Origin of the sequence: Candidatus Methanoprimaticola sp. MG2, from assembly GCF_047501175.1 — an archaeon.
Lineage (GTDB): Archaea > Thermoplasmatota > Thermoplasmata > Methanomassiliicoccales > Methanomethylophilaceae > Methanoprimaticola.
Genome location: NZ_JBEQWH010000005.1, coordinates 1 through 115343, shown reverse-complemented (window position 1 = coordinate 115343; position 115343 = coordinate 1). Strand labels below are relative to the sequence as shown.

General features: G+C 59.5%; 103 protein-coding genes, 4 tRNA genes and 5 pseudogenes (1 of these 112 running past the window's edge). 68 read left to right on the top strand and 44 right to left on the bottom strand.

Annotated elements, in window-relative coordinates; all coding sequences use genetic code 11:
* Together V5D86_RS05335 and V5D86_RS05330 are read left to right on the top strand one after the other, a co-directional pair.
* A protein-coding gene (locus tag V5D86_RS05335; RefSeq protein ID WP_414595661.1) for an ATP-binding protein crosses the window boundary here: on the top strand, nt 1-77 show its final stretch. The gene continues 1225 nt to the left of window position 1, outside the view; 77 of the gene's 1302 nt are visible here — the last part of the coding sequence; the start codon falls outside the window, past its left edge; the stop codon is at nt 75-77.
* Between the two features lie 107 nt (nt 78-184).
* Nucleotides 185-1474, top strand: coding sequence for an ATP-binding protein (locus V5D86_RS05330; protein ID WP_414595660.1), 1290 nt, complete (start codon nt 185-187; stop codon nt 1472-1474).
* A gap of 33 nt (nt 1475-1507) precedes the next feature.
* Here the strand turns inward: V5D86_RS05330 and V5D86_RS05325 are convergent, their stop codons facing one another.
* Nucleotides 1508-2956, bottom strand: a complete 1449-nt coding sequence (locus tag V5D86_RS05325; protein ID WP_414595659.1) for an FAD-binding oxidoreductase — start codon at nt 2954-2956, stop codon at nt 1508-1510.
* Nucleotides 2957-3143: 187 nt separating this feature from the next.
* On the opposite strand from V5D86_RS05325, the gene V5D86_RS05320 reads away from it, so the two are divergent.
* Nucleotides 3144-3770, top strand: a complete 627-nt coding sequence (locus tag V5D86_RS05320; RefSeq protein ID WP_414595658.1) for an adenylate kinase — start codon at nt 3144-3146, stop codon at nt 3768-3770.
* Nucleotides 3771-3983: 213 nt separating this feature from the next.
* On the opposite strand, the pseudogene V5D86_RS05315 reads toward V5D86_RS05320, so the two are convergent.
* Nucleotides 3984-4157, bottom strand: a pseudogene (locus V5D86_RS05315) (PD-(D/E)XK nuclease domain-containing protein); the annotation flags it as partial.
* Between the two features lie 262 nt (nt 4158-4419).
* Here V5D86_RS05315 and V5D86_RS05310 point away from each other — a divergent pair.
* A complete protein-coding gene (locus tag V5D86_RS05310; protein ID WP_414595657.1) occupies nt 4420-4650 on the top strand; it encodes a hypothetical protein in 231 nt (76 codons plus the stop codon).
* Nucleotides 4651-4691: 41 nt separating this feature from the next.
* On the opposite strand, the pseudogene V5D86_RS05305 reads toward V5D86_RS05310, so the two are convergent.
* Nucleotides 4692-5468: pseudogene (locus V5D86_RS05305) on the bottom strand (AAA family ATPase); the annotation flags it as partial.
* Between the two features lie 490 nt (nt 5469-5958).
* On the opposite strand from V5D86_RS05305, the gene V5D86_RS05300 reads away from it, so the two are divergent.
* The gene (locus tag V5D86_RS05300; protein WP_414595699.1) at nt 5959-7317 is read left to right on the top strand and encodes an ATP-binding protein; all 1359 of its coding nucleotides are present in this window, start codon (nt 5959-5961) and stop codon (nt 7315-7317) included.
* On the opposite strand, the gene V5D86_RS05295 is transcribed toward V5D86_RS05300, so the two are convergent.
* Nucleotides 7239-7514: a hypothetical protein gene (locus V5D86_RS05295; RefSeq protein ID WP_414595656.1), complete on the bottom strand. Its 276-nt coding sequence runs from the start codon at nt 7512-7514 to the stop codon at nt 7239-7241. The two genes, V5D86_RS05300 and V5D86_RS05295, sit on opposite strands and share 79 nt — an antisense overlap.
* Before the next feature lie 717 nt (nt 7515-8231).
* The gene (locus V5D86_RS05290) at nt 8232-13925 is read right to left on the bottom strand and encodes a beta strand repeat-containing protein (RefSeq protein ID WP_414595655.1); all 5694 of its coding nucleotides are present in this window, start codon (nt 13923-13925) and stop codon (nt 8232-8234) included.
* A gap of 174 nt (nt 13926-14099) precedes the next feature.
* Between V5D86_RS05290 and V5D86_RS05285 the strand changes: the two genes are divergently transcribed.
* From V5D86_RS05285 to V5D86_RS05275, 3 genes are all read left to right on the top strand, one after another.
* The gene (locus tag V5D86_RS05285) at nt 14100-14630 is read left to right on the top strand and encodes a hypothetical protein (protein ID WP_414595654.1); all 531 of its coding nucleotides are present in this window, start codon (nt 14100-14102) and stop codon (nt 14628-14630) included.
* A gap of 254 nt (nt 14631-14884) precedes the next feature.
* Nucleotides 14885-14996, top strand: a tRNA-Tyr gene (locus V5D86_RS05280).
* Between the two features lie 79 nt (nt 14997-15075).
* Entirely contained in the window at nt 15076-15699 is a 624-nt protein-coding gene (locus V5D86_RS05275; protein ID WP_414595653.1) for a hypothetical protein, read from the top strand.
* 140 nt (nt 15700-15839) lie between these two features.
* Here the strand turns inward: V5D86_RS05275 and V5D86_RS05270 are convergent, their stop codons facing one another.
* Both V5D86_RS05270 and V5D86_RS05265 read right to left on the bottom strand, forming a co-directional pair.
* Nucleotides 15840-16463, bottom strand: coding sequence for a DUF3800 domain-containing protein (locus tag V5D86_RS05270; protein WP_414595652.1), 624 nt, complete (start codon nt 16461-16463; stop codon nt 15840-15842).
* Nucleotides 16464-16801: 338 nt separating this feature from the next.
* A complete protein-coding gene (locus V5D86_RS05265; protein ID WP_414595651.1) occupies nt 16802-18199 on the bottom strand; it encodes a Fic family protein in 1398 nt (465 codons plus the stop codon).
* 419 nt (nt 18200-18618) lie between these two features.
* On the opposite strand from V5D86_RS05265, the gene V5D86_RS05260 reads away from it, so the two are divergent.
* Both V5D86_RS05260 and V5D86_RS05255 read left to right on the top strand, forming a co-directional pair.
* Entirely contained in the window at nt 18619-20556 is a 1938-nt protein-coding gene (locus V5D86_RS05260; protein WP_414595650.1) for a leucine-rich repeat domain-containing protein, read from the top strand.
* A 315-nt stretch (nt 20557-20871) separates the two neighbouring features.
* The gene (locus V5D86_RS05255) at nt 20872-21264 is read left to right on the top strand and encodes a DUF3784 domain-containing protein (protein WP_414595649.1); all 393 of its coding nucleotides are present in this window, start codon (nt 20872-20874) and stop codon (nt 21262-21264) included.
* 15 nt (nt 21265-21279) lie between these two features.
* Here V5D86_RS05255 and V5D86_RS05250 read toward each other — a convergent pair whose 3' ends face one another.
* Nucleotides 21280-22299 carry a DUF3089 domain-containing protein gene (locus tag V5D86_RS05250; RefSeq protein WP_414595648.1) on the bottom strand — a complete coding sequence of 340 codons (1020 nt, stop codon included), beginning with the start codon at nt 22297-22299 and terminating at the stop codon, nt 21280-21282.
* 46 nt (nt 22300-22345) lie between these two features.
* Nucleotides 22346-22678: a winged helix-turn-helix transcriptional regulator gene (locus V5D86_RS05245; RefSeq protein WP_414595647.1), complete on the bottom strand. Its 333-nt coding sequence runs from the start codon at nt 22676-22678 to the stop codon at nt 22346-22348.
* A 143-nt stretch (nt 22679-22821) separates the two neighbouring features.
* On the opposite strand from V5D86_RS05245, the gene V5D86_RS05240 reads away from it, so the two are divergent.
* Genes V5D86_RS05240 through V5D86_RS05215 form a run of 6 tightly spaced genes read left to right on the top strand, consistent with a single transcriptional unit; the run spans nt 22822 to nt 27076 of the window.
* Complete coding sequence (locus tag V5D86_RS05240; protein ID WP_414595646.1) at nt 22822-23136, top strand: ACGX-repeat peptide; 315 nt, start codon at nt 22822-22824, stop codon at nt 23134-23136.
* A 51-nt stretch (nt 23137-23187) separates the two neighbouring features.
* Entirely contained in the window at nt 23188-24225 is a 1038-nt protein-coding gene (acgM, locus tag V5D86_RS05235; protein ID WP_414595645.1) for a radical SAM/SPASM domain protein, ACGX system, read from the top strand.
* A gap of 1 nt (nt 24226) precedes the next feature.
* Nucleotides 24227-24832, top strand: coding sequence for a 4Fe-4S binding protein (locus V5D86_RS05230; RefSeq protein ID WP_414595644.1), 606 nt, complete (start codon nt 24227-24229; stop codon nt 24830-24832).
* A gap of 13 nt (nt 24833-24845) precedes the next feature.
* A complete protein-coding gene (locus V5D86_RS05225) occupies nt 24846-25445 on the top strand; it encodes a nitroreductase family protein (RefSeq protein WP_414595643.1) in 600 nt (199 codons plus the stop codon).
* On the top strand, nt 25423-26208 hold the full coding sequence (locus V5D86_RS05220; RefSeq protein ID WP_414595642.1) for a protein-ADP-ribose hydrolase: 786 nt from the start codon (nt 25423-25425) through the stop codon (nt 26206-26208). The genes V5D86_RS05225 and V5D86_RS05220 overlap by 23 nt, the downstream gene beginning before the upstream one ends.
* Nucleotides 26189-27076 (top strand): SIR2 family NAD-dependent protein deacylase, encoded by an 888-nt coding sequence (locus V5D86_RS05215; RefSeq protein WP_414595641.1) that lies wholly within the window; start codon nt 26189-26191, stop codon nt 27074-27076. The genes V5D86_RS05220 and V5D86_RS05215 overlap by 20 nt, the downstream gene beginning before the upstream one ends.
* Here the strand turns inward: V5D86_RS05215 and V5D86_RS05210 are convergent.
* On the bottom strand, nt 27024-27968 hold the full coding sequence (locus V5D86_RS05210) for an MBL fold metallo-hydrolase (protein WP_414595640.1): 945 nt from the start codon (nt 27966-27968) through the stop codon (nt 27024-27026). The genes V5D86_RS05215 and V5D86_RS05210 overlap by 53 nt on opposite strands.
* A 103-nt stretch (nt 27969-28071) precedes the next feature.
* Between V5D86_RS05210 and V5D86_RS05205 the strand changes: the two genes are divergently transcribed.
* Nucleotides 28072-29421, top strand: coding sequence for an alpha/beta hydrolase (locus V5D86_RS05205; RefSeq protein ID WP_414595639.1), 1350 nt, complete (start codon nt 28072-28074; stop codon nt 29419-29421).
* Nucleotides 29422-29641: 220 nt separating this feature from the next.
* The gene (locus tag V5D86_RS05200) at nt 29642-30259 is read left to right on the top strand and encodes a DUF1638 domain-containing protein (RefSeq protein ID WP_414595638.1); all 618 of its coding nucleotides are present in this window, start codon (nt 29642-29644) and stop codon (nt 30257-30259) included.
* Between the two features lie 34 nt (nt 30260-30293).
* On the opposite strand, the gene V5D86_RS05195 is transcribed toward V5D86_RS05200, so the two are convergent.
* Nucleotides 30294-31826: a bifunctional metallophosphatase/5'-nucleotidase gene (locus V5D86_RS05195; protein ID WP_414595637.1), complete on the bottom strand. Its 1533-nt coding sequence runs from the start codon at nt 31824-31826 to the stop codon at nt 30294-30296.
* Nucleotides 31827-31912: 86 nt separating this feature from the next.
* Here V5D86_RS05195 and eis point away from each other — a divergent pair, with 86 nt between their 5' ends.
* The 3 genes from eis to V5D86_RS05180 all read left to right on the top strand — a co-directional run bounded on the left by eis (nt 31913) and on the right by V5D86_RS05180 (nt 36212).
* Nucleotides 31913-33133 (top strand): enhanced intracellular survival protein Eis, encoded by a 1221-nt coding sequence (gene eis, locus V5D86_RS05190; RefSeq protein ID WP_414595636.1) that lies wholly within the window; start codon nt 31913-31915, stop codon nt 33131-33133.
* Between the two features lie 47 nt (nt 33134-33180).
* Entirely contained in the window at nt 33181-34302 is a 1122-nt protein-coding gene (locus tag V5D86_RS05185; protein WP_414595635.1) for an aldo/keto reductase, read from the top strand.
* Between the two features lie 98 nt (nt 34303-34400).
* Entirely contained in the window at nt 34401-36212 is a 1812-nt protein-coding gene (locus tag V5D86_RS05180) for a cation:proton antiporter (protein ID WP_414595634.1), read from the top strand.
* A gap of 30 nt (nt 36213-36242) precedes the next feature.
* Here the strand turns inward: V5D86_RS05180 and V5D86_RS05175 are convergent, their stop codons facing one another.
* The gene (locus tag V5D86_RS05175) at nt 36243-37532 is read right to left on the bottom strand and encodes an amidohydrolase family protein (RefSeq protein ID WP_414595633.1); all 1290 of its coding nucleotides are present in this window, start codon (nt 37530-37532) and stop codon (nt 36243-36245) included.
* Between the two features lie 109 nt (nt 37533-37641).
* Between V5D86_RS05175 and V5D86_RS05170 the strand changes: the two genes are divergently transcribed.
* The gene (locus V5D86_RS05170) at nt 37642-38694 is read left to right on the top strand and encodes a uroporphyrinogen decarboxylase family protein (RefSeq protein ID WP_414595632.1); all 1053 of its coding nucleotides are present in this window, start codon (nt 37642-37644) and stop codon (nt 38692-38694) included.
* A gap of 2 nt (nt 38695-38696) precedes the next feature.
* A complete protein-coding gene (locus V5D86_RS05165; RefSeq protein WP_414595631.1) occupies nt 38697-39530 on the top strand; it encodes an MBL fold metallo-hydrolase in 834 nt (277 codons plus the stop codon).
* On the opposite strand, the gene V5D86_RS05160 is transcribed toward V5D86_RS05165, so the two are convergent.
* Genes V5D86_RS05160 through V5D86_RS05150 form a run of 3 tightly spaced genes read right to left on the bottom strand, consistent with a single transcriptional unit; the run spans nt 39494 to nt 42316 of the window.
* Nucleotides 39494-40615, bottom strand: coding sequence for a hypothetical protein (locus V5D86_RS05160; RefSeq protein WP_414595630.1), 1122 nt, complete (start codon nt 40613-40615; stop codon nt 39494-39496). The genes V5D86_RS05165 and V5D86_RS05160 overlap by 37 nt on opposite strands.
* Nucleotides 40612-41703 (bottom strand): hypothetical protein, encoded by a 1092-nt coding sequence (locus V5D86_RS05155; RefSeq protein WP_414595629.1) that lies wholly within the window; start codon nt 41701-41703, stop codon nt 40612-40614. Before V5D86_RS05155 ends, V5D86_RS05160 begins: the two co-directional genes overlap by 4 nt.
* Nucleotides 41696-42316, bottom strand: coding sequence for an SIMPL domain-containing protein (locus V5D86_RS05150; RefSeq protein ID WP_414595628.1), 621 nt, complete (start codon nt 42314-42316; stop codon nt 41696-41698). The genes V5D86_RS05155 and V5D86_RS05150 overlap by 8 nt, the downstream gene beginning before the upstream one ends.
* A gap of 265 nt (nt 42317-42581) precedes the next feature.
* Here V5D86_RS05150 and V5D86_RS05145 point away from each other — a divergent pair, with 265 nt between their 5' ends.
* The 3 genes and pseudogenes from V5D86_RS05145 (at nt 42582) to amrS (ending at nt 46262) form a co-directional block, all read left to right on the top strand.
* Nucleotides 42582-44276: an AAA family ATPase gene (locus V5D86_RS05145; RefSeq protein WP_414595627.1), complete on the top strand. Its 1695-nt coding sequence runs from the start codon at nt 42582-42584 to the stop codon at nt 44274-44276.
* Between the two features lie 56 nt (nt 44277-44332).
* Nucleotides 44333-45184 (top strand): annotated as a pseudogene (gene thiL, locus V5D86_RS05140) (thiamine-phosphate kinase); the annotation flags it as partial.
* 67 nt (nt 45185-45251) lie between these two features.
* The gene (gene amrS, locus V5D86_RS05135) at nt 45252-46262 is read left to right on the top strand and encodes an AmmeMemoRadiSam system radical SAM enzyme (RefSeq protein WP_414595626.1); all 1011 of its coding nucleotides are present in this window, start codon (nt 45252-45254) and stop codon (nt 46260-46262) included.
* Here amrS and V5D86_RS05130 read toward each other — a convergent pair.
* Nucleotides 46227-47078: a hypothetical protein gene (locus V5D86_RS05130; protein WP_414595625.1), complete on the bottom strand. Its 852-nt coding sequence runs from the start codon at nt 47076-47078 to the stop codon at nt 46227-46229. The genes amrS and V5D86_RS05130 overlap by 36 nt on opposite strands.
* A 127-nt stretch (nt 47079-47205) precedes the next feature.
* Here V5D86_RS05130 and V5D86_RS05125 point away from each other — a divergent pair, with 127 nt between their 5' ends.
* From V5D86_RS05125 to V5D86_RS05055, 15 genes and pseudogenes are all read left to right on the top strand, one after another.
* Complete coding sequence (locus V5D86_RS05125) at nt 47206-48801, top strand: mechanosensitive ion channel family protein (protein WP_414595624.1); 1596 nt, start codon at nt 47206-47208, stop codon at nt 48799-48801.
* A 149-nt stretch (nt 48802-48950) separates the two neighbouring features.
* Nucleotides 48951-49373 (top strand): Lrp/AsnC family transcriptional regulator, encoded by a 423-nt coding sequence (locus tag V5D86_RS05120; protein ID WP_414595623.1) that lies wholly within the window; start codon nt 48951-48953, stop codon nt 49371-49373.
* A 5-nt stretch (nt 49374-49378) separates the two neighbouring features.
* Nucleotides 49379-50251 carry a 4-hydroxy-tetrahydrodipicolinate synthase gene (dapA, locus tag V5D86_RS05115; protein ID WP_414595622.1) on the top strand — a complete coding sequence of 291 codons (873 nt, stop codon included), beginning with the start codon at nt 49379-49381 and terminating at the stop codon, nt 50249-50251.
* Nucleotides 50248-51027: a 4-hydroxy-tetrahydrodipicolinate reductase gene (gene dapB / locus V5D86_RS05110; protein WP_414595621.1), complete on the top strand. Its 780-nt coding sequence runs from the start codon at nt 50248-50250 to the stop codon at nt 51025-51027. The genes dapA and dapB overlap by 4 nt, the downstream gene beginning before the upstream one ends.
* Nucleotides 51024-52379 carry an aspartate kinase gene (locus V5D86_RS05105; RefSeq protein WP_414595620.1) on the top strand — a complete coding sequence of 452 codons (1356 nt, stop codon included), beginning with the start codon at nt 51024-51026 and terminating at the stop codon, nt 52377-52379. The genes dapB and V5D86_RS05105 overlap by 4 nt, the downstream gene beginning before the upstream one ends.
* Nucleotides 52379-53635: a diaminopimelate decarboxylase gene (lysA, locus tag V5D86_RS05100; RefSeq protein WP_414595698.1), complete on the top strand. Its 1257-nt coding sequence runs from the start codon at nt 52379-52381 to the stop codon at nt 53633-53635. Before V5D86_RS05105 ends, lysA begins: the two co-directional genes overlap by 1 nt.
* Entirely contained in the window at nt 53632-54465 is an 834-nt protein-coding gene (gene dapF / locus V5D86_RS05095) for a diaminopimelate epimerase (RefSeq protein WP_414595619.1), read from the top strand. Before lysA ends, dapF begins: the two co-directional genes overlap by 4 nt.
* Nucleotides 54466-54467: 2 nt before the next feature.
* On the top strand, nt 54468-55628 hold the full coding sequence (locus V5D86_RS05090; RefSeq protein ID WP_414595618.1) for an aminotransferase class I/II-fold pyridoxal phosphate-dependent enzyme: 1161 nt from the start codon (nt 54468-54470) through the stop codon (nt 55626-55628).
* A 534-nt stretch (nt 55629-56162) separates the two neighbouring features.
* Entirely contained in the window at nt 56163-56432 is a 270-nt protein-coding gene (locus V5D86_RS05085; protein WP_414595617.1) for a hypothetical protein, read from the top strand.
* A 407-nt stretch (nt 56433-56839) separates the two neighbouring features.
* Nucleotides 56840-62644: a beta strand repeat-containing protein gene (locus tag V5D86_RS05080; RefSeq protein ID WP_414595616.1), complete on the top strand. Its 5805-nt coding sequence runs from the start codon at nt 56840-56842 to the stop codon at nt 62642-62644.
* Nucleotides 62645-63135: 491 nt separating this feature from the next.
* Nucleotides 63136-64080, top strand: a complete 945-nt coding sequence (gene radA / locus V5D86_RS05075; protein ID WP_414595615.1) for a DNA repair and recombination protein RadA — start codon at nt 63136-63138, stop codon at nt 64078-64080.
* Between the two features lie 38 nt (nt 64081-64118).
* A complete protein-coding gene (locus V5D86_RS05070; protein ID WP_414595614.1) occupies nt 64119-65129 on the top strand; it encodes a methyltransferase domain-containing protein in 1011 nt (336 codons plus the stop codon).
* 22 nt (nt 65130-65151) lie between these two features.
* Nucleotides 65152-66750: pseudogene (locus V5D86_RS05065) on the top strand (AAA family ATPase); the annotation flags it as partial.
* Nucleotides 66751-66916: 166 nt separating this feature from the next.
* Nucleotides 66917-67741, top strand: a complete 825-nt coding sequence (gene purN / locus V5D86_RS05060; protein ID WP_414595613.1) for a phosphoribosylglycinamide formyltransferase — start codon at nt 66917-66919, stop codon at nt 67739-67741.
* Nucleotides 67742-67744: 3 nt separating this feature from the next.
* Nucleotides 67745-68851, top strand: coding sequence for a hypothetical protein (locus tag V5D86_RS05055; RefSeq protein WP_414595612.1), 1107 nt, complete (start codon nt 67745-67747; stop codon nt 68849-68851).
* 7 nt (nt 68852-68858) lie between these two features.
* Here V5D86_RS05055 and V5D86_RS05050 read toward each other — a convergent pair.
* A tRNA-Glu gene (locus V5D86_RS05050) sits at nt 68859-68934 on the bottom strand.
* A 90-nt stretch (nt 68935-69024) separates the two neighbouring features.
* Between V5D86_RS05050 and V5D86_RS05045 the strand changes: the two genes are divergently transcribed.
* Nucleotides 69025-70806 carry a hypothetical protein gene (locus tag V5D86_RS05045; protein ID WP_414595611.1) on the top strand — a complete coding sequence of 594 codons (1782 nt, stop codon included), beginning with the start codon at nt 69025-69027 and terminating at the stop codon, nt 70804-70806.
* On the opposite strand, the gene V5D86_RS05040 is transcribed toward V5D86_RS05045, so the two are convergent.
* From V5D86_RS05040 to V5D86_RS05030, 3 genes are read right to left on the bottom strand one after another with little or no spacing between them, the layout of a single operon-like run.
* Nucleotides 70797-71969, bottom strand: coding sequence for a hypothetical protein (locus V5D86_RS05040; RefSeq protein WP_414595610.1), 1173 nt, complete (start codon nt 71967-71969; stop codon nt 70797-70799). The two genes, V5D86_RS05045 and V5D86_RS05040, sit on opposite strands and share 10 nt — an antisense overlap.
* A 17-nt stretch (nt 71970-71986) precedes the next feature.
* The gene (locus tag V5D86_RS05035) at nt 71987-72598 is read right to left on the bottom strand and encodes a hypothetical protein (protein ID WP_414595609.1); all 612 of its coding nucleotides are present in this window, start codon (nt 72596-72598) and stop codon (nt 71987-71989) included.
* Nucleotides 72588-73049, bottom strand: a complete 462-nt coding sequence (locus tag V5D86_RS05030; protein ID WP_414595608.1) for a hypothetical protein — start codon at nt 73047-73049, stop codon at nt 72588-72590. Before V5D86_RS05030 ends, V5D86_RS05035 begins: the two co-directional genes overlap by 11 nt.
* A gap of 394 nt (nt 73050-73443) precedes the next feature.
* Here V5D86_RS05030 and eif1A point away from each other — a divergent pair, with 394 nt between their 5' ends.
* The 12 genes from eif1A (at nt 73444) to V5D86_RS04970 (ending at nt 83204) form a co-directional block, all read left to right on the top strand.
* On the top strand, nt 73444-73770 hold the full coding sequence (gene eif1A / locus V5D86_RS05025) for a translation initiation factor eIF-1A (RefSeq protein WP_414595607.1): 327 nt from the start codon (nt 73444-73446) through the stop codon (nt 73768-73770).
* 6 nt (nt 73771-73776) lie between these two features.
* On the top strand, nt 73777-74574 hold the full coding sequence (locus V5D86_RS05020; RefSeq protein WP_414595606.1) for a serine protein kinase RIO: 798 nt from the start codon (nt 73777-73779) through the stop codon (nt 74572-74574).
* The gene (locus tag V5D86_RS05015; RefSeq protein ID WP_414595605.1) at nt 74571-75119 is read left to right on the top strand and encodes a KH domain-containing protein; all 549 of its coding nucleotides are present in this window, start codon (nt 74571-74573) and stop codon (nt 75117-75119) included. The genes V5D86_RS05020 and V5D86_RS05015 overlap by 4 nt, the downstream gene beginning before the upstream one ends.
* Before the next feature lie 11 nt (nt 75120-75130).
* Nucleotides 75131-76357: a tRNA pseudouridine(54/55) synthase Pus10 gene (locus V5D86_RS05010; RefSeq protein WP_414595604.1), complete on the top strand. Its 1227-nt coding sequence runs from the start codon at nt 75131-75133 to the stop codon at nt 76355-76357.
* A gap of 9 nt (nt 76358-76366) precedes the next feature.
* On the top strand, nt 76367-76660 hold the full coding sequence (locus V5D86_RS05005; protein ID WP_414595603.1) for a 50S ribosomal protein L21e: 294 nt from the start codon (nt 76367-76369) through the stop codon (nt 76658-76660).
* A 7-nt stretch (nt 76661-76667) separates the two neighbouring features.
* On the top strand, nt 76668-76997 hold the full coding sequence (locus V5D86_RS05000; protein WP_414595602.1) for an RNA polymerase Rpb4 family protein: 330 nt from the start codon (nt 76668-76670) through the stop codon (nt 76995-76997).
* A 10-nt stretch (nt 76998-77007) separates the two neighbouring features.
* Nucleotides 77008-77559 carry a DUF655 domain-containing protein gene (locus V5D86_RS04995; protein ID WP_414595601.1) on the top strand — a complete coding sequence of 184 codons (552 nt, stop codon included), beginning with the start codon at nt 77008-77010 and terminating at the stop codon, nt 77557-77559.
* Nucleotides 77556-78341 (top strand): 16S rRNA (adenine(1518)-N(6)/adenine(1519)-N(6))-dimethyltransferase RsmA, encoded by a 786-nt coding sequence (rsmA, locus tag V5D86_RS04990; protein ID WP_414595600.1) that lies wholly within the window; start codon nt 77556-77558, stop codon nt 78339-78341. Before V5D86_RS04995 ends, rsmA begins: the two co-directional genes overlap by 4 nt.
* Nucleotides 78342-78403: 62 nt before the next feature.
* On the top strand, nt 78404-79114 hold the full coding sequence (locus V5D86_RS04985) for a YczE/YyaS/YitT family protein (protein ID WP_414595599.1): 711 nt from the start codon (nt 78404-78406) through the stop codon (nt 79112-79114).
* Nucleotides 79098-79562, top strand: coding sequence for a MarR family winged helix-turn-helix transcriptional regulator (locus V5D86_RS04980; RefSeq protein ID WP_414595598.1), 465 nt, complete (start codon nt 79098-79100; stop codon nt 79560-79562). Before V5D86_RS04985 ends, V5D86_RS04980 begins: the two co-directional genes overlap by 17 nt.
* Nucleotides 79563-79592: 30 nt before the next feature.
* Nucleotides 79593-80780, top strand: a complete 1188-nt coding sequence (locus tag V5D86_RS04975; protein WP_414595597.1) for a redox-regulated ATPase YchF — start codon at nt 79593-79595, stop codon at nt 80778-80780.
* A gap of 6 nt (nt 80781-80786) precedes the next feature.
* Nucleotides 80787-83204, top strand: coding sequence for a DNA-directed DNA polymerase (locus V5D86_RS04970; RefSeq protein ID WP_414595596.1), 2418 nt, complete (start codon nt 80787-80789; stop codon nt 83202-83204).
* Between the two features lie 80 nt (nt 83205-83284).
* Here V5D86_RS04970 and V5D86_RS04965 read toward each other — a convergent pair whose 3' ends face one another.
* From V5D86_RS04965 to V5D86_RS04950, 4 genes are all read right to left on the bottom strand, one after another.
* On the bottom strand, nt 83285-84568 hold the full coding sequence (locus V5D86_RS04965) for an ATP-binding protein (protein WP_414595595.1): 1284 nt from the start codon (nt 84566-84568) through the stop codon (nt 83285-83287).
* A 213-nt stretch (nt 84569-84781) separates the two neighbouring features.
* Nucleotides 84782-86107: a TldD/PmbA family protein gene (locus tag V5D86_RS04960; RefSeq protein WP_414595594.1), complete on the bottom strand. Its 1326-nt coding sequence runs from the start codon at nt 86105-86107 to the stop codon at nt 84782-84784.
* Entirely contained in the window at nt 86104-87510 is a 1407-nt protein-coding gene (locus V5D86_RS04955; RefSeq protein WP_414595593.1) for a TldD/PmbA family protein, read from the bottom strand. Before V5D86_RS04955 ends, V5D86_RS04960 begins: the two co-directional genes overlap by 4 nt.
* A gap of 1 nt (nt 87511) precedes the next feature.
* On the bottom strand, nt 87512-88600 hold the full coding sequence (locus tag V5D86_RS04950) for a M24 family metallopeptidase (RefSeq protein ID WP_414595592.1): 1089 nt from the start codon (nt 88598-88600) through the stop codon (nt 87512-87514).
* Between the two features lie 173 nt (nt 88601-88773).
* On the opposite strand from V5D86_RS04950, the gene V5D86_RS04945 reads away from it, so the two are divergent.
* Both V5D86_RS04945 and V5D86_RS04940 read left to right on the top strand, forming a co-directional pair.
* Entirely contained in the window at nt 88774-90195 is a 1422-nt protein-coding gene (locus tag V5D86_RS04945) for an ATP-binding protein (protein WP_414595591.1), read from the top strand.
* Between the two features lie 42 nt (nt 90196-90237).
* Nucleotides 90238-90600 carry a hypothetical protein gene (locus V5D86_RS04940; RefSeq protein WP_414595590.1) on the top strand — a complete coding sequence of 121 codons (363 nt, stop codon included), beginning with the start codon at nt 90238-90240 and terminating at the stop codon, nt 90598-90600.
* Nucleotides 90601-90709: 109 nt separating this feature from the next.
* Here V5D86_RS04940 and V5D86_RS04935 read toward each other — a convergent pair whose 3' ends face one another.
* Entirely contained in the window at nt 90710-91516 is an 807-nt protein-coding gene (locus tag V5D86_RS04935) for an aspartate dehydrogenase (protein WP_414595589.1), read from the bottom strand.
* 142 nt (nt 91517-91658) lie between these two features.
* Nucleotides 91659-93182, bottom strand: coding sequence for a hydroxylamine reductase (hcp, locus tag V5D86_RS04930; protein ID WP_414595588.1), 1524 nt, complete (start codon nt 93180-93182; stop codon nt 91659-91661).
* Between the two features lie 68 nt (nt 93183-93250).
* Here hcp and V5D86_RS04925 point away from each other — a divergent pair, with 68 nt between their 5' ends.
* Nucleotides 93251-93964, top strand: a complete 714-nt coding sequence (locus tag V5D86_RS04925; RefSeq protein ID WP_414595587.1) for a Crp/Fnr family transcriptional regulator — start codon at nt 93251-93253, stop codon at nt 93962-93964.
* Here V5D86_RS04925 and V5D86_RS04920 read toward each other — a convergent pair.
* The 6 genes and pseudogenes from V5D86_RS04920 to thiS all read right to left on the bottom strand — a co-directional run.
* On the bottom strand, nt 93910-94548 hold the full coding sequence (locus V5D86_RS04920) for an HD domain-containing protein (RefSeq protein WP_414595586.1): 639 nt from the start codon (nt 94546-94548) through the stop codon (nt 93910-93912). The genes V5D86_RS04925 and V5D86_RS04920 overlap by 55 nt on opposite strands.
* Before the next feature lie 74 nt (nt 94549-94622).
* Complete coding sequence (locus V5D86_RS04915) at nt 94623-95240, bottom strand: thiamine phosphate synthase (protein WP_414595585.1); 618 nt, start codon at nt 95238-95240, stop codon at nt 94623-94625.
* On the bottom strand, nt 95237-96352 hold the full coding sequence (gene thiH, locus V5D86_RS04910; RefSeq protein WP_414595697.1) for a 2-iminoacetate synthase ThiH: 1116 nt from the start codon (nt 96350-96352) through the stop codon (nt 95237-95239). Before thiH ends, V5D86_RS04915 begins: the two co-directional genes overlap by 4 nt.
* A 17-nt stretch (nt 96353-96369) precedes the next feature.
* Nucleotides 96370-97143 (bottom strand): thiazole synthase, encoded by a 774-nt coding sequence (locus V5D86_RS04905; protein WP_414595584.1) that lies wholly within the window; start codon nt 97141-97143, stop codon nt 96370-96372.
* On the bottom strand, nt 97136-97915 hold the full coding sequence (thiF, locus tag V5D86_RS04900; protein ID WP_414595583.1) for a sulfur carrier protein ThiS adenylyltransferase ThiF: 780 nt from the start codon (nt 97913-97915) through the stop codon (nt 97136-97138). The genes V5D86_RS04905 and thiF overlap by 8 nt, the downstream gene beginning before the upstream one ends.
* Nucleotides 97849-98034 (bottom strand): annotated as a pseudogene (thiS, locus tag V5D86_RS04895) (sulfur carrier protein ThiS); the annotation flags it as partial. The pseudogene thiS and the gene thiF, both read right to left, overlap by 67 nt.
* A gap of 125 nt (nt 98035-98159) precedes the next feature.
* Here thiS and V5D86_RS04890 point away from each other — a divergent pair.
* Nucleotides 98160-98618 (top strand): RrF2 family transcriptional regulator, encoded by a 459-nt coding sequence (locus tag V5D86_RS04890; RefSeq protein ID WP_414595582.1) that lies wholly within the window; start codon nt 98160-98162, stop codon nt 98616-98618.
* 118 nt (nt 98619-98736) lie between these two features.
* Here the strand turns inward: V5D86_RS04890 and cysK are convergent, their stop codons facing one another.
* From cysK to V5D86_RS04870, 4 genes are all read right to left on the bottom strand, one after another.
* On the bottom strand, nt 98737-99663 hold the full coding sequence (gene cysK / locus V5D86_RS04885; protein WP_414595581.1) for a cysteine synthase A: 927 nt from the start codon (nt 99661-99663) through the stop codon (nt 98737-98739).
* A 5-nt stretch (nt 99664-99668) separates the two neighbouring features.
* Complete coding sequence (nifU, locus tag V5D86_RS04880) at nt 99669-100103, bottom strand: Fe-S cluster assembly scaffold protein NifU (RefSeq protein ID WP_414595696.1); 435 nt, start codon at nt 100101-100103, stop codon at nt 99669-99671.
* Nucleotides 100104-100105: 2 nt separating this feature from the next.
* Complete coding sequence (gene nifS, locus V5D86_RS04875; RefSeq protein WP_414595580.1) at nt 100106-101302, bottom strand: cysteine desulfurase NifS; 1197 nt, start codon at nt 101300-101302, stop codon at nt 100106-100108.
* A gap of 71 nt (nt 101303-101373) precedes the next feature.
* Nucleotides 101374-102687, bottom strand: coding sequence for an O-acetylhomoserine aminocarboxypropyltransferase/cysteine synthase family protein (locus V5D86_RS04870; RefSeq protein WP_414595579.1), 1314 nt, complete (start codon nt 102685-102687; stop codon nt 101374-101376).
* Nucleotides 102688-102842: 155 nt separating this feature from the next.
* Between V5D86_RS04870 and V5D86_RS04865 the strand changes: the two genes are divergently transcribed.
* Nucleotides 102843-103250, top strand: coding sequence for an archease (locus V5D86_RS04865; protein ID WP_414595578.1), 408 nt, complete (start codon nt 102843-102845; stop codon nt 103248-103250).
* 19 nt (nt 103251-103269) lie between these two features.
* Here V5D86_RS04865 and V5D86_RS04860 read toward each other — a convergent pair whose 3' ends face one another.
* Nucleotides 103270-103632, bottom strand: coding sequence for a hypothetical protein (locus tag V5D86_RS04860; protein ID WP_414595577.1), 363 nt, complete (start codon nt 103630-103632; stop codon nt 103270-103272).
* Nucleotides 103633-103686: 54 nt separating this feature from the next.
* Between V5D86_RS04860 and V5D86_RS04855 the strand changes: the two genes are divergently transcribed.
* Genes V5D86_RS04855 through V5D86_RS04845 form a run of 3 tightly spaced genes read left to right on the top strand, consistent with a single transcriptional unit; the run spans nt 103687 to nt 105628 of the window.
* Complete coding sequence (locus V5D86_RS04855; protein WP_414595576.1) at nt 103687-104520, top strand: geranylgeranylglycerol-phosphate geranylgeranyltransferase; 834 nt, start codon at nt 103687-103689, stop codon at nt 104518-104520.
* Between the two features lie 5 nt (nt 104521-104525).
* On the top strand, nt 104526-105257 hold the full coding sequence (locus V5D86_RS04850) for a geranylgeranylglyceryl/heptaprenylglyceryl phosphate synthase (protein WP_414595575.1): 732 nt from the start codon (nt 104526-104528) through the stop codon (nt 105255-105257).
* Between the two features lie 2 nt (nt 105258-105259).
* Nucleotides 105260-105628, top strand: a complete 369-nt coding sequence (locus V5D86_RS04845; RefSeq protein WP_414595574.1) for a hypothetical protein — start codon at nt 105260-105262, stop codon at nt 105626-105628.
* Here V5D86_RS04845 and V5D86_RS04840 read toward each other — a convergent pair whose 3' ends face one another.
* The 3 genes from V5D86_RS04840 to V5D86_RS04830 are packed head-to-tail and all read right to left on the bottom strand — an operon-like array spanning nt 105629 to nt 107998.
* The gene (locus tag V5D86_RS04840) at nt 105629-107197 is read right to left on the bottom strand and encodes a P-loop domain-containing protein (protein ID WP_414595573.1); all 1569 of its coding nucleotides are present in this window, start codon (nt 107195-107197) and stop codon (nt 105629-105631) included.
* The gene (locus V5D86_RS04835; RefSeq protein ID WP_414595572.1) at nt 107187-107645 is read right to left on the bottom strand and encodes a PPC domain-containing DNA-binding protein; all 459 of its coding nucleotides are present in this window, start codon (nt 107643-107645) and stop codon (nt 107187-107189) included. Before V5D86_RS04835 ends, V5D86_RS04840 begins: the two co-directional genes overlap by 11 nt.
* Before the next feature lie 11 nt (nt 107646-107656).
* Nucleotides 107657-107998 carry a hypothetical protein gene (locus V5D86_RS04830; protein WP_414595571.1) on the bottom strand — a complete coding sequence of 114 codons (342 nt, stop codon included), beginning with the start codon at nt 107996-107998 and terminating at the stop codon, nt 107657-107659.
* A gap of 189 nt (nt 107999-108187) precedes the next feature.
* On the opposite strand from V5D86_RS04830, the gene V5D86_RS04825 reads away from it, so the two are divergent.
* On the top strand, nt 108188-109339 hold the full coding sequence (locus V5D86_RS04825) for a helix-turn-helix domain-containing protein (protein WP_414595570.1): 1152 nt from the start codon (nt 108188-108190) through the stop codon (nt 109337-109339).
* Nucleotides 109340-109438: 99 nt separating this feature from the next.
* Here the strand turns inward: V5D86_RS04825 and V5D86_RS04820 are convergent, their stop codons facing one another.
* Entirely contained in the window at nt 109439-109708 is a 270-nt protein-coding gene (locus V5D86_RS04820; RefSeq protein ID WP_414595569.1) for a DUF5654 family protein, read from the bottom strand.
* 88 nt (nt 109709-109796) lie between these two features.
* Nucleotides 109797-109882: transfer RNA gene (locus tag V5D86_RS04815), tRNA-Leu, on the bottom strand.
* A 73-nt stretch (nt 109883-109955) separates the two neighbouring features.
* Between V5D86_RS04815 and V5D86_RS04810 the strand changes: the two genes are divergently transcribed.
* From V5D86_RS04810 to V5D86_RS04790, 5 genes are read left to right on the top strand one after another with little or no spacing between them, the layout of a single operon-like run.
* Nucleotides 109956-110624, top strand: coding sequence for a hypothetical protein (locus tag V5D86_RS04810; protein WP_414595568.1), 669 nt, complete (start codon nt 109956-109958; stop codon nt 110622-110624).
* Between the two features lie 58 nt (nt 110625-110682).
* Complete coding sequence (locus tag V5D86_RS04805) at nt 110683-111591, top strand: ACT domain protein (RefSeq protein WP_414595567.1); 909 nt, start codon at nt 110683-110685, stop codon at nt 111589-111591.
* Nucleotides 111588-112364: a hypothetical protein gene (locus V5D86_RS04800; protein ID WP_414595566.1), complete on the top strand. Its 777-nt coding sequence runs from the start codon at nt 111588-111590 to the stop codon at nt 112362-112364. The genes V5D86_RS04805 and V5D86_RS04800 overlap by 4 nt, the downstream gene beginning before the upstream one ends.
* The gene (locus tag V5D86_RS04795; RefSeq protein WP_414595565.1) at nt 112339-113040 is read left to right on the top strand and encodes a hypothetical protein; all 702 of its coding nucleotides are present in this window, start codon (nt 112339-112341) and stop codon (nt 113038-113040) included. Before V5D86_RS04800 ends, V5D86_RS04795 begins: the two co-directional genes overlap by 26 nt.
* A 48-nt stretch (nt 113041-113088) precedes the next feature.
* Complete coding sequence (locus V5D86_RS04790) at nt 113089-113712, top strand: hypothetical protein (RefSeq protein WP_414595564.1); 624 nt, start codon at nt 113089-113091, stop codon at nt 113710-113712.
* On the opposite strand, the gene V5D86_RS04785 is transcribed toward V5D86_RS04790, so the two are convergent.
* Nucleotides 113675-115075, bottom strand: coding sequence for an aldehyde dehydrogenase family protein (locus tag V5D86_RS04785; protein ID WP_414595563.1), 1401 nt, complete (start codon nt 115073-115075; stop codon nt 113675-113677). The genes V5D86_RS04790 and V5D86_RS04785 overlap by 38 nt on opposite strands.
* A gap of 91 nt (nt 115076-115166) precedes the next feature.
* A tRNA-Val gene (locus V5D86_RS04780) sits at nt 115167-115240 on the bottom strand.
* Nucleotides 115241-115343 lie beyond the last annotated feature (103 nt).

Genomic DNA, 115343 nt, shown 5'->3' with positions numbered 1-115343 from the left:
TGTGCGGCGTATGCTCGGCCGCATACAGGCGCGATGATGGAGTATATGTGGTCCCGATAACCTCGCTACGGAACTGAGGCACCCGATGTATCTGAATTTTACTTGACAATTCATTCGAATTCAGATGATTGATTCAGTCAATTTCGGAAAATATATAAATATAAGTAAATCTAGTTTATATATTATGACTCTGACTCCAGACGACTACATGCCAAGGCTCATCGACCAGGTCATAGCCAAGAGGATGAGATCATGCGGAGCAGTGTACATCAAGGGTCCGAAGTACTCCGGCAAGACATGGACTGCGAGGAACAATTCCCGGAGCGCGTACAACCTCGAGGACCCGAGAGAGGATTATAGGAACAGACGGCTTGCAAGATTCGACCCATTCTCCGTACTTGAAGGGGACGAGCCTCGCATGATTGATGAATGGCAGACGGTCCCGGCGATATGGGATGCCGTCCGCCAGACGGTGGACGGCGGTTCCGGGAAGGGGAGGTTCATACTGTGCGGGTCGTCCACACCCGACGACGAGGGATCCTCCGGACTGCACACGGGGTTCGGACGCATCTGCACCCTGCACATGCATACAATGTCCCTGTTCGAGACAGGGGATTCGGACGGCTCGGTGTCCCTCTACGGGATGTTCGAGGGGGACGACGTCCGCACAGCATCCAAGGAGACCAGCCTGGAGCAGATAGCCTCATACATAGTCAGGGGAGGATGGCCGGCCAACCTCGGCCTAGACCCCGAAGATGCATCGAATGCCGCGGAGAGTCTGATAGACGAGATCGTCGAGAACGATCTCCCCCGCATATCCCCCGGAGCGAACGAGGGCACCATGAGGAGACTGATAAGGTCGCTCGCCCGCAACGAGAGCACCCTGGCCACCGACAAGACAATCCGCAGCGACATGAGGAGGTTCCCGGACGACGGCGTCATCGACCAATCCACCCTGGTGAAATACGAAAGCATCCTGAGGAGATTGAATCTGATAGAGGAACAGCCTGCGTTCAATCCCAACCTGAGGTCCTCGGTCAGGGTCGGGAAAAGTCCGAAGAGGCATCTTGCGGACCCATCCCTCGCCGCAAGCGCCTTGAACGTGGGGCCGAAGGCCTTGCTGAGGGACCATGAGACCCTGGGGTTCCTATTTGAATCACTCTGTCAGCACGACCTGAGGATCTATGCCGAGACCCTGGGCGGAAGGCTCCATCATTATCGCGATGCGGACGGCCGCGAGATCGATGCCGTGGTGGAGCTACGCGACGGCAGATGGGGCGCGTTCGAGATCAAACTCACGGGGATCGGCATAGATGAGAGTGCCCACAACCTGGCGAGGATCTCGGAATACATCTCCAGAGACCCGGGCGCCACGCCTCCGACGTTCCTGTGCGTGATATGCGGGACGGAGCCGTTCGCATACAGGCGCGAGGATGGGGTGTACGTGGTCCCGATAACCTCTCTGAGAGAATGATGGGAGGGGCGGGCCCCTCCCGGGATGCGGTTTTCAGTCCTTGGCGGGACCCATGTATGCGGGACAGGGGTACCTCAGGTTCCCGAGGATCGCACCCTCCCACTGCTCGAGCTTCCCCGGGTTGAGGATGTTCTCGGGGTCCATGGCCTTCTTGATCGCCCTGATGGACGAGAGTTCGGAGGCGCGCTCCTTCTGGAAGTTGGGCGCCTTGGAGATACCGACCCCATGCTCCCCGGTGACGGTCCCTCCGAGCTCGATGCAGACATCGAAGATCTCGTTGACCGCCTGGACACCGCGGTCCCACTCGTCCTTGTCGGTGGGGTCGATGACCATCTTGGTGTGCAGGTTCCCATCGGACGCGTGGCCGTAGGTCGCGACCGTTACGCGGTATTTGTCCGCGATCTCCTGGAACGCCTTGACCGCCTTGGGCACCTGGGACACGGGTACGCCCATGTCGTCCGCCAGCGAGACGGAGGAGCATCCGGGCTTGAGCGCGGAGAGGGACGTCATGACGGACTTGCGTGCATCGGTCCACTGCGCGATCAGCTTCTTGTCCTTCGTAGGGGTGACGGTGATCGCACCGATGGAGTTTGCGACCTCCTCGACGATCTTGAGGTCCCTGTCGATGATCTCCTCGGTCTCCCCGTCGACCTCGACGATGCACAGTGCACCGCAGTCGGGAAGGGGGTTGCCCCTCGCCTTGTTGACCGCGTTTATGCTGACGCTGTCCATCAGCTCGCAGGATGCGGGGATCAGGGGCTTGGCGATTATGGCCGATATGCATGTCCCTGCATCCTCCACGGTGTTGAAGCAGCAGAGGCAGGATGCGGACTTCTTGGGCTTGGTGGTCAGCTTGAGGGTGACCTCGGTTATGATGCCCAGGGTCCCCTCGGAACCGCAGAGCAGACGGGCCAGCTGGTATCCCGACGAATCCTTGATTGTGCGCGTACCGGCGCGGACGATCTCCCCGTCGGCCTTCACGAACGTGAGGCCGAGGACGAAGTCCCTCGTGGCGCCGTACTTGACGGCGCGCATGCCGGACGCGTTGGTCGCGACCATCCCTCCGATCTGGCACGCCTCCGCCGACCCGGGGGACGGGGGGAAGAAGAAGCCGTATTTGGAGAGCTCCGCGTTGAGGTCGTTGTACACCACGCCGGCCTCCACGTCGACCCAGAGGTCCGCGACGCTGATCCTGGTGATCCTGTCCATCCTCTGCATGGCCATGACTATGCCGCCCTTCACGGGGACGGCGGAGCCGCACAGCCCGGTCCCGGCACCGCGGGGGACCACGGGGATCCTGTTGGCGTGTGCGATCTTCATGATCTCGGACACCTGCTCGGTGGAGCGGGGCTGCACGACCATCTCGGGAGTGCTGTGGAATATGGAGGCGTCGAATCCGTACGTGTAGAGGACTGCGGGCTCGACGGAGTAACCGTCCTTGCCGACGACCGCCTCGATCTGATCGATAATCTTCTGGTCCATTGGGACACCTCTTGACTGGGTTCGCGATATGATGCGTAGGTTTAATACATTGCGAGGACGGGGCAGACTGTAAGCGGGGTTGAGGCCGATGGCTCATGCGACTTCGATGTCGGAGAGCCGCTGGACGCATGAGAGGATGACACGCCCCTGCACTACCTTTATAACCTTGAGTCCTTAGCCGTGAGACATGAAATCCGTAATTGTTCTCCTCGGACCCCCCGGATCCGGAAAAGGGACCCAGGGCGAGATGCTCAGCGAGAAGCTCGGCTACACCAGGCTCTCCACCGGGGACATGCTCCGTGAGGCTGTCAGGAACGGCACCGAGCTCGGACTCAAGGCCAAGGGATACATGGACTCCGGCGCCCTCGTCCCCAACGACCTGATCATCGGACTCATGAAGGAGAAGATCGCACAGGCCAAGGGAGGGGTCATCCTCGACGGATTCCCCCGCACAGTCGAGCAGGCGGACGCCCTCGGACAGCAGGTCGACGTCGATCTGGCACTGAACCTCGACGTCCCCGACGAGGAGCTCGTCAAGAGGCTCACCATGAGGCGCTCCTGCCCCGACTGCAACGCCGTGTACCACCTCGTCAGCAACCCGTCCAAGGTCGAGGGCGTCTGCGACAAGTGCGGAGGGAAGCTCTACCAGAGGGACGACGACAAGGAAGCCACCGTCAAGAACAGGCTGCAGGTCTACAGGGACAACACCATGCCCTTGATCGACTACTACGGTGGAAAGGATGTCCTCGTGACCATCCAGGGAACCGGCAGCATCGACGGCATCTTCGAGCAGGTCCAGAAGGCCGTTCAGTGATCGCCAGTGGGCGGACCCGGGACGGGTGCCCGCGAGGGGGGGGCCCGGGGCGGGGCCCCCCCGAAAACCATCTTCATTCTTATCGATCGTCCGATGCTGGCCTCGGACCCGTTCCATGCGGATTGCTTCGGATCTGACGCACGGGAACTTGGACCAGAACGAGATCCCGTAGAGGATCACGTCCCCCTCGAGACCCGCGTAGTATCTGCGCCCATGGATCTGCCTGAGGCCCTCCTCCGCGTCCCTGACGAGGTCGGCCTCCTTTATGGAGCGCTTGAGCTCGAATATTACGCTGGGACGCCCGTCGGAGGTCATCACTATGTCCAATCTGCCGCTTCCCGCCTCCCTCTGGGTCCTGACCTCGGAATCCCTGGAGACGAGGAACATCGCGGTCATCAGGATCTGCCGATAGTCCTTCTCATCGACCAGGTCGAAGTAGCTCTCGCACGCGAGGATGTCCTCCAATATCCCGCACAGTGCCTCGGCGTCGTTCTTGAACACCGCCTCCCTCATCATGGAGATCCTGCGCTCCGATGCTGGCCCCATATCGTCCAGGACCCTCTTGACCGACCTCCAGACCTCATAGTTCGGGATGCTGAGCGTGTAGACGTCGTCCGTACCTGTGGGAACCGCCTTGAGGTAACCGCTCATGGCCATCACGGACAGGACCGTCGTCAGTGAACCTTTCGCGAGATCGTCCAGGAAGACGCCGCTGTCCATCTCGTACTCGATCTCTCCGCCCTTCAGCAGACCGCTGATCTTCTCGAACGTGTCCGCTTCGAGGCTGCTGAACAGCATCCTGAGCGCGGGCCCTGAGTTGTTGCCCGCCCAGAACCGCTTGAATTCCTTTCCCGTGATGGCGAAATTGATGATGGCATAGGGATTGTAGACGTCTGCATTACCGAAACGGTATCCGTCATACCATTCCTTGACCTTCCCGAACTGCTCCAGACACTCCCGGCCCTCCAATACGGCCTTGACCTCCGACTCCGTGAATCCGTAGCGCTCGTCCGACGTCAATGAGAAGATGTTGTTGACGACCACGTTGTTCAGTTTGGAGAACATGTTCTCCTTGGCCATCTGAAGTATTCCTGTGATGACGCCCAGCTGGACGTGGTCGTTGCTCTTGAAGGCGGATGACAGGAACCCCGAGAGGAATGCCAAGATTTTCTTCTGATTGGGATTGTCGAGATCGTACGTTATCGGGGCATCGTACTCGTCCACGAGTATGACGGTCCTGAGGCCGTTGGAAGCATGGAGGGCCCTGCTGAGGAGTTGAAGCGATGAGACAAGCATGCTCTCCGTAGCCTCTGCCCCGGCTATACGGTCCAGATGCTTCACGTCCATCTGAGTCAGGGATCCCCGGTCGATCGCATCGAGTTGTTTTCCGAAGACCTCTGCGATGATGTACCCGATACTCTCGATAAAGCTGTCATATGTCCTGGGGTTGCATCCCTTGAGGTCTATGCGGACGACGTTGTAGGCATTCCTGTGGACCTCATGCCTGGAGTACTCCGGCCTGGATATCGCCAGCCCGTCGAACCTGTGCGTCCCCCTCCTTCTGACGTCGAAGTATTCCTGGAGCATGGAGAGGTTCGTGGTCTTCCCGAACCTCCTCGGGCGCGTGTAGAGGAACACCCCTCTGCTGTCCGTCCTGAGGATGTCGTCTATGAGCAACGTCTTGTCGATGTAGAGCATGTCGTTGTCGATCATATCGGAGAACCCGATGCCGCTCGTATCAAGATTCTTCATATCCCTATGATTGTCATTTATTGATTTAATAACTTCTTAGACTTTCTTTTAGACAATCGCATACCGTCCCACGCACCGTCCGGACATGCGGAATGATACGTGACGAGGTGTTCTGCCATCGGGATATTAAACGGAGGATGTGTGCTGTAACCCTTACACCCCGGGAGTGACCTGATCAGGGCATGGCAGATGAGAGGGACGGGGATGCCGGTACTATGCGGACCTGGATCGAACCGCACACTCTGCAAAAACATGGCCAGACATTCGAGCTAGAATCTGCTTTATAAACTCAAACCTGCGTATTATTGAATAATTTACTTTTTCAAACACGCGTATTATTGAATTATTATGGTTGTTCAAACCCGCGTATTATCAAAAATATTTAAATGAAGTCTTCGATTACCAGATTATGACAGACATGACTGATCCCCACTATCTGAAGTTCAGACGGAAGGTGTACGATCAGCTTCTCGCATGGAAACGCAGATACGACGGTTCCACGGCGGCTATGATAGAAGGTGCCCGTCGTGTCGGAAAATCCACCATCGCCGAGGAGTTCGGGAGGAACGAATATCGGTCGTACGTGCTGATAGACTTCTCAGAGGCTGGGAAAGGACTGTTGGAGATGTTCGACAACTTCGGCGAGAGACCGGACGACCTGTTCATGTACATCTCTGCCCAGTACTCCGTGAAACTCTATCGCAGAGAATCCCTGATAATATTCGACGAGGTCCAGAAATTCCCCCGTGCCAGGGAGCTTATCAAGAGCCTTGTGAAGGATGGAAGGTACGACTACATAGAGACCGGTTCCCTCATATCCATCAGAGAGAACGTCAAGGACATCGTGATCCCTTCCGAGGAGAAGAAGATGAGGATGTACCCTATGGACTTCGAGGAGTTCTGTTGGGCATTCGGAGAGGATGATCTCGTGGACCTCATCAGGACCAGCTTCTCGGAGCTGAGGCCGCTTCCGAAGAGTCTGCATCTCAGAGCCATGCTTCTGTTCAAGCAGTACATGATGATTGGAGGCATGCCGCAGAGCGTCCATGCGTATCTGAGGAACGACCGCGATTTCGACGCTGCGGATGATGTCAAGGGAGACATCCTGGAACTGTACAGGGATGACATCATGAAGATCCCTGCGTCCTATGCCAGCAAGGTCCAGTCCATATTCGACCAGATCCCGTCGTTCCTCTCGAAGCATGACAAGCAGGTCGTCCTCAGCGACGTGACGAAGGGCTCTACGATAGACAGGTATGCGGACACGTTCTTCTGGCTGGGGAACTCGATGATCTGCAACGAATGCTTCTCCGTCTCAGACCCGGACATCGGATTCTCGGGCACGGAGGACCGCAGGAGGGTCAAGTGCTACATGGGCGATACCGGACTTCTCGTGACGCACACATATCGTGAGAACGGGTCCGTCGATCCGGAGGTCTACAGGAGGATAATCGACGGGGAGTTCAATGTCAACAAGGGCATGCTGTACGAGAATGCAATCTCTCAGATGCTCGTAGCATCCGGGCACAGACTGTTCTTCTACGTGCTTTATGACAGGGAGGCCCACAGGAACGAGATGGAGATAGACTTCCTCCTGTCCGTCGGAAACGCTGTCGACGGAAGAATCATTCCGGTGGAGGTGAAATCGGGGCCGAGATACTCGACCGTCTCGATGGACAGGTTCAGGAAGAAGTTCGGGGACAGGATCGAGAGATGCTACGTGGTCCATCCCGCGCAGCTGAAGGTGGTGGACGGGGTCATCAGGATACCGCCGTACATGGCCATGTGCATCTGAGGGCCACGGGATCGCCTGAGCATCTCCGATATCCCGTCCGCACAGTACAGGCGGTTGCGCCTCCTCCCGGACACCTCCCTGACCACACCGACGGATGCGAACCTTTCGATGATCCTATTGGCGGTGGGAAGGGACGTGCCTATCGATTCGACCAGGCCCCTGGACGATGTGTACGGGTTCCTGAACAGGAGGTCCATCGCCCGGGACTCGTTGACGCTCTGTCTTTGGAGAAGATGAAGCCGTTCAAATACTCACTTCATTGACGCTATCTGGGGATCCGGGACAGGCACCCTGGATCGGTGAAGTTGCACCGTCATCCATGCGTCAGACCGCCTGATAGAGGTATCGTAGCATGTGGCGATATCGTTGGAACCATGGAACGATGCTCCAAGTATGGTCCAGATGAACCGTTAGGTCCTCATGATGCGTGGGGCGGATCAGATAGGATCGTCGATGATCGTGACGTCATGACAACCGATATCGTTCATCATACTGGGATCCCCGATATCCTGACCCTTCGGAACACTAGATTCAAAACAGTATCCGAGTCGAAAATTGTACTTTGAACCGGACCCTCCGGCCGGAAGATGGTCCCGGCCGGAGGTAACGCGTTTCCCGTGCGGAGGGAGAGCTCCGCCCGTAAGGAGGTACCGGAGGAATACACATGAACTAAGTCCGGCACCGGTTTAGCGTGATTCAGTGATCCGATGATCCTTGAGCGTGATTCTGTGAGTCCGTTCCTGGAACGGTCGATGATATGATGGGCCCGGGACCCCCCGTCTGGGAGGCCCCGCTCCGAGGCCCGTTTGCTGTTCAGGTTCGTTGCGTGTCCTGTGAATGGAGGTCCCGAGGGACCTCCGGGGTTTGCTGTTCAGGTTGGTGGGGATAGCCTTCGCTCATCCGTGTGTTCGCGATCAGCTCCTCATGAGCCTCATGGCGACGATGATCGCCATGACGATGATGAGGACGACGAGGACGATCAGCAGGTAATCGGTGATTCCCATGCCGGAGTCATCCTTGCTGTCGGGTGCGTCGGGTACGTATCCGGACTTCTCGAGGCCGGAGACCTGGACGTAGTAGTCCAGAACGGTGTCGGTCTCTCCGGGGGTTCCGGTGGTGGTGAACTTGTTGCCGCTGATGGCATCGCCGTTGACCTTGAACACGGCGGAACCGGTCCATCCGTTGGTCAGGTCATAGGTGATCTCGTGCTCGCCTGCGGAGACCTTGAGGAAGAATCCATTCGCCATTCCATCGGAGATATCTTCTGCAGGGAGGATTCCCTTGGCCATCGCATTCCCGTCGATGTAGACGTTCGCGATACCCTCGTTGGCGTAGACGTAGACAGTGTAGACATCGTAGTCGATGTTTGCCGTGACCTTCTTGGTCTTACTAGCTCCAATTTCGGGGTCGTATTCACTCGACGTACCGGTAAACTTGATGTTCTTTCCGTCCGAGTCGACCCATCCCTTGAACGCAGCATTCTCGACGGGTGCCTCATCAACAGTAGACACCTTGTTGCCACCATTGAAATCGTATGCGGTCATCCAGAGGACGTCTGCAACGAAGAACTGGGTGTTGTCCTTCTTGTCCAGGATCTTCTGTGCGACAGCATCGATGGAGGAACCGGCCTTGACATAGGCGATGTTGTTCACGGTGACAGGTCCGCTGAAGGACGCGTCCGCACCGGTGACGTCCTTGGATGTCAGTCCGATGTAGAGGTCCTTGACGGTGAGGTTTCCTGCAGCCTTGGAGTCGGTCTCGGGAGCCACGGTGACGGTTCCGTTCACGACGAGTGCACCCGTACTGGCGTCCGCATTCGCAGTCTTACCGGAGGGGACCACGAAGGTTCCATTGACGGTGAGATTATCGAATGTGAAGGTTCCGACGACCTCGAGAGTCGCTCCGGTCGCGATGCTGAAGAAGTCCCCATCCATCACGAAAGCTCCACCTGTCGCAGCGGTGGTTCCGGCATAGACGGTTCCTGCAGAGATGGCAAATGATTCACCACTGCTATCGGCGACAGTGGTTCCGGTGAGGACGAGCTTGCCCTCGACGTTCTCGGCGGCGATTCCGGTGGCCTTGACGGACACGACGGATGCGCTTCCGACGGTGATGGTTCCGATGAGGGCACCCTTCGTCGTAACATCCTGGCTAGAGGCCATGGTGAACTTCATTCCATCCCCGAGGGTCAGGGAGCTGACGGTCAGGGTTGTGTTGACCTTCGTAGTGCCATCCATCTCTGTGACCTGCTTTCCATCGACGTTGATGGTGGTGCAGTCATCGTTCCCGACGAACGAGACGTCCCCTGCGGAGACCGCTCCGTTGATCGTGATGTTGGATGTGACCTTGTCCATGACGGCGATGGCATTCTCCAGGGTGGAGATGACGTTCCAGTCTCCGTCGTAGTCGTAGTACGCTCCGGCGATGGGTGCACCCTTGGACATGAGTTTGGCCTCATTGACGCCCGAAGTAGAACTGTCATCAACCGAATCTCCGTACTCGAGCGAATTGCTGACGCCCTTGTTCACGTAGAGGTAGCCGTTGACGACGATCGCACTGGAGAACTTGTCGTTAGCGGTATTGGGAGCGTCAACGTTCATGGCGGTGGTGGAGAACTTGGTCTCGGCGATGATGTCGGACTCGGTCTTCAGGACACCGTCGATGGTCAGGGTGACGCCGTTCTTGAGGTACAGGGAGGCCACTCCCTCGGGGATGTAAAGTGTGATCCCGTCGCGGAGTGTCAGGTTGGAAGACAGGGTGACGTTCCCGGTCTGCCTGGTGACCTCGACGACCGATCCGTCGGCCGCATTGGCCAGGGCGGTGAGGAGGTTGGTGTAGGTGACGGGTCCGTTCTTCTCCTCGGACCTGACGGTGACGTCGCAGACGACATCGCGGGTCTTGTCGTTGGCCTTGTTGGCGAACTCGAGGGTTCCGTTGACGATGACCTGCTCCTCGGCACTGTTGTTCATGATGGCCCCGCTGGCGAACTTCACGACGACGTCCTGTCCGCCCGTCTCGGGTCCGATGGTCATCTTAGCTTCGGTGTCGAAGTTGACAGTGACCCCTGCGGGGACGTCCACGTTCTCCTTGACGACGAGGTCCCCATAGATCGTGACGACCTTGGAGGCGTTAGTGTTGGACGCATCGGCGACCGCCGCGACGGCGGTTCCGAAGGAGGCGTAGTTGTAGGTCGTGACGGCATCGACACCGGTTCCGGTGATGATGACGTAGTATGCGGCGGAGATCGTACCGGTGCCGGCGATCTTGTTGCTGGCCGTGATGAGCCCGGTGACCTCGATGTCCCCCTGGTTGGTGATGGGCATGACGACACCGTTCGCTCCGAGTGCGGAGACGGTTCCGGAAACGGACATGTTGCCCGTGTTGGAAAGGTTGACGTAGTTTCCGATGGTCAGATCGGAAGCGACGGTGACCCCTCCGACGTACTCTGCAGCGGTGGTGCTGCCTGTGAAGTAAACCTTGTCTCCACCATCGATGCCCATGTTCACCCTGTCGGTGACCGTGGCATTGCTGGAGGATGCGCTGAACGTGAATCCGGCGGCGACGGATCCGGAGACGTCCATCTTCGCAGTGTAGACGTTGTCATCCGTGTGTCCAGTGGCCGTGCTCTTCTTAGTGCTGACATCCTCGGTCACGACGATGCTTCCGACGGTCGCCTTCTCAAGGTAGGTGCTCCTCTGGCTCATATCGAATACGATGGTGTTCACCGCACCATCATCGAGAACGACGGACTCCAGGGTCTTTGTCGCCTTCTTCAGGACGAGCCCCTCATCGGTGATCTTGAGCGAGGAGGTCTGCTTCTCGAAGAGGAACGACGTGATGTCCACGGAGACATCGTCGGCTGCGAGATAGATTGTCGCGATCCCGCTTCCACTGACGTTCGCGGGCCTCTCGGCCGCGGCGTTGTTGATGACGACCGTTCCCTTGTCGTAGAGCGCGAAGTCGTTGCTTCCGTATCCGAAGCTTCCGTTCATGGTGAAGGTACCGTAGACGGTCATGCGGGCATCCTCTCCGGTGGCGACGACTCCCGTGGTAGAGACGGTCATGTCCCCGTTGACGGCGACTCCGTCGGCGACGTTGGTGTTGTCCCCGATGGCGACGGTCTCGGAAGTCTTGATTACGTTCAGGACACCGTAGACCATGACTGTTCCGTCGATGACGGCGTCGCCTGCGGACGTCGTGCTTCCGATGGAGAGCACTCCCTTCTCGTTGATGGTGACGACGGCGCCCTCCTCGACGGTCATCTTGGCGGTCCCTGCTCCGGAACCTGCGACGATGAGCTCTCCGTCGATCACGAGGGTCCCCTCGACGATGAGGTTGCCGTTGATGGTGATGGACGTTCCGGTGGTGATGGTCCAGACCTTGCCCTCGGGAACGATGACGTTCTGGAGGGATCCGTAGGTCCTGTCCTGGACGGCCTCTCCGGAGACCTCGAGGTCGAAGGTGGTACCGAGAACGGTGGCGGTGGACACGACGCATCCGACGCTTCCGCTGTTGTCGAAGGTCCCCGCTCCGGTGACCTCTCCCTTCTGTCCGATGATGCTTCCGTTGTTCTTGAGGACCGCGTTGCTGGCGACATCGATCTTCGCGTTCTCGGCGAGGGTGATGGAGCCGGTGTTGGTCATGGTGATGCCGGAGCCGAGGGAGAGCGTTCCGGTGACCTCCACGTCGGACTTGACGGTGACGAAGGCCTTCTTTCCATCAGTAGCCTCCACTGTGAGGTTCTCGACTTTGACGTCTATGTCGAGGGTCTCCCTCTCGCCGAGGGTGATGGTTCCCTCTGAGATCATCCCCTGTCCCTCATCGGAACTGAGCTTGACGGATCCCTGGGAGATGACGAAGTTCCCTTTGACGCCCTCGAATGTGGCAGTAGACTGGTTGCCGACAGGTCCGGTCTTCACGATTCCGTTCAGAGCATTCTCTGTGGCGACCACTGTGAGCTCTTTGCCCTCGGGCACAGACACAGGAGTAGTAGACACTGTACCTGCAGGGACAATCAGGGTGACCTTGGAGTTATTCTCGTCAGCAAGTTTGGTCAGTGCGTCTTCGACGGTGGTCGATGTGACCTCTTTCTTGTCTCCGTCGGTGACGGTCACGTTGAATGCTCCCGCATCACCGATCAGGTAGATCTTGCCCTTCTCAGTACCAGCGGATGCGACACGGTCAGCGGTAGCATTGGTCGCAGTGTCGACATAGAGTCCTGCGACGAGGACCTTCAATCCGTCGGTCGCAGTCGTGGTGTAAATCGCATCGGGGTTCTGCTCGTAGTTCCCGCTCACTGCGACGATTCCCTTGTTGTCGAGCTCTCCTCCGAGACGGAGTCCCTGTGCGGTGACCTTCGACTCCGTGTCGACGGTGAGCTTTCCGTCGGCCTTGATCCCGAAGTAGTCGTCGACTCCCTGTTCGTTGTTGGACACGGGCGTGGACAGTTTCGCTTCGACATTAGAGTCGGTGACGGTCAGGTTGATCGTCCTGATGCCTCTCTCAGCGCCTTCGACGATGACGTCCGCATTCTGGATGGCAGTGGTGTTGCTCGCGCCGGTGGCATAGATCGCCCTGTTGCCGCCGTCGATGTTGACAACGGTCCTCACGGGGGTGGTGGTCTCGCCGGTCTTTCCCTCTGCACCTGCATCTGCCATCTTTCCGATGGTCACATTGGTTCCGGTGATCCCGAACCCGATGTCGTTGCAACAGTCGATGTTCAGCGTCGCACCGGCATCCTTGGCGTACACGCTGAGCGTGTTGCCTGTTCCTGTAACGGATATGGCGGAGGCGCCGGCCCCGGACTTACCGGTGTCGTACAGTCCGTGATTGGTGATCGTGTTCTCTCCGGAGAGCTCTACGTTCAGAGATCCAGCGTACGTGAAGATCTCGGACCCGTTGTAGTTCGTGAGGATGAGCGTGCCGTTGTCGAAATCCCAGGGCTTCGTCTCGGTCGTGCCTTCAGCCATTGTCGCAGTGACATCGGACTTCAGGACGATCTTGGTGGAGACATGCGTGAAGTCGAAGGTGTACGTGGTGACCTCGTCTCCATACTCCGTCACTTTCTGAGGATCACTCTCGTCGACCTTAAGGACCTCTTTCACAGTGATTTCGACCTTGGATCCGTCCTTGGGAATGAGGAACTCGTAGGCTGCGGCATTCACAGCGGCGTATACTTTTGTCTTCGTATCGCCCACGATTCCATTCCATTCCTGGTCATAGATCCTCAGAGCGCTGTTTTTCTGAATGATCTCGAAATAGTCAGCGCCTGTGATTCCCGTGAGCACTACTGCAGAGTAATCTGCGGCTGCAGGAGTTGCTGTTTCACCACTTCCTACAAAAATATCGTTGAAGTTGTATGTAGTGCTGTTTCCCGCGGCCATACCCGCGGTCGAGCTACCGGTGAAGGTAACTTTGTTGTCGGAGACGACAGCTCCGAGAGAACTCTCGAAGCTGATGTCCAGACCTCCCACTTTCTCGGTGGAAGAATTGACTGCAGCGTCCGCCCCATCGACGACGGGCATGACTGCTGCGAACGCGCAGACGACCATCGCCATGACGGCGAACGAGGAAAGCAGCTTTGCTTTCTTGCTTTTGTTCATATTCATTCTATCAAATCCTCCCGACCTCGCCGGGAAGTTCGACGAACGCCCCCCTCCCTTCGGAGAGGGTCCCATCCGTCAATATCGCCTGAAACGTCCTCCGTATTTAGCTAGTACTGAATAGTACTCAGGTACTGTGTAGTACAACGCGTACAAATTAGTACGTTATCTCCGACACACATGGAGCAGAATCCCGAGCCCCGTACGGGGAAGGACGTCCCGGAGACCCATGAGACGGACGGAGGTCAGGATGGGGAGAAAAGGAAGAAGATCCCCAGGCACGTCGAGAAGAAGAGGGCCCTCGAGATGAGGTACGCCCCGGACATCCTCACCTACATCCTCTCGCATCCCCTGTGCATCAGGCAGGACCTCAGGCGGGACGTCGTCGTCAACGGGTATTCCCTGAGGGACACCCTCGACGCCCTGTGGACGGAGCACCTGGTGGACCTCAAGTCATGGAGGGAGAAGAAGGGCGAGGCCCAGTATCATTGCATCCTGACCGAGAAGGGCGTGAGGGTCGCCGGCCTCCTGATGCTCGTGGAGGACCTGAACCGCACCGGAGGGAGCTTCGAGGACCGTCTCATGGTGGACAGACTGCTCACTGACATCTACGGCGAGACGTACGGGGAATCCCTGGAGCTCGCCAGGAACCCGCCCTCCGGGATCGACTACGTGGGACCGGACGAGGACGGGAAGCCGGAGAAGAAGTAAGATACTCGTAAACCAGTTCCTTAAGGTCCTGTTACGTGTCCCCTGACACTTACAGCACGGGTCCCGCGACTACGGTCATCGGTGCGATTCTTCCGATCGGCTTCATGCACGTGCCCGAGGAGGCAGTGGTGTGCGGGAATGCCCAGAGACACGGATGCGTTGCCAGAATCGGAGCACGGCACGATCCGACCTCCGCGGATCACGCGACCGGCTCACAAATAGATTAATATAAAACCTAGTTATCCGTGGTTTATCCCCACTTAGCTCAGACTGGCCAGAGCGGCTGACTGTAGAGTGTCTTCGGAAGAAACCGATACAGCCGCTGAAATCAGCAGGTCCCCTGTTCAAATCAGGGAGTGGGGACCATCCTTTTCCAGCATACTTCCTGAGAAGCCATCCGCGGTTTTTTGTCGTTTTTTGCAGAGTACCACTTTCAGTGGTCCTCATGTCGGTCTTTGACAGGGATCACAGGAGGCAACTCCAGGCCGACATCAAGGCCAGCAGGATCGACCCCGACGACCTCCTCCCGGACCTCATCGAATGGATCGAGGTGACCTACTACAACCTCTTCTGCAATCTCGAGACCGGAGTCCATGTCGCATGTCCTGCGACACGTCGTGGCAACGTCGCGTACGCGCATCGTCAATCCCAGAAGAAATCGGATTTAGCGAGGATCTTACGCAAAGCGCATATCTCCCATAGGATCGGGAATGCGACGTACTCGCATCTGTTCCTCCAGACCTTGACATTCGATCACAAGAACATGACCTTCGCGAACCTGTACATGAAATCCGGATTGTATATCGCCGAGATCGTCAAAAGATTGTATCAGAGCGATCGCCTGAAGGAACTGTATCCGGAACGTGAAGCCCGTCTGAACCATATATTCAAGGAACAGGTGTTCGGCCTCGCACCGACTATGATCATCTACAGGATCACCCTCTCATTCCTACTGGGTTTCAGCGATGATTACGAAGCAGAAGAGCATAACTTCAAACAATGCGATTCGCTGAAATTCTCGAAGAATGGAGCCCTCGTCGAGAAACTCAAGGAACTCTATGGTTTCTGAACCGATGGGGGAGACTCTATCATCTTAACTCTCGTTCATCACCCATCTACTTGAGCTATAGCTTAAATAGGATGCAACATTATGTACCATTATCCTGATAAGACCCGTAAGTTTGGTTGCCGTTGGGTGGCCATCATGGCTTACGGGCGATGGATCTTCTTCTCGATTACACTGATGAATCTGGATTCACCGTTCTCGTAAGATCTGTGTATCGATCCGACCACCAGATCAGCGATCTGCACGTTCTTATTGTGATGGGATATCACCTTGTTACATTCCTTCAGATTGCATCCGCATCTCGAAGAACAGGACATCGCGAGTTCCTTCATCGATCCAAGCGTCATGAAGCTATTATCATCTACTTCCAGATCGACGTCATGCCCAGAAACACACTGCATCGATTGTATCATCAGATCCTCCAGAACCGATGAGTACAATGCATTGCCATACAAGCCGTAGTACTCACTCCTGTAATCGTGTTTGTCAGCGACGATGTAGACAATATCCACACAGCAACCTGAAAGTGCACACAACACTGGCTCGATCCTCTCGGGTAGCGAATTGTAGAATTTGAATTCCTTCGGGCCACTAGGAATGGCCTTGATGGCCGGCAGCAATTGACGCCGGTGTGACACGATGATCGCAGCCATCGTGAAGAACCTCGATCCAGACCCCGTATCCCCTGATTCATCGATAGCTATCAACCACGTCATCCAAAACATCAACCCTTGCAAACGCCCCATTATGAAAGAGTCCTCTGCCAATCCCTTTCTTATGCAGAATGGCTCTATACAGGCGATACCTCCACGTGTATAATAGCTATCGTCATATGAACCGCCAATAGACCTACTGTATCCCCGAGATCCGTCGTTCCATTGCCATTTTCGATGTTGTTTTTATATCATGTTCGACAATGACGGGACATCCTGATAAGTCCCGTAAGTTGGTCGTGAATTCGGCCCTTAGTACTTACGGGCGACGGATACCTTTTTGCTCAGGATCCGGGAATTTCGGTTATAAAAACCTCATGGAATCGGTTCATCGAGATACATCCTACTGCATGGAATGTACACTACCAAATTGGTAGGGTGTTGGTAGGACTTCAGATCTTCTTTCCCGACCAAGAGTAGACCTTCGTATTGACCTCCCTGCCCGTCTCCGTCAATAATCCCACTTCACTCATGAGTCTGACATCGGCCCTCGCTGTATTCAAGGATACTTGGTATTGATTCTGTATCGATCTCACTGTGGTTGTTCCACCAGCCATAAGACTGGTGATTATCCTAACCTGCCTGTCGTTCAATCCATAATCAGACAGCTTCACCTTCATCGAACGCTCTTCCTCAATCTTTCTTTTCAGATAATCTTCGAACTTATCGACCGAATCCATCAGTGCTCTGAGATTATAGAGTATGAAATAGGTCATGTCGTTGCCATCGGTCTCTCCGAACACGTACGACTCCTCATACCTGCCCTTATGATCCTTGATGTATCTTGATAGAGCGAGATATTCCATCAGCCAATATCCACTCTTCAGTTCGTACCAGTAGAACAATGTGCGTGCGACACGTCCATTGCCATCCTCGAATGGATGTATGTATGCGATCGCGTAGTGAAGGACTATCCCCTTTATCACAGGATGAAGGAACTCCTCCTCATCGTTGATGAAATCACAAAGTTGTTGCACTGCAGATTCCACTTCATCCATAGGTATTGGATGATGGAACACCTCTCCGGAAAGGGAATCCTGTACGACGACGTCATCATTGTCACGGAAAACCCCCATGCACCCTTCATCCAACGTCCCTTCGGTCACAATCCTGTGTATGTCCCTGATCAATTCGGGAGTCAGAGGCTGTTCGGTATGGTCCTTTATGAACCGCATAGCCTTGTAATTGTTGACTATCATACGTTCCGATTTGTCCTTGGGACGGATGTTCTTGCGTAGCATCTCTTTCGCATTCTTGGTTGTAGTGACCGCTCCCTCCATCTGACTGGATGCGATGGACTCCTCCATGAGGGAACTGACGGAATAGTACACCTTCCTATGCGGATCAATCGTATCGGGGAATAGTCCCACAGATGCCCTCATGTCGAATTCATGAAGCATCTTCATAATCCTGTCCGATATGGAATAATGGTAATGCGTATTGCCGAACACCAATGCGATGCTACTGTCCATGCGAGCCAACTTCATCCTTGCCCACACGGCGTCTGGATCGAACGGTCCTGTATCCCTCCGACGCACCTCCGACCAATGGAGATATCTCCGGTTGAAATCCTTCGCATATTCCTTTATCCCCTCGGACAGAACCGCTCTGGATTCCCGCTCGTCCGATAGAATAAGATCTATCTGTGGAGGGTTTCTAGGCAGATGCATGTTCGATGATGTCTGAGTGGATATAAATACCCTACCAAATTGGTAGGGTGTTGGTAGGGTATTGGTAAGGTCAATCCGAACACGGTTGGCCCCTCGATCAACTGTGGATCCTGCGCCCAACTTCCGATCTGTGGTACTTACCGGCCATGGAATCCGCCACGATCTCGAATACCCCGTCGGAGGGACTCTCGCCCCATCCAACATCCATCCTGTGCTCTTATCCTCACATACCTAGATATGTTATCCCATTACTTTGACAGCAGGCGTCGATCATCGATGGAACCGAGTGGATTCTGGTTTTGTCATGACCAGGGGCAATTCATCATTTACGGCTAATCAACCCTCAGGACGTTCAAGGCTAATAGAAACGACAATTTATCGGCTCCTATCGGGGGCCTGATATGGGCCCAAGCGTCCTCCGAACGCTTCAGCTTGGATGGTGTGATCCGCACATTCAAGACCGGGGGGGGGCGGATACTTCGGCATGATACTGTCCTCCTTCTTCCCCGTTTATATACTCTCCATGATGATTCCAATCCATGGACCGGATCTTGTCTGCAATGTTGGTCGCTGTCATCGCGGCCATCGGCATCTGTTCGCTGTCGGATCCCTCTTCCGGGGAGGGGACCGGCATCGAATCGGATGGCATCGCGTATACGCTCGATGACGATGGGACGGCGACGGTCTCCGGGTACACGGGGGCAGGCGGGATCGTGGTGATCCCCCAGTCCGTCACACACGATGGGAAGGAGTATGCCGTGAGGTCGATAGGCGAGAGCGCGTTCAAAGAGGCCGCCGGACTGACCGGCATCGTCATCCCCGATACCGTCGAAGAGATGGGGCATGAGGCGTTCAGCGGGTGTGAGAGTCTGGAGTACGCCTACATCGGATCGGGCATCGATTCGATTCCCGAACGTGCATTCTACGGATGCGGATCGCTGACCGAGGTCGCCGGGATGAAGAATCTGAGGGCCATAGGCGATTGGGCATTCGTCAGCACGGGACTTAGGACGTTCCACATACCCGATACGGTGACCTCCATCGGAGACTATGTGTTTCCGACTCTGGACACCGTGACCATTGGCAGCGGGGTCTCGGAGATCGGAGAGGATCCGTTCGGCAGTTTCCATCCATATTTCCATGTCTCCAAGGGGAATGCGACATTCTCATCCCTGGATGGTGCTCTCTACAGCAAGGACATGCGCGTCCTGGCCATGTATCCATATGACAGCGGTCCTTCCAACGTCGTGGTCCCTGAGACGGTCGAGCACATCGCGGATCGTGCGTTCGAATTCTCGCACATCGTGTCCATCGACCTGAACAATGTGACGAGCATAGGGAACGGATCGTTTAGACAAAGCTCATTGAGGTCCCTGGATGTGCCCGGGACGGTCACGTCCGTGGGGAGCCACGCGTTCGAGGAGTGCCAGGACCTGGAGGACGTGACCTTCGACACGGGCGCGGTCTGGATCGGAAGCGAGGCCTTCACCGAATGCCAGAACCTGCTGTCGATATCGTTCTCGGGGCCCGTCGTCGAACTTGAGGAATATGCGATAAGGGACTGCGAGTCACTCCAGTCGATACACTTCGGAGACAGTATGACGAAGGTCCCCAGGGGCACATGCGTCAATTGCCCGTCCCTGGAGACGATCACCGGGATGGAAGGGGTGGAGGTGATCGAAGACTTCGCGTTCCGTGATGCCAAGCTCGAATCGTTCACCGTCCCAGAATCCGTGACACATATCGGCAAACATGTACTGTCCGGGGAGCTCAAGACCGTCACCCTGGGCAGCAAGGTCGTCTCGATAGGCGTACGCACATTCGACGGAAGCAATCTCGAATCCATCCATGTGGCCGAAGACAATCCCGCATTCACGTCGATAGACGGCGTCCTGTATGACAAGTCCGTGTCGACCCTGCTGATCTGTCCCGGGAGCTTCAGCCATCTCACCGTGCCGGAAGGCGTAAGGACGATCGGCGAATCGGCATGCAACAGAAACGACAGGCTCGTATCCGTAGACCTTCCTGACAGTCTGGAACGCATAGAGGACTGTGCATTCCTCTGGTGTAGCAACATAACTGAAGTGACACTTCCCGAATCGCTCACGCACATCGGTGTTGAATCGTTCGGCAGTTGCGAAAGACTGTACAGCATCTCCATACCAGGATCCGTGACATGCATCGACACATATGCATTCAACCTATCAGGATTGAAGAGGGTTCAGTACAACTGCACGGATGCGACCGTAGACGAGTCCGCGTTCCAGGTCTACCGTGAGATCACGTTCTATACGGACGGCATAGAGCTGTCTCCCGATGCCGTCGGAAAGGCCGTGGCCGAGTACAGACCGATCGACGAGTACTCCGAATGGACCGAGGATGATGATGGAGCCGACACGTGGATACTGGCTGCCATCGCAGGGATCGTCTTCGTGACGATCGCGGCCGTCTGGATGTTCAGAAGGACTAAGGAATGAAGTGATGGGACCCTGCCCTTGGGCAGTGATGCCCAAGGCAATCCCATGCCGAAGCTACGGGAACATTGTGATTTCAACAGAGCGTATTGATCGATTTCGATCACGATTACGACACTACATGCCTCTGTGAAGAAGCAACCTCGTCATCGCATATCCTTTCCAAATAGAACTGGAGGCTCCTGAAAACACACATGTACGGTCTAACAACACATATGATGCACACACCATAGCCTTCATTGTCATGCGGAACCGTGTGAGAACCGAGAGATGACATTGCACAGGCAACGTTTTGAATCGAGACGACGGTCCACCCGCATGGACGACGGGGTTGCGATCGCAGTTATCGTCATGGCCGTGCCCATCATTCTGCTGACGGGCCTGGTCTCCATGCTGGTGCTCGGCAACGTGTACATACTCCTGGGAAGTGTGTCCCTGCTGCTGATCGTCCTCGGGGCCGTCATGCTGACCGGCCGCGGGTCCGGAATCGTGGCCGGGATCAACCATATGTCCGCCGCCGAGAGGACGGGATACTACCTCCCCCGCCTGTCCAAAGCCGTAGGGATGTTCCTACTGTCCTGGTCCGTCCTGCCGGTCGCGATAGCGATCGGGACGACCGCAGTGGGAGTCTCCCTGACGATCGGCATCGCTGTGACGGCATGGACATTATGGTACTGCAACACCCGTTGCCGCATCCCGTCCCGGACATGAGAGATGGTCGAAAGATCATCCCGATAGGAAAGCCTCGATGCGGTCCCCTGCGTTCTCGCGGATATTCATGTAGAAGAAATCGTAGTCCTGCCCGTGGTAGCTCTGCGGGCCGAACAGCGCCTCGGCACCGTTCGAATAGACCTCCGGATCCACAGACTCCACAATCACACTTCCCCTGTCGAGGTCCACCCGCGCATCGGCGAAGCCCTCGACCACCCTGTATCCCCCGTTCCCGTCGGAAGTCAGGCATCCGAGGTTATCCTCCGTCCCCGCATACGTGCCATCGGTACTCCAGTTCAGGGGGTTTATGCAGACGGACCCCCCCCCCGGGACCACCATGTTGTAATGGCCGATGTTCCCGGGGCCCTCGGTGTTCCAAGACACCACCACCCCATTGTCTGTCGCACCCGTCGCCATCCTGACGTGCGAATTGGCGGCCAGCCAGTCCTTGGTGGCGGCATTGCCGATCATGTACGCGGCGACCATCCTGTCATAGACCTCCGGATGCCGCTCCATATACTCGTCGAGGATTATCATGATCATCATGGACCCCTGCGAGTGTCCGGCGAGGATGAACGGCCTCCCGTCGTTGTGGTTCTCGAAATAGTAATCCAATGCGGCGAACACGTCGGCCCTCGGCTCCCCGGACTCGCGTTCCACCATCTCCGGCTGCGTCAGCCCCGCGAGGCTGGCCGCATCGATCTGCCTGTAGTACGGGGCGAAGATGTTGGCCAAACCGTTGAACACGGTCGCCTGGCGCTCGTAGATCATGTTGGCCTTCTCGCGCATATCCGCGTTGTATATGGTGCACTCCTCGCCGTCATAGCCTGGGACGAACGTCGTGGGATAGAGATAGATTACATCCACCTCGTGCTCTATACTCCCCGGAAGCCTCATCCAGTTGTCCACATCGGAGTAATCGGATGCCTGAACAGCCGTGTCGTGATCCGAGTCTGAGACATATGCATACGCCAATACGACAGCGATGACCACTGCTATGACCGAAATGGTCGCGACCCTCGTCCTGGCATCCATGTGTGTAACCTCTGTCCGGGTGCGTCGTGTGCACACATGCGGGCGGTCATTCACCCTTGAACGTGCTCTTGTAGTTGTTCCCCCAGATCTCCATGGCTTTCAGGATCGGACGCATCGTCTCGCCGAGCTCGCTCAGTGAGTACTCGACCCTGGGAGGGACCTCCGGATACTCGATACGCACGATGATGCCGTCGCTCTCCATCGAGCGGAGGTTCTCCGTCAGGACCTTCTGGCTGATCCCCGGGATCGTCCTCAGGAAGTCGCTGTAGCGCTGCGTCCCGGCGAGGAGGTCGCGTATAATCAGAGGCTTCCACTTGTTTCCAATCAGCATCACGGTGGTCGCCACGGGGCATGCCGGGAGGTCTTCTTTGGATATCATCAGGTAGCACCCCTGTATCGAAAAAGGTAGGAATTGATTCTTACAAAAAGGTTCGTCCTCGAGTTAAATAATACCGCGATAATCACCTTCTCGCAGGCATTGCCGCCGAGAACTGCGCGACGATGCCTCGAAGGAGAGATAGAATGTCGCTCAAGAATCTGTTCGGAAGGAAGACAAACAACACCCCCGCATCCGCATGCGGTTCCGCATGCGGTGCCGGAGACAAGAAGGCCGCCGCTGCCTGCGGTTCCGCGTGCGGTGCCGGTGACAAGAAGACCAGCTCGGCGTGCGGTTCCGCATGTGGAGCAGGAGACAAGAAGGCCGCCGTTGCCTGCGGCTCGGCCTGCGGTGCCGGTGACAAGAAGGCGAGCCCCGCATGTGGTTCCGCGTGCGGCGCTGGGGACAAGAAGACCGGCTCCGCGTGCGGCTCGGCCTGCGGCGCAGGAGACAAGAACTGAACCCAAACCTGCCCCGTCCCTGCGACGGGGCGACACTTACCCAGGTGGAACATGGACTACTTCGCTTTCCAGTGGCACATCACAGAAGCATGCGACCAGAGATGCAAGCACTGCTACATCTACGCGCTCGGCAGCCATGCAAAGTTCAAGGAGATGACCTTGGACGACATGGACAGGACCATCCTCCAGATCGAATCGTTCTGCGAGAGGGCGGAGCGCATCCCATACGTATACCTCACCGGAGGGGACCCGATACTCCACCCCATGTTCTGGACCCTCACCGGGAAGCTCAGGGAGCATGGCATACCCTTCGCCATCCTCGGGAACCCGTTCCATCTGAACGACGATGTGTGCAGGAGACTCAGGGAGGACGGCTGTCTGAAGTACCAGCTGTCCCTGGACGGCCTGGAGGCCACCCACGACCGCATACGCTGCCTCGGCTCCTACGGGGCCACGCTCAGGGCCATACCGGTCCTGAGGGGGGCGGGCATCGACGTCGCGATCATGGCCACCGTCTCCAAGTGGAACTTCAGGGAGATCCCCGAGCTCGTCGACGTCGCGGTGGAGAACAATGCGGACATATTCTCGTTCGCACGCTACTGCCCGGATGCCGACAGCGCGGACACCTGCTGCTCCCCCGAGGAGTACCGCTGGATGCTGGGGGAGTGCTGGGGGAGGTTCGAGAGATACCGCGACTGCGGCACCACGTTCAACCTGAAGGACCACCTGTGGACCCTCTTCCTCTACGAGAAGGGGCTGTTCGACCCGGACGGGTACCCCGACGACGAGTACGTCTACGACGGGTGCAACTGCGGGAACTGCCATGTGACCATCCTGCCAGACGGCTCGGTATACGCCTGCAGGCGCATGGAGAGCAGGATCGGCAACGCCCTCACGGACGACCTGTACGACCTGTTCACCGGACCCGGGATGGACAGGTACAGGGAGTACGAGAGGTTCGAGAAGTGCTCCAGGTGCGAGCTGCTACGCTTCTGCCGCGGATGCCCCGCGGTCGCCGCGGGCGCGACAGGCGACATGTACGCACCCGACCCCCAGTGCTGGAAGGTCATAGTCCCGGAGTGTGACTGAGATGGACGCACATGGATGCATGAGGAGGCTCGAGGAGGCCGGGATCCTGGCGTTCGCCACCGTTGACGGGAACGGGTCACCACAGGTCCGCAACATAAGCGCCATCCACTACGAGCCGGACGCCATGTACTTCTTCACCGCAAGGGGGAAGGGGTTCTGCAGGGAGCTCATGGACGACGGCCGCTTCCAAGCGCTCGGATACACCTCCAGGAAGGAGATGATCCGCATCTCCGGTAGGGCGACGCCCGCCGAGGACCAGGAGAGGTGGATGTCCGTCATATTCGACGAGCAGCCGTACCTGTCCAACGTGTACCCCGGCGAGACGCGCGACATCGGCATCGTGTTCGAGGTCAGGTCCGCCACCCTGGAGTACTTCAACCTGGGCGTCCGCCCGATAGACCGCGGGACATACGGCATCGGAGGTGCGGTTACGAAAGACAAGGGGTTCGTGATATCCGACGGCTGCACCGGCTGCGGCACATGCGCGAGGGGCTGTCCCCAGGGCGCCATCGTCCCGGGAAGGCCGTACCGCATAGATCAGAGCCACTGCCTGCACTGCGGGCGCTGTGCGGAGAACTGCCCGTCCATGTCCATAGGGAGGCTTTGAGACGAACGGGATCATGAGAGGGATGAAGGAACGCCGCACGATACGCAGGTTCCAGGACAGGCAGGTGCCGATGGAGGACCTGGACAGGATCCTGGATGCCGCGGCATACTCGCCCAACGCGGGCAACAGACAGACCACGGTGACGCTGGTCTGCAGGGATGTGAACATAAACAGGGCGCTGGGACGCATCAACAGATCGGCATTCCACGGACGGGTGTCCTCCGGGATCGACTACGTCTCCGTGGACGAGCCGAGCATCGCCGACGACCCTAGCATCAAGAACGCGTTCTACGATGCCCCGACCGTCATCACCCTGTTCGGACCCGGCGACTTCCTCTACACCGCGCCGGACTGCTGGATCATGGCATCCAACATCGCGCTCGCCGCATATTCCATGGGCATCGGGTCCTGCATACTCGGCAGGGCCGAGGAGACCTTCGACTCGGAGATCGGCCGCAGGCTGGTCGCGGAGAACGGGATCCCGGAAGGGTACACGGCCGCGGTCCACATCGCACTCGGATATCCTGACGGCGGGTTCCCCGAAGCGAAGCCCAGGACGTATCCGGAACGCATCGTCGTGGGACGATATGATGACGGCCGATACGAAGAGTGAAGTGGACAGGCTCAGAACGTCCCTCATCGATGCCCTGATAGGGGAGTCGCCCGGATACTCCGGCATACGCATCCCGGATGACGTGCAGGGACAGCGCGACCTGCTCCGCGCCCTGATGAACGTCCGCCCGGCAGGACCCGCGTCCGACGAGCTCATACGCATCCAGGATGCGTACCTGTCCCTCAGGCGCGAGGAGAAGGGTGTGGTCAGGGTCCGCGACATCCCGGAGGTCCGTCCGCGCATCCGCCTCTGGCAGGGCGACATAACCAGGATCGAGGCGGACGCCATCGTGAACGCAGCCAACTCGGGGATGACCGGATGCTACCAACCGAATCACGCATGCATAGACAACTGCATACACACCTTCGCCGGGATCCAGCTGCGCCAGAGATGTTCCGAGGAGATGGTTGTGCAGGGACGTCCCGAACCTACCGGCTCGGCCAGGATCACGCCCGGATACAACCTCCCGGCCAGGAACGTCATACACACGGTCGGCCCGATCGTCCGCGGCGAGCTCACCGGGAGGCATCGCGACGATCTCGCATCATGCTACCGTTCATGCATGGAGCTCGCGGATGCCAACGGACTCGAGAGCATAGTGTTCTGCTGCATATCCACAGGGGTGTTCGGATTCCCCGGCAAGGAGGCGGCGGAGATCGCCGTGGACACCGTGTCCCGGATACTTCCGAGGACCGGCCTGGACGTGGTGTTCGATGTGTTCACCGACAAGGACAGGAGGATCTATGAGAGCATACTCGGATGACCCGGCCGGGATCGCGGACGCGGTCTCGGATGCTGACGCGGTGCTCATCGGAGCAGGGTCGGGACTCTCCACGTCGGCGGGGCTTACGTACGACGGGGACAGGTTCCACAGACTCTTCCACGATTTCGAGGAACGGTTCGGGATCACCGACATGTACACGGGAGGGTTCCGCAGGTTCCCTGACGAGGAGACGTACTGGGCGTGGTGGAGCCGCCACATCTGGCACAACCGCTACGACGTGCAGGTGAACGGGGCGTACCGCGACCTTCTGCAACTTGTGAGGGACAGGGAGCACTTCGTCATAACCACGAACGTGGACCATCAGTTCGTCATGAACGGCTTCGATGAGGGTCGCGTGTTCGCGGTGCAGGGCGACTACGGTCTCCTGCAATGCGCGAACGCGTGCACCGACGACACGTACGACGACAGGGACATCGTATCGGAGATGGTCATCGGACAGAAGGACATGCGCGTGCCCTCCGGACTCGTCCCCCGCTGCCCGGTGTGCGGAGGGAGGATGGTGCCCAACCTGCGGTGCGACGACAAGTTCGTCCAGGATGCGAGGTGGCATGCGTCCAAGGAGAGGTACGAGTCGTTCCTCCGCGAGCACGGCGGCTCCAAGGTCCTGTTCCTGGAGATGGGCGTGGGCCCCAGCACTCCCGGATGGATCAAGTACCCGTTCTGGAACATGACGTACTCGAACCCTGATTCGACATACGCCTGCATAGGGTACGAGCATTCCGTGTGCCCGAAGGAGATCCGGGACAGGTCGATACTCATCGATGCCGACATCGCGGAGACGCTGGACCTGGCCCTCAGGAGTCGTCGGACGGCCCAGATGCCCGTTCGGAGCCCAACTCCCGTATGATCATAGGGATCATGTACCTCGCATTGGTGTCGAAGGCCGCCTCGGGCTGGATCCTCCTGGCGTAACCCGTGTAATGACGGGCCTTGAGCACCCTCAGGATGCCCTCGAAGTCCATCCCCGCATCATGGGCCCCGATGATCTCCTCCGCCATGCCGACCGCACACCTCCTGGACATCTCCAGGAGCTCGCGACACCTGTGTCCCGTGACCACGCCCGAATGAGCCAGCATCATGACGTCGACATCGAGGTCCAGGGCACGGTCGATGGAATCCAACGTCAGACGGTACCCCACCAGATATGTCGGGGTCATCTCCTCCCCCGTGTAGAAGCCAAGCGTCTCGCAGGACATGAGGAGGCCCTCGTCCGGACAGTGGAAGCCTATGGAGCAGAATGTATGGCCAGGGTACTCGTGCACGACGAAGCGGAACCCGCCCGCCTGTACCGTGTCCCCCTCCGAGACGATCATGTCCACGCGGAGACGGTCCGTCAGGTCCTCGTACCCGCTGAATCCGTGCAGCCTCGCCGCGGACGAGTCCAGCTCCCTCATGACCCTCTTCGCCGAATCCTTCGCGATGACCTCTGAAGTATGCCTGCTGGCGACGACCTTCGCATCGGGCCATTCCCTGGTGCAGTGCGCACTCCCCAGTATGTGGTCGTAGTGGGAATGGGTGATGAAGATGAAGTCCAGCGGCCTGTCGCCGAGGACCCTCCCTATGTTCTCCACGAGGGCCGGTCCGCAGAAGCCGTATCCGGAATCGTACAGTACGGCCACGTCATCCGAGACCAGAAGGAACGCCTCCGACCCGGGCAACGCGCCCACGTTCACTATGCGATAGTCCGAATGCCTGCCTCTGACGTCAAAGGACTCCATGGATTCCAGTCTAGCGTCCACCTCTCCGCCTCCGAAACATCCCGGGAACATCGTCCATCCTAAAAACACATCGAATGGGGACCGTACCACTGCTTATAACCGCCAAAGCACATCAGATGCATAGGTGGACCTTTTGAGCAAACGCAATCTGGCGATATTGGGTGCATGCACCGTCATAATAGCCGCGATCCTGGTCGCGTCGTATATGATGGAGTCGCGGCCCGACATGGGAGATGGGGACGACGACATCGTCACCGATACGGTGATGATGCTGGAGAACGGGGAGTTCCAGACATTCTACGACGGGTGCGCCCCGAATATGCAGACCGCGGTCGGCGACGTCGATGGGCTGTCCGTGATATGGGACCAGTACACGTACGGCATCGGAACGTTCGAGACCATAGAGGGGACGGAGACCTGGCAGTCCAGGGGCGAGACCATGTCCCAGGCATACTGCAGGCATTCGGAATGGGGACTTCTCCTGACCATCTCGTTCTCGGACGACGATAGCATCACCAGCCTGAACATAAGCTACTATGAGCCGGAGGGCCTCGACAAGCTGCCGGAGGGTCTGACCGAGACGGATGTCACGGTCGATGCAGGGGCCGGCTTCCCTCTGCCTGGGACGCTGACATCCTCCGAGACGTCCTCCAATGACATCGCCGCCGTGATCGTCCACGGGTCCGGTCCGAACGACCGGGATGGGACCGTCATGGTGAACAAACCGTATCGTGACATCTCCCGCGGACTCGCCCTGAAGGGGATCGATGTCCTCGCATACGACAAGAGGACGTTCGCGTACCCCCAGTTCTCGGACAACCCCGCATATGCCACGGTGGACGACGAGACGGTGGACGACGCGGTGGCCGCTGTACGCATGCTCAAGGAGATGGGATACTCGGAGGTGTACATCGTAGGACACAGCATGGGAGGCATGTTGGCCCCGTACATCGTCCAGAGGTGCGAGGGGGACTGCGACGGGTTCGTGTCCCTGGCAGGGAGCCCCCGGACGATCACGGACATCCTGGCCGACCAGATCTGGGCGCAGTGCCGGGATCTGCCGGATGCCGAGAGGTACCGCGCATACATCAAAGGGGAGCTCGCCAAGGCGGACGCCCTCGCGGACATGACCGACGTGGAACGCGCGACCACCATGGTGTTCGGACAGAGCGGATACTACATCTGGAGCATCAACTCCATCGACTCGGCATCCATCGCGGGATCCCTTTCGGTGCCGATGCTGTTCCTGCAGGGAAGCACCGACATACAGGTCCTGGCCGACGTGGACTACGTCAGATGGATAGGCGCGCTGTCCGATGACCCTGCCGCGGAGTTCGCTCTTTACGACGGGCTGAACCACCTGTTCATGGAGTCGGATGGACCGTACATGGGGACCGCGTTGGAGTACAGCAAGCGCGGACACGTGGATCAGGCGGTCATCGACGACATGGCCGAGTTCATAATGGGCAGTTGAGTCCGACGGGCGGTGCGGGACATCCGTGCCGCCCGCATCATGGATGGATATTCGTCGACTCACATACATATCCGTCCATACCCTTGGATCGCAATGGTGTCCAGCATCGGACATGAGTCATCGGAGAATCTTCTACAAAATATGGAGTAGAGGATTCGGATTCAAAAAGTTTCAACCAGACTATTATATATGTTTCGACTGGTATGTGACAATTGTTACCATGAAGATCGCCATAATAGCTTGCGACATCCTGAAAAACGAGATAGAGTACCTCACGAAGGACGATCCCGATTTCGTGTACCGGGAGTATGTCGAGTTCGCGCTCCACGAAGACCCGCCTCACATGAAGGAGGTCCTGCTCGAGAAGGTGAACGCCATGAAAGGCAAGGTGGACGTCGTGTTCCTGGGATATGCCATATGCAGCTCCCTGGACGGTATAACGAAGGAGTTCGATGTCCCGGCGGTGATGCTGCCCGGAGCGGACTGCATAGACGTCCTTCTGGGACCCGAGGAATACGCGAGGGAGAAGAAGGTCTGCGCCGGAACCTGGTTCTCATCGCCCGGATGGGCGCTGGAGGGCATGGACGGGCTCATAAAGGAGCTCCACCTGGACTCCATGGAGGGGTACGACCCGTCATTCTTCTTCGACATAATATTCGCATCGTACGAGAGAACGCTGTTCATCGACCCCGGGATAGGGAATACGGAGGAGTATCGCAAGAAGTCCGAGGAGTTCGCGGAGGGCTTGAAGCTGAAGCACGACTGCCGCACCTGCAACCTGGACCGCATAGAGGAGACGATCAGGAGGACGAAGGAGCTGGCGGCCTCCCTCTCATGAGGATTGATGAGGGGGAGCGATCCCCCTCGGTTTTTCATATCGCGGATTGGTCTATGAGACGCCCGGTGAGGATGTCGCCCTCCGAGATGGTTCCCATCTCCGTGATGTGAGCTATCAGGAGATCCCTCGCCATGACGTCCAGCGTCGACTCGACGTCCTTCTCGGAAAGGGCCGGGTAGTCCGAGCTGGACATTATGTAGTCGTTCGATGCCACGGCGTAGGTCTCCGAGAGGCCTATGGGCGTACCGTCGGACAGGGTGATGCCGATGACCCTGTCCCCCGATTCCCTGGACGAGTCGTACGTCACGACCATCCCGGACACCTGCAGGTAGGATCCGGCAGCCCCGGGGAGCCATCCGACGGATGTCTCCATGATGTCGTAGAGCTCCGACCCGGTGACCGTCTTCACCTGCACGTAGTTGTCGAACGGGTATGCGCCGTACGCATCCCCTATGGTTATGTCCCCCACGGGGATCTCCAGCCTTATCGTCCCTCCGTTGACGATCGCCACATCCGCGCCCGCGGACTCGCGCATGGAATCGGCGGCCAGGTCACCCACCAGAACCTCCCCCAGACGGGACTGGGTGCGCTCGCCGGTGAGCGTGATCTCGGTGCTCCCGATCTTCTCCGAGAGATATCCCTCCATCCCCGAGCGGAGGTCATCGATCACGCCCTGGACCTCGCGGTCCCTGTCCTGACTGTCCGACAGCGTGGCGGTCACCCCGGAATCGGAGAGCTCCACCACCCCGATCTTCGATATCGCGGTCCCGGTGCTGGCGACGATCGTATCAGAGGGCATCAGATCGATGCTGCCGTCGACCACCCTGCCGTTCTCCATCTCCGTGTGGCTGTGGCCGTCGATGCACACGTCTATCCCATCCACCTCCGAGACGAGGTAGTCGGAGGTGTACGAGGAGGAACGGTCCACCCCGATGTGCGTCAGAGCGACTATGTAGTCCGCCCCTGCCGACCTCAGCTTGGCCACCATCTCCCTCGCGGCCTCGGTAGGGTCGGTGACGACCACGTCGTCCATGTACCCGGCCATGACCATCGACTCCGTGTCAGGCGTCAGGAGACCGAACACGCCGAGATACACGCCATCGCGCTCGATGACGGCGAACTCGTCGAAGACGCTCTCCCCCGAATCCCTCCAGTCGAGGTTCGAGCATATCGTCGGGAACTCGAGACGGTCGGCGTATCCGAGATAGGTGTCCAGCGTATAGTCGAACTCGTGGTTGCCCGGACACATGACATCGTATCCGACGGCGTTCAGAACGTCTATGGACGACTCCCCGCGGGACAGCGAGGTCGTCGCGGTACCCTGGAACGCATCCCCCGCATCCAGGAGGAACACCGTTGCCCCGCGCGCCTCGTAGCTGTCCCTCAGCTCCGCGACTGCGGCGAACCCGAGGTTCTCGTCGTAGAATCCGTGGGTGTCGTTCGTGTGCAGGATTATTACCTGCCCCTCCATGTCCCCGCTCTCGCGGTCGAAGATGAAGGAGCCCACCAGGATGACCGCTATCACTGCCGCGGTCACCGCCATGATCTTGACGTTGGATCCTTTCATGGCCCTGATATCGGAGTGTGGATATAGCAGTTTTCAGGACAGCCTATATATGTGTTGAGAGCCAGTGAAAATCCGGAGAGCTGACTATGCACGGACTGGACCAGGAGCTGACCATACGCAGTCTGACCACCGACGACCTGGACGAGTACAACTCGCTGCTGCGCTATGCGTTCCAGGTCACCGAGGAGGACCTCCAGCGTGCGGGATGGAGGGACGACGAGATCATGCAGTCCAAGTTCCCGATCCTGGAGCGTGCGGACGTCCTCGGATGCTGGAACGGGGACGAGCTCGTGTCGCAGATCGCGGTCTACCCGCTGAGGATGAACATCCACTCCTCCATCTACGACATCGGCCATGTCACCAGCGTCTCCACCTATCCGGAGTACTCCGGGCACGGGCTCATGAAGAGGCTGCTCCGCCTGAGCCTGGTCCGCATGAGGGAGGACAGGAGGTCCCTGGCCCTACTGTACCCGTTCTCCATACCGCTCTACCGCAAGTTCGGATGGGAGATAGTCTCCAACAAGATATCCTACAAGGTCAAGGACACCCAGATACACCCCGGGAGGATCAAGGACCGTGCGCCCGGATACGTGAGGAGGGTCGAATGGAACGACCCCGAGTTCATGAACCTCCATGCCAGATTCGCCCTGAAGACCCACGGGTGCATAATGAGGGACAGCGTCGCATGGGACGAGTACTGGAGATGGGACGAGGAGGACACCCTCGTCGCGATCTATTACGACGTCGAGGACACCGCCACAGGGTACATGGTGTACTCGATCAAGACGGACATCATGCACATCAAGGAGATGGTGTACCTGAACATGGAGGCCCAGAAGGGACTCTGGAACTACATCAGCGCGCACTACTCCATGATCGACGAGGTCCGCGGATACACCTACCGGAACGAGCTCATGGCATTCATGCTCGAGGACGGGAACATATCGGAGACCATCCGCCCGTACATGATGGCCCGCATAGTCGACGTGGAGATGTTTTTCGAGGACTACAGGACGGACGACGCGGAGGCGGACGTGTGCTTCGCGTTCGAGATAGAGGACTCGTTCGCGGAATGGAACAACCGCACGTTCAACGTCCTGTTCCACGGGGGACGCGCGGAGGTCACCGGGATGGATGCGGACCACCGCGTAAGGATGACGATAGGGACGATGTCAACGCTCCTCCTCGGCTACATGTCCGCGACGCAGCTGTCGAGGCTCGAGAGGATCGAGGGCTCCGAGGAGGCCATCGAGGCGTTGGATGAGATACTCATCCATGACATTCCCTACATATCCGACTACATCTGAGCCCGTAGCCGATGGGGATTTATACATTCCCTTTTCTCGAAGACCCCATGATGCGCACCGCTTTCGGCGACGAGTCCCTGCCCATGCTGGGATTCGGGATGATGCGTCTCCCCCTGAAAGGGGACGGGAGCATAGACGAGGAGAGGACGGAGAGGATGGTGGCCGACGCCATGGATGCGGGGGTCAACTACTTCGACACCGCATGGGGGTACCATGACGGCAACTCCGAGCTGGTGGCAGGCAGGATCCTCTCGAAGTACCCTCGCGGATCGTACTACCTGGCGAGCAAGTTCCCAGGATACGACGTTTCCAACATGGGGAAGACCGCGGAGATATTCGAGAGGCAGCTGGAGAAGTGCCAGACGGAGTATTTCGACTTCTATCTGGTGCACAACGTCTTCGACCTGAACGTCGACTCGTACCTGGACCCGGGCTACGGGACGCTGGAGGCACTGCGCGAGGAGAGGAGGAAGGGGAGGATCCGCCACCTGGGGTTCTCCGCACACGGGTCCGTCGAGACCATAGAGAGGTTCCTCGAGATGTACGGCGAGGACATGGAGTTCATCCAGCTCCAGGTGAACTACGTGGACTGGAACTTCCAGGATGCCCGCGCGAAGGTCGAGCTCGCCAGGATGCACGGCCTCCCCGTATGGGTCATGGAGCCCATACGCGGGGGAAAGCTGGCCAGAGTGGGCGCGGACGTCGAGGCGCGCATAGGCGAGACCGTTCCCGGGGCGTCCCCCGTCGAGGCGGCGTTCCGCTTCGTCCAGTCCATAGACGGCGTCAAGGTCGTCCTGTCGGGAATCTCGAACGAGGATCAAATCGCGCAGAACATATCCATCTTCAGTAAGGACGGGAGGCTGTCAGACGAGGAGTTCGACGCCCTCGTCGAGATAGGCGACGGGATCGTCTCCTCCGACACGGTCCCGTGCACCGCATGCAACTACTGCAAGTCGAAGTGTCCCAAGGGCCTCGACATCCCGAGACTGCTGGAGCTCTACAACGAGCACAGGTTCACGAACGGCGGGTTCTTCGGTCCCGCGTTCGTGGGATCGATGCCGGAGGACAAGCGCCCGTCCGCATGCATCGGGTGCGGGGCATGCGAGAAGGTGTGTCCCCAGGGCATAAGGATATCCGATGCCATGAGAGATTTCGTCAAGAGACTCTGACCTCGGCGGCCCCGTCCGCCTGTCTGGACAGGGGCCCCTGAAACACCCTTCAGCAAATCGTTTTAATTTATGACATCAATACACTGGACGGTGGATTGATGGACGAAGTGGTCATGCTTACAGCCTTAGCGCTCTTCACGCTTCTGGCGGCAGTCTGCTCTATCGTCTTCAACAAGCTGAAGCTGCCACCGCTCATCGGATACATCGTGGCGGGCATCGTCATGGTCAATGTCCTTTTCCTGTATCAGGACCAGGCGACCATAGAGACGGAAGAGGAGATAATCTCGCTTCTGAAGGACATGGGACTGGTCATGCTGATGTTCTGCATCGGTCTCGAGATCAACATCAAGAAGATCCGTAAGCAGGGGTCGTTCGCGATACTGGTCGCGGTGATCCAGCTCCCGCTGATGGTCTTAGGGGGATTCATCGCAGGGACGTTCCTGGGATTCGACATGACCCAGTCCATCGTCCTGGGGGCCATAATATCGGGTTCGTCCACTGCCGTCGTCATGGCCGTCCTGAAGTCCCAGAACCGCCTGGACAGGGAGCACATAGAGATGCTCGTCCTGATCACAATCATGGAGGACATCGGCCAGGTCATCATACTGTCCATGATCACCCCCCTCATGGCGAACCATGCGCTCGGAGCGGCCGGAGGGATGGAGCTCAACGACATCATCGTCCTCATCGTCAAGATCCTGGCGTTCATGATCATCAGCATCGTGGTCGGCCTGAAGGTCGTCCCCCGGATCATAAACTGGATCTCGGACAACGTGTCGGACGAGATCCTGACGATCACATCCGTCGGACTCGCGTTCGGGATGGCCCTCCTGGCCACATACTCCGGGCTGTCCATGGCCATCGGGGCGTTCCTCATGGGAATGATGGTCGCATCCAGCAGGAAGGCCAAGGAGATCAACACCAGGATAGAGCCCATGCGCGACCTGTTCATGGCCATATTCTTCATCAGCATCGGAGCGGAGGTGTTCCCCGCATCCATGCTGCTGGACAACATCAGCACCATCCTGATCTTCTACCTGCTGTTCTTCGTGCTGAAGTCCGCGACCGTGTTCCTCGCATACTGGATCGGGAACGAGAGCTGCAGGAACGGGTTCCTCTCGGCGACCGGCCTGTGCGCGATGGGAGAGTTCGCGTTCATCATAGCCGCGGAGGCCTTCGGCGACGGCGTGGTGGACGAGTCGTTCTACACGTCCGTCATAGGTGCCGCCCTGATATCCATGATAATGCTGCCGATAATCTGCAGGTTCGCTGACCGCATATGGGACAAGTCGGTGGAGAAGTGCCCCCGCAAGGTGTACGCCGCATGCTGCACCGTCAATGAGGCGAGGTCCAGGGTCTACGAGAGGGTGTCCGCGACCTCGAAGAAGTCCCAGAAGGCAGTGTACAAGAGCATGACCCATGCGTACATCAACATCTTCGTCATAGCGCTGATCGAGATATTCTTCTACTTCGCCCTGGTGCCCGCGTCCGATTGGCTCTGCACCTCTTTCGGAGGGAACCTCGCGATGTGGAAGCTCCTGATCCTGGGAGTCAACTTCATCGTGCTGACCCTGCCGATATACTTCATGATAAACAACGTGAAGTTCCTGGACGAGATCATCATCAGCGGTGCGCGTCGCATCGCGAACATGGAAGGCGGGAACAGCAACCCCGCGAGGGTCTACGAGAGGTTCCTGAACTTCCTGGACATAAACACATATCTCCTGATCCTGGCGATAGACTTCGCGATCATCCTGCTGGTGCCCAATGCTGTGAACATAGACTTCTGGTACTACCTCGTTGTCCTGGCGGTGGCCGCCGTGATCATGGCTGTGTTCTATCTGAAGAAGCGCAGGGACAACAAACTTGACAATGAGGATCAGGACGACCTGATCGTAAAGGAAGAATGACGGGGCCGAGGCCCCGATGGTTTCACAAGCTCATCTCAGACAGAGGGAACGCCACATGTCCTCCGAACGGGACAGGACGTCCTCGGTGTCGAGGGTCGTTATCCTGCCGTCGTCCACTACTATGTCGCCCTGGCACATCACGGTCTTGACGTTGAGGCTGTTCCCGGAGTACACTATGTTGGCGATCATGTTCTCCTGAAGGAGAGGCCTCAGGTTGGGGGCCTTGCCGTCGAGGATCACGAGATCCGCGTACTTCCCGGGCTCTATGGACCCTATGGAATCCTCCATACCGACCGCCTTCGCCCCGTTGATGGTGGCGAAGTCCAGGAGGTCCTGCGCGGGAGTGACGGTGGCATCCCACCTCGCGGACTTCTGTAGGAGTCCGAGGAGCCTCATCTCGGCGAACATGTCGAGGGTGTTGTTCGTGGTGCTCCCGTCGGTCCCGATGGAGACGTTGACGCCGTACTTCTGGAACTCCGGGACGGGTGCGACCCCTCCGGTGGCGAGCTTCATGTTCGATGCGGGGCAGCACGAGACGGACATACCCGCCTCCGCCATCAGCTTGATCTCCCTCATCGTGAGCCATGCGGAATGGGCCGACACGGCACGGGGTCCGAGCACACCGATGCTGGAGAGCCACTCCGCGGGACGGAGGCCGGTTTGCCTCTTGTGGTCGTTGACCTCACCCCTTGTCTCGGACAGGTGGAAGTTCATGGGCGCGGCCATCTCGTCGGAGAGTGCCTTCGCACCGATGCACGTGTCCTCGTTGCACACGTAGACCCCCTGGAGTCCCACTGCGGGGACGATCTTGCGCTTGTCCCTGTGGGTCTCGATGAAGTTCCTGCAGTTCTTGAGCGGACTGCCCTTCTGCGTGGTCTTGTCCTCGTCCAGTACGCACCAGCACAGGACCCCGCGGATGCCCGCGGCCTGGGTGGCCTTGGCGATGACATCCTCCGAGTAGTAGAGGTCCATGAACGTGGTGGTCCCTCCGCGCATCATCTCCATGCACCCGAGGCGCGTCCCGATGTCGAGGTCCTCGTCGGTGCGGTCCGAATCGATCGTGAAGGTCTTGTTGAGGAAGTCCGGGAAGAGGAGGTCGTCGACGACCCCCTTCATCACTGACATCGCGATGTGGGTGTGGGTGTTCACCATTCCCGGCATGACGATGTCGCCGGTGGCATCGATCTCCCTGTCTGCTGTCCCGTCGTAAGCGGGCCCGACGGACACGATGCGGTCGCCGTCTATGACGACATCGCCCCTCAGTACCTTGCGCTGGGCGTCCTGAGTGACGATCCACGCGTTGCGGATGGCTGTTATCATGAGTCCCGTATCTTACGACCCATGTTTAAGGGTTGGTCGCGTGCGTCATGCCTGCCCGGACATGCATCCCGAACCGCGGGTACTTACGCTCGGATGCGCTCCACTGCCCATGGACCCGCGTGACAGGGTGATGGACGCGTTCGATGGGTGCACGCACGGGACCCCTCCGGTGGCGGTGTTCACACAGTCCGCCACGGTGGGGATGATGGACGCATGCGGCGCATCCTGGCCTGATGCGCACTTCGACGCAGGCCTGATGGCGACCCTCGGATGCGCCCAGGCGAAGGTCTTCGGTTTCTGCACCGCCCGCGTCCCGTTCGACATAACCGCAGAGGCGGAGAGGCTCGGATGCACCGTATCCCCTAGGACTAGGGACAACGTTCCCGGGATCCTGAGAAGGGCGGTCACTGGAAACCCCATGGACGGGGCACTCCCGGATGCAGATCTCATGTCCCCAGAGGAGTTCGTCTCGGACGGGAGACCGGCGACCGTCACGGAAGCGATCCGCCTGTGCTCCCGTGACATCGGGGACTCGCACGCGATCGTGGGCGGGATCCTGGGCCCGGTCACGCTGCTGGGACAGCTCATGGGCGCCGAGAACATGGTGCTGGCCACATTGATGGAGCCTGCATGGACCGCGAGGATGTGCTCCGAACTGTCGGGGATCCTCGCCAGGTACGCCGTCGCCCAGAAGGAGGCGGGGGCGGACATCCTCACGATCGTCGAGGCCGTGGCATCCCCCGATGTGCTGGACCCGAGGGACTATCGGAAGCTCTCCGGGTCGCATACGCCGGACATCCGTCCAAAGGGCATGAGGGCCGTCCTCCACATATGCGGCTCCACGGAACCTATCCTGGAGGACATATCCGGATCCGGACTCGATGCGTTCTCCCCGGACCCGAAGGTATCCCCGTCCCTTGTCAAGGAGGCCCTCGGGGACATGACCGTGTGCGGTGCCGTGGACCCTGTGGGGGCCCTCCTCTTCGGAGACCCGGCGAAGGTGGTGTCCGAGGCCAGGACGTATTCCGACGAAGGGTACGACATCATAGCGCCTGGATGCGGCCTCGCGCCCCGGACCCCAGATGACAACCTGAGGGCCCTGGCGGACGCGTTCCACCGAAGGAAACCCAAGAACGAAATACCGCACCCGCATTCACGATGAGCATGGGCTTCCGCATCACTTTCCTCGGTACCGGTGGTGGACGCCATACTACCATGTACCAGACCCGCTGCACAGGCGGGTTCCTCATCGAGCACGACGGGAAGTTCCTGCACGTGGACCCCGGGCCCGGGGCGCTCGCCCAGATGCAACGGATCCGCTACGACCTCACCAGGACCGACTCCGTTATAGTGTCCCATTGCCACCCGGACCATTACTCCGATGCCGAGAGCGTCATCGAGGGGATCACCAGGGGAGGATGGGTGAAGCGCGGCTCGCTCTACGGCTCGAGGACCGTCATGGAGGGTTCGGGAGGCCTTGGACCTGCCCTGTCCAGATACCATCTGACACTCCCGGAGCGCACGAGGGTGTTCGAACCCGGCGATGTCCTGGACGTGGACGGCATGCGGACGGAGGTCTGTGTCGCAAAGCACAGCGATCCCACGAACGTCGGGTTCAGGTTCGATACCGGGAACGGGACCCTATCATACGTCAGCGACACCGAGTACTCGGACGAGATCGCCGACCAGTACAGGGGCTCTAGGGTGCTCCTTCTCCCGATCACAACACCCTCCGGGAACCGCATAAGATACCACATGTGCACGGACGATGCCATCTCCTTCGTCGAGAGGGTGAGACCCGAGCTGGCGATATTCGTCCATCTCGGAGTGGTGATCCTGAGGAAGGGCCCGGACGCACAGGCGAGGATGGTCGAGGATGCCACCGGCGTGAGGACGATGGCGGCCGAAGACCTCATGACGCTCGATATAGGCGACGAACTGAGGCTGGGGAAGGCGGAGACTCACGAAGAACCGTGGATCCCCGACTCCGCACCCTGAACCGGATAGAACCCGGCAGTGCCCCAGAGCGTCGACGTCCCGAAGAACCTGTCACCGCTGGTCAGGTACCCCACATGAATCTGCTTCTTCGTCGTCTCCACCGCATAGTACACCGTGGACGAGAGAGGACCTGTGCAGGATCCCTCCACAGGCGTGTGCTTCGCGAGGCTGAACACGTTGTACGGGTTGACGAGACGTCTCTCGGCCTCGGGGACATCGACGAAATTCTCCAGTGCGACGCCTGCGTACACATGGCCACTGTGCCCTCCCATCGCAGCGTCGTATCCGGCCGCAATAAACAAAGCGCATGCGAGAGCCGCGGTGTCGTCGCAGTCCCCGTACTGGAGTACCAGCGTCTCCAGCGGCCTCGCCCAGTATTCGTCGAGACCGTACAGGGAATAGTCCTCCCCGCGGTACACGTCATCGACCGACACCCTGGACGGGTATGTCACGGCGACCTGCGGCAGGGATGCCAGGAAGTCCGCGTAGGCCTGTCCGTCCTCCGGGTCCCCTCCGATCCTGACGAACTCGGCACGCATGGAGCTCTCCAGACCCCTTATCGAATCCGTCACCTCGACAAGCTCCGGAAGCTCCGCGAACAGGTACTTCCGGTCCTCGCGGTTGTACTCCATGCTGCGGGAGCGCTGCTCGGAGACCTCCCATGCATCTATGACGTAGTCGATAGAGATGCGATGCGTCACGCCTTCGAAGATGTAGTCCCATCCCATGCTCCTGGATATCGTCCCCGGGACCGTGATGTCGAACACGGTCCCTCCCGCATCCACGCGATACATCCCCGGATCGAGATGTATGGACGTGCCGAACGACGCGGTCCCCTCGTTCGGGACCCATTGGTACCCGACCTTCACATAGGACGTGTCCAAGAGGTCCGTGATGTGCCAGTCCACCTCGCTGTCGGTCGACACCGTGCCTTCCGACAGGTCCACCAGGATGCCTTCGGGGAAAGTCTGCTCGGGATCCGGGACGTCGTCCGGACCGGCGACATTGAAGAAGAGCGCGAGTGCGAGCCCGGCGAACGCAATGACCGCGACCAGCGCCATGATCGTGGACGTCGCGTTCCTCATGAGCTCACCGCCACGGGTGAGACGCGGTCCGCGACGACGACCTCGGCGTGCGTCTCCTGGTCGAGGTATCCCACGGGCCAATGGACATCAGTGGTCTCGCAGAAGTAGAGGTTCATGCCGGTGGCGATATGATGCTTCACCGTCAGTCTGAGGTCAGGGTCGTCGAACGGGGGCGTGAACATGTCCAGTGCGACCGCCGACACCATGTGGCCCTCGAGGGCCAGCACGGCCGCCCCGTATCCCGCGGAGGCGAAGAGCGCGGCGGACAGGAACGATGTGTCCTCGCAGTCGCCCATCCCGAAATGGATCGTCTCCAGGGGGTATGCCCAGTATTCGGACTCCCCGTACACGAGGGTGTCCGAATGCGTCCCCTCCCCGATGAGGTCGGGATACTCGATGCAGGACTGGACGAACGACAGCAGGTAGTCGGCATACGCCTGGGTGTCGTATTGGACTGGCTGACGGACGCGCTCGTACTCTGAACGGAGCACGCTCTCCATCGCCTCGACCGTCGGGTCCACGACGGCGAACCTGGAGTCCTCCAGGCCGGGATCCTGGTGTCTGACGGCATCCGAATCCGCATACGACAGATAGTCCGAGAAGGAGTATTCCAGGGATACGGAGTATGTGTGATCCCTCCCGTCGCTGGCGGTCTGCGTCCACTCGTACGTGTTCCGCACCGTGCCGTCGAGGGTGACGGTCCCGGTACGTGCCAGATTGCCGTCGATGTACATCCTCACCTCATACCTCCCCGGTTCGCTCAGTGTCAACGTGCTGCCCTCGCGGACATCGTCGAATCCTCTTGGCTGATACCCTCCGTCCACCTTCACGTAGGCCGTCCCCTGTAGGTCCTTCAGTCTCCATTCGATGTCCCCGCCGCGGGTGTACGTCAGGGTGCCGACGCCGCCGTACTCGTCGATGACGATCCCGTCCGAGGCCATGGACCCGGACACCGTGAGGTCCCCCCTCGTCTCGATGCCCGGACCGTCGTCCGACATCACGAATGAGAATGACAGGACCGTGACCGTCGACACCACCGCGATGATCAGCACCAGCCGTGCTGCCTGCTCCGTACGGAGGTCACTCATCTATCGCCCATTCCATGGTCACGGAATCTGTGAACTCCTCGTCCTCAGGCGTGATGTCGTTGGCCATCGAACGGCAGAGCATGACTCCTCCATGGGACGGTTGCTCCCCGTAGGAGATCGATACGAGTTGCCCGAGCCTCACGCCAGCGGCGGAGGCCAGCGACTTCGCCTTGTGCCTGGCGTCCTTCACCGCCATGACGCGTGCGCTCTCCATGGCATCCGACGAGTCCGACACATAGTACTCGACACCGAACTGGGGGGCATCATCGCATGACGTCATCGCCTCCATGAGCTTTCCCAGGCTCCCGTCGTAAGCATCGGTGCTTATCGAGATCCCGTGATTGAAGGAGAAGCCATCGAACACGGTGACGCGCACGCCGTCCCTCTCCTCCTGCCTATACTCGGAATGGACCGAGAAGCGGGTCGTCTTCAATGAGTCCATATCGAATCCGGCATCCCCTATGGCCTTCTTCAGGGCGGTGACGGAGTCGGCGGCGGCCCTGACCGCATCGGCATAGACCTGCCGCTTCCCCTGGATGCTCCCCCTGATCCTTGCCTGGTCGGGTTTCGCATACGACACTCCGGTCCCGGTGACCTTGACGGTTCTTTCCATGAGGACATGAACGTCAGCATCCAGTTTAATCCTATGCGGAATGGCCTCCGCCTGAGAGAAGGTCGACACATCGTCTAAGCCGAGACCCGATGTATCCAATGTCGTGTGTGTAAGTGTTACAGCACACGTGTCCCGTTTAATAGGATGGGCCCGAGAGACCCCGTCACGCAACGTTCCGCATCCCGGAACGGGCGATGAGGGATAACAGATGAGGGAATACGATTTCAAAGAAGCTATTAAATCTATATTCGACAATCCAAACGACGTGAGGACTCTAGACACCGGCGGAGCGGGATTTCCCGACATGATCGATGAGGATATGCTCTATGTCGACAAGACGCTGCTCATAGTCGATATCCTCAGAAGAAATCATCGGGGAGCATTCCTATACACCCGTCCCAGAAGATTCGGGAAGACGACGAACCTCTCGATGCTGGAGGAATTCTTCGACATTAGGAGGGAAGGTACGAGGAGCTTCGACGGACTCGAGATCTCCCGGCCAGAATTCTCCAGATACGATGTGCACAAGAACGCGTACAACGTTATCCGCATGGATCTTAAGGATGTGAAAAGCTCTGGGAACGAAGGGATCATCGAGAGCATCGGATTCGTCATGAGCAGGGTGTATCGGGACTTCCACGAACAGATCGATTGGGATTCCATCAACCCTGCGGATGCAGAACTGTACAATCGTCTGCTCTTCAGAAAGGCGGATGAGATAGAGATCCGGCATTCTGCCCTCATCCTGTCCGAGATCCTCTACAGACAGAACGGCAAGAGGACGGTCTTCCTGATCGACGAGTACGATGCCCCGGTGACGAACTGCCTGGGGAAGGGTTCGTATGAGGCGACACTGGATCAGCTCTCGTCGTTCCTGTCGGCCACGCTCAAGAGCAACAGGTACCTCGAGATGGCGGTGCTGACAGGCATCACACAGATCAGCAAGGAGACCATGTTCTCGAAGTTGAACAACGTGATCGTGAACAGCATCGTCGAGGAGATGTCGGATGAAAGGTTCGGCTTCACCGAAGCGGAAGTGAGAGCGATCCTCGAGGAGGCGGAACATCCGGAGAAGTTCCCCGAAGTGAAGGAGTGGTATGACGGGTACCGCTTCGGGAACGCAGAGGTCTACAACCCGTACAGCATCATCAACTATGTCCTGAGGGGGTGCAAGGAGCCGCAACCGTTCTGGATCAACACGTCCACCGACATGCTCCTGCACAGGCTCCTGACGAAACTGAGCGAGGACAACGTCACGAAGCTCACGAGACTGGTCACCGGGAACAGCATCGTCGAAAGGATGGACATGCACATGACGTCCGACAACGTCACGGGATCGGAGGAGTCGGTATTCTCCCTCATGACGGCGACCGGCTATCTCAATGCAAGGAGGATCGAGAACGACCTGTTCGAGCTCTCCGTCCCCAACAAGGAGGTCATGCAGGCGCTGAGGAAGATCGTCAAAGGGATCATGGCGTCCGACGATGGGTCGTATGGCAGGTTCTGCAAGGCTGTGATCGAGAATGATGCCGAGACAATGCGGGACATCCTCGAGGGCATCCTCCTCGACAAGAGCATGTTCCATCTGCATCACGAGAACTCGTACGGCCTCGTTCTGACGATGGTCCTGGACGAGGTCTCCGGACAGTACGACATTGCGTACGAGGAGGAGGATGGCAACGGGAGGAGCGACATCGTCCTGAGATCGAAGGCATCGGACAGACCGAACATCGTATTCGAGCTCAAGAGGGTGAATGACGAGAAGGACCTTGTGACCGGTGCCGACGCCGCCATGAGGCAGATCCACGACCGCAGGTACTATGCGGGGATGACGGGGGACGTCATCCTCATCGGCCTGTCTTTCTGGAAGAAGTTCCCATACATTGTGTCAGAGGTCATCAACATGGAGAGGGACTGGAAGAGGCTAAGGCCGAATGCATCCGACGGCCCCCGCCCCTGAAACGGGAAGTCCCGGTGCACCGACAATCCTAATACGGCGATCCCGATAGACATCCAATGACCATGATCGGGGAGATCGGAGAACGCCAGCTCATAGAGGACTTCGGGACGTTCATCAAGAAGGAGGGGACGGTAGGCCCCGGGGACGACGCCGCGGTCCTCGGAAGGGACGTGGTGGTATCCACCGACCTGGTCACATTCGACAGGCACTTCCCCGCCGGCATGACGTACGAGCAGTTCGGATGGTACGCGGCGGCGGTGAGCTTCAGCGACCTGGCCGCCATGGGCGCCAGGCCCACCGGGCTCCTGTCGGCCCTGGCACTGCCGGGTGACCTCGACTCGCAGGCCGCATACGACATAATGAGCGGCATGAGCCAGTGTGCCGAGTTCTGCGGAACGGGGATAGCCGGCGGGGACACGAAGATAGGCCCCGGGGTCGTCGCAGGCACCGCACTGGGGTCCATGGACGGGAGGAGGCCCATGTTGCGCACAGGTGCGAAGGACGGGGACGTGGTCGCGGTCACAGGACCCCTGGGCGGACCTGCCGCCGGGTTCCTCTCCCTCGAGCTCGGCATCGATGCCGAGGATGCCCGCCAGTGCCTCTATGTCCCCATACCCAGGGTCGCCGAGGGCGTGGCCATGGCCGGGACGGGCGTCGTCACATCCTGCATGGACCTATCGGACGGTCTCGGGACCGCCCTGAACACGCTCTGCTCCGCATCCGGCGTCGGGATGGAGGTGGAGCTGTCGTTCATCCCCCACGGACCGTGCGTGGACGAGATCGCGGAAGCCTCCGGCAAGGACGTCAGGGACCTCCTCCTCGGATGGGGAGGCGAGTACGAGCTGGTGTTCACCGCGGACCAGGACAGGCTGGACAGATTGTACGACGCCGAGGTCGAGTTCTCCATAATCGGGATCGTCAACGACACCGGCGAACCGCACCTCGTGGACGGGGACGACAGGACGGTGATCCCGTATGGCGAATACCGAGCGCGTCGAATCCGCATTCTACACCAGGGACGGCGACACGTACGTCTGCGGACTGTGCCCCCATGGGTGCAGGATAAGGGTCGGGGAGTACGGCAGGTGCGGGTCCCGCAGGGGGGACGAGGACATGCTGGTCGCATACTCCTACGGGAAGGTGTCGTCGCTGTGCGTGGACCCCATGGAGAAGAAGCCGCTGTTCCACTACAGGCCCGGCGGGAGATGCTTCTCTGTGGGCAGCGTCGGATGCAACATGAGCTGCAGGCACTGCCAGAACTACGCGATATCCATGCTCTCCTCCGGGAAGAAGAGGAGCACCTACAAGTCCCCCGCGGAGCTCGCCGCGATGTGCAGGCACGAGAAACAGGACGTCGTGGCGTTCACGTACAACGAACCCGTGATCTGGTTCGAGTACATCCGCGACATCAAGAGGCTGGACCCGGACCTGAGGGTCGTCCTCGTGACCAACGGCCTCGTGAACGACGGACCGCTGCGCGAGCTGTGCTCCATGACCGATGCCATGAACATCGACGTCAAGGGATTCACGGACGAGTTCTACATGCGCATATGCGGCGCCCATCTGAAGGATGTGCTGAGGAGCGCCGAGACCGTCCACGATGAGGGCGTCCATCTTGAGCTGACGTACCTGGTGATCCCCAGTCTGAACGACTCCGAGGATGAGATCGAGGCGTTCTGCGAATGGGTCAGGGACAGCCTGTCCCCCGACGTGCCTGTGCACTTCACCAGGTTCCACCCGGACAACGAGATGACCGACATCCAATGGACGCCCGTCGAGACCGTGCTCAGATGCAGGGAGATCGGGATGGGATGCGGCCTAAACTACGTGTACGTGGGCAACACCCTGACCGACGAGGCGGACGACACGTTCTGCCCGGGATGCGGCAAGGTGGTCATAAGGAGGCTCGGATACCTGGTCGACATCGTCGGCCTGGACGGCTGCGAGTGCTCATCGTGCGGACACCGCATAGACATCAAGATATGACAGAGGGTCCCCGAGCAGCACTGTCGCGACGAACGCCGCGGTCAGCGACAGTATGAACGGTACCGCAGGGGTCACCCTGATCCGTTCCACACCGTTCTCCCTGCAGTATTCCAGGATGTCCGCCGCATCGTCGGGGGAACCGCGATGCGGGACCCCTGGACACCTGGGGTCCTCCACAGGCCAGACGAAGACGGGGTCAGCGCCGGACACGTCGACGACGTATGACGACAGCGACCCGCGCCCCACATGCCCGTCACGGACGTTCCTGAGAAGCATCATGAGCGATCCCGACAGGGTCAGCGCCAGGGCCATGAGCAGCGCCGCCACGGCAGGCACCATCATCACCGGACCGGGCTCCGACAGCGGGAGCGGGAGGCACGGATGGACCGATGTCGACGGGAACGCCATCGCCACGGACATCAGGAACTTGATGTCGGCACCTCCGACGACCACCTTCGACATGTACAGTGCCAGGAAGGACAGGTACAGGGCCGGCACGAGCGCGACCTGCGACCCGACGGGACTGCCGGAGAGTGCCGGGACCACCAGCGACAGGACTGCCGGCACCAATATGGCGAAATGGACATCGGACAGCATGTAGACCGTCAGGAGGGACGCCCCGACGGCATAGGCGACGGCCGCATACGGGTCCGAATGGGACAGCACCACCGCCTCCGCTGACACCCCCGAAACGCACAGGACCAGCCAATGGCGGTCCGACACATGCCTGGTCCTGACATCGGACACCGATGCGGACACCATCACCGCGATCGCGATGACCAGCCTGACGGAACATGCTACATCCTCCGTGACCATACGCGGGATCTCTGTCCTCCGGGACTATTTAACGTCTCATGCGCCCGTCATATCTGCCCATCCTTCTTTCAGGCTACGGAAAACTTCGCTCTGCATGCGTTATATATAAAGAGCAGATGCAACCCGTATGAACATGAAAAGAGCGATGGCGATCGTCGCGATTCTTGCGGTCGCCGTCACGCTTACGCCGTTCCTGTCGACGGACTCCGACGCTCTGACGGAGGAGGACGTTGTGGTCATCACCGCGGACGGCAAAGAGGTCTCCATAGACCTCGACAGCGGCGAGAGCAAGACCGTGAAGCTGTACGTGACCAACAACACCACGGACGACCTGAGCCTGACCGTGTCGGTCAAGGAGCTGCACAAGGACCTCACTTGCACGACCGAGGTCCTCGTGGACAACCCCCTCGGGCTTATCGAGGGCGCCGACACCGGGAACAACAAGGCCCTGGTGAACGTCACCTTCACCGCCGAACAGTACGCTGACACCACGAGCACAGTGGCACTAATCGTCCTGAACTTCGTGGATGTGGAGAGCCAGGAGACGATCGCCGTGACCGAGGTGGCGAATGTCGGCATAACATCGACGTTCACCTCCGGCGACTCCTACAACAAGTTCTTCGGCATATTCCCCAACACCCTCGGGGAGCCCTTCAACTCCGCCGGGGTGACGGCGGTCATCACGTTCATCCTCTGGATCGTCCTGACCATCCTGGTCGCGGAGATCGTGATCCCCCTCCTCACCCGCCTGGTCGGAACGAGGAAGACGGACAGCGAGAAGAAGTCGCTGACGAAGAAGCTAACCACGACCATAACCGCGCTGATGATCGTCATGGCCGTGAACGAGTGCGCGCAGATCATGGGTCTGGACTCCGAGCTCGTCCACGGCATAGCGGCCCTGTCCAGCGTGATATACGTGCTCCTGACGGCCACCATCGCGTGGCAGGTCTATCTGTTCATCGTCACCGCGTTCCTCAGAGGGGTCGACGAGAAGGTCGACCTGGACGGAATGGACATGTCCCTGCTCCCCCTGTTCAAGATGATCGGGAAGGTCGGCATAGGGCTGTTCGTCGTCGTCGCCGTCCTCGGGGCCTTCGGTGTGGACCTGGCGGGCATACTGGTGAGCGCCGGTGTGGTCACACTGGGGATAACGCTCGGGGCGCAGAACACCTTGAACCAGTTCTTCAGCGGAGTGGTCCTCCTGGCCACGCGTCCGTTCAAGAAGGGCGACTTCGTGATGATCAACAACACCACGTACATCGTCCGCAAGGTGAAGCTGATGTACACCGAGTTCCTGAACTGGGACAAGGACCAGATCGTCACCATCCCCAACAACACCGTGTCCTCCGCCACCCTGGTCAACCTGACCAAGGAGTACCACGGGACCCGCGTGTTCGCATTCGTGGACGTGGCGTACGACTCCGACCTGGAACTGGTCAAGAGATGCCTCGAGGCCGCAGGGATGAAGCATCCCCATGTCATCAAGGACGGCTCCCGCACCCCTCCGAGCGCGAGGCTCGTCGGGTTCGGAGCCTCCGGGGTCTCGTTCAGGCTGGCATGCTACGTGGACGACTACGACGACAGCTCGCACTACTGCGGACAGATCAGGGAGCTCATATTCAACGAGTTCCGCGACGCAGGGGTGGAGATCCCGTTCAGCCGCATACAGGTCGACATCCTATCGGACGTGGAGGACAACCGCAAGGGCGGGTCCTCCGCATGATTCTGCGAAATCCGCAGAACACAAACCTCTTACCCCTTCTTTATCGCAATCCTGTTGCGGATATCATAGGTCGGACCGCGGTTTTCCCCATTAATTAAATATATATGCGCGGTACGGGGCGTATACAGGCGCCCCCGCCGGGTGATCAGATGATAGACAACCTCGACAAGAAGATCATAGAGCTGCTGAAGAAGGACTCCCGCTGCCCGTTCGTGGAGATAGCGAACCAGCTCGGCGTGTCCGAAGGGACCGTTCGCAGCAGGGTCCACAAGATGAGCGAGGAAGGCATCATCAGGGGATTCACGATAAAGACCAGCTCCAGGAACGTCAAGGCATTGGTGGAGATCAGCATCGCGGTCAACACGGACACGCAGGAGATCGCCAAGGAGCTGGCGGGATACGACGGGGTCACCGAGGTTTTCGAGGTCACCGGTGACCAGGACATCATCGCCATCGTGGACGTGGAGTCGTCCCAGCACCTTAACGACATCATCGAGAGGGTCAGAAGGTACGACAACATCCTGAGCACCAGGACAAGGCTGATACTCAAGGAGCATTACGGGGAGGTTTGAGAGATATGTTCGCAGGTACGGGAACCGCGCTGATCACGCCGTTCAAGAAGGACGGGGAGGTCGATGAGGAGGCGCTGAGGCGCCTTGTGGACTTCCAGGAGTCCAATGGGGTCGATGTTCTGCTTCCCTGCGGGAGCACGGGCGAGTCGGCGATGCTGGCACATGACGAGCACCTGAGGGTTCTGGAGATCGTCAGGGACCAGGCCAAGAGGGCGAAGGTGCTCGCCGGTGCCGGGAGCAACTGCACCCGCGAGGCGGTGATCCTGAGCAAGAGCGCCCAGGACATCGGGGTGGACGGGATCCTGTCCATATCCCCGTACTACGTCAAGCCCACGCAGGACGGCATATACCGTCACTACTCGACCATCATGGACGCGATAGACATCCCCATGATCATCTACAACATACCCGGGAGGACCGGGTCCAACATCACCCCCGACACCCTGATGCGCCTCGCGGAGATCAACGGCATCGCCGGCGTGAAGGAGGCCAGCGGCAACGTGGCACAGATCCAGGAGATCATCATGCGCAGGCCGAAGGGTTTCGAGGTCCTGAGCGGCGACGACGCCCTCACGCTCGCACTCGTCGGGCTGGGGGCCGACGGGGTCATATCCGTGGCGAGCAACTGCTGCCCGGGCATGGTGTCCGAGCTGGTCAGGAACGCGAGGTGCGGCAACATGGACGCCGCCCGCGCGATACAGGCGAAGCTGCTCCCGCTGTTCACGGCCCTCTTCGTGGAGTCCAATCCGATACCCATAAAGTACGTCATGGGCGGGATGGGATTCGGCAACGGCGAGCCCAGGCTTCCCCTGACGCCGCTGTCCGAGAACGGAAAGAGGAGGCTCGACCCGGTCCTCGAGGGACTGGGCATAGCATGACCACGAGGGTGGCCGTCGGAGGCGCGACCGGGAAGCTCGGACGGATGGTCTGCGACAAGATCGCGGAGTCGTACGACCTGGAGCTTACCGGGGCGGTGGTCTCCGAGGACGGCGGTCACGTGGGCGAGGCGATCCACGGCGTAACGGCCGTGGGCCCGGACGGCCTGGACGAGGTCCTCAGGGGATGCGACGTGTACGTCGACCTCACGACGCCCGCAGCGGCGTCGGCGGCCATAGCCAGGGTGCCCCGCTCGGGGGCGAACCTCATCCTGGGGACCACCTCGGTGGACCCGGACGCCCTGGAGGAGATGAGGAGGAACGTCGAGGACTACGGGACGTCCGCGCTCGTGTCCGCCAACTTCGAGATAGGGGTCAATGTCTTCTGGAAGGTCTGCGAGGTCCTCGCACGCTACCTTCCCGAATACGACGTGGAAGTGGTGGAGTCCCACCACGACCGCAAGATGGACGCACCGTCCGGGACGGCGATGGAGGCCGTCAGGAGGGTGCAGTCCGTCACAGGAGTGGAGAACGTGGAGTTCGGGCGCCATGGCGTCACCGGGCCCCGCGGAAGGGAGATCTGCATCCACTCCATAAGGGCGGGGGACATCGTGGGAGACCACACCGTCATCTTCGCCAAGAATATGGAAAGGGTCGAACTGACCCACAAGGCAATTTCAAGGGAGGCGCTCGCCGACGGATGCCTCGAGGCCATCAGATGGATGGCGGACAGGCGCGACGGCAGGGTGCACAACATGAGTGAGGTGCTTGGTCTATGATCACGGTAATGAAGTTCGGCGGCACGAGTGTGGGATCCGCCGAAGCTCTGAATAGAGTCGCGAACATCGTATCTAACACGGAGGGCGACAGGGTGGTCGTCGTATCCGCGATGTCAGGGATAACGAACTTCCTGGTCAGCGTGGTGGACAACCCGCTGATCGATCCCGACGGCATAATCGAACAGTTCTCCAACAAGCATCTCCTCACCGCGTCCCAGCTGTTCGACGGTGAGGTCATGGACGAGTTCAGGGCGGAGTTCGACGTCAGGATGGACGGATTCAGGAAGGCCCTCCTGGCCGACCGCGAGAACGCCTACTACAAGGACTCGATGGTCTCCCAGGGGGAGAGGTTCTCCTCGCTCCTCCTGGCGTTCCTGCTGAAGAGCATGGGCCTCAAGTCCGTGGCGCTCACGTCCGAGGAGGCGGGGATCATCGCGGCCGGACGCCCCGGCAACGGGTCCGCGGACCTGCTGAACACGGCCATCGGGATGACCATGAAGGTCAAGCCGCTGCTGTCCATGGACTTCATCCCCATAATCACGGGATTCTACGGGGCGGACGCCAACAAGCAGCCGATCACCTTCGGCCGCGGCGGGTCGGACTACTCCGCCGCCGTCGTCGCGAACTCGATAGACGCCGACATGCTGGAGATCTGGACGGACGTCGACGGATTCATGTCCGCCGACCCCAGGATAATCTCCGATGCCAGGAAGATCCCCGAGATGAACTTCGGGGAGGCCGCAGAGCTCGCGTACTTCGGGGCGAAGGTCCTGCACCCCAGGACGATCGAGCCGGTCAGGCTCAAGCACATCCCCCTCAAGGTGAGGAACTCGTTCAAGCCGGAGGAGCCCGGGACCCTGATCCACCACCTGAGGAAGAGCACGTCCGAGATGCTGCGCTCGGTCGCGGCCAAGACGGACCTCTCGATCATCACGATCAGCTCCGCGGAGATCGCGTACCGCCCCGCGATGGTCGCCAGGATAATAGACAAGATAGCCGACATCAACGTGATCATCTACTCGATCTCGACGTCGCTCTCCACGGTCGCGTTCCTCGTCCACAACAACGACGTGAAATTGACCCTGAGGCAGCTCAACGGCCTGAACGGCGGGGACATCGAGAGGATCGACGTGAAGAACGACGTGGCGCTCATCTGCGCCGTAGGTGACAACCTGCTCGACAAGTGCGGCGTGTCCGGGGACATCTTCAGTGCCGTCAAGGAGGCCAACGCGAACGTGGAGATGATCTCCGAGGGGGCGTCCGACGTGTCCCTCAACTTCGTGGTGCCCATGAGCAAGGTGATAGACGTCGTGCGCGTGCTGCACGAGAAGTTCATCGGTGATAAGGAATGATGAGAGAGTTCCCGTCCCAGGACGGAATCATGATGATCGGCGGCAAGTCCGCCGTGGAGATAGCCGACGAGTTCGGGACGCCGGTGTACGTCACGGACGAGCAGAGGCTCAGGGAGAACTACCGCAACGTCTACGACGCGTTCTCCAGGTTCATGGACACGAGGATCCACTACGCGTGCAAGGCGAACACCAACCTCGCCATCCTGCGCGTGCTCGAGCAGGAGGGCGCGGGGATCGACGCGGTGTCCATCGGGGAGGTCCTGACCTGCCTCAAGGCGGGATTCACCCCGGACCGCATAATGTACACCGGCGTGAACGTTTCCGACAGGGAGCTCAGGGAGGTCGCCGAGACCGGCGTGATGATCAACCTGGACTCCGTGTGCGAGATGGAGCGCCTCGCCGAGATCGCGCCCTGCTCTGACGTATCGTTCAGGATCACGCCCGGGGTCGGGTCCGGGCACAGCGCCAAGGTCACCACCGGGAACAAGGGCGCCAAGTTCGGGATCCCGCTGGACCAGGTCATAGGCACCTACGCCAGGGCGAAGGACCTGGGATTCAACATCAAGGGCATACACGCCCACATCGGCTCCGGCGGACAGACCGTCGAGCCCTTCATGGACATGATGGAGGTCCTCATCGAGCTGGTCAACGAGATCAAGGGCCTCGGCATAGACCTGGAGTTCATCGACATGGGAGGGGGCATCGGAGTCCCCTACATGCCCCAGGAGGAGGAGATGGACGTCGGCGAGCTGGCGATGAACCTCACGGACATGATCCAGGAGGAGACCGACATCGAAACGATAGTGCTCGAGCCGGGAAGGTACATCGTGTGCGACACTACGGTGCTCCTGACCCGTGTGAACGACATCAAGGACACCGGCGTCAAGAAGTACGTCGGTGTGGACGCCGGGTTCAACACCCTTGTCCGCCCGACGATGTACGACTCGTACCACTACGTGGCCCTCGCCAACAAGTTCGGCAAGGCCTGCACCGACAAGTACGACGTGGTCGGACCGATATGCGAGTCCGGCGACTACATCGCGCACGACAGGGTGCTCCCCGACCCGAGGGTGGGGGACATCGTCGCGGTGTACAACGCCGGGGCGTACGGGTTCTCCATGTCCAGCAGGTACAACTCCAGGCCGGTGTGCGCCGAGGTCATGGTCAACGACGGCAAGGCGGAGCTGATACGCGAGGCGGAGACCTACGAGGACCTCTGGAAGCACCAGATCATCCCGGAGAGGCTCAGGCGATGAGGTTCTGGAAGTACCAGGGGATCGGGAACGACTTCGTCCTGGTGGACGGGACCGCCGGCGACCTGGCGATGGATGCGGAATGGTGCAGGAGGGTCTGCGACCGCCACTACGGCGTCGGGGCGGACGGCGTCCTGTACGTCATGCCCGGCGAGGGCACCGACGTCACCATGAGGATCATCAACGCCGACGGCAGCGAGGCGGAGATGTGCGGGAACGGGATCCGCTGCGTCGCCAAGTGGTGCGTCGACTCGGGGACCGTCGGGAAGGACGAGTTCACCATACACACGCTGGCCGGCGACCTGAGGGCGGAGACCTTCAGGAAGGACGACGGCACCGTCGGGACGGTCAGGATAGACATGGGCGCGCCGATACTGGACGCCAGGTCCGTCCCGGTCGACCGTGACGGACGGTTCATAGACGAGCCGTTCGACGCCGACGGCGTGCCGATCAGGGCGAGCGCTGTGTCGATGGGGAACCCCCACTTCATAACGTTCACGCCGCTGACCGATGAGCAGGTGGACCGCCTGGGGCCCGTGTTGGAGAGGCACCCGTTCTTCCCCCGCAAGACCAACGTGGAGTTCTGCAGGGTCGAGGACGGGAAGATACACATCCGCGTCTACGAGCGCGGGGCGGCATGGACCCTCGCCTGCGGGACCGGCGCGTGCGCGACGACGACCGCGGCGGCCCTCATCGGGCTGGTCCCGTTCGACACCGCGGTGGACGTGCACCTGCCAGGCGGGTGGCTCAAGATAACAGTGGACAAACAGCTTAGATACGTCCTGATGGAAGGGCCGGCGGAGCTGGTCTTCACGGGAGAGACGGAGGAATGACAATGAACTACGAACAGGCAGAGAGACTCAAGCAGATCCCGCCCTACCTCTTCGTCAGGCTGGAGCAGCTCTCGGCCGCGAAGAAGGCGGAGGGATGGGACATGATCGACTTCGGCATAGGGGACCCGGACCTCCCCACCCCCGAGGAGATCGTCGACGAGATGTGCGCGCAGGCGCGCTTGAACGAGAACCAGAAGTACTCCTCATCCCAGGGGTGCAGGTCGCTCCGCGTGGCCGTCGCCGACTGGTACAGGAAGCGCTTCGGGCTCGACATCGACCCGGACAAGCAGGTGTGCATCACCATCGGGTCGAAGGAGGGCATATTCAACATCGCCCAGGCCTTCGTGGACGAGGGCGACACCATCATCGCACCCTCGCCCGGATATCCCGTGTACTCTGGCGCTGCGACCCTCTTCAACGAGGCCAACTGCGTCAAGGTGCCCCTCAGGCCCGAGAAGGACTGGCTCCTGGACGTGGACGAGTGCCCGAAGAACGCGAGGATGCTCTATCTGAACTATCCCAACAACCCCACCGGCGCGACCTGCGACCTCGAGTACATGAGGAGGGTCTACGACTGGTGCCAGGAGAACGGGACCATCCTGTGCTTCGACGCGGCGTACTCCGAGATGTGCTACGACGGGTACAGGGCGCCGTCCATCCTCCAGGCCGGACCGGACGCCATCGAGTTCGGGTCGTTCTCCAAGACGTTCTGCATGACCGGGTTCAGGCTGGGATACGCGGTCGGGAACCCCGACCTCATCGCCGGGCTGACCAAGTGCAAGGGCCAGATCGACTCCGGGGCCCCGATATTCATCCAGAAGGCCGGGGAGAAGGCGCTGTCCCTGTACGGGGAGAATGGGGAGACCCCGAAGTGCGTCCTCGACAACATGGACGTCTACGCCGAGAGGCGCAGGGTGCTGGTCGAGGGGCTCCGCGAGCTCGGGTTCGACTGCGTCATGCCCAAGGGGACGTTCTACGTGTGGTTCAACTGCGGCATGTCGTCGTTCGAGTTCACCCAGAAGATGATCGACCTCGGGGTCATAGTCACTCCCGGGTCGGGATTCGGCGAGTCCGCGGACGGGTACATACGCATGACCGTCACCGAGCCCGTCGAGAGGATCAGACTGGCCCTCGAGAGGATGAGGCGCGGATCCTACCAGTGAACGCGGGACGAACCCGCGGTCCGGGGCTGCGAGCCGATCGCGCCCCCTCCCCTGGTCCCGGCGATACGCCTCTCGAGGCGGGAAAACACCTTACCTTCTAAATTCCCGATCGCCATCGGACATCCTCCGTGGAGCCGCGTGTCGTTGGGACGGCAGCCTGAGAGATGCGCTGGGGGCCCTGTGCAGAGATGACGCGCATGATGGGTCCGCCCAGAGGATCGGACGGGATGACCCGAATATCCTTTGGGATCTGACGATCCCCATCCCGGCTTTTCATTTTTCAGAAGATGAGAGACGATGAGATATTCGTCCGAACCCGACCGGCGGGTTCGCCGAGGACCTCGAAATCCGGGACCTCGCGTCAGGTGTCGGGATGGGTTCGTCGGGGCCCTGCCGGGCCCCGGAAAGGTTTCCCGTCCGATCCCTCGAACCGATCGGACCCTCACGGACGATGCCATCCGTTCACACTCTGCGACCACCGATTCGGGATCGAGAACCCCTTCCGCCGTAAGGTCCATAAGCTCCAGCAGCGCAGTGAGTGCCAGTCCCTTCGATGTCAGGGACCAGTACTTGGCCGTCCTGCGGGTGCCTTCGACCTCCCTCCTCGAGCAGGACACGAATCCGCAGTCCAGAAGGTTCTGGAGCTGGATGGACGTCTGCTGTGGGTTCGGGAACACGTCTTCGCGCAGGTCGATCTCCTTCGAACAGCCGTTGTGGTGGAGATACATCAGTGCGGCGATGGACCTTTTGCGCTCAAGGACCTCGATCATACGCTTCCGGCATCCGGTCGCATCCTCGGTCTGAGAGCAGTCGACGCTCATGCTACCACTGTTCCATACTATAATTGTAGCCAACAGTATTTATAGAATATCTAAACCTGGATGGATTGTCCACGACCTGTGACGGATAAGTGTAATCATGAGATCACCGAACCCGTGGCAGGAATCGACCAGGTGTCCATCGAAAGGTCGGGCTCGGGGCCCGGGCTCTGATCCCTTATGCTCAGATCCCGAGCATAGGCATGGGATATCGGCCGGGACGTCAACAGGGACGGAATCATGCCGATAATCTCACACTTCCTCCGAATTCCCGACGGTCTCGGGTTTATATCGAGGATGCATCGACGCGATCGGACACGGGAAGCTATGGTCTGGAGAGAGGCCGAGGCGTCCGGAGTGTCCGGTCACCGGAGAAGATCCGGAGGAATACACATGAAAACGAACAAAATGGAAGTCACGGGGGGGGGGCAGTGCAAGCTCAAACTCCTCGCGGCTGTCGCCGTTCTGGCGATCGCGTTCGCTGTGTTCGCGGCTGTACCTGCAGTCGCCGAGGACAGCGATGCTGCGGATGGGGCATCTGTTATCAAAACAGAGGCTGACCTCACCAAAGCTATTGAAACAGCGAATTTTGACATAAAATTAGGAGATGACATAGAGCTTACCAATTGGCTCACGATCTCCAAGAAAGGGACTCTCGATCTGGGCGAATATACACTTTCGTCCAAAGCCGAGGGCGGACGCGTGATGTACATCACCAACAGTGGAGAACTCACGCTCAAAGCCTCGGGATCGGGAAAGATCTTCAGCGATTCATCCAATTACACCGATGACAAAGGTACGGAGAGAGCTGCCGCCGTTGTCAACGTGAGCGCGAAGGAGAACTCGACCGGGGGCATACTCAACATGGTCTCCGGTAAGATCGAGTCCGATGCCTACGGTGTCGCGGTCTGGTCCAACGGGACCGCCAACATATCCGGCGGGACCATCGTCGCCGGAGCCAGTACCGTCTCCGGGAACGGGACACAGAGCAATTGCAAGGTGAACATATCCGGCGGGACCTTCACATCGACGGGATCCCCTGCGATATACTGGCCCAGCTCCTCGAAGCTGGACATCACCGGCGGGACCTTCACCGGAATCGGTGGGTTCGACATAAGGAACGCCGAGGTCTCCATAAAGAACGCGACTGTGAACGTCAGCTCCGTGGACACGAAGGAGCAGGTCGTCGGAACCGATGGACCTGCCAGCTTCCCCGTGGGAATCGGAATCTATGGATGGCAGAACGGTAAAGCCTACGGGAACCCGGATGTCACCATCGAGAACGTCACCATAAACGGAGACAGGATCTGCGATGTCTACTTCGGAGTCCTCAAAGGCGGAGACGAAACCACCGCTACCAAGGATTTCAAAACTGCGACCAGCGTAACTGGAATCACCAATGTCAACAAGACCACCATGTCCCTGACGATCAAGGAGGGTGGGTCCGAGAAGTTCAAGTTCAACGGACTCTCCGCCACTGCCGGGACCGCTCTGATGCTAGACCTCGGCAGTTCTATCACCGCTCTGGAGAGCTCCGTCTTCAACTGCGATGTCGCAGTGGGCGGGACCAACGTCGTCACCATCGGTGCAGCTACCGCAGGCGAAGATGGAATTACGATCTCCGAGGGATCAGTCGTCATCGAAGGAAAGATGACTGCCACTGATACTCAGATAAAGATCGAGGCTGCCAAAGGGGACGTCAAGATCGGAGACCTCGAGATCACTTCCGGAAACCTCACGCTGAAGGACACCGAGATCATCGGGAACCTCACAGCCACGACCTCCACGATCGCCGTGGACGGTGGAGTGACCGTCGCTAAAGACAAGAAACTCGATGTCAAGGGACTTACAGTCAATGCCGATGCGATGCTCGTGAACAATGGAACTATAAGTACTGCGGATGCACCCCAAATTACAGGTAACATCTATGCTACCAGTGGGTCCACCACGACCCTCCCTGCCTCCACCAACGATACCAACATCGTGAAAGAATCGGGAGCTACCGTCACTGTTAACGATGAAGATGCAGGAAAGGATGTGTCTGAAGTTGGAAAGGTAACTGCAGCGAACTTCGGAGCCCTCGAGGCACTCTGCAATGCCGGGGTCGCAAAGATCGAACTGAGTGGATCGACCGCGATTCCTGTGACTGCCGATCTCCGCATAAAGGACACCACCACCCTGTATCTCGCAAGTGCAGCACTCTCCATTACCAGTGGAGTGACCCTGACGAACGACGGAAAGATTGTCAGCGGTTCGGCACCTACGACGGGTACAAGCGGAGACGACATCGTCTTCGTCAATGGAACCTTCGTCAACAACGGAGTCCTCGAGATCGAAGGAAATCTCACGGTTCCTGTGGAATGCAAGTTCTTCAACAACGAGACGATGACCATCACCGGGACCCTGACCGTGCTCGGAGAGTTCGAGAACTCCGGGACCCTGACCTGCACGATGAAAGATGCCAACGATACGGACTATGCGATCGTCGTCGGGAACGGAACCGCGAAGTCACTTTTCGAGAACTCCGGGCTCCTCTACGTTGCGAACGACATTGAGGTCAAGAACACCGCGAAGTTCGAGAACTCCGGGGCCATCGCCGCTGGCGAGGATACTAACGGTGACAAAGCCAGTGCCAACGACCTCATCATCTCCGGAGCAGGAACCTTCGAGAACATCGGCAAGGGAGTCGTCGGATTCGCCGTCAACACCTCCACCGTCATCGGTGTGGCATACGACGTCGAGATGACCGTCGACATCACCCAGGACACTACCTACGGAACCCTCCAGAACGTCATCGTCCCCGAGGGCAAGACCCTGACCATCCAGAGGACCGCATCCCTGACAATCATGGGGAAGCTGATCGTCTACGGAACCCTCAACGTCGAGGGCAACCTGGTCATCGCATCCAGCACCGGAGCCTCCATGGAGGTCGCCGGTACCGTCAACATCGTCAGCAACAAGGACCTCAAGGGAACCATCACCATCGGAAGCGCAGCTGAGACGGGACACCTCGTCGTCGATGCCGGAGCGAAGCTCGCGGCCCAGGACGGGACCACCCTCGACCTAGCCGATGGATCCGTCGTCGTCGACGGTGCCCTCGAGATGCAGACCGGAAGCATCCTGAAGTCTGCGGTCGCCACCGACCTGAAGGCCGAGACGAAGGACGTCAAGGCCAACGGTATCGTCTTCTCCAAGGACGCTCAGGTCGCACTGAACGGAATCTTCAACGGAACTGTCGAGATGCTCAACTTCGGATCCGTCGTCGTCGACAACGGAGCCAACACCAAGGCCAGCAAGGCCGGGGCCTTCGAGATCCAGCTGGCATCCGCCGACGCCAACGTCGTGATCAAGTCCATCATCCTCATCGACAAGACCGACAGCGCGAAGGTCACCGACCTCGGAATGGTCGTCAAGGCCAGCAAGGACGGCAACGTCACCGTCACCGATGCAGACGACAATTCCGTGTCGTTCTCCAAGAGCCAGAGCAACACCGTCACATACACCATCCTGACCGGGGAGCTGACCATCGCAGAGAAGGTCTCCTCGAAGAAGGTCGACGGAAAGGTACAGTACACCAACGCGATGGACGTCTCCGGACAGGTCTCCGCCGCCAACAAGTACAGCGAGACCGTCACTGTGTACGACACAGCATACAACACCGGAGTCTCCTTCATCGGAGGCGGAGTCCAGACCGTCAGCGATAACGAGACCGTCTCAAAGGTCACCGGAGGGATCACCGTAGAGGGAGACCTCATCCTCGGAGCCTGTGTCGCCCTGACCAACGGCGGATACCTGTACGTCAACGGCAGCATCGCCAACGACGGCACCGATGCACAGCAGATCGTCAACAACGGCACGATCACCGTCCTCGGGCTGATCACCTGCTCTGCGGAGATCGACAACAAGGGAACCATCAACGCCGCTTCCTACGTCATCAAGAACACCGTCGAGAAGAAGGTCATCACCACCTACTGCTACGCATCCTTCGAGACCGCCGTCGAGGCGGTCGCCGATCCCACCAATGAGAACACCCTGAAGGGAATCGTCCTCATGGGCAACAACACCGTCCTCAACAGTCTCGAGGTCCCCGCAGGGGTCGCCGTGACGTTCGAGGGGAGGCCCTATGACGGCGACACCGCGACGAACGTCCTGTTCGTCGGTGACTCGAAGCACAGGGACGTCATCCTCACCTTCGCCGACGGCGCGACGATGACCACCACCGGGAAGGGACAGGTCGATGTCGATGCGACCCTCACCTTCGCCGACAAGAACGATGACGAGACCCAGGGCACCATCTCCGATGTGAAGGTCGAGTCCGAGGCCAAGGATGGCCCCATCACGTACACCAACATCTACTACGCACTCGGAGAGGCCGACGACGGTGACGTCGTCACCGTCACCAGGACCACTGGGACCGTCGACATCACCCAGAGTCTCACCGTACCTGCCGGGGTCACCCTCGTTGTCCCCGACAACGCGACGAACCTGAAGGTCTTCGACGGAATGACCCTGACGATCGACGGCACCCTGGTCACCGACCTCGAGATCCTCGCCGAGCACATCTTCAGCACCACCGCGATGGACGTCCCCGCAGCAGGCACTACCGCTGCGAAGGAGTCCAGCGTCATCGTCGTCAACGGGACGCTCAAGATGAACTCCGTCCTGGGATTCGCATACGGGGCTGACACCGCGAACAACAGATTCGTCGCTCCTGTCGCCGGAGCGTACTACGAGATCGACGGATACGACTACGTCTCCACCCTTGCGATCGCAGTCTCCCAGGCAGCGGTCGCGGAGTCCGACATCGTCATCAACGGAATTGTCACCGCCGGAGATATCGAGTTCACCGGTACCGACAACTGTTCCAGCATCATCGTTAGCAACAGCGTTGTCTACGGAATGGACGAGAAGCCCGTCTACACGGCCCTCTCCGTTTCCTCCCTGAAGATCATCGACGGGGCACTCGTTGCTACCGGTGGGTTCAACGGAACCGTCAATGTCTCTGATGCCGCGTTTACCGCATCCAAGGTCGCCGGAGTCACCGTCACGGACGATGAGACCAACGGAATGGTCATAACCGGAACCATCGACGAGAGCATGGGCACCAAATTCGGCGAGGCATCCGCTTCACTCACCGCAGGAACCGCAGTCATGAAGGGAACGTCCCAGTACGTCGATTTCACGGTCGCCGCCGGAGCGACCCTCGTGTCCGACGGGGCCAAATTCAATGTCGAATACAGCATCGACTACGAGCCGTCTGGAATCCTTTACATTGATGGCGCCGTCTCCGTCGCATCCGCCAAGAACCTGGACGCAGGAATCGTCGTGATCAACGACGGCGGATCCCTGTCCGTCGCTGCCACGACCGAGACCACCGCGCCTGGGGTCGCAAAGATTGAGTACCTCTTCGTCGGCCTCGACTTCGAGGATGTGTACACCCTCGGCGCCGCAGCATCCGTCAGCGGACCTGTGACAGTCACCTATGCGGCCTATGTCGCTGCCGGATCCACCGTGGACGAAGTAGCCCAGAAGATCATGGACGCCAAGCCCCACACTGAGTTCTTCATCGAGGACTCCCTCTGGATGACCGTCTATGACTTCACGACATACAACACGATGTACATCGACCAAATCCAGAAGGCACCCGTAGAGAACGCAGAGTTCGACGGTGTCTGGAAGAACGAGAAGGGTGAGGACACTGAGAACATCGATGTGAAGATCGGACAGAAGGACTGGACCATCGCCAAGGCGGTCATAGACTACGACATCTACACCGTCTACGTCTACGCCAACGAGGGTATCGCCAACATCTACATCGACGGAAACGCGATGGAGAAGGGACTCATCCCCTCCGACAATGGAATCTTTGCGAACGGATTCTCCCTCAAGGTCTCCGCAGGCGAGCACGAGATCACCTACGACCTGACCAACGGATGGACCGGTTCCGCCGTGTTCAAGGTCAACGGCGATGCCATCAACGGCAACAAGTTCACCACCACCGGGACCCCTGGGGAGGCTGACACCGTCCTGAAGTACACCATTCAGATCAGCGGTCTCGAGAAGTCCGGATACGTACCCGACGCACCCGACAGCAAGGATGACTCCAGCATGGGAATCACCGACTACCTGCTGATCATCCTCGTCGTCCTCATCGTCGTCATGGCCATCATCGTCGCCATGAGGCTCATGAGGAGCTGATCGTAAACGAACGATCGAGAAAGAACAATCCCAATCACCTGAAACGACAAACCCCGGAGGTCTGGAAGGACCTCCATCCTCATTTCCACCAAAGGAAAGGAGAAATGATCCGGCGCGCCCGACGAACCTGAACAGCAAACAGCCATCGGAGCGGACCTCCCCTGACAACAGGGAGGTCCGGGCATCTCATCCCGTCCCGGAGAGACGACGGGAACGTGCGCAGGAACACGCTCGCCAAACCCAAAAGCCGCCCCCGGACAAGCCTCCGGGGACGGCCAACGATTCTTCTACACACCTGTTCCATCCAACGAACCGGGACCCGCCCGTCCGTGATATTTCAACATTGACCCGCGGCTCCCACTGACGGATACGGGCAGTCCATCCTGTAACACCGCCCGTCCTGTCATCAACACGTTCCGAGGGTTTTCGGGGACCCCCCGAATCCGCTTAAATACCCCGTCCCCAATCGTTCGGACATAGAGAGGATCAACATGGCCACAAAGACACTTGAGGACATTCCGGGCGTCGGCCCCGCAATCGCCGAGAAGCTGCGCGAATCCGGATACACCGAGATCATGGCTATCGCTGTCGCATCCCCCAAGGAGCTGGCGGAGACCTGCGAGCTCGGAGAGAAGAAGGCTATGGACATCATCGAGGGTGCCAAGCTCTGTGCGGACATCGGCGGGTTCGAGACCGGGGAGGACATCCTCGAGAGGAGGAAGACCGTCACGAAGCTCACCACCGGGTCCAAGGCGTTCGACGAGCTCCTCGCCGGCGGACTGGAGAGCCAGTCCATCGTGGAGCTGTTCGGGGAGTTCGGGAGCTGCAAGACCCAGGTCTGCTTCCAGCTCGCCGTGAACGCCACATTGCCCGAGGAGATGGGCGGGCTCGACTCGGACGTCATAATCATAGATTCCGAGAACACCTTCCGTCCGGAGAGGATCATCCAGATGGCCACGTACCTCGGGGTCGACCCCGACGTCACCCTGAGGAGGATCCACGTGGCCCGCGCGTTCAACTCCCAGCACCAGGTCCTCCTCGTGGACAAGGCGATGGAGATGGCCCAGGACATCAAGTGCAGGCTGATGATCGTGGACTCCCTGACCTCCCACTTCAGGGCCGAGTACGTCGGGCGCGGTGCGCTCGCGGAGAGGCAGCAGATCCTCAACCGCCACATGCACGACCTTCTGAACTTCGCCACGGTGAACAATGCGGTCATCGCCGTGACCAACCAGGTCGCCGCGAAGCCCGACGCGTTCTTCGGGGACCCCACCAGGCCGATCGGGGGCCACATCGTCGGACACACCGCCACCTTCAGGATCTACCTGAGGAAGGGGAAGGCCGGGAAGAGGATCGCGAGGCTCATCGACTCCCCCAACCTGCCCGAAGGCGAGGCGGTGTTCATGGTCACCGAGGACGGGATAAAGGACGCGTGATGCGCATCCTTTAATCCGACCTCCACATAATCGGGGGCGTGAGCCCCCAATTCTTCTTCGAACTGTCAGGCGAATCCAAGGACATGCCGCCCGCCGAGGCCATCCGGTGCATGGAGGCCGAGACCGACTCGTTCGATGTCGTGAGGCAGGGCCCGGGATATATCATCGCGGAGTTCGACGAGCGGTACCTGGACGGCATCGCCGACAGGATCGCCCTGACCAAGAGCATGGGGCGCTACCTCGGCGAGTACGACCCGGACGACCTGTCCAACCTCGAGGGTGCGGACCTTCCCGAGGGGACCTTCGCGGTCCGCGGCAAGCGCTTCGAGGGGATGATGAGGGACGCGGACTCCCAGGGGATGGTCAGGAGGATCGGGGGCGTGCTGTCCAAGAGAAGGGACGTGAACCTCCGCGAGCCCGACTTCGTCGTGAGGATGCAGATGTGCGACACCGTCCACCTGTACATCGAGCAGAGGGTGACTGACACGGATCTCCTCGAGAAGAGGAAGGTCGGCGAACGCCCGTTCTTCTCGCCCATATCGCTCCATCCGAAGTACGCCCGCGCGCTCATAAACCTCACAGGCGTGAGGAGGGGCGGGACCGTGCTGGACCCGTTCTGCGGGACCGGGGGCATCGTGATCGAGGCCGCCGAGATGGGAATGAGGGCGATGGCGTCCGACTTCGACCCCGAGATGGTCGCGGGATGCAGGGAGAACCTGGACTTCTACGGCCTAGAGATAGCAGACTTCGACACCATCGACATCGGGGACATCGGCGAGAGGTTCCATGACATCGATGCGATCTGCACGGACCCCCCGTACGGAAGGTCCACGAAGACCGGCGGGGAGGACATAGACCACATCTACGCCCGTGCGGGGGAGGCCATACCCAGGTCCCTCCGCGAGGGAGCGCGCGCCGGGATCGTCCTGCCGCACGCGGTCAGCTACGACACGATGGCATTGGAGAACGTCTATCTCCAGAGGGTGCACGGGTCGCTCTCGAGACACTACCACATATTCAGGAACCGATCCGCCAAACAATTGTTTTAACGTAGATTTCAATACCCCACTCATGAGAAAACTACCTCTCGGGACCCAGGATTTCAAAGAAGTACGGGACAAAGACCTGTACTTCGTTGACAAGAGCTCCCTCATCGCGGAGATCCTCGACAGTTCCGGGAAGGTTTATCTGTACACTCGTCCCCGCAGGTTCGGAAAGTCCATGAACCTCTCGATGTTGGATGCATACTTCAATCAGAGATATGCAGGGAATTCCTGGTTCGATGGTCTGAGCATAACTCGGATCCGCCAGGATGACCCGGAGAAGAACTCCAATGTCGTGATCAACATATCGTTCAAGGATCTGTCCGTCGAATCCTACGATGAGTTCATTGAGGATTTTATCCTCTACATGTCTGACGTCTATTCCCGTTATCCCGAGCTGAAGGATTCGGACAAGTTGAATGAGATAGTACGTGGAGACTATGATGCAGTATGTTGGCGGAGATCCTCGAGATCCGTTCTCCGCTCATCCATTGCCAGATTGTGCGATATGCTCGGCACCCATCACGGAAAGGAGGTCATCCTCCTCATCGACGAGTACGACAAACCCGTGAACAATGCCAACGGCGATGTCCGCGACAGGATACTGGCATTCCTGAAACAGGTGTATGGCGAATCCCTCAAAGACAATCCGTCACTCCGCTTCGCAGTGGTCACCGGCGTGATGCAGATCGCCAAGGAGAACATATTCTCGGACCTTAACAACCTGAAGGTGAACAATGTCCTGAACACCGAATTCGACGAGATGTTCGGATTCACCACAGAGGAGGTTCGGACCGCCTGTAACGATTATGGCCATCCCGAAAAGTTCGAAGAGGCGAAGAAATGGTATGACGGATACCGCTTCGGGAACACAGACATATACAATCCATGGAGCATCATAAGCTACATTGATTCTGGATTCGTGCCGAAGGGCTATTGGACAGGGACCAGCGGGAACTCGATCATAAAGGATCTTCTGGACATGGCTGACCAATCTATCATGGATGACCTCGGATCACTGGCATCCGGGAAGACTGCGGATGTGTCCATCGAGCCGAAGATTACGTACGCCGAGATGGGGACGAACAGGACCTCGATCTACTCCGTGATGGTGATGTCGGGATACCTCAAGGCCATCCCGAACGGCGCTGGCTACAGTGTGTCCATCCCGAACCTCGAGATGTATGACGAATTCGGGAAGGTGATCGCGAACAGATTCGAGGGAAGGATTCCCACATCACTCATGAAATTCACGAACGCCGTACTTGCCGGAGATGACAGAACGATAGAGGAATGCCTCTACGGGCTCATCGCGGACACTGTGAGCGTCAGGGCATTGGACAATGAGCATTCCTACCAGATGCTCATGATCGGGATGATGATGCAACTCTCCGGAAGGTACAGAATAACGGCAGACATGGAGTCCGGGAAAGGCTATCACGACATCAGGATGCAACGCCTCAGGGGCGACAGTCCCAACATCGTGATGGAACTGAAGGTCAAAGGAGGTTCCAACATCGACACATGCGCGAGGGCTGCGCTCGAGCAGATACTTGAAAGAGACTACACCCACGGACTGTCCGGCAAGACGATCATGTACGGGATATGCTTCGATTCGAAAAAGGCCCGGATAGTCTCCGAGAGCATCATACTCCGATGGCCCTGCCCCGATATCACTCGGACAGAATCGTCACAGGAAATGCCTTCCTGTATCGAAATGCGACCTCCTCGCAAAGGAACGCGTCCCATTTGCGACCTTGAACGTAATATATGCGCGCACGTATGGCGGTACCATGCTCAGACTCGGCTGGTTCTCGACAGGAAGGGGCCCGGGGTCCCGCAACCTTCTCAAAGCGGTCATGGACCGCAAGCTAGCAGGAGACCTCGACATAGAGATCGCGTTCGTGTTCTGCAACTGGTCCAACGAGGAGGCGGACAATCCCAAGCGCGAGCAGCGCCAGATGTTCTTCGACATGGTCAGGGACTACGGGATACCGCTGGTCACCGCATCCTGGAAGGAGTTCGAGCCCGAGCTGAGGGAGAGGGACGAGGCCGGGTGGCGCGTCGAGTACGGCAGGGTCCTCAGGGAATCCGTCAGACCGTACCCGTTCGACCTCGGGATCCTGGCAGGGTACATGCTCTGGATGGACGACGAGACCTGCGAGGAGTTCGACATGCTGAACCTCCATCCCGCCCTGCCGGACGGCCCCAAGGGGACCTGGCAGGAGGTAATATGGCAGCTCATCTCCGAGGATGCCCGCTCCCAGGGCGCCATGATGCACGTCTGCACGGAGGAGTGGGACCGCGGCGCGGCGATAACGTACTGCGAGTTCCCCATCCGCGGAGGGGAGTACGATGCCCTCTGGGAACAGATGGAATCCAAACTCAAGACGAGGGGCCTCGACGGCATCAGGTCCGAGGAGGGCCAGGACGAGCCCCTGTTCAAGAGGATCCGCGAGGACGGTGCGAAGCGCGAGCTCCCGCTCATCACCGAGACGATAGCCGCATTCGCCGACGGCAGGATCAGGATAGAGGACAAGAGGCCGGTGACATCGGACGGGTCCCTGAACGGCCCGTACGACCTGTCGGACATGGTCGACAGGGCGCTGGAGGGGTGAGCGATGCCAGGCGAGTTCGATCCGGTCGAGGAGCTGGGCCTGTTCCCGGACAGGATATTCGTCACGGACCTCAGCGGGTTCATACTGAAGAACAACGCCCTGAGGGACCTCTGCGCCAGGTTCATACGCAACGGCGCGCACTTCTACGACGTCGTGAGGAGGTACGATGCGCTGACCGCGTACGTGCTCGGGAGGGAGGAGGCCACCGCAGGGAGCCTGGTGAAATGGGTCATACCGTTCCTCAAGGCCAACGGGGCCACGGACTACTCCGTGAGGCGGTGCTACGCCGAGACCGTCCAGATGATGCCCGGGTCCGAGGATGCGCTCAGGTTCGTCTCCAAGCTGCTCCCGACCTTCGTCTCCACATCGATATACGAGCACGGATGGCTGGAGGTCTCCGAACGCGTGGATGCGCCGCTGTGCGACCCGTTCTACTCGAGGATGGACCTCGACCGCACCGAGTTCGGCCGCTCGGACTCCAGGAAGATCCGCGAGATGGGCGACCGGATAACCGCGCTCCGCGTCCCCAAGACCGTATACGAGCTAAACGTTCCCATGGAGGTCGACCCCGCGGACGTGAAGATCATAAAGACCCTGGACAGGATCCTCCAGGACGAGATGCCCGGGACGCCGGGGATGGCCCTTATGGAGGGCTCCACGGCGATAACGTCCCACAAGAAGGCGTACCACCTCCTGGACATCAGGAAGCAGACCAACATCGACCTCGACTGCACCATGTACGTCGGAGGGGAGGACACCGACTACCAGTGCCTGGACCTCGTCAGGGACGCGGGAGGGGTGGCCATGTCGTTCAACGGGACCGACTTCGCGGTCCGCGGGTCCAACATCGCCATAATGTCCAAGGACTCGACCGTGGGCGCCGTGTTCGCATCGCTGTTCAACGACAGGGGGATCGAGGCCATACTGAACCTCGCCGCGAACTGGAACAGGGACTACCTGAAGAAGTGCGAGTTCCCCGACAGGTCCCTGCTGGACAGAATGCTGCAGGCGCACCCCAGGAAGCTTCCCGAGGTGTACGCCGTCGACAAGAACAACGTCGACGAGATCGCCGCGAGGAGCGCGGAGTTCAGAAAAAAGCTGATGTCCTGAGAAGGGATGGTGCTCCAGTCGGGATTCGAACCCGAGTGTCGGCCTCGAAAGGGCCGAATGATTGGCCGCTACACTACTGGAGCCTAGCATGCCCATCCGCATCTGATTTATAAGGATTGTGCGTGGTCGGGCGATACGAATCCATTTTTATCCGCACTCGGCGATGCATAGGCATGAGCTCGAAGACGATGGCGGCCGTTGCGGTCATCCTCATAGCGGTAGTCGCGGCCATATCCGCGGCGACGATACTCGGAGACGACCCCCCGGACATGCCGGGACCCGACGGCGGGACGTTCCCAACGGACATACCTGAGGAGGAGAGGAGGTTCCACGACCCCGTCGCCTCCGACGAAGAGTTCCGGACATCCCTCGAGCTGATGAACAAGGTCCTGCGGTCCCCGGACTCCGGCATCGACGAAATGGGCTACGCGATAACCGGAACGTACCATGACCTCCTTGTCATGGAGGAGAGGTACATGTGGTCGGAGGCGTTCTACTACCGCGAGCCCGCGAAGTACTCCGAGGCGTTCCCATCCTGGTTCGCGACAGTCAACTCGGCGTTCGACGACTTCAACCGGTCCATCAAGGAAGCGTTGACGGGGGACAACGGCCAGAAAGTGGAATCCGCATTGGAATCGGTCGGCATGGATGCGGACTTGTATCGCGAATACGACGAGATGGACCCCGAGCAGGTGAGCCTCCTGCAGAGGCAGTCGGAGCTCGAGAACGAATATGCCGCGATCATGGGGACAGAGTACTCCGTCCAATGGGAAGGCAGGACCTGGACCGTCCAATCGGTATGGGACAGCGACACGCTGACCTCCGAGGAGAAGGGCGCGGTGCTCGACATGATATACGCGCTGCAGTACACCGATGCCATCGAGGTGTACATCGAGCTCGTCTCCGTCCTGAACGACTTCGCCGGATACTACGGGTACGAGGACTATGCGGACTACGCCTACGGGAATGTGTACCACAGGGACTACGCTCCGGAGGACGTCGCCGGGATGTACGACTGCGTCGAGACCAACGTGGAGATGACGACCACGCTCAACGACCTCCTGTTCGGGGAGAGCGACCTGTTCGGATCCCTGGGATACATCAAGGACTACGGGTACGAGGAGCTGTACGGGTCGATGGAGACGGTCGCAGACATGCTGGGAACCGAGTACTCCGACCTCCTGGGGTACATGGACAGGAACGGCCTCCTGATGATAGAGGGCATCGAGGGACAGATCGGCAGCTGCTACACGTCCGAGCTCCGCGCACACCACAGCGCACTGATGCTGATGAGCGACATGGGCACCCACAACCAGATAAGCGCGATACACGAGTTCGGACACGCCGCGAACATGTGTCTCAGCGAGAGATCCAACATATGCTTCGACGTGTGCGAGATAAACTCCCAGGGACTGGAATGCCTGTCCCTCCACCTCCTGGACGAGCTCGCGCCGGAGGCCCCGGACGCATACGCGACGATGGTCATCGGCAACCTGAGCTACCAGGTCGTGCTCGGCAGCATGCTGACGGAGTTCGAGCTGTGGGCGTTCGAGACCGAGGCGTCGGGGACCGAACTGACCGTGGACTCGCTGATGGGGAAGTTCGAGTCCATAACCGACAGATGGGGATACTCCATCTCGAACGGGGTGATCGACGACGGATACATATGGGCAGACGTCGGCCACCTGTTCTACAGCCCGATGTACTACATATCCTACAGTACATCCGCGCTGAACTCGATGGAGATCATGCTCACGGCGGAGGAGGACTTCGAGAAGGCGAAGGGCATGTACCTGGCGACCATGGAGCAGGACGGACGGAACGGGTACGTCGAGACGGTCGGGAACGCCGGACTGTCCAACGTGCTGGTCGACGGGAACGCCCTGAGGATCTCCGCCGAGATGAGCGAGTGGGTGAAGGAGAACTACGGGGACCCCGCATCGGCTCATGCCTGATCCGCAGGGAACACGATGACGAAGTGAAGGTCGTGCTTATCGTTCGAGTTGGGGACGGACGCGGAGATGTCCAGCTCATAGGTCCCGTCCGAGACGATCCAATAGCTCTCGGAGCCGTTTCCCACGGAAGGCGGGTCCATCTTGCCGATAGACCTGTCGGAGCGCACGCCGATGAATGTGGACCCGGACACGTCGATCGTGACATCGTCCTGCCCCGAGACCGAGAATATGAGCTGGAAGTCGGTCTTGTTGTGTTTGGCCACCTCCAGATAGAGTATGAACTTCACGCCCTTCTCTATGGTGAGCTTCGCCTTGGATGTCTTTTCACCGTCAGGGACGAAACTGTTGTCCACGTCCGTCACGCCGTTATCCTGCGACGCGACGAGCGCGACGTTGTAGTCCACCCCGCCGATGCTGTAGGTATCGTCCTCGACGAACACATGGTCATCCGACAGGAGCCCCACCCCTTTGTAGGACTTCACCCTGAGCGAGAAGTCAACGCTGTTGTCGCAGTTCTTGGAGTATGAGCTCAGAGCCGTCCCGTCGGTCGCCAGGAACTCCAGGTCCAGGTCGAAATCCGATGGGACCGATTCCACCGTCACCGAATCACAGCTCAAAAGGATCTCCACTAGGTACACGGAGCCCACGTTCACCGTGCCTACAAGCTTACTCTCCTCAGGGTTCGTGTTCTCCGTACTTATGACTCCGCCGGTGACGAACGATTCGCCCACCACGGCGCCGGCCTCGTCGTACTCGTATCTGACCTCGATGATCTCGGTGCACACTATGGACACCGACCTGAATATCGACAACCATTCCGACCCGCCCGACGACTGGGAGGCGATCACATGCAAGTCGGCGGTGGCATTGTCGCCGACTACCTTCAGGAAGACGTCCTGGACGCCGGACATGGACCCGGTCTCGCCGACGATCCTGTATCCTCCGGAAATCTCCTCGTACTCCAGGAACGCCTCCCCGAAGGCCGAGATGTCCCACTCGTCGGTGCATTCGAAATCGGAATAGAGATGGAGCCCGTACTCGGATGTCGACACGGGATTCCCTCCGCTGACCACGGAGGACGTCAGACAGAAGGACGTTGGAAGGAGCGAGGAGAGGACCAGGACCGCCAGTATCGTCGACAATGGCAAGGCAATGGATCTCATCCTACGCTCCGTTTTGTTCATGCCGAGGTAACAGAGAAGTTCACATCAACTGTGGATGCAGGCGATGCATCTCCTGCATATTCCGATGTTATGCCTCTAAGTTCGATCTTCGTATATTGTTCCGTAATCTCGAATTGAAGTCCGTTCAGAGGGTCACTATCTATATCTGAAGCCAGTGTGGCACCATCCCCAGTGTACAACCTTATCTCCGAAAATGGTGCGCTGTACACATTATAGGTCATCGTTATGGTGTAAGGTTCACTCGATGAGGGAGTCTTGTTTATCCCCAGATACACATTGCCATAGTTCAGTTTTACTTCAATCCCAGCCTCCACTTTGTATTCCTTCGTAGTTTTGAAAGCACTGCCGTTTTTCTCAGTAACCGTATTCACGGAATATGGAATCTTACCATCACCGAATATCGCTTTATTTTCCAATTCGGTATCGCCGCCAGTATTGCTGCTGTAAAGGCTCAGTTCCAGACCATCACCGGAAATAGGATTGTCATTGCTCGAGACCGTGGACGTCAACGAGTATCCCACGCCGATGATCGCAACGGCGCACATCATTATCGCCACTATCGGGACCAGGATCCTCTTGCGTCCCGATCCGCTATCGCTATCGCTCATTCGATTCCTCCTTTCTGTAAAAGCACACAACCTCGCGGATGCTGTACAGCATCACCGCGAGGCACGCGACCGCCATGATCAGCAGGACGGACTTCGCCTTGGCGAGGCTCGCGACCTCGCCCAGCGCATGGTTGACCCCGACCACCTTCCCGGTCACGGCGTCGAACGGCACGGCTTCTTCCGAGACGTTCGCATCTCCTTTGAGAACGAACAGCTTCGCATCGGAATCGATGTCCACGACCCTGTGCATAACCTCTATCGAACCCAGATCGTATGCCACGACATCCCCGACGGATATTCCTAGGAGATCGTCCCCAGAGATCCTGTGGACCATCGCCAGACTGTCTTCGGGAATCGTGCTTATTTCAAAATCGGTGTCCCCCGCATCCATGGACCCTGTGACCACGAGAACGAGCTCGCGGTCCTCCATGTCGAGGGAGCCACCGTTCAAGTCATACAGGACAAGGACCGAACTGACGACCGCGAGGATCGAAACGATGGCCAGGCAGAGGACCTTTGTCCCCCCCTAGGCGTTTTATTCGGCATATCCATCAGACTCCGCAGAATTTTTCTGCTAACTCTCAACTATTAAGAGCATCGAATTTAAACATACTCATCCAACCTCAAAATAATGAGTACAATTCTGTGTCACAATGATACACATGAGCATCCATTGTGTCAGGCCCGGGGAGCCGTGGCGGATGACCGGGGCCGACCTCCGCGGGATAGCCGCCGCCTATGTCCATGTCCCGGCGCTTCCAGCCAAGAAAGGCCCCTTCTTCCTATCCCTGACAAAATCATTTAAATAGTATAGCCTTTCATGGGCTTCAACATAAGTGATGATCATGGTAGACCAACCGCTGGAGAGTCCCGACGCAGATGTAACACGCGTCCGCCTGCCTAATATCAAGGAGAACGAGATGTTCGGGATAGCTGACCAGCTGCTCGGGGCATCCAAGATAAAGGTCATGTGCGAGGACGGCGTGTCCCGCGTCGGACGCATCCCTGGAAAGATCAAGAAGAGGATGTGGATAAGGGAGGGGGACCTCCTGATCGTGTCCATCTGGGACTTCCAGCCGGACAAGTGCGACGTTCACTTCAGGTACACCCGTACCCAGGCCGTCAACCTCAGCAAGAGAGGAAAGGTTCCCAAGAACCTCGATATTTTCTGATGTACCATGACCTCCTACGAGGAGGCGTACGCGTACCTCGAGAGGCATGTCGACGCCCTGAAGACAAATCGCACCGGAGACGAGCGCGAGACAGAGGGTGAGGTCTTCGACAGGAGGACCCTCCTCACGATCTACGATATGATGACCTCCGGGTACATCGACATGGTCCACTACCCCATCTCGACCGGCAAGGAGGGGAATGTGTTCTATGCCACCGACGAGGAGGGCGACGGCATGGCCCTGAAGATCTTCAGGACCTCCACGTCCACTTTCAAGAGGGTGGCCAAGTACATCGAGGGCGACCCCAGGTTCAGAGGGGTCACCGGGAACCGCTGGAACATGATCTACGCCTGGGTCAACAAGGAGTTCAAGAACCTCATGAGGTACTCCGAGGCCGGCATACCCGTCCCAGAGCCCATAACGTTCGATCAGAACTGCCTGCTCATGGAGTTCGTCGGGGACGAGACCGGGCCGGCACCCCAGCTCAGGGACGTCATCCTGGACGATCCCACCGAGACGTACGACGAGGTCATATCTTTCATCATAGACGGCTGGAAGGACGCCCATCTGGTCCACGGGGACCTGAGCGAGTACAACATCCTCATGCAGGACGGACAGCCGATCATGATCGACGTCGGACAGGCCATGACCACCGACAACTACAACGCGAAGGAGCTTCTGGAGCGCGACATTCGCAACGTCAACGCATTCTTCAGGAAGAGGGGTGCGGACATCATAGATGACAAGGTCGTCTTCGAGGAGACGGTCAACGGAAAGGAAGAGGACGAGGAGGAAGAGGAATGAGGTCCATCAGAGTACCGTCGGACAGGGTCGGAACGCTCATCGGCAAGAGCGGGGAGGTCAAGAAGACCCTTCAGAACATCTCCGGCATCAAGATCGACATCGACACCGAGGAGGGGGAGGTGATCCTGCACGACGACGTCGAGCTCGAGGACCCCCTGAAGGCCCTGCAGCTGATGGACGTCGTGAAGGCCGTGGGAAGGGGGTTCAACCCCGAGAAGGCCATGAGGCTCTTCGAGGACGACGAATACCTGGAGATCGTCGACATCAAGGAGTTCGTCGGCGACAGGGACAACCAGATGGGGAGGGTCCGCGGAAGGCTCATCGGGAAGGACGGGAAGACCCGTCGCATCATCGAGGACCTCACGGGAGTGGACATGGTGATCTACGGGAACACCGTCGGTCTCATCGGGAACTCGATCAGCCTGCCCGTGGCGAAGCACGCGGTGGAGCTCATCCTCCAGGGGAGCGAGCATGCCACCGTGTACCACTATCTGGAGAGCCAGCGCCCCCGCCTGAGGATAGCGGAGATGGGGTTCGACCTCTGAGCGGTGATCTCATGGAAGAGTGGATCGCAGAGAACATCGAGAGCGCCCGCGGACTGGCGTCCGAGGGGCTGTGCGACCGTTGCCTCGGACGCATGTTCGGCAAGGTCGGCACCGGCATGACCAACGATGTCCGCGGACGCATGGTCCGCGATGCCCTGGGCGAGATGGGCGAGGACCTGCCGGCGGCGGACCTGTGCCCCCTGTGCGAGGACGTCTTCGGGCTCATGCCCCGCTTCGCGGAGAACGTGGCCGAGGCGGTCAACGGGGTGGAGTCCGAGAACTTCCTCGTGGGGACCAAGGTCGAGCCGGAGATCGTCCAGCGCGAGAAGGACCTCTGGGAGAAGTACAACCTGCAGAGCCCGGAGGCGATCAAGTCCGAGCTCAACCGCGAGATCGGGAAGCTCGCGCTGCCCATGATCCACCGTCCCGTGGAGTTCAAGAACCCGCAGGTCGTGGCGCTCGTGGACACCAGGTTCGGAGAGGTGAAGCTTGACGTGTCCCCCGTGTTCATCGGCGGACGCTACAACAAGTTCAGCCGCGAGATCCCGCAGACCGTCTGGCCCTGCAGGGAGTGCCACGGCAAGGGCTGCCCACACTGCAACGGCAAGGGGAAGATGTACGAGACCTCCGTCCAGGAGATAATCGGGGACATCGCCCTGGAGATGACCGGCGGCCAGGAGCACTTCTTCCACGGCATGGGCAGGGAGGACATCGACGCCCGCATGCTCGGGGACGGGAGGCCGTTCGTCCTGGAGATCAGCCAGCCCAAACGCAGATTCATAGACCTGGACGAGCTCGAGAGGCTCTCCGGGGACAATGACATGGCCGCATTCAACTCCCTGCACTTCGTCCAGCGCGAAGCGGTGGAGAGGTACAAGGGTGCGGCCGCCAACAAGACCTATCGCGTACGCGTGAGAGCGGATGGGAAAGTTAATAAAGAAGCAGTAGTTGACACCGCCTTATCGTTCAAGGACGCCGATATAGACCAGAGGACTCCACGCCGGGTCGAGCACAGACGTGCCGACCTCGTCAGGCACAGGAGGGTCCACTGGGTGACGGCGGACTCTTTCGACGGCGACGAATTCGAGCTCGAACTCGAGACGGATTCGGGAACGTACGTCAAGGAGTTCGTGTCCGGGGATGAAGGCCGCACGCAACCCAACTTCTCCGAGAGGCTGGGGGTGCAGTGCGTCGTCACCGCCCTCGACGTATTGGCGATCGACTATCATGAACCATGAGGGATTCAAATGCAGGCATCCAGAGGAACCAGGACAAAGACCCGCAACCTTCTGAAGAAGAGGTGCAGGGCACGCGGTATGTCCCCTATCACCAAGGGACTCCAGACTTTCGAGACCGGAGACAAGGTCAACATCATCATCGACCCCAGTGTCCACAAGGGCATGCCCTTCTCCAGATTCCACGGACTCACCGGAGTCGTCAAATGCTCCAGGGGAGAGGCCTACGAGGTCAGCGTAAAGGACGGAAACAAGACCAAGATCGTCGTTGCCCGCCCCGAGCACCTTGTCAGGACCGTGGAGTGAGATTCAAATGGAGCAGAGGTACGTCACGGAAGCAGAGGTCAGAGACCTCCTCGAGGCCGAGACAGAGGCAAGGGGCGGAACCGAGTTCATGCTCGCGTCCCAGAAGGCCGCTCTCGACCACGCCCAGAAGACGTGCTCGATCTCCAAGGAGCAGGCAGACGCGATCGTGGCCGAGGTAGGGAAGTTCGACTTCGTCACCGAGCCCACTGCGGTCAAGATCGCCGATCTGCTGCCCGAATACCCCGAGGACGTGCGTGCGATCTTCGCCAAGGAGAGGGTCACCCTCGAGAAGGACCAGATCGAAGCCATCCTCGAGATCGTCCGTAACAACTCCTGAAGGGATTCGATTGGAAGACTACGCCTACATACTGGATTTCCTGCCGCAGGGCATACCCGGCGGCAACTTCGGCAAGCGCGAGCCCGTGGCATACGCCGTGGGGGACGAGGAGTTCAAGCTCTTCGAGCTCGTACCGAAGGCCAACGCCCAGGTCATAATAGGCGACAGGGTCTACATCGGGAAGGACACGGCGACGGTCAAGAGGGACGTCATCGACCACGTGAAGAGGCGCATCGGCTTCTCGGAGCTGACCAACAACGCCCAGAGCGAGATCGAGTACGCCATCAAGGACATCGTCCTGGCAAACCAGACAAGATTCATCAGGTTCTTCAACGAGGCCGAGGGGATCAGTCTCCGCAAGCACATGCTGGAGGAGCTCCCCGGCCTCGGAAAGAAGTTCATGACCTCCATCCTCGAGGAGAGGAAGAAGGGCGACTTCAAGGACTTCGCGGACCTGACGGAGCGCACCGGGATAAAGGCCCCGGAGAAGTTCATCATCGATCGCATTTCCCTGGAGATCTCCGATCCCGACAGGAAACGCTATCTTTTCGTCTCGAGATGAGCAGCGCAAGAGAGCTCATGGCCTCTGCCGGCGTCGTGCCGAAGAAGAGCAAGGGGCAGAACTTTCTGATAGACGACCGTGTAGCGGACCGCATCGTCGGCTACGGGGGGATAACCTCCGAGGACAGGCTCCTGGAGGTCGGACCCGGGTTCGGCATCCTGACGGAGCGCCTCGTGAACATGGGCGACTCCCTCACATGCATAGAGCTGGATGTGAAGCTCGCGGAGCACATACGCTCCACGTACGGCGACAGGCTGACGCTCCTGGAGGGAGATGCCGTGAAGGTCCCTTTCCCAGAATTCGACGTCTTCGTGAGCAATCTCCCATACAGCGTCTCGACCCCGATCATATTCAAACTGCTGGAGAACGAGTTCCGCACCGCGGTCGTGATGGTGCAGAAGGAGTTCGCGGACCGCATGATCGCGGACGTCGGAAGCCCCGACTACTCCCGTCTGACCGTCAACCTGTTCTACCATGCGGACTGCGAGATCATGGAGCCCGTCCCCGCGTCCCGCTTCGACCCCAGGCCCAAGGTGGATTCCGCGGTCGTCAAGATCACGCCCCGTCCCGCGCCGTTCGATGTGCTGGACGAGAGGACGTTCTTCAAGGTGACGGAGGCATGCTTCAACCATCGCAGGAAGAAGATAGGCACGTCCCTGAGGAACACAGGGCTGGTGGATTCCGCCGAGGATATCCCATATAAGGACGATAGGATCGAGAGCCTGCGTCCCGCGGAGATCGGCGAGATCGCCGATGCCGTCTTCTCCCTGAATAAGGGCTGATCGAAGCACATCCGGACATCGGATGTGCTCGGATTAAAATACAACATGTTGTATTTATCCGCATGAGCGACCATCTGGCGAGGAGATACTGCATCTTCGCCCTGGGAGTGACGGTCATCTCGATAGGCATCGGGATCATCACCAAGGGCTCCCTGGGGACATCCCCCATCACATCCATACCGTACAGCCTGTCGCTGGTCTTCCCCCAGCTGACACTGGGGAACTTCACCATACTCTTCAGCATACTCCTGATCGCGCTGCAGGGACTCCTGCAGAGAGGGAGAATGGACAGGACCATGAGGATCAACCTCCTCCTGGAGGTCGTGGTGGCCTTCCTCTTCGGATATCTCGTGGATGTCGCGATGTGGCTGTGCTCCGGGTTGAACCCCACCGCATACTGGGAGCAGATCCTGATGGTCTTCGCGGGGATCCCGATCCTCGCCTTCGGCGTCTACCTGCAGATCGTGGCGAACGTTGTCATGGTGCCAGGGGATGGGTTCGCATACGCGCTGACGATGAGATTGAAAAGAAGCTACGGTAAGGTCCGCGTGGCATCCGACACGACGATGGTCGTAATCGCCGCGATCATAGGGATCGTCGGCCTCGGGACGCTGGGCGGCGTCAGGGAGGGGACGGTAATCTGCTGCATCCTCACCGGCCTGGTCGCCAAGCAGTATATGAGGCACCTGTCGGGACTCACGTCGTTGCTCGTCCCGGGGAAGGACCTCGACACGGTAGCGGAAGGGGACAGGGAGAATGCCGTCGGACAATGACATCCTGGACACGGCGAAGCTCATCCGCCTCACGGGGAAGGAGATAGCCAGGAAGAGGGACTCCAACGCATCCAGCCTCGGGCTAACGTCCGCGCAGGCGGACGCGCTGACCTTCATCGAGGACAATCCCGGATGCAGCATATCAGACCTGTCCGAGAACATGGGCGCGACGCATCAGGCCGCGAGGGCCATCGCGGACAGGATGCGTACGAACGGTCTGATCGACATATCCGTCTCCGAGAGCGACGGACGCGTGAGGAACCTTGGCCTGACGCATAAGGGCCGCACGGTGCTGGGTGAGTTCCTGAGGATGGGCGTGGACGTGAACAGGGAACTGTTCGGGAACCTGTCGGATGCGGAGATGTCCGAGCTGCACAGGCTGCTTACATCGGTGAGGGACCACCTGCGATGGCCCATCACCGCACCGTCCTCTGTCGCTACCATTTAACGGCATGACCGCATAGCCCCTGGGGATCACATGCAGATAGGAATCGTAGGGAAGCCGAATGTCGGAAAGTCGACCTTCTTCGGAGCGGCCACCATGGCACCGGTGGAGATCGCAAACTATCCCTTCACCACCATTGAGCCCAACAAGGGCGTCGCATATGTGCGCACACCCTGCCCCTGCAGGGAGCTCGGGGTCCAGTGCACGCCCCACAACTCGCTTTGCGTGAACGGGACCAGGATGGTCCCCGTGGAACTCCTGGATGTCGCCGGGCTCGTCCCGGACGCGTGGCAGGGGAAGGGACTGGGCAACAAGTTCCTGGACGACCTCAGGCAGGCGGACGCGCTGATAAACGTCGTGGACGTCAGCGGGTCCACGGACATCGAAGGGGTGTCCGTCGGAGTGGGCACGCACGACCCAACCGAGGACATAACGTTCCTGAGGACCGAAATCGAGTGCTGGATGCGCGAGATCATCAAGAACGGGTTCTCCAAGATCGCCAGACAGGCCAGGATGCAGGGCTCCAAGCCCGAGGCGATCCTCGCCGAGAGGCTCCAGGGCCTAAAGGTCTCCGAGGCGCAGATCAAGGACGCCCTGCGCGAGGTGCCCCTCCCTGACGATCCCACCCACTGGGACGACGAGACCCTCCTGAAGCTCTGCGGGGCCATCCGCGAGAGGTCCAAGCCCATGATCGCCGCCATGAACAAGTCCGACATCGCCCCTGCGGAGAACTTCGACCGCGTGGCGGCGATCAACAAGCACTGCGTCTCCACCATGGCGGAGACCGAGCTCGCGCTGAAGAAAGCAGCGGCCGGAGGACTCATCGAGTACACCCCCGGGGACGACCACTTCACGATAAAGGACGGGTCCAAGGTCTCCGACGGACAGAAAAAGGCCCTGGACTACATGGCCGAGAACATGAGGAAGTTCGGAGGAACCGGCGTCCAGAAGTGCATAGAGGATGCCGCGTTCGACATGCTGGACCTCATCTGCGTGTACCCCGTCGAGGACGAGACGAAGTACACCGACCATTTCGGAAGGGTGCTTCCCGACGCTTTCCTCGTGCCCCGCGGGAGCACGGCGAAGGACCTGGCGTACAGGGTGCACACCGACCTGGGCGACAAGTTCATCCGCGCGGTCAACGCCAAGACCAAGAGGACCGTCGGGGCCGACTACGAGCTCCAGGACGGGGACGTCATCAGGATCGTCGCCAACAAGTGATTTCCCATGGAGACCGCGGACATCAGGATCATCAGCACGTCGTACACGACGGAAGAGGAGGAGCCCGTAGTGGAGATCTACGGGAAGGCCAGGGACGGGAGGTCGGTGACGGTCCTGGTCCGCGGCTTCAGACCGTACCTGTACGGCGTGGACGTCCCGAAGGCCATGGAGGACCGTCTGAAGGAGGAATCCGAGACAGTGTCCCTCGACCATGTCCCCCTCCTGTACAGGGGGAGGACCGTGGACGCCCTCAGGATAACGATCAAGAGTCCCTGGAAGGTCTCGGACTTCAGGAACAAGCTCCGCAATGCCGGGATCGAGTCCCTCGCATCCGATATCCCGTACAACCACCGCTTCACCTACGACACCGACATGGGGTCGTGCATACGCGTGACCGGGAACGCCGTGACGGAGAGCCGGTACCTCACCGACGCAGTCATCGAGATGGAGTCCTTCGAGACCGTGGAACCGTTCGACCCGGGGCTGCGCATACTGTCCTTCGACATCGAGAACAGCGTCGAGCACGAGTTCCTGTACTGCATCTGCGCCGTCGTCTACGACAGGGACGAGATGCGCGAGTGCCCGCCGATACACGGGACGGAGAAGGAGATCATCACCGCATTCTCCGACCTCATACGCTCCGAGGACCCCGATGTCATAACGGGGTACAACATAGACAACTACGATATCCGCAAGATAGACGAGCGCGCCCGCGCCAACAAGATGAAGGACGCCCTGCCCTGGGGAAGGGACGGAGGGCAGCCGAAGATCCGCAGCGAGAGGTTCTGGAGGGTCAAGGGGAGGATCATCTGCGACGCGTGGTGGGCGGTCAGGAGGGAGCTCCGCCCCAAGCAGGAGACATTGAACGCCGTCTCTAAACAGCTGCTAGGGGAGACGAAGCTGGATGTCGACCCCAGGCACATGGACCAGGAATGGAGGGACAACCGTGACAAGGTCCTGCTGTACTGTGCCAAGGATGCGGAGCTCGCACTCAGGATCCTGAACGAGGTCGACACCCTGAAGAAGGGTATGGACCTCGCGGCCGTGTCGAAGCTCTCCATAGAGGACGTGCTCACCTCGGGGACGTCCCAGCTGGCCGACTCCCTGCTGATACGTGCGGCGGACCGCGCCGGCGTCGCCGTCCCCCAGATGGGGAAGCGCGTCAGGGACGACGACCAGATCGAGGGGGGATACGTGCATGACATCAAGCCCGGACTGTACCACTGGGTCTGCGTCCTTGACTTCAAATCGATGTACCCCTCAACGATCATCGCCAAGAACATATGCTTCACGACGCTGTCCCCCGAGGGCAGCATAGTCGCCCCGTCGGGGACCCGGTTCGTGTCGAAGGACGTCCGCCTCGGACTCCTGCCGAAGATCCTCCAGGACCTCATGGACCAGAGGGACTCCATCAAGAAACGGATGAAACAGACCTCCGACGAGCATGAGAGGCACTATCTGGACGGACTCCAGGGCGCGGTCAAGGTCCTGATGAACACGTTCTACGGCGTGTTCGCATCGTCCTTCTACAGGTTCACGGACAAGAGCATCGGTGCCGCGATAACGTCGTTCGCGAGGGCGAACGTCAAGGGCATCATAGGGGACCTGCAGGGCGAAGGGTACAACGTCGTCTACTCTGACACCGACTCCGTGTTCGTCCAGTCCCCCGAGGGCACGCTGGAAGGATCGGCCGAGTTCGGCAAGAGGATGGCCGACAGGTATTCCCGCGACGGGGGCACGCTGGAGTTCGAGAAGCTCCTGGAGCCCCTGTTCACGCACGGGAAGAAGAAGAGGTACGTCGGGAGGATCGCATGGCCGGTCCCCCAGGAGGAGCTCCTGGTCAGGGGGTACGAGAGCAGGAGGACCGACTCCTTCGACCTGCAGAACAAGCTTCAGACCGAGATGTTCGACTGCATACTCGACGAGAGGAACGATGATGCGCTCGCCCTCGCCAAGAGGACCATCCAGGACACCCTCGCAGGCAGGGTGGACCTTGCCGAGCTGGTGATCTCCAAGACATGCAAGGGCATGGACGCGTACGAGAACCCCGACCGCATGGCCAACGTGCAGGCGGCCAGGAAGCTGATAGAACTGGGATACGAGTTCATCCCCGGGATGAAGGTCTCGTGGATCGTGACGGATGCGAAGGCCGCACCGATGAAGGTGGAACCGTACATCAGCGGCGTGGAGTTCACGGCCAAGCCCGACTACAGATACTACGCCGAGCGCCTCTCCAAGATGGCCGGGATGGTCACCGACGTATTCGGCTGGGACGAGAAGGACCTGATGATGGGGAGCCAGCAGGCCACCCTGCTGGACGGGGGGATGTTCTCGTCGAAGGAGGTCCCGGACAGACCGAAGAGGGACCCTCCGGCGACACCTAAGGCGAAGCCGAAGGTCAGGAGCCTCGACGATTTCTTCTGACCCTTCGGATCCTCGGGGGGTCGTTCGAACCGATGAGCGTGTCCATGTCGACTAGCAGCACCCGAAGCGTTACATCCATTTCAGTTTCTCAGAGCGGTGATCGGTACGACATAGACGTCATCGTCCCGTCTGAAGGCTGCGGACGACATGCCGCATATCACGCACTTGAACACCGGTGGTCCGACGCGCGAATTGCTCCCAATGTAATCGCATACCTTATTGAGGTTGTCCGCACCATCATCCACCTGATAGAATCCCAACTTAATCTCGAATGCGCCCCACCTCCCGTCATTGAGGATGAGTACCGCATCGAGCTCATAACCCTCCTTGTCACGGTAATGATAGAGCCTGCCACCGAGAGCATCGGCATATATCTTCAGATCCCTGTTACACATCGCCTCAAACATGAAACCGTATGTTTCGAGATCGTTCATGAGCATCGAAGGCGTCACCCCCAATGCCGCTATGGCCAACGAAGGATCGACAAAATGCCTCTTCACTGATTTTCCGATGCGATCCTTCGCCCGGAGCCTTGGATTGAACGGCTCGCAATTGTCCGTCAAATGCAATCTCTGAAGATCGTTGAGATATGCATCCAAGGTGGAAGTGCCGATTCCGTATCCCTCATACTCCTGAATATCGGACAGTATCGTCTTCTTGGAGACCACTGTACTCTCGTTTCTTGCCAATGATCTCAACAACATCTGAAACTTGATCTCATCCCTACTTTTATCATTCAGTTTCTTGAGATCGTTCCTGACCACACCATCTATGTAATCCGGAGCTATTTTCAGAGCCTCTGCCTCAGACAGACCCAAACTACCTGGCCATCCGCCGCGTGCGGTCAGGAATACCAGATGTTCCAACCTCACATCCCCAATCATGACATTTTTGAACGAACCATCGAACATCGAACGGATAGTGATCGCTCCTGTGGAATCTCTGGATTCGAAAAGAGACATCGTGCGCATCTTGATGGTAGATATACGCCCTACTCCACTATGGATTATGTCCCCATCATTGGGAGTTGCGGAACCGGTCATTATGAACAGGCCTTTCTCAGGATTTCTACGATCCACATTCGATCTCACTGCATCCCACAATGACGGAACCTCTTGCCATTCGTCTATGGTACGTGGAATTTCACCAGACAACACAAGATCCGGATCCATCATCGCCAGCTTACGATTCTGATACGAATTGGAAGGATCGTCGACCGAGAACATACTCCGGCTGTGATGGAGGGCTGTTCTGGTTTTTCCACACCATTTGGGACCTTCGATGCATATTGCTCCCATGTAACCCAATTTCTCTATGATTGTCTCATCGATGAGACGAGGTAGATATGGTGTCCGATCGTTCATCACAAATCCCAAGATATATCATACATATTTGCAATAAATATTTGGTGGGTGTTTCAACAAGGATTTAGTGGGTGTTTCAACAAGGATTTAGTGGGTGTTTCAAATTTTAATTTTTCTAAAGAAATAAATAATCTTAATTTTTTCTAAATATTGTATATTATTATACAAAAAATTAAAGGAGGAGCCTGGTATCTCGCCCAGACCCCGTTTGAATCAGTTCCCGACGAGTTCGGTACCCGAGAACGACATGGTCGGAACGTTGATCACACCCATCTGGGTGGAATCGGACCCGATCATCTCGATGTTCCTCAATGCCTCGATCATGTTGCCCATTAGGAGCGAGTTGTTCACGATACCGACGACCTCGCCGTTCTTCACGATGTATCCACAACGCACGTTCAGTCCGAACCTTCCGGACAGCTCGTCCGCCTCAGGATTCGCGAACCTCTCGACGAGTATCCCGTCATCGGTCTGCTCTATGATCTGCTCCCTGGTGTACTTCCCGGGAGTCACGGTGAGGTTCAGGGGCTTGACGATGGGCGTCCTCTCGAATGCACCCATGGCCTCCACACTGGACCTGCGCATGCCGTTCCCGGTGCTCGAACCGCAGAAAGAATCCCTGAGGAACGTCCTAAGGACGCCGTCCTCGATGACCGCACGCCTCTCGGTGGGCGTCCCCTCGTCGTCGAACTCGCACGAGAGCGGGGCCGCGACCGTGGGATCGTCGACCATGGTCAGCTCCGGAGAGGCGACCTCCTTCCCTATGGAGTCCTTCCACAGCGATGTACCATACTTGACGTTGTGACCGTTGATCGATGCTCCGAGGGATGTCATCAGCATCTCGCCCAGCTGTCCGGGGGGAAGGATCATGGAGAGCTTCCCATGGCCCTCGAATCCCTTGGCGGATGCGGAATCGCGGGCCTGACGGGCCAGGGACCCGCCGATCCTCTCGACGGGGACGTCGAGATGGGTCCCATGGAAGGTCTCCGCGCCCTCTCCTGGCTGCTCCCCGCGGAACATGGATGTGAAGTGGCCGTAGACCAGCGTACTCCTGTGGGCCGCGTCGACACCGTTGTTGTTCATCACCCGGGAGACGTTGGTCGAGATGCGCACCTGGGCCCGGGGGATCTCGGCATCGCACGAGTCGATCAACCTACGGGCGATGTCCCTCAGGACATCCGGGGTGACCTCCTCGATCCTCCTGTCCCAGACGTCGGGACGGTCGATCCTCCTGGATGCGGGCTCAGCGAACCTCAGCCTCTCCTTGCCCTCGGGCGAGAACCTCAGGACGGTCTCGGCCATCCTGACGCACTCCGGGACAGAGATGTCCCCGGAGAGGTTGACCGATGCCTTCCCCTGGCGCCCGCCGTCGGCCATCCTGACCATCAGCCCGGACTCGCGCTTGGTCTCGATGTTGCTTATCCTGGTCCCGTCGATGTAGACGGTATGGATCACCGCCTCGGAACCGTAGGCCTCGGCCTGCTCGTAGCCGTCGACGGCCCTCAGGGCCTTCTCGACATGGAAGTCTAGGTCGCTCACTGGCCTCCCCCCACGATCATCCTGGCACGCATGTACGGGCCTCCGGTGGAGACCCTGACCCAGTCCTCGATGCCCTTCCCGCACATGCCGCCATCGAGGAGGACCTCGTTGGTCAGTGCGTCCGCGGACGACAGGATGTCGATCGACTTGCCTGTGAGCGTGAACGACTGCACGGGCTTCACGATCTCCCCGTTCCTGATGAGGTATCCGCGTAGACACTTGGCCTCGAAGCATCCCCCGACGGGATCCTCCATGCCGTTGAGCATCTTGTCGCAGAGGATGCCTTCCTTGGTGTCGGCTATGAGCTCGTCCTTGTCCCAGTCGCCGGGACCGAAGAACGTGTTCGTCATCCTGACCCAGACCCTCTTGCCGCTGTTCTCCGCCCTCCCGTTGCCGGTGGGATGGACCCCCAGACGGGAGGCGGTCTCGAGGCTGTGCATGTAACCCTTGTACTCGCCATGGTCGATGATCGTCACCCTGGACGATGGCGTGCCCTCGTCATCGAACGGGATGGAGCCGTGCGCTCCCGCGACGGTCCCGTCATCGTACATCGTGATGAGGTCCGATGCGACCTTCCGTCCGACGGCGTCTGTGAGGAAAGAGCGCCTCTTGGTGATCTCGTCGCCTTCGGAGGCATGGCCCATGGCCTCATGTGCCAGCAACCCGGACACCATGGGATCAGAGATGACCGTCATGTTCCCGGAAGGGGCCCTGTCCGCACCGAGCGTGACGATCGCCTCGCGTGCCGCGCCCCTGCCGATCCCCTCCAGGTCGGCGTCCCTGACGACCTCGAAACCCTTCGTGCTGTCAGGACCGTCGTAGTACTGCTCCATCCTCTGACCGTCGGCCGCGATGGACATCGCCCTGCACAGGGTGCGGACCTCCTCCCAGCTCAGGTCGGAGCCCGCGGAGTTCACGAGGGCGTTGGTCTTGATCTCCTCGGAATAGGCTCCGGCGCGGTTGATTATACGGTCGTCGATGGCCTGGGCCCTGTCGATGTCCAGTGCGGCCTGGATCTTCTCCGTCAGATCGACGGAATCGGGGTGTATCCTGACCTTCGCCCTGTGGTCCCCTCTGACGACCGCCGGCTCCAGTTCCAGCCCGGGGATCCCGTCCCCCTTCGCATTCGCGGCCGCCTCCTCGGCCGCCCTGAGGACCGCCTCCCTGTCGAAGGATGTGGACGTCCCGTAGCCCCAGCGTCCGCCTGACCATGCCCTCAGGCACACGCCGCCGGTGCTCTTCTGGACCAGCTGCTTCAGGTCGCCGTTGATGGTGCTGGCCCCTGTCACGCGAACGGTCTGCGAACGGGCATCGGCGAAATCCGCTCCGAGATCGCGCATCCTCTCCACCGCGAGGTGGAGGACATCCTGGGCCTCCTGGGCCTTGATGGATACCGATTCCATCTCAGATCACCGTGAATGAGTGGTCGAACGACGTGAGAACCTCTGACCCGCTCTCGGTCACGAGGACGGTGTCCTCGATCCTGATCCCGCCCACACCGGGAATGTAGATCCCCGGCTCCGCGGAGACTATGTTGCCGGCGCGCAGTATCTGCTCGGACCTCGGGGAGACGGAGATGTGCTGATGCACGTCCTGACCGATCCCGTGGCCGAACGAGTGGATGAACCTGCCCTTGAACTCGGACTCGTCGATGACCTTCCTTGCCGCGAGGTCCGCGGCGCTGGCGTTGGCACCGTCGCGGTACTCCGCGATGCCCGCCTGCTGAGCCTCCAGGACCACCGCGTACGCCCTCTCGAGGATCTCGGGAGGCCTTCCGAGGAACACCGTGCGCGTCATGTCCGAACAGTATCTGTCGTACTTGGTCCCGAAATCGAACAGCGCGGCATCCCCCTTCCTCAGCCGATAGTCGCAGGGCATGTGATGGGGCTGCGACGAATACGCCCCGAACGCCGCGATCGTGTCGAATGCGTTTCCCGTCCCTCCGAGCTCGCGCATCCTGTTGTCCATCCTGGAGGCGACCTCCTTCTCGGACACCCCCTCCGAGAGCATGTCGGGGATCTCCGCGGCGACCTTGGACGAGATCGCACACGCCTTGCGGGTAGCCTCGATCTCCTTGGCATCCTTCACCGATACGGTGTTCCCGATCGCATCGGTGGCGTTGACGACCTCGATGTCCTCGGCCACCTTCTTCACGTACTCCGCGGCCGCGTATGTGACGTTGTTGACGTTGAACCCGACCTTCCTGCACCCCTTCAGGGCGTCCTTGATGAACTGGGCGCGCTCCTTCCCGTCGTGATAGACGTGGATGTTCCCCTTGCCGTCATGTGCCCCCTCCTCCTCGAGGATGCTCACGATCACATCGAGCTGTCCCCCGGGACCCACGATGGCGAAGCTTCCCTCGAATGTCCCCGACGTCTGTTCCGTCAGGTACCAGAAGGCCGAATCCAGGAACGGCTCCCCATCGTTGGCTATGACGACGGCATCCATGCCGTCGGCGTTCTCCATGAGCCTCTCGGCCCTCGTCCTCTGCATGGGAGGGTGATTGTAAACGCTGTTATTAGGCATGATGCCCGATAGTTCATGGATGTATCAGGAACGCATCGGATCGTGCATGTAGATTTTTACATATTTCTGTAATAATTTCATTTTTACATATTTTTGTAAAAATGAAAAACAATATAAACAGTGGGGGAAATCTGGGAATTATGGACGCGAACGACCAGTTCTTCGGCAGGATATCCGAACTCACTAGGCTCGAATCGATCTATTCGGCACCGGGCAGTGGAACCTGCATCGTCCTTGGTCGTAGGCGTATCGGCAAGAGCACGCTCCTGGAGAGGTTCTGCGAGGACAAGCACAGCCTCTACATACAGTTCTCATCCGGAGCCACTATGGAGAGCCAGCTGGAGATAATGGCGACCAACATATCGACCCTACTGGGTGAGGAGGAGATCCACTTCGACACCTTCGGAGATGCCATGGACGCCATCGGCGACATCTGCAAGAACAGGAAAACAGTAATCGTTTTCGATGAGTTCCCGTATCTGGTGGAATGTGCGAAGGATGTGTCGGGCAGAGTGAAGGATTTCCTAGACCTTGTCCTCAAGAGAACGGACTCCATGTTCATCATCTGCGGGTCCGTGATGTCCGTGATGATGAATGAGGCAGCCGATCCCTCCAGGCCGCTGTTCCAGAGATTCGACAACATCATGACTCTGGCCCCTCTGCCGATAGAGGATTGCAGAGGTTTCCACCCGAACCTGAGCGAGAGTGAGCTCATGGATGTATACCTGATGTTCGGAGGGATCCCCAGATTCCATAGGAAGATGTCCGGAATGTCCTATGACGACATCCTCGTCCAACTGGCGATGGACTCCGACTGGATGTCGATGGAGGCCAACCTGCTCATCCGCTCCGAATTGAACAATCCCGATGCACATGAGAGAGTGGTGGATGCCATAAGCAACGGTAGGACGACGGCAACGGACATAGCCAACGGGGCAGGACTGCCCATATCCACCTGCGACAAGTACCTGGACGATCTCGTCCGTATAGGGATCGTCGGAATCAGAAAACCAATGATGGGGGCGAGCACCAGGCCCAACTACTACATCCTGGACAGCATCACGGCATTCCACAGGGAGATTCTCAGCAAGAACGGGTCCAGACTCAGATACAGGGACAGGGACAGACTGGCCCAGGCCCTCAGGGAGGATGTGGCGACGTTTCTCGGAAAGAGATTCGAGATCCTGTGTACAGACTTCTTCTCCAGGAACTATCTGTGCGACGAGATTGGCAGCTGGTGGGGGAAAATCGATGGGGAGGACACGGACATCGATGTCGTGGCGATTGCAATCGATGATAATGGGCTGAGGAGACAGGTGTTCGGTGAGTGCAAGCACAGGATGAAACCCGTCACATGGGCGACGTTGAACGAGCTTCAGGACAAGGTCAAGCACTTGAGGAACGTCGTCAACCCCACGCTCGTGCTGTTCTCATGGTCGGGATTCAAGGAGAACCTCCTTGACGATTCCGAAGATATGGGGGTCATGCTCATCGGACTCGATGCGCTGACCGGAAGGGAAAAAGCGCCTCCCCTGCCACCGATCCCATCGAAGGTGGCGTGATCCCACACAAATTAACTGATAATTTACTAACCGGACCTCCTGGTGATACAGGAGGTCACCGATCCACGCACCTGCGGCGACATAATCAGCACCATATCACACAGATGCATCAAATCCGGGGACATAGCCACGAGGATCGGAAAATCCATCGAAGTCGCGACGAAATACATCTCTGACCTGAAAATCACGGGGACCCTGAGGAAGTCATATCCCGTCGATAGGATGGAGGGCAGGATCGCCCGCTACGAGCTGTATGGTGATCTCCTGACGTTCTACCATCGTCAAATGAGCCTGATCGGCGATGCCGTGTCCGATGAAGAGAGAGGGGGCGCTGCCCGGAAGGTGCTGAGGACCACGAGAACGACTTCGGGTTCATCTTCGAAAGGATCTGCACCCAATGTCTAAAGGAAACCTGGGACGGAAAAGCGGAGAGATGATGGGGACGAGAGACACACCCGAAGATGGGGTGATGAATGGTTGGATGACGGTCCGGGTCGTCCCCGGACCGCCGGGATCATATCCCGATCCACTCGTTCCCGACGATCCTCTCCAACGCGGATATGGCCGAGAGGGATGCGAGATAGGAGGTCTTCGGATTGTCCGGGGACGGGACGTTGTATGTGTGACAGGTCATCTCGCCGAACTCTCCCTTGATCCTGAGCTCGTGCGAGTTGCTGTGGGTGGCGGGATCCAGGACGATCTTGACCTTGGTCCTGTCGAACCCCACGCCCAGAAGGGCCACTGTGGCGGCGACGTTGATGTTCTTGGGGAAGAACCTGACCGCATCCCTGGCCGTTCCGGAGAAGATGATGGTAGGCTCCTTCACCTTGTCTACGTCGATGCCGTGATCGATGATATAGGGGACCCCCTCCAGGCTCTTCGGGCCCTTGATCGTGATGAGCTCCACCTCGTCCAGCCTCCCGACCGCAGACGAACGGAGACCATCCGTCCCGCAGATCGCACCGGACGGGATGAAGATCTTGGCCTCGGCCTGGTTCGCCTTCGCCCTGACCATGCTCCTGAAGTCATCGTCCACCAGGGCCCCGACGGACATGACCATCATGTCCACCCCTCTGGACACGACCTTCGGGATTATGTCCTTGGCGGCGACCTGCGAGGCGGCCTCGATGACCAGGTCGCAGTGATACAGCTCCTCCTCCACGTTGTCCACCACGATTGCCTTCTTCAGCTGTGCTGCAAGGTCCTCCGCGAGCGGCCTCTCCATGTCCATGAGGTAGATCCTCTTGACCTCGGGAATCTCATCAGCGGCGCGGGCGAGCTTCGACCCGATGGAACCGCATCCTACGATCGTTATGCGCATGAGCGCCCTTACCAGACGGACGGTATTAAGGGTTTTGCGAGAGTCGCTGGAATGAGACGCGCATAACGCCCGAAATCCGTAGATATTTTTCGAAATTGTTTGTCATCCCGACGGAATCCGTAGAAACCGCCGGGATGATCGATCAGCTCAGCATGTTCCTGAGGTCCGCCTCCGGGTCCGATATCGGATGGATGTCGTACTCCTTCACCAGGATGTCCAGTACCGCAGGGGACAGGAATGCCGGGAGGGACGGCCCGAGATAGATGTTCCTGATGCCTAGATGGAGGAGGGTCAGCAGTATGCACACCGCCTTCTGCTCGTACCACGACAGGACCATGTTCAACGGAAGCTCGTTGACGCCGCATCCGAACGCCTCGGAGAGCGCCACCGCGACCTTGATGGCCCCGTATGCGTCGTTGCACTGACCCATGTCCATCATGCGCGGGAGTCCCGCCACGGTGCCCATGTCCATGTCGTTGAACCTGTACTTCCCGCATGCAAGGGTCAGAACGACGGAATCGGAGGGGGTTGCCTTCACGAAGTCCCTGAAGTAGCTCCTCTCCGCCCTCGCACCGTCGCATCCTCCGACCAGGAAGAAATGCCCGATCTGACCGGACCTCACTGCCTCTATCACCTTGTCCGCCACCGAGAGCACGAAACCGTGTCCGAACCCCGTGTGGAGGACCTCTCCCGTGTCCGTGGCCTCCGCGAACCCTCCCAGCTCCAGGGCCCTCTCTATGACTGGCGAGAAGTCCCTGTCATCGCCTATGTGGGAGGCGCCGGGGAACTGGACGGGACCGGTGGTGAACACCCTGTCCCTGTACGAGGGCGCGGGAGGCACTATGCAATTGGTGGTGAACACGACCGCTGCGGGCACCCCGTCGAGCTCCTTCCTCTGATTCTGCCAGGCGGTACCGTAGTTCCCTCTGAGATGGTCGAACCTCCTCAGCTCCGGATACGCATGTGCCGGGAGCATCTCCCCATGGGTGTACACGGAGATCCCCTTGCCCTCGGTCTGCTCCAGGATGGCCTTCAGGTCCTCCAGGTCGTGTCCGGTGACGATTATCGCAGGACCGGCGACGACATCGCGCGAGACCGTCACCGGCGAAGGGACACCGAACCTCGATGTGTTGGCTGAGTCCAACATGGCCATGCACACGAGGTTCGCCTTCCCGACAGCCATCACTGCCGGGAGAAGTCCCTCCGCACCCATGTCCGATCCTATGGCGCGCAATGCCTCGAACATCGTCGAATCGACCTCCTCGTCCGTCCTGCCGAGGACCTCCGCGTGATATGCGTAGGCGGCCATGCCGCGGACCCCGAAAAGTATGAGGGATTTCAACGAACGGATGTCCTCCTGCGCGATCCAGACATCCGACATCCGGATCTCGTTCCTTCCGCCGGAGATCCCCCTGACGTCCGAGATCATGGACCTTATGCTGTCTGCATCGAAGTCCACGTTGGTCAGAGTGGCGAAGAGGGCCTTCCTCACGATCGGGCACACGCCCTCGGACGGCCCGACCGTCCTGGCCAGTCCCACGAGCGCTCCCGTCAGCTCGTCCTGGAGCATCGCCACCTCGGAGGTCTTGCCGCAGACCCCTGCCTTACCCGTACAACCGCTCCCGCCGGCGGTCTGCTCACACTGGAAACAAAACATCTCTGTCATTCGTATCACCGATTCTGAAATCATTTCGATGTGTTGATTATATAATGGATGTGTTGTTTATACAACATATGAGCGGTGCGATCAAGACACTTCGGAACACGGGGCTGTTCCGTGGGATATCCGATGAGGAGATCGAGGCCATGTGCAGATGCCTCGAAGCCGAGAGATACAGATACAGGCCGGGGGAGTTCCTGTTCAGGAGCGGGGACTCCGCGGACTCCCTGGGGATCGTCCTGGAGGGGAAGGTCGAGATAATCAAACAGGACTGGTGGGGGAACAGGACCCTGCTGGCCACCCGCAACGTCGGGGACATCCTGTGCACCGAGTACGCATGCGTGCGCGGGGAGAACATGGATGTCAGCGTGGTGTCCCCGGAGCAGTCGGAGGTCATGTTCTTCGACATATCCAGGGTGACCACGATGTGCCCCACGTCCTGCAGATTCCATTCGAGGCTCGTGAGGAACCTCGTCCAGGTCCTTGCGGAGAGCTCCCTCTCCCTCAACAGGAGGCTGGACCAGATGTCCAAGAGATCGACCCGCGACAAGGTCTGCGCACTGCTGTCGGACCAGGCCAGACTCTCCGGGTCCAACGAGTTCGTCCTATCGATGAACAGACAGGAGATGGCGGACCATCTCGGTGTGGACCGCAGTGCCCTGTCCTCCGAACTGGGCAGGATGCAGAGGGACGGTGTTATCGAGTTCTCCAAGAACCGCTTCGTCCTTAAGACTCAGCGACGGCCGTCCCACTCGGACATGAACTCGTCCAGGAAGCCGAGCATGTAGTCGTGACGGGCCTGGGCCATCCTCTTCGCAGAAGGGGTGCCCATCATGTCCTTCAGGAGCAGCAACTTCTCGTAGAAGTGGTTCACGGACGTGCCGCGGTTGGCGAAGTACTCGGCCTCGTCCATGTCCGCCTTGAACCCCTCTCCGGGGATGTGCATCGCGCGCCCCTTGCTCCCGCCGTATGCGAACGCACGGGCGATGCCTATCGCGCCGATGGCATCCATACGGTCCGCGTCCTGGACGATCCTGCCCTCGAGGGTGTCGGGGACGACCGAGTCGACACCTTTGAACGAGATCTGGGAGATTATCCTGCAGACCGTCTCCTGGACGTCATCCGGGATCGATTCGGAGGTCATGAAGCGACGGGCGTTGGCGTGATCCTCGGTATTGAAGATCTTGCGGTCGTCCGCATCGTGCAGTATCGCGGCGAGGCGGACGATGTCCTCGTCCCCGCCCTCCTCTGAACATATCCTCACGGCGAGGTCGTGGACGCGCATGGAATGATAGAAGTCGTGACCGCTGCTGTCGCCCTCGAAGAGCCCGCGGATGTAGTCGTATGCACGGTCGAAGACTGCCTCGTCCATGCCCGGGACATCGCATACGAGATATTAGGCCTGACGGCCTTCGGTGCGAGCCCTTGTCCTCTGGGATGTGTTTCTCACAGGTATGCACGACCGGACATCCCGGAAGATCGCACCCCGGAGTTGACCGCGAATCTCAGGATCAGCCCCGATGGGTCGTCCGCGACCATCATCGAGGACATCACCGCCACACCGTGGGCACCGGCGGAGATCGCATCCCCGCAGTTCTCGGGAGTGATGCCGCCTATCCCGTAGACCGGGACATCCACGGATGAGCACACGTCCCTCAGGAACGCCAGCCCCCTCGGCTCCGAATCCTTGCAGGCGGTGGCGAACACGTGTCCTGCGATCACGTAGTCCGCGCCCAGGGACTCGGCCTCCACGGCCTCCTCCTTCGAGTGCACCGACGCTCCGACCAGTTCGAACCCCGAGACATCCGTACCGCGGAGCACCCCCATCGGAAGATGTACCCTCCCTATCCCGAGGTCCCTGGCTACCTCCACATGGGTGTTCACCGAAAGCGGGACACCGTGCCTCTCGCAGATCCCGAGACACCTCGATGCCAGATCGCGATACTCCGCGACGGTGAGGTCCTTCTCCCTCAGGACCACCATCTCCGGCCCGGCCTCCGCGATGAGCTCCATCTGTTCCAGGAACGGCCTCCCGCAGAGGGCCCTGGATGTCACGACGATCATAGGCGGCATCCCGTGCGCACGTAGTCGGCCATCACGGGCTGCAGCCCGTTGGACCTCAGCGCGTCCACGACATCGTCGACGCCCCTCGGGTCGGATATCACGAACTGACCCTCTCCGTGCCCGGAGTTGCTGTGCTCGCCTATCCCCACGCTGACTCCCGCGGAGATCTTGGTGGCCGACAGGCCCACGATCCCGTCCCTGAACCCGGGGCGCTCCCTCGTGGATATCGTCTGTCCGGCGAACGGCAGGAAGATCCTGTATGCCAGGGACACCTGGAGCAGCTGCGCCTCCGTGACCCCTGCGGTCTGATCGAGATGCGCCGCGGGACGGAGCCTCGGAAGGGACATCGAGATCTCGGCCGCCGGGAACCTCCTCTGCACGAGCGAGGCATGCAGTCCGCAGCAGAACGCGTCCCTCCTGAAGTCCCCTAGGCCCAGCAACGCTCCGAATGCGACCCCGCGCATCCCTCCGCGGAGGGCGCGCTCCTGCGAGTCGAAACGATACGAAAAGACGGACTTGGGACCGGTCGGATGCAGCTCGTCGTACCTCTCCGGGTCATAGGTCTCCTGGAAGACGGTGACATAGTCCGCACCCGCCTGCTGGACCCGCTCGTAGTCCTCGGTGTTCATTGGGAACACCTCGATCCCGACGACGGCGAACCTCTCGGCGGCCAGACGCACGCAGTCGCACACGTACTGCACATCCGATTTCGACGGGGACTCCCCGGTCAGGAGCAGCACCTCCTCCAGCCCCGTGGCCTTTATCGCGTCCAGCTCCCTGGCCACCGAGTCCAGGTCGAGTCTGAGACGGTCTATGCTGTTCCTGCAGTTGAACCCGCAGTAGACGCACCCGTTCACACAGTAGTTGGACACGTACAGAGGCGTGAACATGCAGACCGAGTTCCCGAAGTGGTCCCTCGTCAGGGTCTTCGCGCGGGCGGCCATCTCCTCCAGGAGAGGCTCCGCCGCAGGCGACAGCATGGCCGCGAACCCCTCGACGGACGGCTCGGAGCGTATGGCCCTGCGTACATCCGATTCCGTGTATGAGGACGGGTCGAACCGCTCCCCTGCACCCAGGACCGCATCGCGGATGTCCGAGTCGATGACCTCCATCCCGGGGAGGTAGTCCCTCAATCCTGTCCCCCCAGGAATCCCGTGAGGGGGCTGGATGCCTCCGCACGCCCCTCCAGTACCCTTCCGGTACCCGAGAGGTATGCCAGACGTCCGGCCTCGATCGCCAGCCTGAATGCGCGGGCCATGCCCGGCACGTCGCGGGCGGTCGCCACCGCGGTGTTCGCCATGACGGCAGCACATCCCATCTCCATCGCCTCGCACGCCTGGGAAGGCTTACCGATGCCCGCATCAACGATGACCGGCACGTCCAGCTCCTCCACCATCATGCGAACGAAATCCCGGGTCAGAAGCCCGCGGTTGGTACCGATGGGCGCTCCGAGGGGCATGACCGCGGCCGCCCCTGCGTCCGCCATGTCCCTCGCGGCCGTGAGGTCCGGCATCATGTACGGCATGGGGATGAATCCCTCGTCCGCCAGCATGCCAACCGCCTTGACCGTCTCCCCGTTGTCCGGGAGGAGATACTTGGAATCACGTATGATCTCGATCTTGACGAAATCCCCGCATCCCAGCTCCCTCGCGAGCCTGGCTATGCGGACCGCCTCCTCCGCGCTCCTTGCCCCGGAGGTGTTCGGGAGCAGGGTGATACCCTCGGGCATGCTGTCCAGGACGTTGCCCTCGCCCTTGGCGCCTGCGCGCCTGACCGCAAGGGTCGCCATCTCCACTCCGCCCTCCTCGATGACCCTGCGGGTCATGTCTAGCGAGAACTTCCCGGATCCCAGGATGAACCTGGAATTGAACCTGTGTCCACCTATGATTAGTTCGTCAGTCATTCTGTTGCCCCTTCTTGATCATACTTCCCACCAGCTCTGGCGGGACCTTGATGAACATCGGTGTGTCCTCCTGTTTCATCCTCAGCCTGTCGGATGCGATCCGCTGACGGTCGCCATCCCTCTCGAGGAGCAGACGGATCACCGTGGATGCCATGTGTCCCGCGCACACGGACACGCGTGCGACGTTGAGCCCCTCGCCGTCGGAGACATCGGACATGCCGTCGCCGCAGACGTAGAACCTGGACAGCGCCCTGTACGAGATGATCTCATTGGGGTCGCCGTACCCTGCCATGCCGGAGCACCCGACCATCACCACATCGTCCGAGGAGGACAGGATGGTCTCGGTCAGCATGGACTTCTGTTCCGGGTCGTCGAACGCCTCGCAGACGATCGTGCATCCCCTGAACACCGGAAAGGCGTTGTCGGGATCCAACCTCGTATCATGGATGTCCAGACGCACGTCCGGGTCGATCTCCCTGAGTATCTCCGAGAGGGCTTCGACCTTCGGCATGCCTATGTGCCTGGGAAGATACGCCTGACGGGCGATGTTGCTCCTGTCCACAGCATCGAAATCGGCCAGGACCAGGTCCCTGACCCCGGAACGGACGAGCATGACCGCGACGTTGGAGCCCATCCCCCCGAGCCCAGCGATGCCGACGCGGACATTTCCGAGGATGCTCTGGATGGACATCGTCCGCCTCCGACGAAGGACACGACCTCCATCCTCTCCCCGTGCCTCAGGACACGCTCCGACAGCCTGGCCCTCGGACATATCTCGCCGTCGATCTCCACCGCTATGCGGGATGTGTCGAAACCCATGGACATCACCGCATCGAGAGCGGTGGATCCCTCCGGAAGCTCGATACGGGAATCGTTGACGATGACCTTCATACAGGTGAATCCGTGTCCTGCGCTTAAGGTATCGCATGCCGGTCTGGCTCATGCGATATGATGTGGCCTTTCCCCGGGATCGTCTCGGCAGAATTCATATAATATTGGTATGATATGGCATGACGATGAAGGTCTCTACACGGGGAAGGTATGCACTCCGCATCATGCTGGACATCTCCATGCACAGCAGCGAGGGCCCCGTGAGCTTCAAGGACGTGTCCCAGAGGCAGGACATCTCGTTCAAGTACATGGAACAGATCGGCGCGCTCCTGACCCGTGCAGGATTCCTCAAGAGCGTTCGCGGGGCCCAGGGAGGCTACTATCTCGTCGGAACGCCCTCGGACTACACCGTCGGGAAGGTCCTCAGGGTCACCGAGGGACAACTCAGCCCCGTGTCCTGCGTGGAGGAGGGCGCCGACGACTGCCCCAGAAGCGCGGACTGCCTCACCCTCCCCTTGTGGGAGAAGCTGAACGGTGCCATCCTGGACGTCATCGACAACATGACCCTCCAGGACCTCATCGACATCGGGAAGGAGAGGCGCATCATCCACATCGACAACGCCATGGAGCGAGCCCTTCCCTGATTCTATCTCTGACAGGCCGACGGTTCCGACCGCGATGGCCACCCGATAGTGCATCCGGAAAATGATCCCCGGACCGTCCGAGGAGGATCGGACGGCCCGAGATGTGTGTTTCGTATGCTCACTGATCGAACATGGGCGAGGACAGGTATCTCTCGCCGGTGTCGGCCAGGAGGGCGACGATGGTCTTGCCCTCGTTCTCGGGCCTCCTCGCGAGCTGCAGTGCGGCCCATACGGCCGCCCCGGACGAGATCCCGACGAGGACCCCCTCCTTCCTTGCGACTGCACGTCCGGTCTCGAACGCATCCTCGTCCCTCACGCGGATGACCTCGTCGTAGATCCCGGTGTCCAGCACATCCGGGACGAACCCCGCGCCGATGCCCTGTATCCTGTGGGGTCCCGCATGGCCCTCGGAGAGCACGGGGGACCCGTCGGGCTCCACGGCGACGACCTTCAGGTCGGGGTTCATGGACTTCAGGAACTGTCCTACACCGGAGACCGTCCCGCCCGTTCCGACCCCTGCGACGAAGATGTCGACCTTCCCATCGGAATCCTCCCAGATCTCGGGTCCGGTCGTGGACCTGTGGACGATCGGGTTCACCCTGTTGATGAACTGTCCGGGCTGGAAGCTGTCCGGGATCCCGGCGGCCAACTCCTCCGCCTTGGCGATGGCGCCCTTCATCCCCTTCGCACCCTCGGTGAGGACGAGCTCCGCACCGTACGCCCTCAGTATGTTCCTGCGCTCGACGCTCATGGTCTCGGGCATGGTCAATATGATCCTGTACCCCTTGGCCGCCGCGATCGATGCAAGACCGATGCCGGTGTTGCCGGACGTGGGCTCTACGATCACGGACCCCTCCTTCAGGAGCCCCTCCCTCTCGGCCGCCTCGATCATCCCCTTCGCGATCCTATCCTTGACGCTTCCCGCGGGATTGAACAGCTCGAGCTTGACGACGACCCTCGCCTTCGCGTCGTTCTCCTTCTCCATCCTTCTCAGTTCGAGCAGGGGCGTGTGCCCCACCAGCTCGGTCACGCTCGTGTGTATCACTTTCCTCACTCCTCGTCGTATATGTCGTCCTTGGGCTTCCTGAGCCCCTCGATCTCGATGCCGTTCTTCTGTGCGTAGTCCCACAGGGCGGCGTGGACCGCCTCCTCCGCGAGGAGGGAGCAGTGCACCTTGACCTGGGGCAGCCCGTCCAGGGCCTCCATCACGGCCTTGTTCGTCAATTGTAGCGCGCCCTCGACGCTCCTGCCCTTGACCATCTCGGTGGCCATGCTGCTGGTGGCCACCGCGGCCCCGCAGCCGAACGTCTTGAACTTGCAATCCCTGATGATGCCGTCCCCGTCTATGTCGAGGAAGATCCTCATGATGTCCCCGCACTTCGCGTTGCCGACGGTCCCCACTCCGGACGCGTTCTCGATCTCCCCGACGTTCCTGGGGTTGGTGAAGTGGTCGATCACCTTGTCGCTGTACTCCCCGTCGTACATGCTCACGCCTCCCCCTTCTGGGACCTGAGGAAGTCGTCGTAGAGCGGCGAGAGGGACCTGAGCCTCTCGACGGTGTCCCTCAGCACATCGACCGCGTGGTCGATGTCCTCCATCGTCGTGTCCGACGGGATCGAGAACCTCAGCGATCCGTGTGCGGTCTCATGGGGCAGCCCCAGTGCCAGCAGCACATGGGACGGGTCCAAGGACCCCGATGCGCATGCGGAGCCTGTGGAGATGCATATTCCCGCCATGTTCATCGACATCAGTATGCTCTCGCCCTCGATGTGGTCGAAGCTGAAGTTCGCGTTGCTAGGGAGGCGGCGCTCGCGATCCCCGTTGAGACGGGAGTAGGGGATCTCGTTCAGAACCCTCCCTATGAGATGGTCCCTCAGGGTCCTCTCCTTCTCGGCGCGCTCCTCCATGTCCGCCAGAGCGAGTTCGGCGGCCTTGCCGAACCCGACAACCCCCGGGACGTTGGTCGTGCCTCCGCGGATACCGCGCTCCTGCTCCCCTCCATGGATGAGCGGGTCCAGCCTGACACCCTTCCTGATGTAGAGGAGCCCCACCCCCTTCGGCCCTCCGAGCTTATGGGAGCTGGCGCTAAGGAGGTCTATGTTGTCCCTCCGGACGTCTATGTCCACCTGACCGTATGCCTGGACAGCGTCGGTGTGGAACAGGACGCCGTGCCTCCTGGCCACCTCCCCGATCTCCTTGATCGGCTCGATCGTGCCGATCTCGTTGTTGGCGGTCATCACGGAGATGATCGCGGTGTCCGGACGGATCGCCCTCTCAACCTCTGCCGGGTCCACGAGACCGCTCGGGTCCACGGGGATATACGTCACGTCCAACCCCAGCTTCCTGATGTACTCGCAGGCGTTGATGATAGAGTGATGCTCGATCGAGGAGACTATCACATGCCTCCCCTTGGCACGGGGGCCTGTGACGGCCGACCTTATCGCCCAGCTGTTGGACTCGGAACCTCCGGACGTCATATAGATCTCGTCGGGGTCCGCGTTGATCATCTTCGCAAGGCTCTCGCGTGCCCTCTTCACGGCATCCCGCCCGGGCTTTCCCATCGCATGGATGGAGTCCGGGTTCCCGAACTCCTCGATGAAGTAGGGGAGCATGGAGTCCAGGACCTCCATCCTGACGGCGGAGGTGGATGCGTTGTCCAGATAGATCGTCTTCCTAGTGGCCATTTCTCTCATATCCTATTTATTCTATCATTTTAGTATGAATTAATCCGGTAAAAAATCGGGAGACGTACCCCTCAGATCCTCTCGAAAGCCTGCTCCAGGTCGGCGATGATATCGTCGGCATGCTCCGTGCCTATGGAGAACCTGATGGTGGACCTCGTGATCCCCTGTTCCCTGAGCTCGTCATCGCTGAGCTGCGAATGGGTGGTCGTCGCAGGGTGGATGACCAGCGACTTCACGTCGGCCACGTTGGCCAGCAGCGAGAACAGCTTCAGACCGTCTATGAACCGGTGCGCCTCCTCCTGCCCGCCCTCGATCTCGATGGTGAATATCGAACCGGCCCCGTCAGGGAAGTACTTCTCATAGAGCGCGTGACTGGGATGCTCGGGGAGGGACGGGTGGCTGACGCTCTTCACCTTGGGGTTCTTCCTCAGATAGTCTATGACCTTCAGGGTGTTCTCGACATGCCTGTCCACACGGAGCGAGAGGGTCTCGAGCCCCTGGAGCAGCACGAACGCGGACACGGGAGAGATGGCAGACCCGGTGTCGCGCAGGAGGATCGCCCTTATCCTGGTGACGAAAGCGGTGTTCCCGAGCGCCTTCCAGAAGCTGATGCCGTGATAGCTGGGGTTTGGCTCCGAGAGTCCGGGGAACTTGCCGTTGCCCCAATCGAACCCGTCCCCCTCGACGATCACCCCTCCGAGCACGGTCCCGTGCCCGCCGATGAACTTGGTCGCGGACTCGACGACGACGTCCGCCCCGTGCTCCAGAGGACGCAGGAGATAGGGGGTCGCGAAGGTGTTGTCCACTATGAGGGGGACACCGTGCCTGTGGGCGATCTCGGAGATCCCCTCGAAGTCCGCGATGCCGCTGTTGGGGTTGCCGAGCGTCTCGACGAACACCGCCTTGGTGTTCCCGTCGATGGCCTTCTCTACAGCATCGAGGTCGTCCTGATCGACGAACCGGGTATGGATGCCGTAGTCTGCGAGAGTATGTTCGAACAGGTTGTATGTACCGCCGTAGATCGTCTTCGAAGAGACTATGTTGTCGCCGGAACGGGTGATGTTCAATATGGCGTAGGTGACCGCCGCCGCGCCGGATGCCACGGCCAGAGCGGCCGTGCCTCCTTCGAGGGCGGCTATCCTTTTCTCGAACACCTCCTGGGTCGTGTTGGTCAGACGACCGTAGATGTTGCCGGCGTCCTTCAGACCGAAACGGTCGGCGGCGTGCTGGGAGTCCCTGAACACGTACGACGTCGTCAGATAGATCGGGACCGCCCTGGAGTCGGTGGCGGGATCGGGCTGCTCCTGGCCGACATGGAGCTGAAGCGTCTCGAACCTCTGTGCTGCCTTGTTGTTGGGTCCCCCGGGAATGTTGGCGGATTTCATGGATTTTCACCTTTTTGATTGTTGATAATGGAAAGTGGGGGGCGTATATTAATCCTACTGTTTAGGTAGGAATTAATTTCCGAAGAATTCCTATGAAATTAGTAAGAATTCAGAAAAACCCAAGTGTTTTTGACCTCGACGGGGTTCCATGTGACATGGAGAGATACATCCTGGTCGATCACACGGCGGACATGATGGTCAAAGCGTTCGGAAGCACCCTGGAGGAATGCTTCGGCAATGCGGCATACGCCCTGTTCGACCAGACCGTGGACCTTTCCAACATCGGTACGTCCGAATCCATAGAGGTCAGGGTCTCCGGGATCGACGACGAGGACAGACTGTACTCGTTCCTCTCCGAGATGCTGTTCATAGAGGATGCCGACAACCTCATACTGAAGGAGTTCGACGTCCGTTTCGAGGGCGACAACGTCCTATGCACCGCGAAGGGAGAGACCCTGGACAGGTCGAAGCACAGGCTCAGGTCCGAGGTGAAGGCTGTCACCTATCACATGATGGACATCGACAGGGACGGACCGTCCGTCACCGTCCTGTTCGACGTCTGAGCCTTACAGCGTGGAGCGCTCAGTCATCCCCGATCATCTCGTCCGTGACGTCGACCCATCTGGGACCGGCCTCGAAGTCCCCTGCGACGTATGCCTCGACAGCGGACTCTATCTCCTCGAACCTCTTGGTCCTGAGCCTCCACATCGAGAACCCGTCGTCCTTTGGCATCCTGACCTCTGCGACATAGCTCTTCCTCAGGATGACGCCCTCGGTCCATACGGACGCCTGTATGAAGTCCGTGTCATCGTTCGGCTCCGGTTCCACCACGAAGAACTCACTGGCGCCGTCCCTCACCTTGCCGATCTCAGCGAGGATCTCCTCCGTCACCTCGACAGGCCTGGCCTCGGAATCGTCCGTCGTGACATACCAGCATCTGCTCATGGGACCTCGAAGCGTCCCAACTCTATATCAATGCGATTAGACGTAACTCCAGTCGTGAACAAGTACCTCCGGCTATTCAGATTCGGAAACGGCATCATGGGCATAGTGGGCATCATCGTCGGTGCGCTGCTGTCCACCGGCACTGGAATGATAGACCATTGGACGGTCATCATCCTGGCATGCGTTCTCGTGGTCCTGTTCATGGCCGGGGGCAACGCCCTGAACGACTACATCGATGCCGAGATAGACAAGACCGCACATCCGGACCGGCCCATACCCATGGGCGAGATATCCCGCGACACGGCGAGGAACCTCGGCATGGCATTCATGGCGCTCTCCGTGATACTGTCGTTGCCCTGCGCGATACTGGGAATAGGCGGCGGATGGATAACCACGGTCATGGTCGTGATCTGCGCGGTCATGATGATCCTCTACGAGACGGTCCTCAAACAACGCGGATTCGTCGGGAACCTCACCATAGCGTTCCTGACAGCCATGATATTCATGGTCGGAGGGTCCGTCACCGGCCACCCATGGGACAATGCGATATTCGCCGGCATGGCGTTCCTGGTGAATGTCGGCAGGGAAATCTCCAAGGACATAGAGGACATGGAGTCCGACAGGGACAGGAAGACCCTGCCCATGAGCATAGGTCCCAGGCGCGCGTCGTACCTGGCATCGGCGTTCTTCATACTCGGCCCGGTCCTGAGCCTGGTGCCCATCGCGCTCGGGGAGGTCACATGGGCATACTACCTGGTATTCCTGGCAGACGGCATCTTTTTGTATTGTGGGTACATGGTTCCAAAGGACGCGCACAGGGCACAGAAGATGGCTAAGGTCGCCATGATCATCGCTCTGGTCGCATTCATACTCGACGTGATCGTATGACCGTTATGCAGAAACTTCGCGACATGATGACCGTGGAGGGCACCTTGCACATGGCCCTCATCGACCCTGACAAGCAGTCCCCCGAGGAGGCAGGCAGGATCGCAGCCAGAATGCGCGACGCCGGAAGCAACGCGGTCCTCATCGGAGGTTCCACAGGCGTCACCAACGAGAACCTCACCGCCACGACGGTCGCGATCAAGGAGGCGTCCGGCCTCCCCGTGATACTGTTCCCCGGGAGCCCCAAGGCGCTCTCGAAGGAGCTCGACGCGATCCTCTTCATGAGCATGGTGAACAGCTCCGACCCGGCATGGATCATAGGCGCACAGGCATACGCGGCGCCCATCATCAAGGACCTGGGCGTGGAGACGATCCCCATGGGATACATCATCGTCGAACCGGGCATGAAGGTCGGAGAGGTCGGCAAGGCCGTCCCGATAAGGCACAACGAGCCCGAGAAGGCCGTCGCGTACGCGCTTGCCAGCGAGATGCTGGGGATGCAGCTGGTCTACCTGGAGGCTGGGTCCGGGGCGGACAGGCCCGTCCCGCCGGAGATGGTCTCCGCGGTCAAGAGCTCGATAGACGTGCCCCTGATCGTGGGCGGAGGCATCCGCACCCCCGAGGCAGCGGCTGCTGCGCGCGAAGCAGGTGCCGACATCATAATCACTGGAACCCTGCTGGAACAGTGTCAGGACGACTCGGTGCTCAAGGCCGTAGTGGCGGCCGCGAAGGGGGTCTGAGTATGAGCAACTGGGATGGTCAGGACCGCCCCTCCTACAACACCCCCCTGTCCCCGTCAGCACCCATGTGGCTCACGCCTGAGGAGAGGGCCGCCGGGATCAACAGCGACCTGAAGGTCGCGGCGAGGCGCTTCCTGTGCCCCAACTGCGGAAGGGAGTTCAGTCTCTTCCAGTCCAGGGCCGTCGCCTGCAAGGCATGTCCCAAGGCAGGGTCCAACTGCCCTTACGTCCGCTGCCCGTTCTGCGACAAGGAGTACCCGATCCAGGGATTTATCGTCCCCGACAACAAGGCGGACATGGTCCGCACGAACCAGTACTCCGACAGGGTCTTCAACAACTGGCAGGACGCCTACGGGAACAACAGGCGCTGATCAGCCCTTCCTTATGAACAGCATCTGAGGATGCCTGCTGAGCACGGCGGCCATGTCCACCGCGCGTGTGCGGGCATGTCCCATGCCGGTGCCCTCGGAGACGTCATCGGACTCCACCTTCAGTATGGCGCGTTCGCACACCTCCCTCAAGGACAGCGAACCGTCCATCATGTCGCGCGCGACCGCTATCGCATCGGCCACCTCACGCGTCTGACCCTGGTCGAAGAATCCCGCGACAGGAACATGGACCTTGTATTCGCCGATCTCCACCGTACGTATGGCGGGAGCGGATGTGCTCACGTCCTTGCGAGCCTTCTCGAAACTGACGCTCTTGGCGATCGGATAGCGTGCGACCGGCATCCGGAAGTCGCGAGGAGTGCCTGACGACTCCACATCTATGGACGACACGCGGAACCCGTCCATCAATAGGACCGAATCCGCCAGACGGACGGCGGACTCATCACCCGTTATCATCAGGACGGATATCCCCGACGTTCCGAGGGAGTGCCCGACCTCGCTCAGCGGCACGACGGCGTCATCGGGGGACATGAATGCCCTGCGGACGAAGCACGGTGTGGAATACTCCTCATCCACCACGATCAGATGGGATCCGGCCTCGACGGCCTCGTCGACGGAGACGGTCTCGGAGGACGGACCCGACAGGCGGACATCGCCCTGGTAACGTCCGGCCTCTGCCATCACATAGACGGCGTCCGGGTCGGAGACCACGTATTCGCGTCCATCGCCGGGGATATGGTCGTATATCCCGGAGAACACGGCATCGGCGAGCACCGATTTCCCCGATCCCGACGGACCGGTCACGGCGGTGAACCCCTTCCGTATGCCCATTCCGACGATGGGCTCGCCGTTGGGGACCTCGATGGTCACCTTGAGGGAGTCATCGCAGTCGAACGGGACGGCGTCTATCATGGGGGCCAGGTCGTCCTCCCTCCTCGGAAGGACCGAACCGATCGCGATGAAGGATGCGAGCCCCATCCCCGTAAGCTTCGAACGTATGAAGTCCGCATTCTCGGCGGTCTCCAGGTGCTTGTACAGCTTCTGTTCCCTGTATGCCGAGTATAGCATGGATTCCGAGACGATCAGTGCGATCCTCCCGAATATCAGGTCTATCGTGGACATCTCGTCCACCTTGTTCGCCTTGGAGGGGAGGTCGGCGGTGAACCTGGCCTCCACATAGTGCTCCGTGACGATGACACTTCCGCGCGGAAGGATCTCCTGGCCCGGGCGCGGCATGTACACCTCTCCCCCGTCGGTCTTGGGTATGGGGGAGCGCGCATGCGTCCTGGCGGACTCCCAGAAACGTCTGGCGATTATATCGCGGAGGGCGTCCCTGCGGGATTCCGTGGAGTATGAGTCCTCGGGGAACCCTGCACGCCTCATCGGGACACGGACCCTCATCTTAGAATGCCCGGTACGGTCTCCCTGGACCTCGTCTATGAAGAGCTCGAAGCCCTCCGTGACGAACGAGCCTTCGATGTTCTTGTATTTCGCGAAGGGCTTGCCGTCCGCGTTATGGATCGTCTTCCTGAGAATCTCCTCAGACGCCATGTCTGACCTCCAAAAGTCTCCCGTCTATGCGGGGATCCGAGAAATGCCTTGCCGGGCCGTCACCGATGAGCTCCGTGACGATGACCTCCATGACCAGCCATGCGACCGCGTTCGGGCGCAGGTCGCCGGTAGCTGAGAACCCTTTCCTTCCCACAGACCCGTGGATATGGGCGAGGGGATTGCCGTCCTCGTCCGGGAACACCGTGCCGAAACCCGACACCTCGCACGGTCCATCCAGGACGATCGTGACGGGGACCACCTTCTCGCCCACGGGCATCATGGGACCGGATACGATCTCCGATCCGCGACCCAGTGCTCCCACGATGGAGACGGATGCGCGCAGTATCCCGTTGTCCCTGCAGAAAGTCTCCACGGACTCATGCAGGACCTCGCCATCCACGAGCCTGAGGATGAAAATGCGACCCTGCCTGAGTTCGGCACTCTCCATGGGACTGGTCCTCAGCGGTATCTGCTGTACTTGTCGAGGAGCTTGTTGATCTTATCCGCCTCATCCTTCGTGAGGTCGCCGGCGTCCAGGAACGTCTTGATGAACTCCTTGGCCTCTTTGGTGGATACGCGAGAGGCCTTTGCGATGACGGACGCCAGGAACGAGGATGCCTTGGCAGGGTCCATGGTCGACGTCTCGAGAATCTGGTTCATGTCATACTTGAAGGGATTGATACGGTGGGTGTTCAGCATCGCCTGCCTTCTCGTGGACTCCTTGGTCCTCTGAGGCTTGTTCTTCTTGGACTTGTCGTACTGACCGCTGGGCTGCGGTTTGTTGACTACTACCTTGTTCACTCTCGTCGGCGATGATGTTGTGGTTTGACCCGGCACGATTATTGCTCCTATAATCGGTTCGAATCGGCACACCCTATATAATAGGTACGTGCGCGTGCCCGCCCCGTTATATAGAGGTAGATGTCCGGACCGGGCAGAAAGTTCCCCGACCTGCAACATTATTTTAGTCTATCCTGTAATTTGTACCGCATGGATGTGCCGAGAGCCCGCGAGCAGTTGACGGGGACGATCAAGCTGAAGAAAGGGACCGTGCTGCTGTACTATCTGTCATTCGTGGCCGTCACGGTCCTGACGGCCGTATCCCTAATCTACGGCGATCTCGGTGATGCCGTCGTCGGACTCCCGATGATCGTGATACTCGGTCTGACCATATTCACGGACCGCAAGGCGATCCATGTGCCGCCCATGATGATCATCCTGGCCATATCTGCGTTCGTCATATCCCTGATCGGCCATGCCATCGCGACCGACAGGACCGCGCTGATGTATTTCGCCAACATCCTGTCCGGCATAAATCTGGGTCTCATCGGACTGATCATGGTGTACATCCTCCTGAGGTCCATGCCCGGCAACCGCAACGAGAACCGTCGCGTGGTGTCGTTCATCTCGATCTGCATCGCGATAGCAGCGGATGCACTGATCAGGCTGGCCCAATACATCCTGAGCAACGTCACCGGCCGTCCCCTCGACCTCAACGTGGATACGCTGATGACCGAGATGGGATTCATCCTGATCGGGGCACTGCTGGTGGCACTCACGCACAGCTACCGGAAGACGGACAGCCTCTTCGGAGGGATACTCAACTCGTTCCTGGAGGAGAACTCCGAGATGTTCGGCATGGAGGACTCGGAGCGTGCGGAGATCCAGAGGCTGATCGAGGAGGGGGAATCCGAGAAGCTGGAGTTCAAGTCCACGCTGAGGACCAACCTCCAGACGGGAGAGACGGACAAGAGGATGGAGAAAGCCGTCCTGAAGACGATAGTGGCATTCCTGAACTCCACCGGAGGGAACCTGCTCATAGGGGTCGCCGACGACGGGTCGATCATCGGAGCGGACGTCGCCTCCTTCGACAACAAGGACAAGATGAACCTCCATCTGAGCAATCTGATATCCTCTCAGATAGGGGCCGCATTCCTGCCCAACCTCTCCATAGTCACGGTGGACTTCGACGACAAGACGGTCATCCGCGTCACATGCATGCCCAGCGAGAGGCCCGTGTTCCTGAAGGAGGGCAAGATCGAGATATTCTACGTCCGCAAGGGGCCCCAGTCCGACGAGCTCACCGGTATGACCCTGATCAACTATGTCAACAACAGGAGAAGCGGCCTCCGCATGATCTGAGGCGTGGATGTCGGTGGCTCTCCGCCCCACCCGTAGACGGGACGGAGGACACCCCGGTAAATCGTTTCAGGCCCACTTGTCGGAAGGCCTGGGTCTGTCTCACTCCTCTTCCTTTGAAAGGTGGAGCGCTTTCTTCGCGTTGTTAAGGGACCTGGCGATGAGCAGGGTCATGATGACGGCCAAGATTGTGACGATGGCCGCATAGACGACAAGTCCGAGGAAATCGTTGCCAGAGGGGAAGAGGAGAGCCACTCCCTTCTTGATGGCCTCGTTCCATGCGAGTGCGGCAACCAGTCCGAAGGCTGCCGTGATCAGAGATGCAAATGTCTCAAGGAGCTGTACCTTGAATTCGTCGCTTTTTCCCGACATGCGGTCAGGATTTACGAGCTTGATATATTCCATTTGCCATCGGAAGGGCAAAAATGGACGGATACGACCGGGCGATTCCGACCCGTACTGGTGCGGGGGAGGGGATTCGAACCCCTGAACCGCTAGGGACGGGATCTTAAGTCCCGCGCCTTTGGCCAGCTCGGCCACCCCCGCCGATGATGCCCAACGATGACCCGATTAATAAACTCGCCACATCCGCAATATATGTGGAATGCCATGCACAAGCATGGCTTACAGGATCCCGCCCGATGAGGAAGTGGCGAAGGCCATCGACAACGTCCTCATCAGGACACCGCGCATGCATTCCCAGAGGGAGCTGTGCGAGGCCGTCTCCGCGGAGCTTGCGTTCACGGACCCGCTGTACAGGGCAGGCGCTGAACGCATCAGGAGGATCGGCGTCGACAGGGGCATAATAAGCCTCGAGATCTACTACGCATCGACCGACCGGGACCTGGGATCGTCCTGCCCGGTGTGCGGCGACATCCTCATACCGGTCCGCAACCGCACGCTCGACGGAGGGATCGTCGAGATGAGCAGGGGGTGCAGGCGTTGCAAGTACGTCGCCAGAGGGACCGAGTCCAGGCCTGCGAGGTACGAGATCACCAGGAAGGCGGCCATCGACTCAGACTCCAGGGTGTCCATGCTCCGCGAGGCGCAGTCTCTGCTCCTCAGGGCCGCGGACCTCATGGACGGCGCACTCAGGATGTCCGGGATCGAATCCCGCTCCGGAAAGGACTCCAGGACCATCAGGAGGATCGCGGCGGACCCGTCGTACGGCGGAAGCCTGAGCAACCTGTCACTGGACCTGGAGAGGCTCGAGAAGGACCCGGTCTGGACCCAACCCCTGGTATCTCCCAAGAACCTCTACAACAAGGGCGATTCAGAGCCCCGCTGAGCCAGATGCGGACGGCCGACGCAAAGGTATTAGTCGGCGCTGTCGCATGGCGTACCCAATGAAGATCTGGGAGTTCGCCAAAGTCGAGGGATCGTCCATCAAACTGGACGGTTGGATGTCGGACACCATGGGACTTGTGGATGGCGGCATCGTGTACAGCACGCTTTTCAAACACCCCGCGGGAGGTCCGAAGGACTACGAAATCATACTGTCCATGTTCCCTCAGGAGAACTACAGGACCCTGACTCACATCACGATGTATCTCGACGACGTCCCCGGATCCAGCGCCCAGGCGTCGAAGTTCCTGGCGTCCCGCGAGATCAACATCCTCAACTCGATCTCGCTCAACGGCATATCCGACACGGTCATCGTGTGGAAGCTGATGGCAGACCTGAACTTCGCCGGAGAGGGCGACATCCTGAGGGAGGAGTTCGAGACGCTGAAGGCGAAGAACGACCCCTCCGTGTCCAAGATCGAACGGATCGACATCAAACCTGCGGAGATCGGAAGGCTGTTCAAAGGAGCCAGCACCACAGGCGGGAAGGAGGAGATCCTCAGGGGATACCCCTCGGAGATCAAGGACGGCATATTCCAGGTGTCCGAACAGTACGGCGACTTCTTGGGGGACATCGACGGCCAGAACGTCCTGATCACCATGGATGCCGATGCGTGGATCCTGTCAATCACTTTCTTCAAGAAGGACACGAAGCTCGTCAAGGTCGGACTGGAGATGCCCGACTGCCCCGGCGGCATAGAGCAGGCACTCGAGGTCATCGCCGGATGGAACGTCAACCTCATATCCGTGTTCAGCAAGGTCAAGATCTGCTACGAGACCATGTATCTCGAGCTCGTCATGGACATAGGCAAGAGCGACCTGTCCGCCAGCGAGATCCGCGACAGCCTCCCGGGTTGCGTCAAGGGACTCAACGGGGTCTACACCGTGAAGGAGTTCACGGAACTGAAATGAATGTCACCGTACAGCTGTCCGAAGTGACCCTCGGCAAGGGGGACTACTCCGCCGGAGGGGCATGCTCCGAACCTTTCCTGGAACAGGACGGTGCGAGACGCCGCAGACCCATGGTGCTCGGGGAGGTTTCGGCCGATCCGGAAAGGTGCTGTCCCCTGACGGCGGAGATGTTCTCCGGCAGGGCGGCCGACCCCTTGGAATGGGCCGCCATGTGGAGGGATATCGGTGCGGACGGCATCTACGTGCGCGCGGACGGGGTTCCCCCTTCTGACGTGGCGAAGCTCGTGACGGAGATGTCCGACAGGACCCGCCTCCCGATCGCGATGGACGGGTCCGATGAATGCCTCGGGCTGTGTGCGGAATCCGTGTCCGATTCCACGCTAATCCTAATCGGGGACGGCCAATCATACGACCTCGGGGCCCATGCGGTTGCCGTCCCGATCGATTCACTGGAGGACTACGGAGGGGCGGCGCCCGGAAGGGCGAACAGGATGTTCCTCATCAGGGGGACGTTCACCGATGCGGACCGCTCGTCGCTGGCGGAGGAGATCCGCAGAAGGGCGCTCATGGGATCCGAGGATTTCGATGCCCCCATCGTGTTCGATGTCACGCCGTCATGGGACGCGGGCTTCGCCGATGCGAGGGTCGCGTCCATGGTCGAGGCGGAGTCCTGCCTCGTCGCGATGCTCTCGGGTGCGGACGTCCTGATAGTCAGGGGCCCGGGAGCGGCCGACATGGCCAGGGTTTATGGTGAGGAACTTGCGGACCTGTGACAACATTACCGAGATCGACGGGATCGCACTGGACGCACCCGCGTTCGCACTTACCGTGTCGGACGCCCTGACGCCCGACATGATGGCGGACCGCCTGAGGTCCATAATGGAGAGGGCCGATACGTGTCCGCATCTGAGATTCGTGTGCGTCAGGGACGACGCCATGGACGGGAGATCCCTGACATCCGCGGCATCCATGGCGTCCGAATGCGGACTGGGATTGATCGTCCGTTCCGACATCCCGGAGAACATCGGGGCGGCCGTCTCAACGCTGGAGGGCCGGAGGCCCCTGGTCACCGTACCGGACCTGACACCGACGGACCTCATCGATATCGCAGGCCGCATGGACCTGCCGATCGCCATTTGCGACATGGATCCGAAGAACATCATGACCCTGTGCGACATGGCCGAGGCCGAAGGGTGCAGGGACATCGTCCTCGGTCCGCCCACGGTCAGCATGAAACAGTGCCTTGAATCCACAGTCATGGTCGGAAGGCTCTCCGGAGGCACCCGTCCGATGATGGCCTCGGCATGGTCAGGGGAATATGCGCTCACCATAGCGTCCGTGTCCGTGCTCCGCGGCGGCAGACTGGTGATACTGGATGACCTCGACGCCGAATCATGCGGAGTGCTCGACTCGCTTATGGAGCAGCATGGTGGACGGTACACGTTCTAAGATTGTCTGAATAGCAACCTTTATGGTTGCCACACATATGGGCGACCGATGTTCATATCGAAGTTCACACGCATCGACACGATGTCCTGGCCGGGCATGTTCCTGTCCGTCGTGGACGTCATGCCGGGCGAGGGGGACGGCGAGAACATGGACATCGTGGCGAATGTCCTTCGCGATGACAGGGATTCCATCGACGGGGTCATGTTCAGATGCGAAGGGGAGGACCCCGAGAACATGGAGGGTTTCCACAACCTGATCAGGCATGTCCGCCCGAGAGGGATCGAGTCGATTCTCATAACATCCGGGAACAACCCGGATGCGCTCGACGACCTCGTCGGAGCGGGGTATGTCACCATGGTGTCCTTCCGTCTCGAGGACAGGCCGAACCCCAATCAGCTGAGTAGCATAGCCAAAGTGGCGTACGCCGGGGCCAGGTTCACCGTGGCAATGGTCCTGGACCCAAAGACCGTGACCGCCGAGGATGTGGCGTTCACCGCGGACGTGACCCCCGGACACTCGGAGTTCGTGCTCCTGGTGCCCAGGGACCCTGCCCCGCATTTCAAGAAGAAGGACCTGAACGCCCTGGTCAAGTCCCTGAAGGGCAGGGCCAAGAACGTCAGGGTCCTCGATTATGTCAGAACGACGACAGGTCCAGACCAACAACGGGACTGAGTCCCCTGCTGCTCTCGTTCACATAGGTCATGGGGGCGTCGACGGCCTCCTTGAACCTGGATATGACCTTGGCATCCTTGGAGAATATCCCTGCGGACATGCCGCACTCGGTCATGGACAGTTCCTCGAACGCCTCGTCCAGCGTCGGCACGACCTTGATGTCGAGTATCGGAAGCCCGGAATCCATGTATCCGAGGTCGTTGTCCTCGTCGAGACCGGACACGATGATGGGCGAGACATAGTTCACCTGGTCGGTGTCGGAGCACTTGGGGGCCTTGGATATTATGAACGGGGAGTTCTCCAGGGCGAGGTCCCCGAACCTGTCGGCGGCATCCTTCGAGATGACCGGTCCGGTGAACGTCCTGTCGTAGATGGGGTCCCCGACCCTCAGGTCCTTCATCAGCTCCACGAGGGCATCGACGAGCCTCTGCTGCTCGTCCATGGTCACGATGACCTTCGAGCAGGAGTGGATCCTCTGACCGCTGTACGAGAATGCGGAATCGATTATGTTCCTCGCCGCGGCCTTCATGTCGCCGGGACGGTATACGATCGCAGGGCTCATCCCCTTCAGGTTGTTGATGAACCTCAGCTCATCGTCCACCTGGAGGAACATCATGTCCTCCATGCGGTCCCCGGACCCGGACGCCACGACCCCGCGCAGCCTCATGTCGTTGGCCAGCTCGGGGGTGGACTCCGACTCGTTCCTGTCGACGACCAGGTTGAGGACGCCTCCGGGAAGTCCGGAACGCTCGACCGTGGAATAGAAGTCGAATATCGTCAGGGGACATTTGTTGGACGGGTTCATCACGACGGCGTTCCCGGCGACCATCGCACCGACGGCGTATGCCACGGGAGACGCCAGAGGGGAGCTGTGCTCGGTTATGACCGCCCAGACGCCTCCTCCCTTGACCTTTGCGGTCGCGGCATTGGAGATGATCCCCTCCAAGGCCTTGATGAGGGAGTCCACCTCATGGAGCGCGTCCTCGCGGACCATCCCCGACGTCACGGAGACGAGCGCCGCATAGTGCATCCTCCTCGCCTTCAGACCGTTGAGATACGGCAGGAAGTGGGATGCACGCTTGTCCGCCGGGACCTTGGACCATTCCTTGGCAGCCTTCTCGGCAGCGGTCACGGCCTCCTTCATGGTCCCCTTCTCCGGCTCCTGGAACGACCCGTACCCTATGGTGTCGTCAATGGGGCTGATCAGATAGAACAGCGTCCCGGAACCGACCTTGAATCCTCCGATGTAGCAAGGATGGTCCTTCTTCTCGCCACCGAGGACGATGTCGACCTCCTTCTCAAAAAGCCTGCCCTCCTCGGTGCTCTGGGTCTCCGGGAGTGAAGCGTCTGTGATCTCTGCCATCGAGTCGGAATCGGATAGCTCTGATTAATCTGTTGCCCATGGAACGGATGATATGCCGCCCCTTTAAGGGGACATTGAAAGAATGCATGAGTGGACCCAGCCGGATTCGAACCGGCGACCTCCGCCGTGTGAAGGCGACGTCATAACCAACTAGACCATGAGTCCAATATGACACCGCAATCCGTCGCTGTATTTAAGACAATTGCCGAGAGATAGTGTGTTTCCTAATTCCTCGATTCTGTAATTCAATCTGGTTGTTTCTTCAAAA

Excerpts from the sequence above, each read along its gene's own strand:
- V5D86_RS04980 (WP_414595598.1), top strand. The coding sequence starts at position 79,098 with ATGCCGTCGGACAATGACATCCTGGACACGGCGAAGCTCATCCGCCTC.
- V5D86_RS04955 (WP_414595593.1), bottom strand. The coding sequence starts at position 87,510 with ATGGAATCGGTATCCATCAAGGCCCAGGAGGCCCAGGATGTCCTCCAC.
- V5D86_RS05120 (WP_414595623.1), top strand. The coding sequence starts at position 48,951 with ATGATAGACAACCTCGACAAGAAGATCATAGAGCTGCTGAAGAAGGAC.
- V5D86_RS04800 (WP_414595566.1), top strand. The coding sequence starts at position 111,588 with ATGAATGTCACCGTACAGCTGTCCGAAGTGACCCTCGGCAAGGGGGAC.
- V5D86_RS05260 (WP_414595650.1), top strand. The coding sequence starts at position 18,619 with ATGGACCGGATCTTGTCTGCAATGTTGGTCGCTGTCATCGCGGCCATC.
- V5D86_RS04935 (WP_414595589.1), bottom strand. The coding sequence starts at position 91,516 with ATGCGCATAACGATCGTAGGATGCGGTTCCATCGGGTCGAAGCTCGCC.
- V5D86_RS04850 (WP_414595575.1), top strand. The coding sequence starts at position 104,526 with ATGCAGAAACTTCGCGACATGATGACCGTGGAGGGCACCTTGCACATG.
- V5D86_RS04805 (WP_414595567.1), top strand. The coding sequence starts at position 110,683 with ATGAAGATCTGGGAGTTCGCCAAAGTCGAGGGATCGTCCATCAAACTG.
- V5D86_RS05020 (WP_414595606.1), top strand. The coding sequence starts at position 73,777 with ATGACCTCCTACGAGGAGGCGTACGCGTACCTCGAGAGGCATGTCGAC.
- V5D86_RS05080 (WP_414595616.1), top strand. The coding sequence starts at position 56,840 with ATGAAAACGAACAAAATGGAAGTCACGGGGGGGGGGCAGTGCAAGCTC.
- V5D86_RS04970 (WP_414595596.1), top strand. The coding sequence starts at position 80,787 with ATGGAGACCGCGGACATCAGGATCATCAGCACGTCGTACACGACGGAA.
- dapF (WP_414595619.1), top strand. The coding sequence starts at position 53,632 with ATGAGGTTCTGGAAGTACCAGGGGATCGGGAACGACTTCGTCCTGGTG.
- V5D86_RS04795 (WP_414595565.1), top strand. The coding sequence starts at position 112,339 with ATGGTGAGGAACTTGCGGACCTGTGACAACATTACCGAGATCGACGGG.
- V5D86_RS05005 (WP_414595603.1), top strand. The coding sequence starts at position 76,367 with ATGCAGGCATCCAGAGGAACCAGGACAAAGACCCGCAACCTTCTGAAG.
- V5D86_RS05105 (WP_414595620.1), top strand. The coding sequence starts at position 51,024 with ATGATCACGGTAATGAAGTTCGGCGGCACGAGTGTGGGATCCGCCGAA.
- V5D86_RS04950 (WP_414595592.1), bottom strand. The coding sequence starts at position 88,600 with ATGCAGAGGACGAGGGCCGAGAGGCTCATGGAGAACGCCGACGGCATG.
- purN (WP_414595613.1), top strand. The coding sequence starts at position 66,917 with ATGCTCAGACTCGGCTGGTTCTCGACAGGAAGGGGCCCGGGGTCCCGC.
- V5D86_RS04860 (WP_414595577.1), bottom strand. The coding sequence starts at position 103,632 with ATGAGCAGATGCTGGTATGTCACGACGGACGATTCCGAGGCCAGGCCT.
- dapB (WP_414595621.1), top strand. The coding sequence starts at position 50,248 with ATGACCACGAGGGTGGCCGTCGGAGGCGCGACCGGGAAGCTCGGACGG.
- V5D86_RS05045 (WP_414595611.1), top strand. The coding sequence starts at position 69,025 with ATGAGCTCGAAGACGATGGCGGCCGTTGCGGTCATCCTCATAGCGGTA.
- V5D86_RS04925 (WP_414595587.1), top strand. The coding sequence starts at position 93,251 with ATGAGCGGTGCGATCAAGACACTTCGGAACACGGGGCTGTTCCGTGGG.
- radA (WP_414595615.1), top strand. The coding sequence starts at position 63,136 with ATGGCCACAAAGACACTTGAGGACATTCCGGGCGTCGGCCCCGCAATC.
- V5D86_RS05320 (WP_414595658.1), top strand. The coding sequence starts at position 3,144 with ATGAAATCCGTAATTGTTCTCCTCGGACCCCCCGGATCCGGAAAAGGG.
- V5D86_RS05225 (WP_414595643.1), top strand. The coding sequence starts at position 24,846 with ATGAGAGGGATGAAGGAACGCCGCACGATACGCAGGTTCCAGGACAGG.
- V5D86_RS04810 (WP_414595568.1), top strand. The coding sequence starts at position 109,956 with ATGGCTTACAGGATCCCGCCCGATGAGGAAGTGGCGAAGGCCATCGAC.
- V5D86_RS04825 (WP_414595570.1), top strand. The coding sequence starts at position 108,188 with ATGGATGTGCCGAGAGCCCGCGAGCAGTTGACGGGGACGATCAAGCTG.
- eis (WP_414595636.1), top strand. The coding sequence starts at position 31,913 with ATGCACGGACTGGACCAGGAGCTGACCATACGCAGTCTGACCACCGAC.
- V5D86_RS05015 (WP_414595605.1), top strand. The coding sequence starts at position 74,571 with ATGAGGTCCATCAGAGTACCGTCGGACAGGGTCGGAACGCTCATCGGC.
- V5D86_RS05155 (WP_414595629.1), bottom strand. The coding sequence starts at position 41,703 with ATGAGTGACCTCCGTACGGAGCAGGCAGCACGGCTGGTGCTGATCATC.
- V5D86_RS05200 (WP_414595638.1), top strand. The coding sequence starts at position 29,642 with ATGAAGATCGCCATAATAGCTTGCGACATCCTGAAAAACGAGATAGAG.
- V5D86_RS05245 (WP_414595647.1), bottom strand. The coding sequence starts at position 22,678 with ATGATATCCAAAGAAGACCTCCCGGCATGCCCCGTGGCGACCACCGTG.
- thiH (WP_414595697.1), bottom strand. The coding sequence starts at position 96,352 with ATGGAGGTCATCGACTCGGACATCCGCGATGCGGTCCTGGGTGCAGGG.
- V5D86_RS04785 (WP_414595563.1), bottom strand. The coding sequence starts at position 115,075 with ATGGCAGAGATCACAGACGCTTCACTCCCGGAGACCCAGAGCACCGAG.
- V5D86_RS05195 (WP_414595637.1), bottom strand. The coding sequence starts at position 31,826 with ATGAAAGGATCCAACGTCAAGATCATGGCGGTGACCGCGGCAGTGATA.
- V5D86_RS05160 (WP_414595630.1), bottom strand. The coding sequence starts at position 40,615 with ATGAGGAACGCGACGTCCACGATCATGGCGCTGGTCGCGGTCATTGCG.
- V5D86_RS05170 (WP_414595632.1), top strand. The coding sequence starts at position 37,642 with ATGGACCCGCGTGACAGGGTGATGGACGCGTTCGATGGGTGCACGCAC.
- V5D86_RS04975 (WP_414595597.1), top strand. The coding sequence starts at position 79,593 with ATGCAGATAGGAATCGTAGGGAAGCCGAATGTCGGAAAGTCGACCTTC.
- acgM (WP_414595645.1), top strand. The coding sequence starts at position 23,188 with ATGGACTACTTCGCTTTCCAGTGGCACATCACAGAAGCATGCGACCAG.
- V5D86_RS05130 (WP_414595625.1), bottom strand. The coding sequence starts at position 47,078 with ATGGTCACGGAGGATGTAGCATGTTCCGTCAGGCTGGTCATCGCGATC.
- V5D86_RS04890 (WP_414595582.1), top strand. The coding sequence starts at position 98,160 with ATGAAGGTCTCTACACGGGGAAGGTATGCACTCCGCATCATGCTGGAC.
- nifS (WP_414595580.1), bottom strand. The coding sequence starts at position 101,302 with ATGGCCACTAGGAAGACGATCTATCTGGACAACGCATCCACCTCCGCC.
- V5D86_RS05185 (WP_414595635.1), top strand. The coding sequence starts at position 33,181 with ATGATGCGCACCGCTTTCGGCGACGAGTCCCTGCCCATGCTGGGATTC.
- V5D86_RS04820 (WP_414595569.1), bottom strand. The coding sequence starts at position 109,708 with ATGTCGGGAAAAAGCGACGAATTCAAGGTACAGCTCCTTGAGACATTT.
- V5D86_RS05250 (WP_414595648.1), bottom strand. The coding sequence starts at position 22,299 with ATGGATGCCAGGACGAGGGTCGCGACCATTTCGGTCATAGCAGTGGTC.
- V5D86_RS04840 (WP_414595573.1), bottom strand. The coding sequence starts at position 107,197 with ATGGCGTCTGAGGAGATTCTCAGGAAGACGATCCATAACGCGGACGGC.
- V5D86_RS04790 (WP_414595564.1), top strand. The coding sequence starts at position 113,089 with ATGTTCATATCGAAGTTCACACGCATCGACACGATGTCCTGGCCGGGC.
- V5D86_RS05010 (WP_414595604.1), top strand. The coding sequence starts at position 75,131 with ATGGAAGAGTGGATCGCAGAGAACATCGAGAGCGCCCGCGGACTGGCG.
- V5D86_RS05290 (WP_414595655.1), bottom strand. The coding sequence starts at position 13,925 with ATGAATATGAACAAAAGCAAGAAAGCAAAGCTGCTTTCCTCGTTCGCC.
- nifU (WP_414595696.1), bottom strand. The coding sequence starts at position 100,103 with ATGTACGACGGGGAGTACAGCGACAAGGTGATCGACCACTTCACCAAC.
- V5D86_RS05220 (WP_414595642.1), top strand. The coding sequence starts at position 25,423 with ATGACGGCCGATACGAAGAGTGAAGTGGACAGGCTCAGAACGTCCCTC.
- V5D86_RS05035 (WP_414595609.1), bottom strand. The coding sequence starts at position 72,598 with ATGAGCGATAGCGATAGCGGATCGGGACGCAAGAGGATCCTGGTCCCG.
- V5D86_RS05150 (WP_414595628.1), bottom strand. The coding sequence starts at position 42,316 with ATGGAAAGAACCGTCAAGGTCACCGGGACCGGAGTGTCGTATGCGAAA.
- V5D86_RS05040 (WP_414595610.1), bottom strand. The coding sequence starts at position 71,969 with ATGAGATCCATTGCCTTGCCATTGTCGACGATACTGGCGGTCCTGGTC.
- dapA (WP_414595622.1), top strand. The coding sequence starts at position 49,379 with ATGTTCGCAGGTACGGGAACCGCGCTGATCACGCCGTTCAAGAAGGAC.
- V5D86_RS05165 (WP_414595631.1), top strand. The coding sequence starts at position 38,697 with ATGGGCTTCCGCATCACTTTCCTCGGTACCGGTGGTGGACGCCATACT.
- amrS (WP_414595626.1), top strand. The coding sequence starts at position 45,252 with ATGGCGAATACCGAGCGCGTCGAATCCGCATTCTACACCAGGGACGGC.
- V5D86_RS05255 (WP_414595649.1), top strand. The coding sequence starts at position 20,872 with ATGGACGACGGGGTTGCGATCGCAGTTATCGTCATGGCCGTGCCCATC.
- hcp (WP_414595588.1), bottom strand. The coding sequence starts at position 93,182 with ATGACAGAGATGTTTTGTTTCCAGTGTGAGCAGACCGCCGGCGGGAGC.
- V5D86_RS04985 (WP_414595599.1), top strand. The coding sequence starts at position 78,404 with ATGAGCGACCATCTGGCGAGGAGATACTGCATCTTCGCCCTGGGAGTG.
- V5D86_RS05230 (WP_414595644.1), top strand. The coding sequence starts at position 24,227 with ATGGACGCACATGGATGCATGAGGAGGCTCGAGGAGGCCGGGATCCTG.
- thiF (WP_414595583.1), bottom strand. The coding sequence starts at position 97,915 with ATGTCCGAGGGCCAGGCTGTCGGAGCGTGTCCTGAGGCACGGGGAGAG.
- V5D86_RS04945 (WP_414595591.1), top strand. The coding sequence starts at position 88,774 with ATGGACGCGAACGACCAGTTCTTCGGCAGGATATCCGAACTCACTAGG.
- eif1A (WP_414595607.1), top strand. The coding sequence starts at position 73,444 with ATGGTAGACCAACCGCTGGAGAGTCCCGACGCAGATGTAACACGCGTC.
- V5D86_RS04965 (WP_414595595.1), bottom strand. The coding sequence starts at position 84,568 with ATGAACGATCGGACACCATATCTACCTCGTCTCATCGATGAGACAATC.
- V5D86_RS05325 (WP_414595659.1), bottom strand. The coding sequence starts at position 2,956 with ATGGACCAGAAGATTATCGATCAGATCGAGGCGGTCGTCGGCAAGGAC.
- V5D86_RS04870 (WP_414595579.1), bottom strand. The coding sequence starts at position 102,687 with ATGAAATCCGCCAACATTCCCGGGGGACCCAACAACAAGGCAGCACAG.
- V5D86_RS05330 (WP_414595660.1), top strand. The coding sequence starts at position 185 with ATGACTCTGACTCCAGACGACTACATGCCAAGGCTCATCGACCAGGTC.
- V5D86_RS05285 (WP_414595654.1), top strand. The coding sequence starts at position 14,100 with ATGGAGCAGAATCCCGAGCCCCGTACGGGGAAGGACGTCCCGGAGACC.
- V5D86_RS04920 (WP_414595586.1), bottom strand. The coding sequence starts at position 94,548 with ATGGACGAGGCAGTCTTCGACCGTGCATACGACTACATCCGCGGGCTC.
- V5D86_RS05215 (WP_414595641.1), top strand. The coding sequence starts at position 26,189 with ATGAGAGCATACTCGGATGACCCGGCCGGGATCGCGGACGCGGTCTCG.
- V5D86_RS05295 (WP_414595656.1), bottom strand. The coding sequence starts at position 7,514 with ATGGACCTCCTGTTCAGGAACCCGTACACATCGTCCAGGGGCCTGGTC.
- V5D86_RS04835 (WP_414595572.1), bottom strand. The coding sequence starts at position 107,645 with ATGGAGAGTGCCGAACTCAGGCAGGGTCGCATTTTCATCCTCAGGCTC.
- V5D86_RS05275 (WP_414595653.1), top strand. The coding sequence starts at position 15,076 with ATGTCGGTCTTTGACAGGGATCACAGGAGGCAACTCCAGGCCGACATC.
- V5D86_RS04865 (WP_414595578.1), top strand. The coding sequence starts at position 102,843 with ATGGAGAGATACATCCTGGTCGATCACACGGCGGACATGATGGTCAAA.
- V5D86_RS04915 (WP_414595585.1), bottom strand. The coding sequence starts at position 95,240 with ATGATCGTCGTGACATCCAGGGCCCTCTGCGGGAGGCCGTTCCTGGAA.
- lysA (WP_414595698.1), top strand. The coding sequence starts at position 52,379 with ATGAGAGAGTTCCCGTCCCAGGACGGAATCATGATGATCGGCGGCAAG.
- V5D86_RS05125 (WP_414595624.1), top strand. The coding sequence starts at position 47,206 with ATGAACATGAAAAGAGCGATGGCGATCGTCGCGATTCTTGCGGTCGCC.
- V5D86_RS05000 (WP_414595602.1), top strand. The coding sequence starts at position 76,668 with ATGGAGCAGAGGTACGTCACGGAAGCAGAGGTCAGAGACCTCCTCGAG.
- V5D86_RS05310 (WP_414595657.1), top strand. The coding sequence starts at position 4,420 with ATGGCCATCACGGACAGGACCGTCGTCAGTGAACCTTTCGCGAGATCG.
- V5D86_RS05180 (WP_414595634.1), top strand. The coding sequence starts at position 34,401 with ATGGACGAAGTGGTCATGCTTACAGCCTTAGCGCTCTTCACGCTTCTG.
- V5D86_RS05055 (WP_414595612.1), top strand. The coding sequence starts at position 67,745 with ATGCCAGGCGAGTTCGATCCGGTCGAGGAGCTGGGCCTGTTCCCGGAC.
- V5D86_RS04845 (WP_414595574.1), top strand. The coding sequence starts at position 105,260 with ATGAGCAACTGGGATGGTCAGGACCGCCCCTCCTACAACACCCCCCTG.
- V5D86_RS05090 (WP_414595618.1), top strand. The coding sequence starts at position 54,468 with ATGAACTACGAACAGGCAGAGAGACTCAAGCAGATCCCGCCCTACCTC.
- V5D86_RS05240 (WP_414595646.1), top strand. The coding sequence starts at position 22,822 with ATGTCGCTCAAGAATCTGTTCGGAAGGAAGACAAACAACACCCCCGCA.
- V5D86_RS05175 (WP_414595633.1), bottom strand. The coding sequence starts at position 37,532 with ATGATAACAGCCATCCGCAACGCGTGGATCGTCACTCAGGACGCCCAG.
- V5D86_RS04905 (WP_414595584.1), bottom strand. The coding sequence starts at position 97,143 with ATGACTGACGAACTAATCATAGGTGGACACAGGTTCAATTCCAGGTTC.
- rsmA (WP_414595600.1), top strand. The coding sequence starts at position 77,556 with ATGAGCAGCGCAAGAGAGCTCATGGCCTCTGCCGGCGTCGTGCCGAAG.